Annotated in this window: 105 protein-coding genes and 3 pseudogenes; 32 read left to right on the top strand and 76 right to left on the bottom strand. The window is 71.9% G+C overall.

Annotated features, from left to right (window positions below; genetic code table 11):
• Positions 1-439 precede the first annotated feature (439 nt).
• Both B9B60_RS04085 and B9B60_RS04080 read right to left on the bottom strand, forming a co-directional pair.
• Positions 440-1,630, bottom strand: coding sequence for an MFS transporter (locus B9B60_RS04085; RefSeq protein WP_234993747.1), 1,191 nt, complete (start codon positions 1,628-1,630; stop codon positions 440-442).
• A gap of 262 nt (positions 1,631-1,892) precedes the next feature.
• Entirely contained in the window at positions 1,893-3,095 is a 1,203-nt protein-coding gene (locus tag B9B60_RS04080; protein WP_268766698.1) for an AMP-binding protein, read from the bottom strand.
• On the opposite strand from B9B60_RS04080, the gene B9B60_RS04075 reads away from it, so the two are divergent.
• The 3 genes and pseudogenes from B9B60_RS04075 to B9B60_RS17445 all read left to right on the top strand — a co-directional run.
• Positions 2,982-3,299, top strand: a complete 318-nt coding sequence (locus B9B60_RS04075; protein ID WP_143445438.1) for a transposase — start codon at positions 2,982-2,984, stop codon at positions 3,297-3,299. The genes B9B60_RS04080 and B9B60_RS04075 overlap by 114 nt on opposite strands.
• Positions 3,300-3,505: 206 nt before the next feature.
• Positions 3,506-3,859 (top strand): hypothetical protein, encoded by a 354-nt coding sequence (locus B9B60_RS17450; RefSeq protein ID WP_234993728.1) that lies wholly within the window; start codon positions 3,506-3,508, stop codon positions 3,857-3,859.
• Positions 3,765-4,109: pseudogene (locus B9B60_RS17445) on the top strand (hypothetical protein); the annotation flags it as partial. The gene B9B60_RS17450 and the pseudogene B9B60_RS17445, both read left to right, overlap by 95 nt.
• Here the strand turns inward: B9B60_RS17445 and B9B60_RS04065 are convergent.
• The 9 genes from B9B60_RS04065 to B9B60_RS04025 all read right to left on the bottom strand — a co-directional run bounded on the left by B9B60_RS04065 (position 4,020) and on the right by B9B60_RS04025 (position 15,986).
• On the bottom strand, positions 4,020-4,730 hold the full coding sequence (locus B9B60_RS04065) for an AMP-binding protein (protein WP_234993746.1): 711 nt from the start codon (positions 4,728-4,730) through the stop codon (positions 4,020-4,022). The pseudogene B9B60_RS17445 and the gene B9B60_RS04065 overlap by 90 nt on opposite strands.
• Before the next feature lie 174 nt (positions 4,731-4,904).
• The gene (locus tag B9B60_RS04060) at positions 4,905-8,105 is read right to left on the bottom strand and encodes an acetyl-CoA carboxylase family protein (protein ID WP_084449992.1); all 3,201 of its coding nucleotides are present in this window, start codon (positions 8,103-8,105) and stop codon (positions 4,905-4,907) included.
• Positions 8,106-8,112: 7 nt separating this feature from the next.
• Positions 8,113-9,309 carry an acetyl-CoA C-acyltransferase gene (locus tag B9B60_RS04055; RefSeq protein WP_084449991.1) on the bottom strand — a complete coding sequence of 399 codons (1,197 nt, stop codon included), beginning with the start codon at positions 9,307-9,309 and terminating at the stop codon, positions 8,113-8,115.
• Between the two features lie 59 nt (positions 9,310-9,368).
• Complete coding sequence (locus B9B60_RS04050; protein ID WP_084449990.1) at positions 9,369-10,472, bottom strand: acyl-CoA dehydrogenase family protein; 1,104 nt, start codon at positions 10,470-10,472, stop codon at positions 9,369-9,371.
• Positions 10,469-11,656, bottom strand: a complete 1,188-nt coding sequence (locus B9B60_RS04045; RefSeq protein WP_084449989.1) for an acyl-CoA dehydrogenase family protein — start codon at positions 11,654-11,656, stop codon at positions 10,469-10,471. Before B9B60_RS04045 ends, B9B60_RS04050 begins: the two co-directional genes overlap by 4 nt.
• A complete protein-coding gene (locus tag B9B60_RS04040; RefSeq protein ID WP_084449988.1) occupies positions 11,649-12,866 on the bottom strand; it encodes an acyl-CoA dehydrogenase family protein in 1,218 nt (405 codons plus the stop codon). The genes B9B60_RS04045 and B9B60_RS04040 overlap by 8 nt, the downstream gene beginning before the upstream one ends.
• 17 nt (positions 12,867-12,883) lie before the next feature.
• Entirely contained in the window at positions 12,884-14,410 is a 1,527-nt protein-coding gene (locus B9B60_RS04035) for a class I adenylate-forming enzyme family protein (protein ID WP_084449987.1), read from the bottom strand.
• A complete protein-coding gene (locus tag B9B60_RS04030; protein ID WP_234993727.1) occupies positions 14,407-15,225 on the bottom strand; it encodes an SDR family oxidoreductase in 819 nt (272 codons plus the stop codon). Before B9B60_RS04030 ends, B9B60_RS04035 begins: the two co-directional genes overlap by 4 nt.
• Positions 15,225-15,986 carry an SDR family oxidoreductase gene (locus tag B9B60_RS04025; protein ID WP_084449986.1) on the bottom strand — a complete coding sequence of 254 codons (762 nt, stop codon included), beginning with the start codon at positions 15,984-15,986 and terminating at the stop codon, positions 15,225-15,227. The genes B9B60_RS04030 and B9B60_RS04025 overlap by 1 nt, the downstream gene beginning before the upstream one ends.
• 107 nt (positions 15,987-16,093) lie before the next feature.
• Between B9B60_RS04025 and B9B60_RS04020 the strand changes: the two genes are divergently transcribed.
• On the top strand, positions 16,094-16,564 hold the full coding sequence (locus B9B60_RS04020; RefSeq protein ID WP_072623725.1) for a MaoC family dehydratase: 471 nt from the start codon (positions 16,094-16,096) through the stop codon (positions 16,562-16,564).
• On the opposite strand, the gene B9B60_RS04015 is transcribed toward B9B60_RS04020, so the two are convergent.
• The 3 genes from B9B60_RS04015 to B9B60_RS04005 are packed head-to-tail and all read right to left on the bottom strand — an operon-like array spanning position 16,554 to position 19,073.
• Positions 16,554-17,063, bottom strand: coding sequence for a thioesterase family protein (locus tag B9B60_RS04015; RefSeq protein WP_084449985.1), 510 nt, complete (start codon positions 17,061-17,063; stop codon positions 16,554-16,556). The two genes, B9B60_RS04020 and B9B60_RS04015, sit on opposite strands and share 11 nt — an antisense overlap.
• Positions 17,060-18,013, bottom strand: coding sequence for an NADPH:quinone oxidoreductase family protein (locus tag B9B60_RS04010; RefSeq protein WP_084449984.1), 954 nt, complete (start codon positions 18,011-18,013; stop codon positions 17,060-17,062). Before B9B60_RS04010 ends, B9B60_RS04015 begins: the two co-directional genes overlap by 4 nt.
• 58 nt (positions 18,014-18,071) lie before the next feature.
• Positions 18,072-19,073, bottom strand: a complete 1,002-nt coding sequence (locus tag B9B60_RS04005) for an NADP-dependent oxidoreductase (protein ID WP_084449983.1) — start codon at positions 19,071-19,073, stop codon at positions 18,072-18,074.
• Between the two features lie 135 nt (positions 19,074-19,208).
• Here B9B60_RS04005 and B9B60_RS04000 point away from each other — a divergent pair, with 135 nt between their 5' ends.
• Positions 19,209-19,994 carry an SDR family oxidoreductase gene (locus tag B9B60_RS04000; protein WP_084449982.1) on the top strand — a complete coding sequence of 262 codons (786 nt, stop codon included), beginning with the start codon at positions 19,209-19,211 and terminating at the stop codon, positions 19,992-19,994.
• Positions 19,995-20,012: 18 nt separating this feature from the next.
• Here the strand turns inward: B9B60_RS04000 and B9B60_RS17285 are convergent, their stop codons facing one another.
• The 3 genes from B9B60_RS17285 to B9B60_RS03980 are packed head-to-tail and all read right to left on the bottom strand — an operon-like array spanning position 20,013 to position 23,647.
• The gene (locus B9B60_RS17285; protein ID WP_200811150.1) at positions 20,013-21,722 is read right to left on the bottom strand and encodes a phosphotransferase; all 1,710 of its coding nucleotides are present in this window, start codon (positions 21,720-21,722) and stop codon (positions 20,013-20,015) included.
• Complete coding sequence (locus B9B60_RS03985) at positions 21,719-22,939, bottom strand: acyl-CoA dehydrogenase family protein (RefSeq protein ID WP_084449980.1); 1,221 nt, start codon at positions 22,937-22,939, stop codon at positions 21,719-21,721. Before B9B60_RS03985 ends, B9B60_RS17285 begins: the two co-directional genes overlap by 4 nt.
• A 39-nt stretch (positions 22,940-22,978) precedes the next feature.
• The gene (locus tag B9B60_RS03980; RefSeq protein ID WP_084449979.1) at positions 22,979-23,647 is read right to left on the bottom strand and encodes an HAD family hydrolase; all 669 of its coding nucleotides are present in this window, start codon (positions 23,645-23,647) and stop codon (positions 22,979-22,981) included.
• Positions 23,648-23,802: 155 nt separating this feature from the next.
• Here B9B60_RS03980 and B9B60_RS03975 point away from each other — a divergent pair, with 155 nt between their 5' ends.
• The 3 genes from B9B60_RS03975 to B9B60_RS03965 are packed head-to-tail and all read left to right on the top strand — an operon-like array spanning position 23,803 to position 26,568.
• Entirely contained in the window at positions 23,803-25,101 is a 1,299-nt protein-coding gene (locus tag B9B60_RS03975; RefSeq protein WP_084449978.1) for an MFS transporter, read from the top strand.
• Positions 25,098-25,910, top strand: a complete 813-nt coding sequence (locus tag B9B60_RS03970) for an enoyl-CoA hydratase-related protein (protein WP_084449977.1) — start codon at positions 25,098-25,100, stop codon at positions 25,908-25,910. Before B9B60_RS03975 ends, B9B60_RS03970 begins: the two co-directional genes overlap by 4 nt.
• A gap of 55 nt (positions 25,911-25,965) precedes the next feature.
• On the top strand, positions 25,966-26,568 hold the full coding sequence (locus tag B9B60_RS03965; RefSeq protein WP_084449976.1) for a dienelactone hydrolase family protein: 603 nt from the start codon (positions 25,966-25,968) through the stop codon (positions 26,566-26,568).
• Positions 26,569-26,571: 3 nt separating this feature from the next.
• Here B9B60_RS03965 and B9B60_RS03960 read toward each other — a convergent pair whose 3' ends face one another.
• Genes B9B60_RS03960 through B9B60_RS03950 form a run of 3 tightly spaced genes read right to left on the bottom strand, consistent with a single transcriptional unit; the run spans position 26,572 to position 29,480 of the window.
• On the bottom strand, positions 26,572-27,531 hold the full coding sequence (locus tag B9B60_RS03960; RefSeq protein WP_084449975.1) for a phosphotriesterase family protein: 960 nt from the start codon (positions 27,529-27,531) through the stop codon (positions 26,572-26,574).
• Positions 27,532-27,586: 55 nt separating this feature from the next.
• Positions 27,587-28,927 carry an MFS transporter gene (locus B9B60_RS03955; RefSeq protein WP_084449974.1) on the bottom strand — a complete coding sequence of 447 codons (1,341 nt, stop codon included), beginning with the start codon at positions 28,925-28,927 and terminating at the stop codon, positions 27,587-27,589.
• Positions 28,928-28,955: 28 nt separating this feature from the next.
• Positions 28,956-29,480, bottom strand: a complete 525-nt coding sequence (locus B9B60_RS03950; protein WP_084449973.1) for a methylated-DNA--[protein]-cysteine S-methyltransferase — start codon at positions 29,478-29,480, stop codon at positions 28,956-28,958.
• 79 nt (positions 29,481-29,559) lie between these two features.
• Here B9B60_RS03950 and B9B60_RS03945 point away from each other — a divergent pair, with 79 nt between their 5' ends.
• The gene (locus B9B60_RS03945) at positions 29,560-30,549 is read left to right on the top strand and encodes an NADPH:quinone oxidoreductase family protein (protein WP_200811149.1); all 990 of its coding nucleotides are present in this window, start codon (positions 29,560-29,562) and stop codon (positions 30,547-30,549) included.
• 77 nt (positions 30,550-30,626) lie between these two features.
• Here B9B60_RS03945 and pepN read toward each other — a convergent pair whose 3' ends face one another.
• A complete protein-coding gene (gene pepN / locus B9B60_RS03940; protein WP_084449972.1) occupies positions 30,627-33,104 on the bottom strand; it encodes an aminopeptidase N in 2,478 nt (825 codons plus the stop codon).
• A 135-nt stretch (positions 33,105-33,239) separates the two neighbouring features.
• Between pepN and B9B60_RS03935 the strand changes: the two genes are divergently transcribed.
• Both B9B60_RS03935 and B9B60_RS03930 read left to right on the top strand, forming a co-directional pair.
• Positions 33,240-35,558 (top strand): molybdopterin cofactor-binding domain-containing protein, encoded by a 2,319-nt coding sequence (locus B9B60_RS03935; protein ID WP_234993726.1) that lies wholly within the window; start codon positions 33,240-33,242, stop codon positions 35,556-35,558.
• A 10-nt stretch (positions 35,559-35,568) separates the two neighbouring features.
• Positions 35,569-36,045, top strand: coding sequence for a (2Fe-2S)-binding protein (locus tag B9B60_RS03930; protein ID WP_084449970.1), 477 nt, complete (start codon positions 35,569-35,571; stop codon positions 36,043-36,045).
• A gap of 25 nt (positions 36,046-36,070) precedes the next feature.
• Here B9B60_RS03930 and htpX read toward each other — a convergent pair whose 3' ends face one another.
• The 12 genes from htpX to B9B60_RS03870 all read right to left on the bottom strand — a co-directional run bounded on the left by htpX (position 36,071) and on the right by B9B60_RS03870 (position 46,743).
• Positions 36,071-36,922: a zinc metalloprotease HtpX gene (gene htpX / locus B9B60_RS03925; RefSeq protein WP_084449969.1), complete on the bottom strand. Its 852-nt coding sequence runs from the start codon at positions 36,920-36,922 to the stop codon at positions 36,071-36,073.
• Between the two features lie 24 nt (positions 36,923-36,946).
• A complete protein-coding gene (locus B9B60_RS03920) occupies positions 36,947-38,443 on the bottom strand; it encodes a proton-conducting transporter transmembrane domain-containing protein (RefSeq protein WP_084449968.1) in 1,497 nt (498 codons plus the stop codon).
• Positions 38,440-39,924 carry a complex I subunit 4 family protein gene (locus tag B9B60_RS03915; protein ID WP_084449967.1) on the bottom strand — a complete coding sequence of 495 codons (1,485 nt, stop codon included), beginning with the start codon at positions 39,922-39,924 and terminating at the stop codon, positions 38,440-38,442. The genes B9B60_RS03920 and B9B60_RS03915 overlap by 4 nt, the downstream gene beginning before the upstream one ends.
• Positions 39,921-41,765: an NADH-quinone oxidoreductase subunit 5 family protein gene (locus B9B60_RS03910; RefSeq protein WP_084449966.1), complete on the bottom strand. Its 1,845-nt coding sequence runs from the start codon at positions 41,763-41,765 to the stop codon at positions 39,921-39,923. Before B9B60_RS03910 ends, B9B60_RS03915 begins: the two co-directional genes overlap by 4 nt.
• Positions 41,765-42,064 carry an NADH-quinone oxidoreductase subunit NuoK gene (nuoK, locus tag B9B60_RS03905; protein ID WP_072623707.1) on the bottom strand — a complete coding sequence of 100 codons (300 nt, stop codon included), beginning with the start codon at positions 42,062-42,064 and terminating at the stop codon, positions 41,765-41,767. Before nuoK (B9B60_RS03905) ends, B9B60_RS03910 begins: the two co-directional genes overlap by 1 nt.
• On the bottom strand, positions 42,061-42,567 hold the full coding sequence (locus B9B60_RS03900) for an NADH-quinone oxidoreductase subunit J family protein (RefSeq protein WP_072623706.1): 507 nt from the start codon (positions 42,565-42,567) through the stop codon (positions 42,061-42,063). The genes nuoK (B9B60_RS03905) and B9B60_RS03900 overlap by 4 nt, the downstream gene beginning before the upstream one ends.
• Positions 42,564-43,097 (bottom strand): NuoI/complex I 23 kDa subunit family protein, encoded by a 534-nt coding sequence (locus B9B60_RS03895; protein ID WP_084449965.1) that lies wholly within the window; start codon positions 43,095-43,097, stop codon positions 42,564-42,566. The genes B9B60_RS03900 and B9B60_RS03895 overlap by 4 nt, the downstream gene beginning before the upstream one ends.
• Entirely contained in the window at positions 43,094-44,050 is a 957-nt protein-coding gene (gene nuoH / locus B9B60_RS03890) for an NADH-quinone oxidoreductase subunit NuoH (protein WP_084449964.1), read from the bottom strand. The genes B9B60_RS03895 and nuoH (B9B60_RS03890) overlap by 4 nt, the downstream gene beginning before the upstream one ends.
• The gene (locus B9B60_RS03885) at positions 44,047-45,207 is read right to left on the bottom strand and encodes an ATP-binding protein (RefSeq protein ID WP_084449963.1); all 1,161 of its coding nucleotides are present in this window, start codon (positions 45,205-45,207) and stop codon (positions 44,047-44,049) included. The genes nuoH (B9B60_RS03890) and B9B60_RS03885 overlap by 4 nt, the downstream gene beginning before the upstream one ends.
• Positions 45,208-45,269: 62 nt before the next feature.
• Positions 45,270-45,794, bottom strand: coding sequence for an NADH-quinone oxidoreductase subunit C (locus B9B60_RS03880; protein ID WP_084449962.1), 525 nt, complete (start codon positions 45,792-45,794; stop codon positions 45,270-45,272).
• Between the two features lies 1 nt (position 45,795).
• A complete protein-coding gene (locus tag B9B60_RS03875; RefSeq protein ID WP_084449961.1) occupies positions 45,796-46,377 on the bottom strand; it encodes an NADH-quinone oxidoreductase subunit B in 582 nt (193 codons plus the stop codon).
• Positions 46,378-46,386: 9 nt separating this feature from the next.
• Positions 46,387-46,743 carry an NADH-quinone oxidoreductase subunit A gene (locus B9B60_RS03870; protein ID WP_084449960.1) on the bottom strand — a complete coding sequence of 119 codons (357 nt, stop codon included), beginning with the start codon at positions 46,741-46,743 and terminating at the stop codon, positions 46,387-46,389.
• A gap of 118 nt (positions 46,744-46,861) precedes the next feature.
• Between B9B60_RS03870 and B9B60_RS03865 the strand changes: the two genes are divergently transcribed.
• From B9B60_RS03865 to B9B60_RS03845, 5 genes are all read left to right on the top strand, one after another.
• Positions 46,862-48,367, top strand: coding sequence for a M20/M25/M40 family metallo-hydrolase (locus tag B9B60_RS03865; protein ID WP_234993725.1), 1,506 nt, complete (start codon positions 46,862-46,864; stop codon positions 48,365-48,367).
• A 169-nt stretch (positions 48,368-48,536) separates the two neighbouring features.
• On the top strand, positions 48,537-48,980 hold the full coding sequence (locus B9B60_RS03860) for a DUF4870 domain-containing protein (protein WP_084449959.1): 444 nt from the start codon (positions 48,537-48,539) through the stop codon (positions 48,978-48,980).
• Positions 48,981-48,993: 13 nt separating this feature from the next.
• Positions 48,994-49,443, top strand: a complete 450-nt coding sequence (locus B9B60_RS03855) for a hypothetical protein (protein WP_084449958.1) — start codon at positions 48,994-48,996, stop codon at positions 49,441-49,443.
• Positions 49,444-49,566: 123 nt separating this feature from the next.
• Positions 49,567-51,444, top strand: coding sequence for a 2-oxoacid:acceptor oxidoreductase subunit alpha (locus tag B9B60_RS03850; RefSeq protein WP_084450137.1), 1,878 nt, complete (start codon positions 49,567-49,569; stop codon positions 51,442-51,444).
• A complete protein-coding gene (locus B9B60_RS03845) occupies positions 51,441-52,541 on the top strand; it encodes a 2-oxoacid:ferredoxin oxidoreductase subunit beta (RefSeq protein WP_084449957.1) in 1,101 nt (366 codons plus the stop codon). Before B9B60_RS03850 ends, B9B60_RS03845 begins: the two co-directional genes overlap by 4 nt.
• A gap of 25 nt (positions 52,542-52,566) precedes the next feature.
• Here B9B60_RS03845 and B9B60_RS03840 read toward each other — a convergent pair whose 3' ends face one another.
• Together B9B60_RS03840 and B9B60_RS03835 are read right to left on the bottom strand one after the other, a co-directional pair.
• On the bottom strand, positions 52,567-53,877 hold the full coding sequence (locus tag B9B60_RS03840) for a D-arabinono-1,4-lactone oxidase (RefSeq protein WP_084449956.1): 1,311 nt from the start codon (positions 53,875-53,877) through the stop codon (positions 52,567-52,569).
• On the bottom strand, positions 53,874-55,031 hold the full coding sequence (locus B9B60_RS03835) for an alanine racemase (protein ID WP_084449955.1): 1,158 nt from the start codon (positions 55,029-55,031) through the stop codon (positions 53,874-53,876). The genes B9B60_RS03840 and B9B60_RS03835 overlap by 4 nt, the downstream gene beginning before the upstream one ends.
• A 147-nt stretch (positions 55,032-55,178) precedes the next feature.
• Between B9B60_RS03835 and B9B60_RS03830 the strand changes: the two genes are divergently transcribed.
• From B9B60_RS03830 to rarD, 3 genes are all read left to right on the top strand, one after another.
• Positions 55,179-57,209, top strand: coding sequence for a PhoX family protein (locus tag B9B60_RS03830; RefSeq protein WP_200811148.1), 2,031 nt, complete (start codon positions 55,179-55,181; stop codon positions 57,207-57,209).
• Positions 57,210-57,286: 77 nt separating this feature from the next.
• Positions 57,287-57,985 (top strand): class F sortase, encoded by a 699-nt coding sequence (locus B9B60_RS03825; protein WP_072623693.1) that lies wholly within the window; start codon positions 57,287-57,289, stop codon positions 57,983-57,985.
• 41 nt (positions 57,986-58,026) lie between these two features.
• Entirely contained in the window at positions 58,027-58,965 is a 939-nt protein-coding gene (gene rarD / locus B9B60_RS03820; protein WP_084449954.1) for an EamA family transporter RarD, read from the top strand.
• Positions 58,966-58,989: 24 nt separating this feature from the next.
• On the opposite strand, the gene B9B60_RS03815 is transcribed toward rarD, so the two are convergent.
• The 17 genes from B9B60_RS03815 to B9B60_RS03735 all read right to left on the bottom strand — a co-directional run bounded on the left by B9B60_RS03815 (position 58,990) and on the right by B9B60_RS03735 (position 78,008).
• On the bottom strand, positions 58,990-59,994 hold the full coding sequence (locus B9B60_RS03815) for a polyprenyl synthetase family protein (protein WP_084449953.1): 1,005 nt from the start codon (positions 59,992-59,994) through the stop codon (positions 58,990-58,992).
• Between the two features lie 2 nt (positions 59,995-59,996).
• Positions 59,997-61,562: an NADH-quinone oxidoreductase subunit NuoN gene (gene nuoN, locus B9B60_RS03810; protein WP_084449952.1), complete on the bottom strand. Its 1,566-nt coding sequence runs from the start codon at positions 61,560-61,562 to the stop codon at positions 59,997-59,999.
• Entirely contained in the window at positions 61,562-63,217 is a 1,656-nt protein-coding gene (locus tag B9B60_RS03805; RefSeq protein ID WP_084449951.1) for an NADH-quinone oxidoreductase subunit M, read from the bottom strand. The genes nuoN and B9B60_RS03805 overlap by 1 nt, the downstream gene beginning before the upstream one ends.
• Positions 63,217-65,100: an NADH-quinone oxidoreductase subunit L gene (gene nuoL, locus B9B60_RS03800; RefSeq protein WP_084449950.1), complete on the bottom strand. Its 1,884-nt coding sequence runs from the start codon at positions 65,098-65,100 to the stop codon at positions 63,217-63,219. The genes B9B60_RS03805 and nuoL overlap by 1 nt, the downstream gene beginning before the upstream one ends.
• A gap of 9 nt (positions 65,101-65,109) precedes the next feature.
• Complete coding sequence (gene nuoK / locus B9B60_RS03795) at positions 65,110-65,409, bottom strand: NADH-quinone oxidoreductase subunit NuoK (RefSeq protein WP_084449949.1); 300 nt, start codon at positions 65,407-65,409, stop codon at positions 65,110-65,112.
• Positions 65,406-66,173, bottom strand: coding sequence for an NADH-quinone oxidoreductase subunit J (locus B9B60_RS03790; RefSeq protein WP_084449948.1), 768 nt, complete (start codon positions 66,171-66,173; stop codon positions 65,406-65,408). Before B9B60_RS03790 ends, nuoK (B9B60_RS03795) begins: the two co-directional genes overlap by 4 nt.
• Positions 66,170-66,769 carry an NADH-quinone oxidoreductase subunit NuoI gene (gene nuoI / locus B9B60_RS03785; RefSeq protein WP_084449947.1) on the bottom strand — a complete coding sequence of 200 codons (600 nt, stop codon included), beginning with the start codon at positions 66,767-66,769 and terminating at the stop codon, positions 66,170-66,172. The genes B9B60_RS03790 and nuoI overlap by 4 nt, the downstream gene beginning before the upstream one ends.
• Positions 66,762-68,144 carry an NADH-quinone oxidoreductase subunit NuoH gene (gene nuoH / locus B9B60_RS03780; protein WP_084449946.1) on the bottom strand — a complete coding sequence of 461 codons (1,383 nt, stop codon included), beginning with the start codon at positions 68,142-68,144 and terminating at the stop codon, positions 66,762-66,764. Before nuoH (B9B60_RS03780) ends, nuoI begins: the two co-directional genes overlap by 8 nt.
• Positions 68,141-70,525: an NADH-quinone oxidoreductase subunit G gene (locus tag B9B60_RS03775; protein ID WP_084449945.1), complete on the bottom strand. Its 2,385-nt coding sequence runs from the start codon at positions 70,523-70,525 to the stop codon at positions 68,141-68,143. Before B9B60_RS03775 ends, nuoH (B9B60_RS03780) begins: the two co-directional genes overlap by 4 nt.
• On the bottom strand, positions 70,522-71,841 hold the full coding sequence (gene nuoF, locus B9B60_RS03770; protein WP_072623682.1) for an NADH-quinone oxidoreductase subunit NuoF: 1,320 nt from the start codon (positions 71,839-71,841) through the stop codon (positions 70,522-70,524). The genes B9B60_RS03775 and nuoF overlap by 4 nt, the downstream gene beginning before the upstream one ends.
• On the bottom strand, positions 71,838-72,695 hold the full coding sequence (gene nuoE / locus B9B60_RS03765) for an NADH-quinone oxidoreductase subunit NuoE (RefSeq protein WP_084449944.1): 858 nt from the start codon (positions 72,693-72,695) through the stop codon (positions 71,838-71,840). Before nuoE ends, nuoF begins: the two co-directional genes overlap by 4 nt.
• Positions 72,695-74,047 carry an NADH-quinone oxidoreductase subunit D gene (locus B9B60_RS03760; RefSeq protein WP_084449943.1) on the bottom strand — a complete coding sequence of 451 codons (1,353 nt, stop codon included), beginning with the start codon at positions 74,045-74,047 and terminating at the stop codon, positions 72,695-72,697. Before B9B60_RS03760 ends, nuoE begins: the two co-directional genes overlap by 1 nt.
• The gene (locus B9B60_RS03755) at positions 74,047-74,862 is read right to left on the bottom strand and encodes an NADH-quinone oxidoreductase subunit C (protein ID WP_084449942.1); all 816 of its coding nucleotides are present in this window, start codon (positions 74,860-74,862) and stop codon (positions 74,047-74,049) included. Before B9B60_RS03755 ends, B9B60_RS03760 begins: the two co-directional genes overlap by 1 nt.
• Positions 74,859-75,446 carry a NuoB/complex I 20 kDa subunit family protein gene (locus tag B9B60_RS03750; protein WP_084449941.1) on the bottom strand — a complete coding sequence of 196 codons (588 nt, stop codon included), beginning with the start codon at positions 75,444-75,446 and terminating at the stop codon, positions 74,859-74,861. The genes B9B60_RS03755 and B9B60_RS03750 overlap by 4 nt, the downstream gene beginning before the upstream one ends.
• A 19-nt stretch (positions 75,447-75,465) precedes the next feature.
• The gene (locus B9B60_RS03745) at positions 75,466-75,828 is read right to left on the bottom strand and encodes an NADH-quinone oxidoreductase subunit A (RefSeq protein WP_185221504.1); all 363 of its coding nucleotides are present in this window, start codon (positions 75,826-75,828) and stop codon (positions 75,466-75,468) included.
• An 81-nt stretch (positions 75,829-75,909) separates the two neighbouring features.
• On the bottom strand, positions 75,910-77,220 hold the full coding sequence (locus B9B60_RS03740; RefSeq protein WP_084449940.1) for a geranylgeranyl reductase family protein: 1,311 nt from the start codon (positions 77,218-77,220) through the stop codon (positions 75,910-75,912).
• 95 nt (positions 77,221-77,315) lie between these two features.
• Positions 77,316-78,008, bottom strand: coding sequence for a demethylmenaquinone methyltransferase (locus B9B60_RS03735; RefSeq protein ID WP_084449939.1), 693 nt, complete (start codon positions 78,006-78,008; stop codon positions 77,316-77,318).
• Between the two features lie 41 nt (positions 78,009-78,049).
• On the opposite strand from B9B60_RS03735, the gene B9B60_RS03730 reads away from it, so the two are divergent.
• Complete coding sequence (locus tag B9B60_RS03730; protein WP_084450135.1) at positions 78,050-79,351, top strand: isochorismate synthase; 1,302 nt, start codon at positions 78,050-78,052, stop codon at positions 79,349-79,351.
• On the opposite strand, the gene menD is transcribed toward B9B60_RS03730, so the two are convergent.
• The 7 genes from menD to B9B60_RS03695 form a co-directional block, all read right to left on the bottom strand.
• Positions 79,348-81,069, bottom strand: a complete 1,722-nt coding sequence (gene menD / locus B9B60_RS03725; RefSeq protein ID WP_084449938.1) for a 2-succinyl-5-enolpyruvyl-6-hydroxy-3-cyclohexene-1-carboxylic-acid synthase — start codon at positions 81,067-81,069, stop codon at positions 79,348-79,350. The two genes, B9B60_RS03730 and menD, sit on opposite strands and share 4 nt — an antisense overlap.
• Positions 81,070-81,117: 48 nt before the next feature.
• Positions 81,118-82,572, bottom strand: coding sequence for a hypothetical protein (locus tag B9B60_RS03720; protein WP_084449937.1), 1,455 nt, complete (start codon positions 82,570-82,572; stop codon positions 81,118-81,120).
• The gene (locus B9B60_RS03715) at positions 82,565-82,804 is read right to left on the bottom strand and encodes a hypothetical protein (protein WP_084449936.1); all 240 of its coding nucleotides are present in this window, start codon (positions 82,802-82,804) and stop codon (positions 82,565-82,567) included. The genes B9B60_RS03720 and B9B60_RS03715 overlap by 8 nt, the downstream gene beginning before the upstream one ends.
• A gap of 165 nt (positions 82,805-82,969) precedes the next feature.
• Positions 82,970-83,959: an o-succinylbenzoate synthase gene (locus B9B60_RS03710; RefSeq protein WP_084449935.1), complete on the bottom strand. Its 990-nt coding sequence runs from the start codon at positions 83,957-83,959 to the stop codon at positions 82,970-82,972.
• Entirely contained in the window at positions 83,956-84,363 is a 408-nt protein-coding gene (locus tag B9B60_RS03705; RefSeq protein ID WP_084449934.1) for a VOC family protein, read from the bottom strand. Before B9B60_RS03705 ends, B9B60_RS03710 begins: the two co-directional genes overlap by 4 nt.
• A gap of 9 nt (positions 84,364-84,372) precedes the next feature.
• Positions 84,373-85,365: a GTP pyrophosphokinase gene (locus tag B9B60_RS03700; protein WP_084449933.1), complete on the bottom strand. Its 993-nt coding sequence runs from the start codon at positions 85,363-85,365 to the stop codon at positions 84,373-84,375.
• A 36-nt stretch (positions 85,366-85,401) separates the two neighbouring features.
• Complete coding sequence (locus B9B60_RS03695; RefSeq protein ID WP_084449932.1) at positions 85,402-86,235, bottom strand: oxidoreductase; 834 nt, start codon at positions 86,233-86,235, stop codon at positions 85,402-85,404.
• Between the two features lie 93 nt (positions 86,236-86,328).
• Between B9B60_RS03695 and B9B60_RS03690 the strand changes: the two genes are divergently transcribed.
• The 4 genes from B9B60_RS03690 to radC are packed head-to-tail and all read left to right on the top strand — an operon-like array spanning position 86,329 to position 89,805.
• Positions 86,329-87,750 (top strand): GntP family permease, encoded by a 1,422-nt coding sequence (locus B9B60_RS03690; RefSeq protein WP_084449931.1) that lies wholly within the window; start codon positions 86,329-86,331, stop codon positions 87,748-87,750.
• Positions 87,751-87,794: 44 nt separating this feature from the next.
• A complete protein-coding gene (locus B9B60_RS03685) occupies positions 87,795-88,751 on the top strand; it encodes a 1,4-dihydroxy-2-naphthoyl-CoA synthase (protein WP_084449930.1) in 957 nt (318 codons plus the stop codon).
• The gene (locus tag B9B60_RS03680; RefSeq protein ID WP_200811147.1) at positions 88,751-89,095 is read left to right on the top strand and encodes a DUF3024 domain-containing protein; all 345 of its coding nucleotides are present in this window, start codon (positions 88,751-88,753) and stop codon (positions 89,093-89,095) included. The genes B9B60_RS03685 and B9B60_RS03680 overlap by 1 nt, the downstream gene beginning before the upstream one ends.
• A gap of 53 nt (positions 89,096-89,148) precedes the next feature.
• Entirely contained in the window at positions 89,149-89,805 is a 657-nt protein-coding gene (gene radC / locus B9B60_RS03675; RefSeq protein WP_234993724.1) for a RadC family protein, read from the top strand.
• Here radC and B9B60_RS03670 read toward each other — a convergent pair.
• From B9B60_RS03670 to hsdR, 5 genes are read right to left on the bottom strand one after another with little or no spacing between them, the layout of a single operon-like run.
• Positions 89,789-90,931 carry a restriction endonuclease subunit S gene (locus tag B9B60_RS03670; RefSeq protein ID WP_084449929.1) on the bottom strand — a complete coding sequence of 381 codons (1,143 nt, stop codon included), beginning with the start codon at positions 90,929-90,931 and terminating at the stop codon, positions 89,789-89,791. The two genes, radC and B9B60_RS03670, sit on opposite strands and share 17 nt — an antisense overlap.
• Complete coding sequence (locus B9B60_RS03665; RefSeq protein WP_143445422.1) at positions 90,928-92,424, bottom strand: class I SAM-dependent DNA methyltransferase; 1,497 nt, start codon at positions 92,422-92,424, stop codon at positions 90,928-90,930. The genes B9B60_RS03670 and B9B60_RS03665 overlap by 4 nt, the downstream gene beginning before the upstream one ends.
• The gene (locus B9B60_RS03660; protein WP_083545975.1) at positions 92,421-93,278 is read right to left on the bottom strand and encodes a nucleotidyl transferase AbiEii/AbiGii toxin family protein; all 858 of its coding nucleotides are present in this window, start codon (positions 93,276-93,278) and stop codon (positions 92,421-92,423) included. Before B9B60_RS03660 ends, B9B60_RS03665 begins: the two co-directional genes overlap by 4 nt.
• Positions 93,275-93,871 carry a type IV toxin-antitoxin system AbiEi family antitoxin domain-containing protein gene (locus tag B9B60_RS03655; RefSeq protein WP_072623663.1) on the bottom strand — a complete coding sequence of 199 codons (597 nt, stop codon included), beginning with the start codon at positions 93,869-93,871 and terminating at the stop codon, positions 93,275-93,277. The genes B9B60_RS03660 and B9B60_RS03655 overlap by 4 nt, the downstream gene beginning before the upstream one ends.
• A gap of 49 nt (positions 93,872-93,920) precedes the next feature.
• Positions 93,921-96,317, bottom strand: a complete 2,397-nt coding sequence (gene hsdR, locus B9B60_RS03650; RefSeq protein WP_143445421.1) for an EcoAI/FtnUII family type I restriction enzme subunit R — start codon at positions 96,315-96,317, stop codon at positions 93,921-93,923.
• A gap of 87 nt (positions 96,318-96,404) precedes the next feature.
• Here hsdR and menE point away from each other — a divergent pair, with 87 nt between their 5' ends.
• Complete coding sequence (gene menE, locus B9B60_RS03645) at positions 96,405-97,553, top strand: o-succinylbenzoate--CoA ligase (protein WP_407656452.1); 1,149 nt, start codon at positions 96,405-96,407, stop codon at positions 97,551-97,553.
• A 22-nt stretch (positions 97,554-97,575) separates the two neighbouring features.
• Positions 97,576-98,466, top strand: a complete 891-nt coding sequence (locus B9B60_RS03640; RefSeq protein ID WP_072623660.1) for a 1,4-dihydroxy-2-naphthoate polyprenyltransferase — start codon at positions 97,576-97,578, stop codon at positions 98,464-98,466.
• A 113-nt stretch (positions 98,467-98,579) separates the two neighbouring features.
• On the opposite strand, the gene B9B60_RS03635 is transcribed toward B9B60_RS03640, so the two are convergent.
• From B9B60_RS03635 to rsmI, 7 genes are read right to left on the bottom strand one after another with little or no spacing between them, the layout of a single operon-like run.
• Entirely contained in the window at positions 98,580-98,897 is a 318-nt protein-coding gene (locus B9B60_RS03635) for a DUF4229 domain-containing protein (RefSeq protein WP_084449927.1), read from the bottom strand.
• A gap of 8 nt (positions 98,898-98,905) precedes the next feature.
• Positions 98,906-99,874, bottom strand: a complete 969-nt coding sequence (ccsB, locus tag B9B60_RS03630) for a c-type cytochrome biogenesis protein CcsB (protein ID WP_226282933.1) — start codon at positions 99,872-99,874, stop codon at positions 98,906-98,908.
• A complete protein-coding gene (gene resB / locus B9B60_RS03625) occupies positions 99,871-101,406 on the bottom strand; it encodes a cytochrome c biogenesis protein ResB (protein ID WP_234993723.1) in 1,536 nt (511 codons plus the stop codon). The genes ccsB and resB overlap by 4 nt, the downstream gene beginning before the upstream one ends.
• Before the next feature lie 26 nt (positions 101,407-101,432).
• Positions 101,433-102,209 carry a cytochrome c biogenesis CcdA family protein gene (locus B9B60_RS03620; RefSeq protein ID WP_084449924.1) on the bottom strand — a complete coding sequence of 259 codons (777 nt, stop codon included), beginning with the start codon at positions 102,207-102,209 and terminating at the stop codon, positions 101,433-101,435.
• Positions 102,206-102,796, bottom strand: coding sequence for a TlpA disulfide reductase family protein (locus B9B60_RS03615; protein WP_159451147.1), 591 nt, complete (start codon positions 102,794-102,796; stop codon positions 102,206-102,208). The genes B9B60_RS03620 and B9B60_RS03615 overlap by 4 nt, the downstream gene beginning before the upstream one ends.
• Before the next feature lie 7 nt (positions 102,797-102,803).
• Positions 102,804-103,571, bottom strand: a complete 768-nt coding sequence (locus tag B9B60_RS03610) for a histidine phosphatase family protein (protein WP_223277738.1) — start codon at positions 103,569-103,571, stop codon at positions 102,804-102,806.
• Between the two features lie 18 nt (positions 103,572-103,589).
• Positions 103,590-104,426 carry a 16S rRNA (cytidine(1402)-2'-O)-methyltransferase gene (gene rsmI, locus B9B60_RS03605; RefSeq protein ID WP_084449922.1) on the bottom strand — a complete coding sequence of 279 codons (837 nt, stop codon included), beginning with the start codon at positions 104,424-104,426 and terminating at the stop codon, positions 103,590-103,592.
• A gap of 28 nt (positions 104,427-104,454) precedes the next feature.
• On the opposite strand from rsmI, the gene B9B60_RS03600 reads away from it, so the two are divergent.
• The 5 genes from B9B60_RS03600 (at position 104,455) to B9B60_RS03580 (ending at position 109,789) form a co-directional block, all read left to right on the top strand.
• Positions 104,455-106,002: a dolichyl-phosphate-mannose--protein mannosyltransferase gene (locus tag B9B60_RS03600; protein WP_084449921.1), complete on the top strand. Its 1,548-nt coding sequence runs from the start codon at positions 104,455-104,457 to the stop codon at positions 106,000-106,002.
• 84 nt (positions 106,003-106,086) lie between these two features.
• A complete protein-coding gene (locus B9B60_RS03595; RefSeq protein WP_084449920.1) occupies positions 106,087-107,607 on the top strand; it encodes a TM0106 family RecB-like putative nuclease in 1,521 nt (506 codons plus the stop codon).
• A gap of 27 nt (positions 107,608-107,634) precedes the next feature.
• Positions 107,635-108,432, top strand: a complete 798-nt coding sequence (locus B9B60_RS03590) for a DUF3152 domain-containing protein (RefSeq protein WP_159451146.1) — start codon at positions 107,635-107,637, stop codon at positions 108,430-108,432.
• A gap of 30 nt (positions 108,433-108,462) precedes the next feature.
• Positions 108,463-109,029: a hypothetical protein gene (locus B9B60_RS03585; RefSeq protein WP_084449918.1), complete on the top strand. Its 567-nt coding sequence runs from the start codon at positions 108,463-108,465 to the stop codon at positions 109,027-109,029.
• Between the two features lie 58 nt (positions 109,030-109,087).
• The gene (locus tag B9B60_RS03580; RefSeq protein ID WP_084449917.1) at positions 109,088-109,789 is read left to right on the top strand and encodes a YcnI family copper-binding membrane protein; all 702 of its coding nucleotides are present in this window, start codon (positions 109,088-109,090) and stop codon (positions 109,787-109,789) included.
• Between the two features lie 24 nt (positions 109,790-109,813).
• On the opposite strand, the gene B9B60_RS03575 is transcribed toward B9B60_RS03580, so the two are convergent.
• The 4 genes and pseudogenes from B9B60_RS03575 to B9B60_RS17830 all read right to left on the bottom strand — a co-directional run.
• On the bottom strand, positions 109,814-110,401 hold the full coding sequence (locus B9B60_RS03575; RefSeq protein ID WP_084449916.1) for a dihydrofolate reductase family protein: 588 nt from the start codon (positions 110,399-110,401) through the stop codon (positions 109,814-109,816).
• Positions 110,402-110,432: 31 nt separating this feature from the next.
• Positions 110,433-110,942, bottom strand: a complete 510-nt coding sequence (locus B9B60_RS03570; RefSeq protein ID WP_234993722.1) for a DUF1990 family protein — start codon at positions 110,940-110,942, stop codon at positions 110,433-110,435.
• Between the two features lie 561 nt (positions 110,943-111,503).
• A complete protein-coding gene (locus B9B60_RS03565; RefSeq protein WP_234993721.1) occupies positions 111,504-111,968 on the bottom strand; it encodes a hypothetical protein in 465 nt (154 codons plus the stop codon).
• Between the two features lie 120 nt (positions 111,969-112,088).
• Positions 112,089-112,148, bottom strand: a pseudogene (locus tag B9B60_RS17830) (hypothetical protein); the annotation flags it as partial.
• Between the two features lie 537 nt (positions 112,149-112,685).
• Here B9B60_RS17830 and B9B60_RS03560 point away from each other — a divergent pair.
• Positions 112,686-113,510 carry a replication initiator gene (locus tag B9B60_RS03560; protein WP_084449913.1) on the top strand — a complete coding sequence of 275 codons (825 nt, stop codon included), beginning with the start codon at positions 112,686-112,688 and terminating at the stop codon, positions 113,508-113,510.
• Here the strand turns inward: B9B60_RS03560 and B9B60_RS16790 are convergent.
• Positions 113,511-113,638: pseudogene (locus tag B9B60_RS16790) on the bottom strand (IS3-like element IS1206 family transposase); the annotation flags it as partial. It abuts the gene before it with no gap.

Below are 113,638 nucleotides of genomic sequence, written 5' to 3'. Positions count from 1 at the left end.
GGCGGCAGCCCCGGATCAGCGGTGGGTCGCTGACATTACCTACGTCGCGACGTGGACCGGTTTCGTGTACGTCGCCTTCGTGATGCCGGGGTTTCCACGGCTCGCGGTCGAGGCTGGCACGAGCTGCGGCACGCGTACGCGTCTCACCAGATCGCGGCCGGGGTCCCGGTGAACGTGGTCGCGGCCTCTCTAGGCCACTCCGTCGAGGTCTGCCTGCGAACCTACGGGCACCTGATCCCGGACACCGATCAGCGCCTGCGGGCCGTCGCTGACGCCCTGATCTCGGGTCGCTCACCGAGCGAGAACACACTGTGAACACACCAGCGGGGATGATCCGGCGCTGACCTGCTGATCTATCGATACACGAACTACCGCTGACGACGCCACGCGCGACGGCCGGCCACCCCACGGGGCGGCCGGCCGTCGCGCGTCGTGCGGGTCAGACCGCGACGGGCGCGACGTCCTCGTCGGGGTCGACCACCGGGTGGCTCGCGTCGTGCGTGGCGAGCAGCACCTTGAGCAGCGGCACGCAGAGCAGCCCGAGCGTCGTCGCCGCGATGAGCACCCACAGGCCGGCCGAGGGCGAGCCCGTCGCATTCTCCGCGAGGCCGAAGGCGTAGGGCCCGACGAAGCCACCGGTGAGGCCGATGGTGTTGACGAAGGCCAGGCCCGCTGCTGCCGCCACTCCCCCGAGCCGCGCCATGAGCGTGGACCAGTAGAGCGGCTGGACGCCTACGATGAAGAGCATCGTCGCGCTGAGGATGATCATCTGCGCCACGCCGTTGTCGACCGCGACGAAGGCCAGGGCCATGACGATCGCGCCTGCCGTCGCGTAGCCGATGAGCCGCACCTCGGTCCCGGGGTTGCGCGCCAGGACGCGCGGCACGACGAGCAGACCGATGACGGCGCCGATGCCGACCACCGCGGAGATCAGGCCGATCATCACGCTGTCGGTGACGTCCATCGCCTCGACGATCGAGGGCACGAAGAAGATCACGCCGTAGGTCGCGATCTGGTTCATGAAGTAGATCGCCGCGATCGTCAGCAGGAAGGGCTTGGACATCGCGCTGCGCACGATCGCCCCGGGCCGCTCGACGTGCGCCTCCTCGCCGACCGCGCGCCGGGTCAGCTCGCTCGCCTCGTCGTCGCTCAGCCACCTCGCCCGGCTCGGCGAGTTGGGCAGGACGAGGAAGATGAGGATGCCGAGCAGGACCGTCGGGATGCCCTCGAGGACGAAGAGCCACTGCCAGCCGTGCAGGCCTCCGACGCCGTCCATCTTCATCAGTGCGCCGCCGATGGGGTTGGCGACGATGAAGGCGATCGACCCCGCGAGCAGGATGAAGCTGACCGCCTTGGCGCGGTCCTTCTGCACGAACCACGTCGTGATGAGGTACATGATCCCGGGGTAGAGGCCGGCCTCGGCCGCACCGAGCAGCAGACGCAGGACGTAGAAGATCGCCGGGCTGGAGATGAACATCATCGCCATGGTGATCAGGCCCCAGGTGACGGCGATCCGGCCGATCCAGACCTTCGCGCCGATCCGGTGGAGGATCAGGTTGCTCGGCACCTCGAAGGCCGCGTAGGTGAGGAAGAACAGCCCGGCCCCGAGCCCGTAGGCCGCGGCGTCGATGCCGGCGTCGACCTCGAGCGAGGACTTCGCCAGGCCGACGTTGGTCCGATCGACGAAGCCATGAAGTAGGCCGCCATGAGCAGCGGGACCAACCGCACGAAGGCCTTGCGGGTGGCTCGCGCGTGCACCGCGTCCGACGCCGTTGTCGGTGATGTCATGTGAACTCCTGTATCTGAAGGATGATTCACATTCATATTGAACTTGGATTCAAGTCGTGTCAAGGGTCACATCGGTCAGCGGTCGGCCCGTGGGACGAAGGGGGTCACCCCCGGGCCGCGACGACCTCGCCGGCCCGCTCGAGCAGCTCGCCCTTGCGGATCTTGCCGGTGTCGGTGAGCGGGAAGGCGTCGAGCACCTCGACGAGCGGGACCTTGTAGGTGGCCATCCGCCCGCGCGCCCACTCCTCGATCTCGGGCCCGCTCGCACCCGACGCGGTCACGAAGGCCACCGGGCGCTCGCCGGTCTCGGGATCCGGTGCCGGCACCACGGCGACCGTGGCGACATCGGGGTGGTCGACGAGCAGGGTCTCGACCTCGGCCGGGAAGACGCTCATGCCGCTCACCTTGATCATGTCCTTGGCCCGGGCCAGGTAGTGCAGGCAGCCGTCGTCGTCGAGGTAACCGGTGTCCCCCGTGTGCAGCCAGCCGTCGCGCAGCTGTCGCGCCGTCGCCTCGGGGTTGCGCCAGTAGCCGGTCGTGATCGAGGGGCTGCGCAGGATGATCTCGCCGGGCTCGCCCAGCGACATCGGCTCGGCGGTCACGGGGTCGACGACGAGGACGTCGGTGCCGGGGACGGGCAGCCCGCAGAAGACGGGCGTCGTCTTCAGGTCGTGGTCGTCGACCTGGAAGCCGTGCGGCACGACGTCGATGGTGTGGCTCTCGGTGAGTCCGTAGGACCCCTCGCGCAGCACCGAGTGCCCACCGACGACCTCCGCCCACCGGCGGCGCACCTCCGGCGTGAGCTTGCGGATGAAGGACATCGCCATCGGCGAGGTGAAGCTCGAAAGGTCACGGTCGGCGATGTCGGGCAGGTCGAGGATCGCCAGGTAGCTCTCGACCGTCGCCGCGGTCGTCGTCACGCCGTGGCGCTCGACGAGGTCGACGACCGTCGCCGCGTCCCACCGCGAGAGCAGGACGCTCGTGCCGCCCATGACGAGCGGGATGAGGATGCCCAGGTCCTCGCCGGCGATCCAGAAGACGGGGACGAAGCACAGCGAGACCACTTCGCGCCCCAGCGCATTGGCCCCGGCGCCGCTCACCGCCGTGTAGACCATGTGCCGCTGGGTGTGCTCGTGTCGCGCGTCAGACTTTGTGGCAGGGCCGTTATGTAGGTCTTGAAGGAGAGTCTGAACATGGGTAGACCCCCTGTGATCCCGGCCGAGCGGAAGACTCGGATCGTGTTGAGTGTGCTGGCTGGGGAGATGTCGATCGCTGAGGCTGCTCGGCGGGAGAAGGTCAGCGAGCAGTCGATCGGGCGGTGGAAGGCTGACTTCCTCGAAGCGGGGAAGACCGCTCTGGCGGTGGGCCGGTCCGGCCCGTCGACGCGTGAGGAGCTGCTGGAAGCGCAGGTCGAGGATCTGACGCAAGCCCTGGGCGAGGCGGCGGTCGAGATCCGGGTCTGGAAGAAGGGCGCCGAGGGCCGGTTGGGCCCTTTGAGGACCTCGAGGTGATCAGACAAGAGTCTGGGATGTCGACCGCGAGGTGGTGCAGGAGGTTCGACATCCCGGAACGGACCTGGCGGCGGTGGCAGGCCAAGGCCGACCGTGGCCTTCCTGCGCGTGGTCCGTGGCCGCGGCCGGCCCGCGGTGCTGCGCGGGACCGAGTGCTGGTGCATGCGTCTGCTCATCCGGCGTGGGGTCATCGCAAGATCTGGGCGTTGGTCCGCCACGACGGCCATGTCGTGTCCGAGGCGACCGTGCTGCGGATCCTGCGCGACGAGGGCCTGATCCTGCCCGATGAGTATCAGCGGGAACGCCGCAAGCTGGCCGAACGTCGCAAGGCCGCGTTCGCCAAGGAGCCGACTGGCCCGAACCAGGTCTGGCAGCTGGACTTCAGCGAGTTCGAGACCACCACGGGTGGGACGTGGCGGATCGCGGGGTGCCGGGACTACTGGTCCAAGTACGAGCACCGATTCCATGTGTCGCCGACAGCGAATCAGCACGACGCGATCGATGCGGTCGAGCTCGCGCTGCGAGAACGAGGAGCTCTTCGGGCATCCGATGATCGATGACTGCCCGGTCGATGAGCACAGCGGTGAGGTGCTGCCGGTGGTCACGATCGTCACCGACAACGGCGGTCCGTTCCGATCGTTCCGGTTCGAGGCGTTCATCGAGCTCCATCCCGAGCTGGCGCACGTCCGCACCCGCGTGAAGTCGCCGGGGCAGAACGGATCACGCGAACGTGGGTTCGGGACGCTGAAGTATGAGCGGCTCTTCATCGACGAGATCGACGACGCCGTCATGCTCGCCGAGCACGCCGAGGACTACCGCATCGAGTACAACGAACTGCGACCGCAAGAGGCCATCGCCTGGAACCGGCCCAAGGAGGTGCACCTGGGCCTGGACGACCCGAGCATCCCCAACTTTCAGAACAAGGAAATCCTGCCAACTCCTTGATGCGGGACACTCGCACCCCTTGGGCAGGCCGGTCGTGCCCCCGGTGTAGTTGAGGGCGGCGAGCACGTCGAGGTCCGTGGCCGGCGCGACGAGCGGGTCCGCGGCCAGGGCGTCCTCCCAGGCCACGACGTCGACCCCCGCATGACGAAGGGAGCCCACCTCGCCTCCCACGACGACGACCGTCGTCACCCCGGCCTGCGCCGCTGCCGGCAGCAGCCGCTCGGCGAGGCTCGGGTGGGTGACGACGACGCTCGCGCCGCTGTCGGTGAGCTCGTGGACGAGCTCGGCGTGCTGGAACATCGGGTTGACCGGGACGTGGACGCACCCGGCGCGCAGGGTGCCGAGGAAGGCGAGGACGAACTGCGTCGAGTTGCCCAGGTGGACGCCGACGCGCTCGCCGGGAGTCACCCCCTTCGTCCGCAGCCACCCGGCCCACCGCGCATGCAGCGCGGCGACGTCGGCATAGGTGAGCACTTCCTCCCCCATGACCACGGCGTGGTGGTCCGGCTGCTCGACCGCCCACCGGTCGACGTACTCGGGCACCGTCAGGTCACCGAGGGGGTGGACCACCTCGCGGGGCGTGTCGGCCGGGCGCACCCGCTCCTGCCGGGCTCGCAGGTCGGCGAGGTGCTGCGTGTACTCCATCGGGCACTCCTTGGCTCACCAGGTGTCGACGTACCCCCGTGGCACGTCGGTGGGGTCGGCCGTACCCATCGCGGTGACGATCCACCGACGGGTGTCGACCGGGTCGATGACGTCGTCGAGCTCGACGACGGCCGCGGCATTGACCGCACGCCCGCGCTCGTACATCTGCGCGAGGAGGTCGGCCTCGAGCTCGGCACGCTCCGCCGGGTCGGCGACGGCCTCGAGCTCGCGGCGAAAGCCCAGGCGCACCGCTCCCTCGAGCCCCATGCCACCGACCTCGCCGGTCGGCCACGCCAAGGTCGCGGCGGGACGGTGGAAGCCGCCGGCGGCCATCGCCTGCGCCCCGAGGCCGTAGGCCTTGCGCAGGACGACGGTGACCATCGGCACCCGCAGGTGCGAGCCGATGACGAAGAGCCGCGCGAAGTGCCGCACCGTCGCGGTGCGCTCGTGGTCGGGGCCGACCATGAAGCCCGGCGTGTCGCAGAGGGACACGACCGGCAGGCCGTGCGCATCGCACAGCTGGAGGAAGCGCGCGAGCTTGTCGGCGGCGGGGGTGTCGATGGCGCCGCCGAGGTGGCGTGGGTTGTTGGCCACGAGCCCCATGGGCCGGCCTTCGATGCGCACGAGTGCGGTGACGATGCCCGGGGCGAAGCCGGCCCGCAGCTCGAGCACGGAGTCGTCGTCGGCGAGCGTCTCGATCGCGCGGCGCACGTCGTAGGCGCGCACCCGACTCTCCGGCACGACGTGGCGCAGGCGCCGCTGGTCCGGCGCGCTCCAGTCCCCGCGCGGCCCCTGGAAGTAGCCGAGGTAGCGCTGCGCCACGGCGACCGCCTCGGCCTCGTCGTCGACGACGACGTCGACGACGCCGTTGCTGCCCTGGACCTCGATCGGGCCGACCTCCTCGGGCGCGAAGACGCCGAGACCGCCTCCCTCGATCATCGCGGGGCCGCCCATGCCGATCGTCGAGTCACGAGTGGCGATGATGACGTCGCAGCAGCCCAGCAGGGCGGCGTTGCCGGCGAAGCAGCGCCCGGCGGCGATGCCGATGGTCGGCACGAGCCCACTGAGCCGGCCCATCGTCGCGAAGGTCGGCACGTCGAGCCCGCTGGCGACCGTGGTGTCGGTGTCGCCGGGGCGACCTCCGCCCCCTTCGGCGAAGAGCACGACGGGCAGGCGCTGCTGCTCGGCGATCTCGAGGATGCGGTCGGTCTTCTTGTGGTTGAGGTAGCCCTGGGTCCCCGCGAGGACCGTGTAGTCGTAGGCGAGGGCGGCCACCCGCGCGCTCGAGCCGGGTGCCGTCGTCACCCGCCCGATCCCGGTGACGATGCCGTCGGCCGGGGTGGTGGCGATGAGCTCCTCCTCGCTGCGGCGCGCCCGCTGGGCGGCGACGGCGAGCCCGCCGTACTCGACGAGGGTGCCCTCGTCGAGCAGGTCGGCGAGGTTGTCCCTCGCGGTCCGCCCGCCCCGGGCGTGCCGCTTGGCGATCGCCTCGGGGCGGGCCGCGTCGAGGCGTCGCTCCTGCCGCTCGCGCAGGCGGGCCAGGTCGGCCCGCTCCGCGTCGAGGTCGAGGCCCTCGTCGACGGCGGCCGCCTCCTCCCCCACCGACGAAGGGAGCATCCGCACCAGCAGGTCGCCGGCAGCCGTGGTGGCCCCCGGCCGTGCACCCACTGCCGTGATCGTGCCGGAGGCAGGGGCGGTGACGACGTGCTCCATCTTCATCGCCTCGACGACGAGCAGGGGCGCGCCGAGCGCGACCTCGTCACCGGCCTCGACGACGACCTCGAGGACGGTGCCGGTCATCTCGGCGCGCACCTCTCCCGAGGCCGCGTCGTCGTCCGACGACGCGCAACCGTCGACCGTCGTGAGCAGCCCGGTCTCGCCGATCCACCCGGTCGTCACCCGCCAGTGCGCCACGTCGTCGTGGGCGAGCAGCTCACGCAGCAGGGGCAGGGTCGTCTCGACACCGTCGACCGAGCACTCGAGCGCGGCCCGCCGCGCCTTGTCGAGCGCGCCGGCCAGACCGCCGTGGCTGTGGGTGACGAGCTTGGCGACGAGGGAGTCGAAGGACCCGTCGACGCGGGTGCCGTCGACGAGGTGGGTGTCGACCCGCACGCCGGGGCCGCTCGGCCAGCTCGGCCCGGCGACGACCCCGTGGGCGGGCAGCAGCTCGCCCGCGGAGCCGACCCGCTCGGCGGCGACCCGCAGCTCGACCGCGGACCCGCGCACCGCCGGCGGGTCCGTCAGGCCGAGGTCGCCGAGGGTGCGCCCGGCGGCGAGCGCGAGCTGGGTCAGGACGAGGTCGACGCCGGTGACCATCTCGGTCACGGGGTGCTCGACCTGCAGGCGCGGGTTGACCTCGATGAAGAACCACCGGGTCGGGTCGTCGGCATCGAGGAGGAACTCGACGGTCGCCAGGCCGCGGTAGCCGCGACCGGTGAGCAGCCGCACGGCCGCCTCGTGCAGCGCCGTGCGCACGTCGTCGGGCAGGTCCGGTGCGGGAGCGACCTCGACGACCTTCTGGAAGCGGCGCTGGAGGGTGCAGTCGCGCTCGCCGAGGTGGGTGACTCCCCCTTCGCCGTCGGCCGCGACCTGCACCTCGACGTGCCGGGCGCGCTCGACGTAAAGCTCGGCGAAGAGGTCACCGGAGCCGAAGCTGCGCTCGGCCTCGGACCGGGCGCGCTCGAGCGCCGGGGCGACCGGCTCCCCCGCCGGCACGGCCCGCATGCCGCGGCCGCCACCACCGGCGGCGGCCTTGATCATCACGCCCCCGGGCAGCTGCTCCCGGGCGAAGGCCTCGACCTGCTCCGGTCCCGCGCCCACGGCCGTGGCCGGCAGGACGGGCACGCCGGCCTCCTGCGCGGCCGCCCGGGCCCGGCCCTTGTCGCCGAAGAGCTCGAGCAGCCCCGCGTCGGGGCCGACGAAGGTCACGTCGGCCGCGGCGCAGGCCCGCGCCAGCTCCGGCGACTCGCTGAGGAAGCCGTAGCCGGGGTGGAGCAGGGTGCACCCGTGCTCCCGGGCCCCTGCGACGAGGGCCGCGGCGTCGAGGTAGGCCGCCGGGCCCTCGCCGGGGAGCACGTGGACACCCGACGCCAGGCGCGCGGCGAGGCCGTCGGCCTCGGCCCGCGTCACCGCGACGACCGCCTCCAGCCCGGCCTCCCGAGCCGCCCGCACGATGCGGACGGCGATCTCACCGCGGTTGGCGACGAAGACACCCACGTGCCGCTCAGAAGATCTCGAAGAGGCCGGCCGCGCCCATGCCGCCGCCGACGCACATCGTCACGACGCCGTAGCGGGCACCGCGCCGCTTGCCCTCGATGAGGACGTGGCCGGTCATGCGGGCGCCGGACATGCCGTAGGGGTGACCGATGGAGATCGCGCCGCCGTTGACGTTGTACTTCTCCGGGTCAATCCCGAGGGTGTCGCGGCAGTAGAGCGCCTGGACCGCGAAGGCCTCGTTGAGCTCCCACAGGCCGATGTCGTCGACGGTCAGGCCGTGCTGCTTGAGCAGCTTCGGCACGGCGAAGACCGGGCCGATGCCCATCTCGTCGGGCTCGCAGCCGGCGACGGCCATCCCGCGGAAGGCGCCGAGCGGGGTGAGGCCACGGCGAGAGGCCTCCTCGGCCTCCATGACGACCGCGGCGGACGCGCCGTCGGACAGCTGCGAGGCATTGCCCGCGGTGATGGAGAAGCCCTCGGTGCCGTCCTTGGCGAGCACCGGGCCCAGCTTGCTCAGATCGGCGAGCTGGGTGCCGGGGCGGTTGCCCTCGTCCTTGGCCAGGGTCACCTGCTGCGAGCCGATCTCGCCGGTCGCCTTGTCCTTGGTGAGCATCGTCGAGGGCAGCGGGACGATCTCGTCGTCGAAGGCGCCGGCCTCCTGCGCCGCAGCGGTGCGGCGCTGCGACTCCAGGGCGTACTCGTCCTGCGCCTCGCGGCTGATGCCGTAGCGCCGGGCGACGACCTCGGCCGTCTCGAGCATCGACATGTAGGTCGCCGGCACGTGCTCGACGAGCCACGGGTCCTGGGCGCGGTAGGTGTTCATGTGCTCGTTCTGCACGAGCGAGATCGAGTCGACGCCGCCGCCGACGGCGACCTGCTGGCCGTCGACGATGACCTGCTTGGCCGCGGTGGCGATGGCCATGAGGCCGCTGGCGCACTGGCGGTCGACGGACATGCCGGCGACGGTGACGGGCAGGCCGGCCCGCAGGGCGGCCTGCCGGCCGATGTTCATCGCGGTCGAGCCCTGCTGGAGGGCGGCGCCGATGACGACGTCCTCGATCTGCTCGCCCTCGACGCCGGCGCGCTCGACGGCGTGCCGCACGGCGTGGCCGACGAGCTCCTGGGCCTGGGTGTCGTTGAAGGCGCCGCGGTAGGCCCGGCCGATGGGGGTGCGGGCGGTGGAGACGATGACGGCTTCGCGCATGGTCACTCCTGGTCTGTGGGTGGGGGTGGTCGAAGGGGGTCGCAGGTCGAGTCTGTCGCTCAGCACGCCGGCAGGTCCACGAGCTCCGCGAGGTCGCTGCGGTGCCGGTCGGGAGTGCCCAAGGCCAGTTGGTCGGACTTGGCGCGCTTGAGCCGGGTGTGCACCGCGGCCTCCCACGTCATGCCGATGCCGCCATGAAGCTGCAGGGCCTCCTCGGCGGCGCGCACGGCGGCGTCGGAGCAGAAGGCCGCCGCAGTAGCCGTGGCGATCCGTCCCTCCACCGCGTCCTGAGGTGCGACGGAGGAGCCTCGAAGGGCGCCATCGGCCAGCGTGCCGGCGGCATGACGTGCCGCGGCCTGCGCGCCCACGAGCATCAGGTAGAGGTCGGCCAGGCGGTGCTTGATCGCCTGGAAGGAGCCGATCGGCCGGGCGAACTGCACCCGCGTCTTGGCGTACTCGACCGTCGTCTCGAGGCACCACTGCGCCACGCCGAGCTGCTCGGAGGCGAGCAGGGCCGCGCCGGCCGCCAGGCCGGCGTCGACGGCGGCGCGCGCCGCGTCGCCGGAGGCGATCTCGGTGCCCTCACCGGTGAGCGTCACCCGGGCGAGCGGCCGGGTCATGTCGAGCGAGGTGATCGGCTCGAGCTCGACCTCGTCCCGGCCCACCGCGCGAAGGGAGGTCACTCCCCCTTCGTCGGTGACGGGCACGAGGAAGAGGTCGGCGGTCAGCGCACCGGCCACCGGGGAGACCACGTGCTCGACCGGGGTCCACGCGCCACGGCGTGCGGTCCACGGCAGGGCAAGGGTCGCGACGGCCTCGCCGGACGCCAGGCGCGGCAGGTGCGTCTCGTCGCCGGCCGAGAGCAGGGCGCTCGTCGCGACGACGGCGCTGGTGAGGAAGGGCGTGGGGGCGACCGCGCGGCCGAGCTCCTCGAGCACGACGGCGGCCTCGCGGGCGCTCGCACCGACCCCACCGAGGGACTCGGGCACGAGCAGGCCGGCGACGCCGAGCTGCTCGGCGAGGGTGCGCCACAGCGCGGTGACATCGGTGTCGGGCTCGTCGGCCAGACGGGCGGGCAGCCCCTCGTCGAGGGACCGCTGGAGGGTCGAGCGGACGCTGTCGCGCAGCGACTCCTCGACGTCGGTGTAGAGCAGGTCGGTCATCGCGGCACGTCCTTGAAGGCGACGCCCTTGTCAGGGCGGTGGTCCGGGGGCAGGCCGAGCACCCGCTCGGCGACGACATTGCGCATGATCTCGCTCGTCCCGCCCTCGATCGAGTTGCCCTTGGCCCGCAGGTAGCGGTATCCGGGGCCGTGGCCGAGGAAGGAGCCGCCCTCGGGGCGGACCATGGTCCAGTCGTGGTACTCGAGCCCCTCCTCGGGCGCGAGCTCGAGGGCGAAGCCGCTCACCTGCTGGGCCTGGTGGGCGAAGGCGAGCTTCATGGCCGAGCTCTCCGGCCCGGGCTGCCCGGCCTCGAGGCCCTGGCGCAGTCGCTCGCCGGCGAGCCGGGTCACCTCGGTCTCGACCCACCAGTGCATGAGCTCGGCGTGTGTGCCGGGGGTGCGCACCGTGGGGTCCTCGCGCCAGCGCTGCGTGACCAGGCCGATCTGGCCGGCCTCGCGCTCGGTGCCGGCGCTGATGGCGACCCGCTCGTTGTTGAGCGTCGTCGTGGCGACGCGCCACCCCTCGCCGACCTTGCCGACACGGTTGCGGTCGGGCACGCGCACACCCGAGAGGAAGACCTCGTTGAACTCCGCCTCGCCGGTGATCTGGCGCAGCGGGCGCACCTCGACGCCGGGGTCGGTCATGTCGACGAGGAAGTAGGTCATCCCGGCGTGCTTGGGCACCGAGGTGTCCGTGCGGGCCAGGAGGATCGCGAAGTCGGCGTTGTGCGCACCGGAGGTCCACACCTTCTGCCCGTCGACGACCCAGTCGTCGCCGTCGGGCACCGCGCGCGTGGCGACCCCGGCGAGGTCGGACCCGGCCCCCGGCTCGCTGAAGAGCTGGCACCAGATCTCCTCGCACGCGAAGAGCGGCCGCAGGTAGCGCTCCTGCATCTGCGAGGTGCCGAAGGCGAGGATCGTGGGGGCGGCCATGCCGAGGCCGATGCTGTTGCGTCCGACGTCGGGACGCGGTGCCCCCGCCGCCTCGAGCAGGGCGTCGACCTCGAGCTGTCGGCCGCGGGCCAGGCCCAGGCCACCGCGCCCCCGCGGGAAGTGCACCCACGCGAGGCCGGCGTCGAACTGCGCGCCGAGGAAGTCAGCGGGAGGCGTCGTCTGCGGGTCGTGGCTCGCGAGGAGCTCCTCGACCCTGCGCTGCAGGTCAGGGCTCTGCTGCTGATCAGGCATGTGCGGTCAGCCTCCGGATCTCGTGGCGGGCCAGCGCATTTTTGTGGACCTCGTCGGGGCCGTCGGCGAAGCGCAGGGTGCGCACCTGGGCGTACCACTCCGCGACCGGGAAGTCCTGGCTCAGACCACCGGCGCCGTGGACCTGCACCGCCTTGTCGACGATCCACTCGACCGTCGCCGGGGCGGCGATCTTGATCGCCTGGATCTCGGTGTGCGCGCCCTTGTTGCCCACGGTGTCCATGAGCCAGGCGGCCTTGAGGGTGAGCAGCCGCAGCTGCTCGATGCGCACCCGGGACTCGGCGATCCAGTCGCGGATGACGCCCTGGTCGGACAGCGGCTTGCCGAAGGCGACCCGGCTCGCCGCCCGCTCGACCATGAGCTCGAGCGAGCGCTCGGCGATGCCGACGAGGCGCATGCAGTGGTGGATGCGGCCGGGGCCGAGACGGGCCTGGGCGATGGCGAAGCCCGCGCCCTCCTCACCGATGAGGTTGCTCGCCGGGACGCGCACGTCGGTGAAGTCGATCTCGGCGTGACCGCCGTGGTCGCGGTCGTCGTAGCCGAGGACCTTCATGCCACGGCGCACCTCGACGCCGGGGGTGTCCCGCGGCAGGAGGATCATCGACTGCTGCCGGTGGCGGTCGGCCGACGGGTCGGTCTTGCCCATGAGGATGAAGACCTTGGCGTTGGGGTTCATCGCGCCGGAGATGTACCACTTGCGGCCGTTGATGACGTACTCGTCACCGTCGCGCACGATCGAGGTCTCGATGTTGGTCGCGTCCGAGCTGGCCACGCGGGGCTCGGTCATCGCGAAGGCCGAGCGGATCTCGCCGGCGAGCAGCGGGGTGAGCCACTGCTCCTGCTGCTCGGGGGTGCCGAACATGTGCAGCACCTCCATGTTGCCCGTGTCGGGCGCGGCGCAGTTGGTCGCCACCGGGGCGATGTGCAGGCTGCGACCGAGCACCTCGCACAGCGGGGCGTACTGCAGGTTGGTCAGGCCGGCGCCGTCCTCGCCGGGGAGGAAGAGGTTCCACAGCCCCTGGCTGCGGGCGGCCTCCTTGGCCGGCTCGATGATCGGCGGTGGCGCCCACACGTCGGGCGCGGCGTCGAGCTGCTCCTGGTAGGTCGCCTCGATCGGGTAGACGTGCTCGTCCATGAAGGCGGTGAGCTGCTCACGCAGCTCGAGGGTCCGGGCGTCGAGCGCGAAGTCCACGGGTCGCTCCCTTCGGGTCAGGTGGTGGGGGCGGCGGCCCGGGCGGGCCGCTCGCCGGAGGTGGCGATGGTCGGTCGGTCGAGGGCCCGCTTGAGGATCTTGCCGGTGGCCCCCTTGGGCAGCTCCTCGACGAGCTGGTAGATCCGGGGGACCTTGTAGGCGGCGAGCCGCTCCTCGAGCCAGGCACGCAGGGCGCCGGGCTCGATGTGGGCACCGGGCTGCGGGGTGACGACGGCGGCGATCTCCTCGCCGAGTCGCTCGTCGGGCACACCGATGACGGCGGCCTCGCGGATGTCGGGGTGGCCGTAGAGGACCTCCTCGATCTCGCGGGGGTAGACGTTGTAGCCGCCGCGGTTCACGAGGTCCTTCTTGCGGTCGACGATCCACAGGTCGCCGTCCTCGTCCATGCGACCGATGTCGCCGGTGAGGAACCACTCCCCCTCGAAGACCGCGGCGGTCGCGTCGGGGCGCTGCCAGTAGCCGCTCATGACGTAGGGGCCGGCGATGGCCACCTCGCCGGTCTCGCCGGGAGGCAGCTGGTTGCGGTCGTCGTCGAAGATCGCGAGCGCACCGCCGGGCAGGGCCCGGCCGACGCTCATCTCCTTGCGCGGGAGGTCGGCCCGGTTGAAGGTCGCGGCACCCGCGGTCTCGCTCAAGCCGTAGCCGTCGAGGACGACCGCGCCGAAGCGCTCGCGGAAGGCCTTGGCCACCTCGAGCGGCAGCGCCGCGCCTCCCGAGCACGCCAGGCGAAGGGAGGTCAGCTCCTGCGGGGTGACATCCGTGTCCGCGTGGAGCATGGCATTCCACATCGTCGGGACCCCGGCGACCGCGGTGAGCTGCTGGTCGGCGGCCATGCGCAGCAGGCCCGCCGGGTCGAAGGGCCGCTGCAGCGACAGGCACCCACCGGCCGTGTAGACGGTGAACATCACCGAGGACTGGCCGAAGACGTGGAAGAGCGGCAGGGCCGTGCCCATGCTCTCCCGCGGCCCGAGGTCGAGCGCCTCGGCGAGCGAGGCACCGCAGGCGAGGAGGTTGCCGTGGGTGAGGATCGCGCCCTTGGGAGCACCCGTCGTGCCCGAGGTGTAGAGCAGCACGGCCGGGTCGTCGGTGCCGACGGACGCCGGGTCGGGTGCCCCCTCGGGCTGCGGCACGCACCCCGGCTCGAGGACCCAGGTGTCGAGCCCGCACTCCCCCGCGGTCGCGGCGAGCGCCTGCGAGCCCTCGTGCCAGCCGATGGCGAAGGAGCAGCCCGCGTCCTGCACGAAGTGGGTCAGCTCGCGCTGGGTGCACAGCGGGTTGACCGTCACGGCGATCGCCCCGAGGGCGAGGACGGCGTGGTAGGTGAGGACGAACTCGGCACTCGTCGGAACGACGACGAGGACCCGGTCACCGGGGTGCACACCCCGGCGGGTCAGCTCCTCCATCGCGCCGCGGATCCCCGTGCGCAGCTGCTCGAAGGTCCACGCGCGCTCGCCCTCGCGCAGGGCGGTGGCGTCGGGCGTCGTGTCGGCCCAGCGCCACATGAGCTCTGCGGTGCCGGTCATCGGGTGCTCTCCCTCAGGTGGCGCTGGTAGCGCTGCATGCCGCCGATCCACCGGTCGTGATCGTCGACCTTGCGCCGGAGGAACTCGCGCACGTCCTCGTGCGGGGTGATGAGGAAGCGGCCCTCGGCGACGGCGGCGAGCACCTGGTCGGCGACGTCACTCGGGGCGAGCACCTCGCCGGCGCCGGCGACCGCGGCCGCGGCGACCCGACCCCCTGCGTCGTCACCGGACGTCATGCCGCTGCGCAGCAGGTCGGTGTCGACACCCATCGGGCACAGGCAGCTGACCCCGATGCCGTCGTCGCCGTAGGTCACGGCGAGCCACTCGGCGAAGGCGACGGCACCGTGCTTGGAGACGGAATAGGTCGCCGACCCGATCTGCGTGAGCAGCCCTGCGGCAGAGGCGGTCGAGACGAAGTAGCCCGTGCCGCGCTCCACCCAGCCGGGCACGAGCTGGCGGGCGGCGCGCACGTGCGCGAGGAGGTTGACGTCGAGCGCGGCCTGCCACTGGGCGTCGGTGGCCGAGAGACCGAGGCCGTCGCCGATGCCGGCATTGGCGAAGAAGAGGTCGACCGGGCCGTGGGCCTGCTCGGCAGCAGTGATCATCGCGGCGATGACCTCGTCGCTCGAGGCGTCGCCGGCCACGGCGACCGCGCCGAGGCGCTCGGCCGTCGCGACCACGCGGGCCTCGTCGAGGTCGGAGACGACGACGTGCGCACCCGCGTCGACGAGGGCCTGCGCGATGGCGGCACCGATGCCGCCGGCGGCGCCGGTGACGACCGCGACCTTGTCCTGGACCTGCATCGGGACGCCCATCAGTCGCACGGCCCGCCGGCGACGTAGAGGACCTGACCGGTGGTGAAGCCGGCCCCCTCGCTCGCGAAGAAGGAGACGGCGTGCGCGATGTCAGCCGGGACGCCCGTGCGGGCGACCGCGGCGGCGGCACTCGCCTGCGCCTTGAGGTCCTCGAAGGAGATCCCGATGCGCTCGGCGGTCTCGGCGGTCATCTCGGTCTCGATGAAGCCCGGGGCGATGGCATTGGCCGTCACGCCGAACTTGCCGAGCTCGATGGCCAGGGTCTTGGTGAAGCCCTGCATGCCGGCCTTGGCCGCCGAGTAGTTGACCTGGCCGCGGTTGCCCTGGGCCGAGGTCGAGGAGAGGTTGACGATGCGGCCGTGGCGCTCGGCCGTCATGTGTGCCTGGCAGGCGCGGGTCATGAGGAAGGCCCCCCGCAGGTGGACCGCCATGACCGCGTCCCAGTCGGCGACCGACATCCTGAAGATCAGGTTGTCGCGGATGATGCCGGCGTTGTTGACCAGGACCGTCGGCGGGCCGAGCTCGTCGACGATGCGCTCGACGGCCGCGGCGACCTGCTCCTCGTCGGAGACATCGGCCCCGACGGCCAGGGCCCGACCCCCGGCGGCGGCGATCTCCTCGACGAGCGGCACACAGGCGCTCTCGTCGAGGTCGAGGACGGCGACGGCCATCCCGTCGGCGGCCAGGCGACGGGCGACGCCCGCACCGATGCCGCGGGCGGCACCCGTGACGACGGCGACACGCTGCTGGTCTGTGGTCATGTGAGAACTCCTGTGGTCTCGACTACCGGATGACCTCGACGCTACTTGAAGCCGGGTTCAAGTTCAACTAGGTTCGAGGGACCAGATCGTGACCGAAGGAGCTCACCGTGACCCAGACCGCGCAGCACCGCCCCACGTCCGTGCAGGACCTCAAGGACCTCGTCGGCACCCGGCTCGGCCCGACCGAGTGGCACGTCGTCGACCAGGCGAAGATCGACGCCTTCGCCGACCTCACCGGCGACCACCAGTGGATCCACGTCGACCCGCAGCGGGCGGCCGACTCCCCCTTCGGCTCGACGATCGCGCACGGGCTCTACAGCCTCTCGCGCACGCCGGCCTTCCTCGAGGAGCTCATGGCCTTCGACGGCTTCGCGCACAGCCTCAACTACGGCTACGACAAGGTGCGCTTCATCCACCCGCTGCCCGTGGACTCGCGCATCCGCCTGGTCGCCGAGCTGACGTCGGTCGAGGAGACCGGCCCGGGCGCGGTCAAGGTCGTCACGACCCTCACCGTCGAGGCCGAGGGCATCGACAAGCCGATCCTCGTCGCCGAGTCGATCGGTCGCTTCAGCTCCTGACCCCGATGGCCCCGCACGTCGGGGCCGGCCACGGCAGCGCCGCGTGGGCCGCCACGAGCTCGTCGATCCGCTCGGCGATCGTGGGGGCCCACGCGCATGCCCGGCGGGTCGTCAGGTCGACGTGCGCCTCGAGAACCTCGAGAGAGTTGGCCACGCGCCCGGTCGTGCGGTCGACGACGAAGGAGATCGCGTGCATGACCTTGTCGCCACGGGCCACCCAGCGCAGGTGCACGCTCACCTCGTGACCGACGTGCACCTCGCCGAGGAAGCGCAGGTGCTGCTCGACGCTGAACATGCTCCACCCGGTCTCGGCCCGGTAGGCATCGTCGACGCCGAGCGCCGTGAGCGCCGCCTCCGCGCCGCGCAGGTGCAGGTCGTAGTAGCGGGCGACATTGACGTGGCCGTTGACGTCCTCCCACTCCGGCGGAGCCGTCTCGACGATCACCGCCGGGAGGGCGAGGACCTCCTGGACCGAAGGGAGCGGCGCTGCGGTCGTCATGGGAGCAGCAGCACCTTGCCGGTGACCTGCCGGGTCTCGAGCGAGGCGATGGCCTCGGCCGCCTCCGCCAGCGGGTAGGTCGCACCGAGCACCGGGTCCAGGGCCCCGCTGCGCAGGTGCGGCAGCATCGCCTCCCACTCGGTGCCGATGTGACCGGGGCGGGACATCGCGTAGGCGCCCCAGCCGACGCCGACGACGCCGATGTTGCCCAGCAGCAGCCGGTTGACCTTGACCTCGGGGATGGCACCGGCGGTGAAGCCGATGACGAGCAGGCGACCGTGCTCGCGCAGGGCCCGCAGCGAGTCGGTGAAGCGGTCGCCGCCCACGGGGTCGACGACGACGTCGACGCTCGCCCGGCCCACCGCGTCGAGGAAGCCGTCGGACAGGACGACCTCGTCGGCACCCGCGGCCCGGGCGATCTCCCCCTTCGCCTCGGTGGAGACGACACCGATGACCTTGCCGGCGCCGAAGGCCTTGGCCATCTGGATCGCGGCGGTGCCGATGCCGCCGGCTGCGCCGTGCACGAGGACGGTCTCGCCCTCGGCGAGGTGACCGCGCTCGACCAGCGCGAAGTAGACGGTGGCGTAGTTGAAGGTGAAGGCGGCACCCGACTCGAAGCCGACCTCGTCGGGCAGGTGGAAGGTCAGGTCGGGCTGCGCCTGGGCGACCTCGGCGAAGCCCCCGAGCATCGTCAGTGCCGCCACGCGGTCACCGGCGGCGAAGCCGCTGCCCTCGGGCGCCGCGGTGACGACACCGGCCACCTCGGCCCCCGGGACGAAGGGGAGGTCGGGCTTCATCTGGTAGAGCCCGCGGGTCTGGAGCAGCTCGGGGAAGGCCACACCGGCGGCCCTGACTTCGATCGTCACCAGACGCGGGTCGGCCGGTGCGGGGACGTCGACGAGCTCGACGGCCTGCGGCCCGTCGAGGGAGGAGATGTGGATGGCGCGCATGTGCGATTGCCTTTCTACGGGTCAGGAGGCTGCAGGGCGAGGAACGAGCACGGCAGGCTCAGACCTTGAGGAGGAGCTTGCCGGTGTTGACCCCGTCGAAGAGGCCGAGGAGGGCGTCGGGGAAGGCGGCGACGCCGCCCTCGAGGATCGTCTCGGTGGCGACAAGACGCCCGTCGCGGATGAGCTCGCTGATGCCGGCGATCGCCTCGGCGTAGCGGTCCTCGTAGTCCATGACGACAAAGCCCTGCATGCTCGCGCGGAAGACGAGCAGGGCCATGTAGCGCCGCGGGCCCTCGGCGAGGGTCTCGTCGTTGTAGGTCGAGATCGCGCCGCAGATGGCGATGCGCGCGCCGTGGGCGAGGTTGGCCAGGGCGGCGTCGAGCAGCTCGCCGCCGACGTTGTCGAAGTAGACGTCGACGCCGTCGGGGGCGGCTCGACGCACCTGGCGCAGCAGGTCGCCCTCGCGCCGGTCAATGACCTCGTCGAGGCCGAGCTCGCGCAACCAGGCGACCTTGTCGGGGCCGCCGGCGACACCGATGACCCGGCACCCCTTGGCCTTGGCCAGCTGGGCGACCGTGGACCCCACGGCGCCGGCCGCGGCCGAGACGAGGACGGTGTCACCGGGCTGGGCCCGACCGACGTCCTCGAGGCCGAACCACGCGGTCATGCCGGGCATCCCGAGCGCGCCGAGCCAGGTGCTCATCGGGGCGACGTCGAGGTCGAGGCGACTGACCCCCCTGCCGTCCGAGATCGCGTACTCCCGCACCCCGAAGGTGCCGCTCACGACGTCACCGACGGCGAAGTCGTCGTGCTGGGAGGCGATGACGGTGCCGGCGCCGAAGGCCCGCATGACGGCACCGATCTGCACCGGCGGCAGGTAGGAGCGCACGTCGTTGAGCCAGCCGCGCATCGCCGGGTCGAGAGAGATCTGCTGCAGCTGGACGAGGAACTCCCCCGGACCCGGCTCGGCGACCTCGGTCGTCGCGAGCTGCCAGGTGCTCGCATCGGGGCGGCCCTGCGGGCGGGCGGCGAGACGGATCTCCTGCGAGGTCCGGGACATGTGAGCTCCTGTGGTCGACGTGCCGGTGTGGCGCCAGCCTGTCACAACGTGAATCTGGCTTCAACTACTGTTGAACCCTGATTCAGGTCACGCTACGGTCGACGGGACAACCCCCCTTCGATCGTCAGGACCAGCATGGACCTCACCGCACTCTTCTCCCTCGAGGGCCGCGTCGCCCTGGTCACCGGCGGCAGCCGCGGCATCGGCCGGATGATCACCGAGGGACTGCTGGCGCAGGGCGCCACGGTCTACATCACCGCGCGCAAGGAGGAGGCCTGCCGGGCCACCGCCACCGAGCTGTCGCAGCAGTACGGCGAAGGGCGCTGCGTCGCCCTGCCCTGCGACGTCTCGACGACCGCCGGGATCGCTGCGCTGCTCGACGCCTTCCGCGAGCACGAGGACCACCTCGACATCCTCGTCAACAACGCCGGCGCGGCGTGGGGAGCGGACTTCGACGAGTTCCCCGAGAGCGGCTGGGACAAGGTCATGGACCTCAACGTCAAGGCGCCCTTCTTCCTCACCCAGGCCGCCAGGACCCTGCTGCTCGCCGGCCGCGAGCGCAGCGGCCACCTGGCCAAGGTCATCAACATCGCCTCGATCGACGGGCTCTCGCTCAACCCGCTGGAGACGTACAGCTACCACGCGAGCAAGGCGGGGGTTGTGCACCTGACCAAGCGCTTGGCGGTCCGGCTCGCGCCGGAGGGCATCGTCGTCTCGGCGATCGCGCCGGGCGCCTTCGCGTCGTCGATGAACAAGGAAGCCCGCGACGAGGAGGAGGCGACCGCCGCCCAGATCCCCTCGGGCCGGATCGGGCGCGACGAGGACATGGCCGCCGCCGCGGTCTACCTGGCCTCCGATGCCGGCGACTACGTCGTCGGCAGCACGCTGACCGTCGACGGCGGGGTCAACATCGCCCGGTGAGGCCGCGGGTCCTGCGCGTCAGTCGGCGCGCAGGGCCGGCTCGGTCAGGCCGAGGGCATTGGTCCACAGCCGGGTCGCCGTCGCGACGACGTCCTCGACCGTCTCGGGACCACCGATGACGAAGACGTCGTAGGCCAGGCGGGCGACCATGCCCGACAGGGCCATCGCCGCGAGCTCGGGGTCGACGTCGCGGTCGGCGAGGCCGCGCTCCTGCAGGTCGCGGATCGCCCGGGAGTTGCGGGCCACGAAGGCCTCGCTGCGCGCGCGACGCATGTCGCGGAAGCGCGGGTCGACCGCCGCGACCTGCTGGAGCAGGACGTTGAGCTTGGCATTGCGGCGGAAGGCCTCGAAGTAGGCACGGTTGCTCGCGGCGATGATCGCGATCGGGTCGTCGGTCGCCTCGATCCGACCGGTGCCGGGGTGGAGCATGTCGCTCTGCGCCTCGTGCAGGACGGCCGCCAGGACCTCGTCCTTGCTCTCGAACCACGTGTAGAAGCTGCCGATCGAGCACTTGGCCTCGGCCGCGATGTCGACGAGCCGCGAGTCGACGTAGCCGTCACGCTCGAAGACCGTGCGCGCGGCCGCGATGAGGGCATCGCGGGTGCGCTTGCCCCGCGCGGTCTGGGGCAGGGTCCCCAGCTTGGCCGCGTCGACGAGGTCGGGCACCTCGGGGGCGGCAGGTTCGGTCTCGCTGGGCATGGCGGACACCCTAGTCCGCCTCGTCGAGGACGACGTGCGCACACGCGACGAGCTCGTCGACGGCCTCGGCGGGGATGCGCCCCATCGCCGTGAGGTTGCGCGGGTCGTCGAGCTGTCGGCGGCGCACCCCTCGAGAATGATCGCGAGCTTCCACAGGCCCAGGCCGTGCCAGAAGGGCACGTGGGTGAGGTCGCGGCCGGTGACCTCGGCATAGCGCTCGACGAGCTCCTCCCGCGTGGCGAAGCCTTCGACCATCGAGGCGTCGAAGCGCATCGTCGGCGGGTCGCCCGGCTGCGGCCAGTAGGCGAGCACGGTCCCGAGGTCGGCGAGTGGGTCACCGAGGGTGCACAGCTCCCAGTCGAGGATCGCCCGCACGCTCGCGTCGTCGGGGTCGACGATGAGGTTGCGCAGGTGGCAGTCGCCGTGGACGAGGGCGACCTCTCCCGCCTCGGGCTCGAGCGTCCGCAGCCGCTCGGTGAGCCGCTCCAGCTCGGGCAGCTCGCGGGTGCGCGAGAGCTCCCACTGCCCCGACCACCGCTTGAGCTGGCGGGCGGCGTAGGGCTTGTGGCTGGCCAGGTCGGCGAGACCGACGGCCTCGAGGTCGACGCCGTGGATCCGGCCGAGCGTGTCGACGAGCGAGAGCCCGATCGCGTGCCGCGCCGCCGGCGAGAGGGCCTCGGCGTCGGCCCGCTCGTCGACGACCGTGCCGTCGACGTGCGAGACCGCGAGGACCGGCACGTCGGTGACAGCCGGGTCCTCGCACAGCCCGAGCACCCGCGGCAGCGGCACGTCCGTGCCCTGCAGGGCCGCGAGGATCCGGTGCTCCCGGGCCACGTCGTGGGCCGAGGCGAGCAGCTCACCCAGGGGCGGTCGCCGCAGGACGAGACGAGCCCCCTGCGCGTCGGTGACGAGATAGGTGAGGTTGGACTGGCCCAGGCCGACGCGCGCATAGGTCAGGGGCGCCTGCAGGCCGACCCCGAGACCGACGAGCCAGTCGGTCATCGCGGCCTCGTCGATGCCCTCGGTCACTTCTTGCCCCACTCCGGGCTCCGGCGGCGGTACTCGCGGCGGGCGATGGTCATCTTGTGCACCTCGTCCGGCCCGTCGGCCAGACGCAGGGTGCGCATGTGGGCGTACCACTGGGCCAGCGGGAAGTCGTCGCTCACGCCGCCGCCGCCGTGCACCTGGATCGCCCGGTCGAGGACCTTGAGCGCGACATTGGGCGCCGCGACCTTGATCGCCGCGATCTCCGTGCGGGCGACCTTGTTGCCCACGGTGTCCATCATGCGCGCGGCCTTGAGCGTCAGCAGGCGGGCCATCTCGATCTCGATCCGGGCCTCGGCGACCCAGTCCATGATGTTGGCCCGGTTGGCGATCGGCTCGCCGAAGGTCACCCGCGACTGGGCACGGTCGATCATCAGGTCGAGGGCGCGCTCGGCGACGCCGATGGCGCGCATGCAGTGGTGGATGCGGCCGGGGCCCAGGCGGGCCTGGCTGATCATGAAGCCGTCGCCCTCGCCGGCGAGCAGCGCCTCGCGCGGCACGCGCACGTGGTCGAACTCGACCTCGGCGTGGCCCTCGCGGTCCCAGTAGCCGAAGACCGGCAGGCCGCGCAGGATCTTCACCCCCGGGGCGTCGATCGGGACGACCATCATCGACTGCTGGCGGTGGGTCGGGGCGTCCGGGTCGGTCTTGCCCATGACGATGAGGACCTTGCAGTTCTTGTGCAGGGCGTTGGAGGTCCACCACTTGCGGCCGGTGATGACGTACTCGTCACCGTCGCGGACCATCCGGGTCTCGACATTGGTCGCGTCGGAGCTGGCGACAGCCGGCTCGGTCATCGCGAAGGCGGAGGCGATCTCGCCCGCGAGCAGCGGCCCCAGGTAGCGCTCCTTGTGCTCGTCGGTGCCGAAGAGCGTGAGCACCTCCATGTTGCCGGTGTCGGGGGCATTGCAGTTGATCGCCTCGGGAGCGATCTCGATGCTGCGCCCGGTGATCTCGGCGAGGTGGGCGTACTCGAGGTTGGTCAGGCCCGGCCCCCACTCGGGGTGGGGGTGGAAGAGGTTCCACAGGCCCTGGCTGCGCGCCTCGGCCTTGAGGTCCTCGAGGACCTGCGGGTGGTGGTTGGCGTCGCCGGAGTCGCGCATCTGCTCGCGGTAGACGCTCTCGGCCGGGTAGACGTGCTCGTCCATGAAGGCGAGCAGCCGGTCGCGGTAGTCCTGGCCGCGGTCACTGAGGTCGAACATCGTGGAGTCCTTTGGTGGGTGGATCAGGGGCGAAGGGGGTCACGCTGCGGTCGCCGTCGGTAGGCCGAGCGCGGCCCGCACGCGCGGGATGGTCTCGTCGGCGGTGCGGTGGTGGATGCCGTCGATGCCCAGGCGGGCGGCGCCGACGAGGTTGTGCTCGAGGTCGTCGACGAGGACGCACTGCCCGGGGGCGACCCCGAGCCGCTCGCAGGCGATCCGGTAGATCCGGCGCGAGGGCTTGCGCACCCCGACCTGGCCGGAGATGACGGTGACGTCGAAGAGCTCGTCGAGGTCGACGCGGGCGTAGCAGTCGCGGCCGAGGGAGTTGGAGACGAGGGCGACGGGCACCCCTGCCGCGCGGACCTCGCGGACGAGGTCGACCATCGGCTCGTCGAGGTCGAGGTGCTCGGCGAGGCGGGCGAGCAGACCCCGGGGCTCGACGCGGCCCCCGGCCTCGACGAGCGCGGCGGCGAAGGCGTCCTCGAAGCCCTCGTCGTCGAGGCGGCCGACCTCGTGCTCGCCCAGCGCGGCGCGGGCGCCCTCATGGGTGGCGAGGACGCGCAGGCCGGCGTCGGGGTCGAGCCCGGCGTCGTCGGCCAGCGCCCCGAAGGCCCGGCGGAGGGGGACGGTGAGCACTCCCCCGAAGTCGATGAGCAGCGCTGCGACACAAGGGGTCTGGCCCTCCTGCGCAACTGACGTCGTCGTCATGGTGCACACCCTCCGGTCGAACGGCTCTGGTCGTCCGCTGTCCCCACAGGTATACTTGAACTCAGATTCATATTCAAGCCGACGAGGGAGTCGACATCGCCACCGCTGCCGCGCCCGCCACGCCGCACCCGGCTGCCCTGGCGAGCGCGATCGCCGTGCTCTTCGGCATCACCGGTCTGGGCAGCGCAGCCGTCGCCGTCGCCCTGCCCACGCTCGCGGCCGACCTCGGCCTCACCGCAGGCCGGGCCGCCCTCGTCGTCAGCTGCTACTCCCTCGCCCTCGCCGTCGGCAGCGCCGTCTGCGGCCGGGTCAGCGACCTGCTCGGCATCCGGCTGCCCCTGCTCGTCGGGGTGGGCGTCATGGTCACCGCCGCGTGCGCCGGTGCGCTCGTCGACAGCCTGCCGGCGCTCGTCGCCACCCGCACCCTCCAGGGGCTCGGTGCCTCGGCCGTCCCCGCCCTCACCCTCGCCGCGGTGCAGGCCCTCTTCGCCGGCGACGCCCGGGCGAAGGCCCTGGCGACCTATGCCGGAGTGGGCGGCACGGTCAACGCGCTCGGCCCGGTCATCGGGTCAGCGCTCGTCGACCCCTTCGGCTGGCGCCCGGTCGTCGCCATCCCCCTGGTGACGCTCGCCTTCGTCCCGGTCGTCTGGCGCCACCTGCCCACCGATCGACAGCCGGGCGCCACCCTCGACCCGGCGGGCGTCCTGCTCGTCGGGGCCGCTGCGATCGGCGCGGTGATGTCCCTGCAGGCGGCGACGCTCGGACCGACGGTCGCCGTCGGCGGCGGCGTCCTGCTGCTCGTCGCCGCACCGGCCGCCGTCCTGCGGGCGCGACGCGTCCCCTTCGGCGTCGTGCCGCAGGCGCTCGTGCGCAGCAGCGCCGCCCGCCGTTCCCTGCTCACCGCGGCGAGCCTGTCGTCGGCGTGGTTCGGCATGCTCGTCGCCGTGCCGACGAGCCTGGCCGCCCGCGGCTGGACCGGCGTGCAGGTCGGTCTGATCCTCCTGCCCGCCGCCGCGCTCGGGGTCGTCGCGCCCCGCATCACCGGACCGGCACTGCTCCGACTCGGTCCCGTCCGGGGCCAGCTCGTGGCGACCACCGGCGTCACCGCCGCCGTTCTCGTCGCCACCCTCGGCACCGTTCTCGCCCAGCCGGTCGTCCTCGTCGTCGCCACGCTCGCGCTCATGCTCTCCTTCGGGCTCGGGCAGCCGGCGATGACCGCACTCGTCGCCGACTCCGTGCCCACCCGCATCCGGGGCAGCGCCCTGGGCCTGCTCACGCTGTGCTTCCTCCTCGGCGGCAGCCTCGGCGCCGCCGCGGTCGGCGGGCTCGGCGACGTCATCGGCTGGCCCCGCTCGCTGCTGCTCCTCGCCCTGCTGCCGGCGCTCGGCACGCTCGCCTTCGCCCGCCCCCTTCGCCCTGCCGCACCCGACCCGATCCCCCAGGAGATGCCATGACCAGCCCCACCGACCACGTCCTGCTCGACCTCACCGACGGCATCGCGACGATCACCCTCAACCGGCCCGACCGGCGCAATGCCATGTCGCCGGCGATGGTCGAGCGCCTCGGGGAGCTGCTCGCGCAGACCGAGGCCGACCCCGCGGTGCGCGTCCTCGTGATCACCGGGGCCGGGCGCGCCTTCTGCTCCGGCGGCGACGTCCAGCAGTTCGATGCCGACGGGGGCGAAGGGGGCGGCGCCACCGAGGTCGACCCGGCCGCCGTCGCGGAGCAGCTGCGTCACCAGGAGATGACCGTCGGGCGGATCCACGCCTTCGCCAAGCCGGTCGTCGCCGCCCTGCCGGGCGCGGCCGCGGGCGCCGGGCTGGGCTTCGCCCTCGCCGCCGACCTGCGCATCGGCACCCCGCGGACCGTCGTCGCGACGGCCTTCGCGAGCATCGCGCTGTCCGGGGACTTCGGCGTCGCCTGGCTGCTCGAGCGGCTCGTCGGGCCGGCGACCGCCCGTGAGCTGATGTTCTTGGGCCCGCGTCTGGACGGGCAGGCCTGCCGCGACCTCGGCCTGCTCAACCGGCTCGTGCCCGAGGAGGAGCTCGAGGCGCGCACCCGTGAGCTCGCCGGGCAGCTGGCGGCCGGCTCGGCCGGCACGCTCGCGAGCATCAAGCGCAACCTCCTCGAGGCGCCGGGGCAGACCCTCTCGGAGTCGATGGCCGCCGAGGTGCCGCGGCACAAGGCGTGCGGCCTGACCGCCGACCACGTCGAGGCCGCCCGGGCCTTCGTCGAGAAGCGGCCCCCGGTCTTCACGCGCTGACCGGACGGCGGCTCGCTGACGCGACGTTGTCGGCGCCCGGGTCTACGGTCGGGACATGGCACAGGTACTGCTCTTCCCGTCCGTCCTCGGTGCGCGTCAGGGCATCACCGACCTCGCCGACGCCCTCACCGGCGCGGGCCACAGCGTGACCACCGTCGACCACCTCGAGGGCGTCACCTTCGACGACTACCCGACCGCCGCAGCCCGCTCGCAGGAGATCGGCTTCCCCGCGCAGATGGCCTACGCGCTCGAGGCCGCGCGCGCCGTCGAGGGCGCCTTCGTGGCCGTCGGCTTCTCCAACGGCGCCGCGATGGCCCAGTGGATCGCCGCACAACGCCCGGCCGACGCCCGCGGCGTCATCATGGTCGGCGGCGGCATGCCCATGCGCCACCTCGAGGCGACGTGGCCGCCCGGGGTGCCGGGGCAGGTCCACGTGACGGCCGGCGACCCCTTCCACGCGGAGGACCGGCAGTTCGACCCGATGGTCGACGAGCAGCTCCAGGACGACGTGGAGCACGCCGGCGGCGCCTACTCCTACGTCGAGTACCAGGGGGACGGCCACCTCTTCAACGACCCGACGCTGCCGGCGGAGTACCAGCCCGAGGAGGCGCGCATCCTCACCCGACGGGTCATCGAGTTCGTCGACGAGGTGGGCTGAGCCTCACTCGAAGTAGCGGCGCGGGTTGTCGACGAGCATCGTGTCGATGTCGGCCTCGCTCGCGCCACCCTCGAGGAGCGCGGGCAGCACATCCTGGCTGATGTGCCGGTAGTTCCAGCGCGGGACGACCTGCCGCTTCGCCTCCTGGTCGAACCAGTCGATGAAGCACGACGCGTCGTGCGCGAGCACCATGCGCTCGGCGTACCCGCGCCGCAGCAGCTCGAGCACCGTCGCGATGCGGTCCTCGAAGGGCAGCAGCACGTCGAGGCCGAAGCGGTCCATGCCCAGGAGGGAGCCGGCGTCGGCGACCTTGCACAGGTAGTCGACATCGGTCGAGTCGCCGCTGTGACCGATGACGACCTTCGTCAGGTCGGCCCCCTCCTCGGCGAGCACCTGCTGGGTGACCAGCCCCGACTCCGTGTGTGGGTTGGTGTGCACGGTGATGGGGGCGCCGGTCTGCACGTGGGCCTGGGCGACCGCGCGCATGACCCGCTCGACGCCGGGGGTCAGGCCCTGCTCCTCGATGGCGCACTTGAGGAAACCGGCGCGGACCCCCGTGTCGGCGATGCCCTCGGTGAGGTCCTTGACGAAGAGCTCGGTGAGCGGCTCCGGCACGTCGAAGAGCAGACCCGGCCCGGTGTAGTGGAACTGGAAGGGGATCTCGTTGTACGTGTAGACCCCGGTCGCCACGACGACATTGAGGTCGATCTGCTCCGCGACGCGCTGCACGCGGGGCAGGTACCGGCCCAGGCCGATGACCGTCGGGTCGAGGATCGTGTCGATGCCCAGGCCCTTGAGCTCGGACAGCTGGGTCACGGCGTCGGCGACCTTGGCGTCCTCGTCCCAGTCGGACTGGTAGTTCTGCCGGTACTCCTCCCCCACGACGAAGATGTGCTCGTGGGCCAGCACCCGGCCCAGGTCGGCGGAGTCGATGCTCCCGGTCACGGTGGGGACGGCGGCCATGCTGACTCTCCTTCGAGTACGGGTGGCCCGAGACTATGCCCACCTGAACCTCGTTTCAAGTATCGAGCGCGCGTCCTCGCGTCTCGGGCAGGAGGAAGGCCGCCGCGGCCGCGACGACGAAGGCTGCGGTGAAGATTGTGAAGACGAGGACGTCGCCGCCACCTCGCTCGAGGAGCACCGGCACCACGAGCGGCGCGGCGATCGAGGCGAGTCGCCCGAAGCCCGCAGCCGCACCGGCTCCCGAGCCGCGCACCGCCGTCGGGTAGATCTCGGGCGTGATCGCGTAGAGGGCGCCCCAGGCTCCGAGGTTGCAGAAGGAGAGGGCCGAGCCCGCGACGATGATCGACGTCGCCGAGTCCGACTGTCCGAAGAACCACGCGGCCACCGCCGAACCCAGCAGGAAGAGGGCGAGCGTCGAACGCCGACCCCAGGCCTCGACGAGGACCGCCGCGAGGGCATAGCCCGGCAGCTGGGCGAGCGTGATGACCAGCGTGTAGCCGAAGGAGGTCGTCACGTCGTGGCCCCGTGCGACGAGGAGCGAGGGGATCCACAGGAAGGCGCCGTAATAGCTGAAGTTGACCCCGAACCACACGAGCCAGATGCCCAGGGTGCGGCGGCGCAGCCCACGCGACCACAGGCCCGGCGCCGCCTGCGGGACCGGCTCGGCGACCGCAGCGGGCACCCCCTTCGTGCTCGTGGGCGGCGGGTCCGCCCCCGCCGACTCCTCGAAGCCGCGGACCACCCGCTCGGCCTCCTCGTGCCGGCCGCGGCGCTCCAGCCAGGCAGCCGACTCCGGCAGACCGAAGCGCACGACGAGCGCGTAGACCGCGGGGACCAGCCCGAGGGCGAGGCCCCACCGCCAGCCGTCGTCGCCGCGCGGCACGACGTAGAAGCCGATGACCGCCGCGAGGATCCAGCCGAGCGCCCAGAAGGACTCCAGTGCCACGACGAGGCGACCGCGGATGCGCGTCGGGGACAGCTCGCTGACGAGGGTCGAGGCGACCGGCAGCTCGGCGCCCAGCCCGAGGCCGACGACGAACCGCAGGACGAGGAAGGCCGCGAGCCCACCGACGAGGGCGGACGCGCCGGTGGCCAGCCCGTAGACGAGCAGGGTCGTCGCGAAGACCGCGCGCCGACCGAAGCGGTCAGCCAGCCACCCGCCGACGGTCGCGCCGATCGCCATGCCGATGAAGCCGACCGTGACGATCCACGACCGCTCGCCCGTCGTGAGGTCCCACTGGTCGGCGAGGACGACGATGACGAAGGAGATCAGCCCGACGTCCATCGCGTCGAGCGCCCAGCCGGTCCCCGACCCGACGAGCAGGCGGGTGTGGCGGCGGGTGTACGGCAGCGCGCCGAGGCGCTCGGCACGCGACGGGGTGAGGGTGGTGCTCATGCGGCGACGGTAGCGCCGACCCAGAGGCTCAGAAGAGCGCGTCCCGCTCGCCGGCGCTCGGCTCCTCGAGCGCGAGCAGGGTCCGCTTGCGGTCGAGCCCGCCGGCGTAGCCGGTGATCGAGCCGTCCGCACCGATGACCCGGTGGCACGGCACGACGATCGAGATCGGGTTGGCCCCGACGGCGCGGCCGACGGGCTGGGCCGCGCCCCCGGTCTCCCGGGCGAGGTCGCCGTAGGTCACGGTCTGCCCGTAGGGGATCCGCTCGAGCAGCGCCCACACCTGCCGGTGGTGCGTGCCGCCGCGCAGCTCGTAGGCGACGTCGAAGTCCGTGCGCTCCCCCGCGAGGTACTCGCGCAGCTCGTCGGCGAGCGCGGCGAGGAGCGGCTCGTCGCCGAGCTCGACCTGCGGGCCGTGGTCGGCGCCGTCGGGCAGCGTCCAGTGACCCGGGAAGTACAGCCCGACGAGGACCGCACCCCCGCCACCGCTCGCCTCGTCGACGACGGCGGTGAGGTCACCGAGGCTCGTGGGCAGGAGGGCGTGCCGCGTGGTCATGGGGTCGATGATCGTGGAAGTGCTCACACCCTGCAGACGCGCCGGCCCGCCAGCATGTGAGGTCGGTAGCCTCCGCGACATGACGATCCACGCATGGCAGGCCCAGCAGCTGGGCGACCCCTCCGAGGTGCTTCGCCTCGTCGACCTGCCGGAGCCGACCCCCGGACCCGGTCAGGTGCGGGTCGCGGTGCGCGCCAGCGCCGTCAACTTCGCCGACACCCTCATGTGCCGAGGCGAGTACCAGGTACGGCCGGAGCCTCCCTTCGTCCCGGGGCTGGAGGTCTGCGGTGACGTGCTCGAGGTCGGCGAGGGGGTCACCCACGTCGCCGTCGGCGACCGCGTGCTCGGTGGCACCGCGGTGCCCGCCGGGGGCTTCGCGACCCAGTGCCTCATGGACGCGGCGAGCACCTTCGCCGCGCCGGCCGGGCTCGACGACGCCGCGAGCGCGGCGCTGATGATCAGCTACCAGACCGGCTGGTTCGGCCTGCACCGCCGGGCCCACCTGCGCGAAGGGGAGACCCTCCTCGTCCACGCCGCCTCCGGTGGCGTCGGGTCGGCCGCGGTCCAGCTCGGCCGGGCCGCCGGCGCCCGGGTCATCGGCGTCGTCGGTGGCGCGGACAAGGTGACGATGGCCCGCGAGCTCGGCTGCGACGTCGTCATCGACCGCCGCGAGCAGGACGTCATCGAGACGGTCAAGGAGGTCACCGACGGGCGCGGCGCCGATGTCGTCTACGACCCGGTCGGCGGATCGGCCTTCACGCAGAGCACGAAGTGCATCGCCTTCGAGGGACGGATCATCGTCGTCGGCTTCGCCAGCGGCCGGGTCCCCGAGCCGCGGCTCAACCACGCAATGGTGAAGAACTACACGATTCTCGGGTTGCACTGGAGCCTCTACCAGCAGCACGACCCGCAGTCGGTGCTCGACGCCCACGCCGAGCTCGTGCGCCTGGCCGACGCCGGTCAGATCGCCCCGCTCGTCGCCGAGACCTACGACTTCGCCGACACCCCGGCCGCACTCGCCCGCCTCGCCGGCGGCTCGAGCACCGGCCGGATCGTCATCACCGCCTGAGACCTCCGCATTGCCCTACGGCAATGCGGACCAAGGCTGCATTGCCGTAGGGCAATGCAGCCTTGGTTCGCCTTTCCTCAGGGTCGTGCGGCAGGGAAGGCGCGGCGGGAGGCCAGGGCCTCCTCGAGCTCGGACTGCGCGTCGACGATCGCGCGGCGCACACCCTGGTCGATGTCGGTGCGCGCCAGAGTCGCTCGCGACAGCTCGAGGGTGCGCTCGCTGACGAAGCGTGACGGGTAGGTCATCGTCGCGACGCGCGCGAGGGCGTCCTCGCCCAGCCACGCGCTCATCGGCGGGATGTCGGCGAAGTAGCGCTCGACGTAGGGCTCGACGAGGGACCGGTCGGCCGGCCCCCAGAAGCCCGCAGCGATCGCGACGAGCTCGTGGTTGCTGCGCTCGCGGTTGGTCGTGAGGTCGGCCCAGGCCGCGGCCTTGCCGGCCTCGGTGGGGATCGCGGCGCGGGCGGTGAGCGCCCCGAGCTGACCGGTCATCGTGCGGTCCTGCGCGAGCGCCTCGTCGACCTCGTCGCCGGTCAGGATCCCGCGGCGGGTCAGCTGCCCGATGAGGATCCACCGGAAGTCGGCATCGCCCTCGAGCCCGACAGGCAGGTCACGCCCGTGCGCCCACGGCACGAGGCGCCCCTCGACGTCGTCGGTCGTCCGGGCGACGAGCCGCGCGGCATGCAGCGCGAGCGAGGAGCCCGGCTCGGCCGTGGCGAGCACCTGCTCGCCGACCGCGGTCATCCGGGCCCGGGCGGCGTCCTGCTCCTCCTCGGGCAGCAGCACTCGGATGACGCGGTTGGTCAGGTGCATGCCGGCGCGGGAGAAGATCGAGTCGTTGGTCTCGGTGACGAGTGCGGCCTCGGCGAGGTCGACGAGCAGTCGCGGGTCGACCTGACCGAGCGCGGCGCCGTCGCGCAGGCCGACCCAGATGACCGCACGCGCCTGGGCATCGGTCATCGCCGGCAGCTCCGTGCGCAGCGCGGCGAGCGACTGCTCGTCGAGCAGCGGGGTGGCCCAGGTGCGGTCGCCGGCATTGGGCAGCACGAGCGGTGCGGTCAGGTCGACGCCCGCGACGGGAGCCGAGTCGGTCTCGAGGGTGAGCGTCGTGCGAGAGCTCTCGACCCCGCCCGAGTAGGTCGCGATGTCGAGGGCGTGCGGGCGCTGCGCAGGGCGGTCGGCCGGCGCCCGTCGGGTCACGGTGCCCGCCGCGCGGTCGACGGCGATCGTGTCGACGCCGGAGGTCTCGAGCCAGGCGGCGCTCCACGCCGCGAGGTCGTGGCCGCTGGCACGGGACATCGCGGCGAGGAAGCCGGCGAGCGTGCCGTTGCCGAAGGAGTGCTCCGTCAGGTAGTCGCGGATCCCCTCGAGGAAGGCGTCGTCGCCGATGAACTCGATGAGCTGGCGGATGACGGCCGCGCCCTTGGCGTAGGAGATGCCGTCGAAGTTGGCCAGGGCCGACTTCGCGTCGGGCGCCGGCGACCCGGCGACCGGGTGGGTCGAGGGCGAGCGCTCGGCGCCGTAGCCCCAGGACTTGCGCGACATCGTCGAGTCGACCCAGGCCTCGGTGTACTCAGTCGCCTCGACGAGGCAGCGGTGGGCCATGTACTCGGCGAAGGACTCGTTGAGCCACAGGTCGTCCCACCACTGCGGGCTCACGAGGTCGCCGAACCACATGTGGGCCATCTCGTGGCTGATCGTGTTGGCCCGCGTGAGCAGCTCGTCGCGGCCGACCGCCCCACGGAAGAGGTAGGCGTCGCGCACGACGACGCACCCCGGATTTTCCATCGCGCCGGCGTTGAACTCCGGCACGAAGACCTGGTCGTAGTCGTCGAAGGGGTAGCGGATGCCGAAGATCGAGTGGAAGTAGTCGAAGCTGCGCCGGGTCACCTCGAGCATCTCCGGCGCGTGCTCCTCGAGCTGCTGCCGAAGGGAGCGCCGGGCCCACAGCCCGAGGCGGATGCCGTCGTGCTCGTCGGTCACCGAGACATAGGGACCGGCGCACAGGGCCACGAAGTAGGTCGACAGCGGCCGGGTCTGCGCGAGGTGCCACACCCCGCCGTCGGCGATGGTGCCGGAGCCGTTGCCGATGACCTGCCACTCCGGGGGCGCCTTGACGCACACCGCATAGGGCGCCTTGACGTCCGGCTGGTCGATGCACGCGAAGACCGCCGGGGCGGCGTCGAGGAAGAGGTGGCTGAAGACGTAGTCCTCGCCGTCGGCGGGGTCGGTCGCCCGGTGCAGCCCCTCGCCGTCGTGGCTGTAGGCCATCGTCGCCTCGACCTCGACGACGTGCTCTCCGGCCGTGACCGCCAGCGGCAACCTCCCTTCGCGAAGGGAGGTGACGTCCAGGTCCGCGCCGTCGATGGTCGCGCGGTGCAGGGTCTCGGGCTTGACGTCGACGAAGGTCTGACCGTCGCCGCTCGCGGTGAGGTGGATCCGGGTCACCGACCCGAAGGTCTGCGCTCCCCGGTCGAGGTCGAGCTCGACCTCCATGAGCGACACGGTGAGCAGGTCTGCGCGGGCGACGGCTTCGTCGCGGGTCAGGGAAGGCACACCGGCATCCTGTCACCCCCTTCGCCCGAAGGGGGGCGGTCACATGGTGGACGTCGTCGGCTCTCCGGTCGCGACGCTCCAGAGACTGGGGTCTACTGCTCGGTAACGACAACGCCGTCGACCATGGGAGGCACCGTGACCGAAGTCCAGCCCACCCCCGAGAGCACCACATCGGGCCCCAGCCGTCGAGCCTTCATGGGCTATGTCATCGCCGGGGCGACCCTCGTCACCGGGGCCGAGATGAGCACGGGCGCACCCTCCGCCGAGGCGGTGGTCCCCACCCCGCCCCAGCCGGCGGAGATCCTCGACCTCAACGACCTGCTCACCCTCGCCGCAGCCCCGACGGCCGCACTCATCACCGTGACGATCGGCACCGACGGGCGCGCCTCCTTCGCCCTGCCACGAGCGGAGGTGGGCCAGGGCATCGTCACGTCGACCGCGATGATCATCGCGGAGGAGCTCGACCTGCCCGTCGACCGCGTCGACGTCACCCTGGCGCCGGCCCGCCCGGAGTTGCTCTTCAACCAGCTGACCGGCGGGTCCAACACGACGATCTCCACCTACACGCCGATCCGGATCGCGGCCGCCCTCGCCCGGCAGCAGCTGCTCAAGGCGGCTGCGGCGGCCCTGGGCGCCACGGTCGAGTCCCTGACGATCAAGGCCGGTGTCATCACCGACGCCCTGGGCAATGCGCTGACCTTCGGCGAGCTGTCCAGCAAGGCGGCCGCCACGACGACGACCCGTGCCTCGGTGACCCTCAAGGACGCCTCCGACCGCACCGTCGTCGGCACCCCGCAGGGGCGCACCGACGCCCGGGCCGCGGTGACCGGCACCAAGACCTTCGCCATGGACGTCAAGGTCCCCGACGCGCTGCCGACGATGGTCTGCCGCCCACCGACGCACAACGGTCGGCCGGTCGCCCTGCGCAATGCCGCCGAGATCGAGGCCATGCCCGGCGTCACCGACGTCGTCAAGGTCGCGACCGGCATCGCCGTCCGGGCACGGACCTTCGGTCAGTGCATCGATGCGATCCAGCGGATGGACGTCGAGTGGGACGGCGGCAAGCTCGCCGGCGAGTCCGACACCACGATCCTCGAGGGCCTGAAGAAGGCCCAGCTGCCGATGCTCACCCCGAAGGTCTCGCTGCTCGCCAAGAAGCTCGACGCCTCCTTCACCTTCCACTTCCGCAGCAACTCCTCGCTCGAGCCCAACTGCGCGATCGCGGACGTGCGCTCGGACTCGGCGACGGTCTGGGGCTCGCTGAAGTCACCGGTCGTCGCCCAGGAGAACATCGCACTCGAGCTCGGCCTACCCGTCTCCAAGGTCAAGGTCCACGTCACCCAGGGCGGTGGCTCCTTCGGGCGCAAGCTCTTCCACGACGCGGCCCTCGAGGCCGCGCGGATCTCCCAGGCGATGGGCAAGCCGGTGCGCCTCATGTGGCACCGGGCCGACGAGCCGCGCCAGGGGCGCCTGCACCCGATGGCGACCTCCCGGATCCGGGCGGCCTACCTCGGCGGCGAGGTCCTCTCCTTCGAGCAGAAGCACACGAGCGTCACGACCGACTTCGGCCACGGCCTCGGCGACATCATCACCAACCACGCGGCCAAGCTGCCCGTCGGCCAGCTGACCTTCGCGCAGACGATCTTCGCGCTCACCCAGGAGCTGCCGTACAACTTCGGCGTGGTGACCCAGTCGCTGCAGGAGACCGACTCCCGCTTCAACACCGGGAGCATGCGACAGATCTACTCCCCCGACGTGCGCTGCGCCAACGAGCTGGTCATCGACGAGCTCGCGCGCAAGATGCGCCTGGACCCGCTGGCCTTCCGGCGCAAGTTCCTCCGGGACAAGCGGGCCGAGGCCGCCCTCGACAAGGTCGCCGAGATCGGCGACTGGGGCCGCTCGATGCCCGAGGGCACGGCGCAGGGCATCGCGATCCACAAGGAGTACAAGGGGGTCACCGCCTGCCTCGTCGAGATCGACTGCCGTCCCGAGACCGTGGGCCGCACGATCCGCGATGCCGTCACGGGCCCGCGCGTCACCAAGGTCGTCTTCGCCGTCGACGCCGGCCTCGTCATCAACCCCACGGGCATCGAGGCCCAGATGCTCGGCGGGGTCATGGACGGCATCGGGCTGGCGCTCACCACCAGCTGCCACCTCGACGAGGGGCACTTCCTCGAGGCCAGCTGGGACAACTACTTCTACACGCGGCAGTGGAACGTCCCCCCGGAGATCACCGTCGAGATCATGCCCTCGGACTCGGAGCAGCCCGGCGGCGCCGGGGAGGCGGGCGTCGCGTCGAGCTTCGCCGCGATCGCGTGCGCCTACGCCCGGGCGACCGGCCGGATGCCCACTGAGTTCCCCATCAACCACGCCGACCCGATCACCTTCGACGTCAAGAGCTTCGTGCCGTCGGTGCCGCAGTCGCCGACCGACGGCCTCGACCACACCCGCTGAGGAGCCCGCCTTGCCCAGTCACACCTTCGTCCTCAACGGCGAGAAGGTCACCGTCGACGTCGAGCCCGGCGTGCGTCTGCTGTGGGTCCTGCGGGACGTGCTCGGGGTGACCGGCCCCAAGTACGGCTGCGGGATCAACGTCTGCAAGGCGTGCACGTCGCACATCAACGGCAAGGCCTTCAACCCCTGCGCCGTCCCGGTCGACCAGATCAAGGAGACCGACGAGGTCACGACGATCGAGGGACTCGCCGACACCGTCGACGGCGACCTGCACCCCATGCAGGAGGCCTGGATCGAGCACGACGTGGCGCAGTGCGGCTACTGCCAGCCGGGCCAGATCATGGCCGCGGTCGCCCTCGTGCGCAAGGTCCAGCGTGAGGGCCGCGCGGTCACCGAGGCCGACCTCGACACGATCCGCAATGTCTGCCGGTGCGGGACCTACCCGCGCATCCGCGAGGCGATCAAGGACGGCGCGCAGCGCATGTGACCCTCCCGTCGCGTCGCCCGGCGGGTCACCGCAGGTGGTGTCCCCCGGCCATGCCCTCGAGCCGGGCGATCCGCTCGGCCATCGGCGGGTGCGTCGACAGCAGCTTGGAGACGTCGGCCGCCCGGAAGGGGTTGGCGATCATCATGTGGCTGGCATTTTGCACCTGGGGCGTCGGCTCGAGCGGTGCCGCCTGGACCCCGCGCTCGAGCTTGCGCAGCGCCGAGGCGAGGGCCAGCGGGTCTCCGGTGAGCGCGGCGCCGTCCTCGTCGGCGTCGTACTCGCGGGTGCGCGAGATCGACATCTGGATGACCATCGCGGCGATCGGCGCGAGCAGGGCGATGGCGATCGCGGCGATGGGGTTGCGGTCGCGGTCGCCGAACCACAGCGCGATCGACGCGACCGAGGAGATGACGCCGGCGATGGCCGCGGCGATCGAGCCGGTGAGGATGTCGCGGTTGTAGACGTGCATGAGCTCGTGGCCCAGGACGCCGCGCAGCTCCCGCTCGTCGAGGATCTGCAGGATGCCCTCGGTGCAGCACACCGCGGCATTGGCCGGGTTGCGTCCGGTCGCGAAGGCATTGGGCGCCGCCGTCGGGCTGACGTACAGGCGCGGCATCGGCTGGCCGGCGCGCTGGCTCAGCTCCTGCACGATGCGGTACATCTGCGGGTACTGCTGCGGGTCGGCCGGCTGGGCCCGCATCGAGCGGATCGCCAGCTTGTCGGAGTTCCAGTAGGAGTAGGCCGTCATGCCCACCCCCACCAGGGCGAAGACCCACACGTAGCGGGCCCCGCCGATGCCGTAGCCGACGAGGACGAGCAGACCGATGATGCCGCCGAAGAGCGCGGCGGTCTTCAGCCCGTTGAAGTGGTTGTGCATGTCAGGACCAACGCCGGGAGGGGGTCACGGCGTTCCCGTTCCCAGCAACATCACAGGAAAGACGGTCGCGGCGAGCAGGACCAGGCCGGCGATGACGGCCAGGGCGCTCGCCGCCCGCTCGGTGCGCTCGGGAGGAGTGGCCACCTGCGGCGGCAGGAGGATCAGGGCGACCCACCGCAGGTAGACCGCCAGCCCGATGACGGCGGCGACGACGGCCGGCAGCGCCACCCACCACAGGCCGCCCTCGGCGAGCGGGCGCAGCGCGAGCACCTTGGCCAGGAGCCCGGCGACCCCCGGAGGCAGCCCGGCGAGGGTCAGCAGCGCGAGGGTGAGCACCGCGGCGTGCACGGGCCGACGGCGCAGCAGACCTCGGTCGTCCTCGAGGCGACGGGCCCCGTCGGTGGACAGCGCCGCGACGACGGCGAGCGCGGCGACGACCGCGACGACGTAGACGGCGAGGTAGCCGACGGCGGCCGCGGTGTCGCCGGCCACGAGCGGGGCGAGGACCCACCCGCCCTGGGTGACGCCGGACCACGCGATGAGCCGAAGGGGGTCCTGCGCCCCGAGCGCGAGCACGGCGCCGCCGATCATCGAGACCACGGCGAGGACGCCGAAGGCGGGGATCGCGGCATCGCGCACGCTGGCCGCACCGTCGGCGACGGCGACGAGCGCGGCCGCGGCCGCGACGGTGGAGACGCCGGCGAGGAGCATCGTCACCTCGAGCCCGGCCCGTGGGTAGGTCGCGGGGGCCCAGGCGTGGAAGGGCACGAGCGAGAGCTTGAAGCCGACCGCTGCGAGGAGCATGACGACCCCGAGCGTGAGGATCGCGCGGGAGCCGTCGTCCTGGCCCGCGGCCCAGGAGGCGACCCCACCGAGGCGCAGGCTGCCGGTCGCGGTGACCCACAAACCGCACCCGAGGACCGCGACGGCGAAGGAGACCACCGAGGTCGTCACGAGCTGCATCGCGCCGCTGTCGCGGCCGCCGCGCAGGACCGCCAGCGCGACGATCGGCAGGGTGGCCAGCTCGAGACCGACGAGCCAGGTGCCGAGGTCGTGGGCCACCGCGACGGCGCTGGCGCCGGTCACGGTCGCAAGGAGCAGCGCCACCTCGACCCCCGGGTCGGGCCGGTGCGTCCGGTCGGCGTCCTGCGAGGGCACGCCGCGCTCGCGCGCGAGCAGGACGAGGACGACCAGCCCGGCCGCGGCGGCCAAGGCCTGCAGCAGCGCCCCGGTCTGGCTGACGCGCAGCAGGCACTCGCTGGCCACCATCCCGGGCGGCGCGGTGACCGCGAGGGCTGGGTCGCCGGGCTGGCACAGGGTGGAGACCTCACCACCACCGGACGCCCGCACCCGCAGCCAGATCGCCGAGGCGAGGGAGAGCAGGAGCACGAGCGCGGCGAGCAGTGGCGCCGGCAGCCGCCGACGGGGGGCCACGACGTCGACCGCCAGGACGGCGATCGCCCCGAGCGCGGGCGCGAGGACGGGCGCGGCGACGGCGACGTCGAGCTGCGGCGCGCTCATCGGGTCACCACCGCGCCCAGAGCAGGATCGGTCACGGCGAGGACGAGACCGGGGGCGACGCCGAGGGCGACGACGACCAGCGCGAGGACCGCGCCGGGGACGAGCTCGCTGCGGGCGAGCTCGGCTCGGCTCGTCGCGGGCCGGTCGGCGTCGTCGCTGCCCTCGCCGAGCCAGACGAGCCGGGCGACACGCAGCGAGTAGGCGGCGGCGAGGGCGGCTCCGACGGCGGCGACCACGGCACAGCCGACGAAGAGCGGCACCGGGCGCCCGTCGGCCGGCGACAGCGCGGCCACGACCGCGACGATCTCGCCCCAGAAGCCCGCGAGCCCGGGCAGCCCGAGCCCGGCGGCCAGACCGGTGAGCAGCAGCAGCCCGGTGACCGGCGCCTGCTCGCGAAGGGGGGACCGCGCCGTGCCGAGGTCGTCGTCGCCCCAGCGGTGCTTGAGTCCGCCGACGACGAGGAAGAGCAGGGCCGAGATCACCCCGTGGGCGAGGTTGGCGTAGAGGGCGGCCGCGACGCCGGTCGCGCTGCCGGTGGCCAGCGCCAGCGCGACGAAGCCCATGTGCGCGATCGACGACCAGGCGATGAGCCGCTTGAGCTCGCGCTCGACGAGGCAGACGAGTCCGCCCCAGACGATGCCGATGGCGCCGCACACGGCCAGGACGGGCGCGACCCGGGCGAAGCCCTCGGGCACGGTCGCGAGCGGCAGCCGGACCAGACCGTAGGTGCCCATCTTGAGCAGGACGGCGGCCAGGACCATCGACCCGGCGGTCGGTGCCGTCGTGTGGGCCATCGGCAGCCAGGAGTGCAGAGGCCACACGGGGACCTTGATCGCCAGGCCGAGGGTGAGCAGCACCGCGACGGTCACCTGCACCCCGGTGCCGAGCCCCTGCCCGCGACCGGCGCCGAGGGCGACGAGGTCGCCGGTGCCGGCGCGGGAGACGAGGAGCAGCACCCCGAGGAGCATGAGGGTGGAGCCGAGCCCGGTGTAGAGGACGAAGCGTGCCCCGGACTCGCGACGGGCGGCCGGGTCACGGTCGTCGCCGAAGCGGGTGATGAGCACCCACATCGGCACGAGGACCAGCTCGAAGGCGACGACGAAGAGCAGCGCATCGCGGGCGGCGAAGGTCCCCACGGCACCGGAGAGGGTGATGAGCAGGGCACCGACGAAGGTCGCCGCGCTGCCCCCTCGTGGGGTGTCGGCGAGCACGGTCGAGCAGGCCGCGGCGGTGACGCCGGCGGCGAGGAGCGCGAGCGGGCCGCTGATGCCGTCGAGGGCGAGGTGGACCCTCAGGTCGAGGGCGGGCAGCCACGGGATGTCGATCACGGCGCCGCTGCCCCACGCGACGGCGACGAGCGCCGCGGTGACGAGCGACCCGGCGAGTCCGACGCGGGAGGCGACGCGCCCGGACAGCTCGGTGCCGGCGCCGAGGAGGACGGCACCGACGAGCAGCGGCAGGACGCAGGCGAGGCCGATCACGAGTCCCCCAGCAGGACGAGGCCGGTGACGACGGCGACGAGCAGCACACCGCCACCGAGCAGGGCCAGGCCGTTGGCCGGGCGGGCCCGGCGGTGCGCCTCGGTGCCCAGGCCGCTCGCCCCGAGGACACCCCAGGCCGCGGCGCGCGCATAGGTGTCGACGACACCGCGGTCGAGGAAGGCGACGAGCTCGCCCAGCGCGGTCACCGGGCGCACGACGAGCGCGCGCTGGGCCCGGTCGACGCCGAGCCCGCTGCCGACGTGGCGCCCGGGGGCACCGGCGACGAGCCGCTGCTGCCAGCCGGTGTGGTGCAGCCCCCAGCCGATGGCGATGCCGATGAGGACGAGGAGGAGCACGACGACGAAGAGCGCGAGCGGCACGTGCCCGGCATCGGGCAGGCGCGGGCCGAGGGCCAGTCCGCCGAGGACGCTCGCGACCGCGAGGACGACGAGGATCGCGGCGACGGCGGTCGGCATGACCGCCCGCTCGCGCACCCGCCCCGCGTCGCCGAGGGTGACGACGAGCAGGGCCCGGGTGGCGTAGGCGGCGGTCACCACGGCCGTGGTGAGCAGGGAGACCAGGACCAGTCCGGCGACCGGGCCCCGCTCCCCCACGCCCTCGCCGACCGCGGCGACGACGTGCTCCTTGGTGAGGCCGCCGAGGACGAGCGGGATGCCGGCGAGCGAGACGAGACCGGCGGCCCACGCGCCGAGGGCGACCGGGTGGGCGCGGCCGCTGCCGGCGAGCGCGCTCGCGGCGGTCGAGCCGCGGGTGCTCGCGAGCCAGCCGACGGTGAGGAAGAGCAGCGCCTTGAAGATGGCGTGGCCGTAGAGGTGCCCGAGCGCGGCTCCCGAGGCGGGTCCGGACCCGGCCGCGGCGAGGGGCGCGAGCATGACGCCGACCTGGCTGATCGTCGACCAGGCGAGCAGCCGCTTGAGGTCGGGCTCGACGAGCGCGCACACGGCCGCGAGGAGCATCGTCACGGCGACTGACAGCCCGAGGAGGGTGCGGGCGGGGTCGGAGAGCAGGAGCACCGGCAGCAGCTGGGTCAGCACGACCGTGCCCGCGGCGACCATCGTCGCGGCGTGGATGAGGGCGGAGGCAGGGGTGGGGCCCTCCATCGCGTCGAGGAGCCAGTGGTGGAAGGGCAGCTGCGCGGACTTGCCGAGCACACCGATGACGACGAGCACGAGGGCGATCGACCTGGTGCCCGGGTCGGCCGCGGCGGAGGTCCAGTGGTCGATGACCTCGGCTCGCGCGCTCGTGCCGGCACCGGCGACGAGGACCGCGGTGCCGAGGAGCAGCCCGACGTCGGCCACCCGGGTGACCATGAAGGCCGCGTGCGCCGCCCGCCGCGGCTGCGGTCGGCGGGACCAGTGCCCGATGAGCAGGTAGGAGCACCAGCCCATGACCTCCCACCCGACGACGGTGAGCAACAGGTCGGCGGAGAGGACGACGAGGACCATCGCCGCGCTGAAGAGCGCCACGGTGGCGTGGAAGACCCCGCGCCGGTCGTCGTCGGCGAGGTACCAGGCCGCATAGGTCTGCACGAGCGCGGTGACGAGGGTGACGACGAGGACGAGGAAGGCACTCGTCGGTGACAGGGCGACGGCGAGCGGCAGGTCGAGGTCGCCCATGACCAGCCCGGGTCCGCTGGCGAGCTCCTCGGCGAAGGGGGCACCGCTCACCCCGGTGGGTGCGCCGGCGAGTGCGATGACCGACAGCACGAGCGTCGCGACCGCCCCGGCGACCCCGGTGAGCGCGGCGAGCGGGCCGCTGCGGGCGACGAGGAGGATCAGGACCGCCGCGGCGCAGGGCAGGGCGACGAGGGACCAGGCCATCACTCGGCGTCCTCGGCGAGGTCGATGTGGCCGCGTCGCCGGTAGGCGGCGACGATCACGGCGAGCGCCACGACGACCTCGGCCGCCGCGATGGTGATGACGAAGAGGGTGAGCACCTGCCCGGACCAGCTCGGGTCGGGGCCGAGGGCCCCGGCGGTGACGAGGAGCAGTCCGCCGCCGGCGAGGAGGAGCTCGGCACCGACGAGGACGAGCACGGCATTGCGGCGGGCGAGCACGCCGTAGAGGCCGAGCGCGACGAGGACGCTGGCGAGCACGTAGGGGCCGGCGGAGTGGATCATCGCTCCTCCCGGTCGGACGTCAGCCCGGAGACGGCGAAGGCCCCGACGAGGGCGGCGAGCAGCAGCAGCGAGAGCAGCTCGAAGGGCCACACCCACGTGGAGAAGATCTGGCGGGCCAGCTCCTCGCTCCCTCCCGGGCGCACCTGCGTGCGGGTCGCGGTCGGCAGCAGCACGGCCGCGACGAGCCCGCCGGTGCCGGCGCCGACGAGGGCCGCGAGCGCCCGATGGGCGCGGCTGGTCGAGTGCTCGGTGCGGCGCCCGATCGGGGCGCGGGTCAGCATGAGCGCGACGATGACGAGGACGACGACCGCGCCGACGTAGACGAGCACCTGCACGAGCGCGACGAGCTCGGCGCCGAGCACGAGGTAGCACCCGGCGAGACCGAGGAGGGCGACGACGAGCCACAGCGCCGCGTGGACGACCTGACGGGTGGTCACCGCGAGCGCAGCGGCGGCCGCGGTGATCAGCCCGGTCGTGGCGAAGGCGAGGTCGAGCCCGGTCATCGGCGGCCCTTGCGGGCGGGCTTGTTGGCGGCGGCCACCTCGGGGGCCTCGGCGGCGCCCGGGTCGAGCTCGGGCGGTGCCGGCACGTCGGCGGCCCACTGCCCGAGGCGCTCCTTGTCGTGGAGCAGGTCGCGGATGTCGGTCTCGGCGTACTCGAACTGCGGGCTCCAGAAGAGCGCGTCGAAGGGGCAGACCTCGATGCAGATGCCGCAGTACATGCACAGCGAGAAGTCGATGTCGAAGCGGTCGAGGACATTGCGCTGACGGGCGCGCCCCCCACCACCAGGTGGGACCTCCGCGACGGTTTCTTTGTGCGAGTCGATGTGGATGCACCAGTCGGGGCACTCGCGGGCGCAGAGCATGCACGAGGTGCAGTTGCTCTCGACGAGGGCGATGACGCCCCGGGAGCGGGCCGGCAGCTCCGGTGCGACGTCGGGGTACTCGGCGGTGTGCGGCGGGCGCATCATCTGCCGGGCGGTCGTCGCCATGCCCTTGACGAGCCCGGGGACGAGGCTGCGGTCGTTGCTCATGCGGTCATCACCACTCCCACGGCGGTCAGGGCGAGCTGGGCCAGGGCCAGCGGGACGAGGACGGTCCAGGCGAGTCGCTGCAGCTGGTCCTCGCGCAGCCGCGGCCAGGACACCCGCATCCAGATGATGAGCAGGACGACGAGCCCGCCCTTGAGCAGGGTCCACAGCCACCCGAGGTGGTCGGCGAAGGGCCCCTGCCAGCCGCCGAGGAAGAGGATGCCGAAGAGCAGCCCCATGACGACCATGCCGGCGTACTCGGCGAGCATGAAGAAGGCGAAGCGCAGCCCGGTGTACTCGGTCCACGGCCCCATGACGACCTCGCTGTCGGCGATGGGTGCGTCGAAGGGGGGACGCTGCAGCTCTGCCGTCGCGGCCACGACGAAGACGATCGCGCCGGGCAGCTGCCACAGCAGCCACCACGGGGACCAGGCCTCGACGACCCCGGTCAGGGAGAGCGTGCCGGCGGCCATCGCCACCGACGCGACGGAGAGCACGAGCGGCAGCTCGTAGGCGAGCAGCTGCGCGGCCGAGCGCATCCCGCCGACCAGGGCGTACTTGTTGGCGCTGGCCCAGCCGGCCATGAGGGTGCCGAGCACCCCCACCCCGGTGACCGCGAGGACGAGCAGGACGCTGCCGGGCACCTCGGCCCCGGCGACACCGGGGTGGATCGGCAGCAGCGCCATGGCGATGACGTAGGGCACGAGCGCGACCGCCGGGGCGAGGCGGAAGACGGCCCGGTCGGCGGCCGCGGGGGTGATGTCCTCCTTCTGGACGAACTTCACCCCGTCGGCGACCAGCTGCGCCCAGCCGTGGAAGCCGCCGGCGTACATCGGGCCGAGCCGTCCCTGCATGTGGGCCATGACCTTGTGCTCGGTCTGGCCGGCGACGAGCGGGAGCACGAGCACGGCGGCGAGCGCCGCGAGCGAGCGCAGGGTGACCTCGAGCAGGCTCATCGGCTCCTCCCTTCGTCCACATCGGCACTCTCTCGCACGAAGTCGCGGAACCCGGGGACGGTGAAGCTCAGCAGGCCGTGTCCTGCGACCTCGACGAGTCCCTTGTCCATGAGGGAGCGCCGAGCCATCCCGAGGGATCCGGTGGTCACGCCGAGGGTGGCGGCGATGTCCCCACGCCGGACGACGGGCTCGTCGGCACCGGCCATGGCGGTCAGGAAGCGTTGCTCCGAGGGCGATGCCTTGGACCACCGGCTGCGGTAGAGCGCGTCGAGGTCCTCGGCGATCCCGGCCCGGGCCGAGTCGACGTGGTCGATGGTGAGGACCGCGCCCGCGTCCGGCCGCCCGGCCGCCCGCCACACCCCGTCGGCGTGGAGCTGCACGAAGTAGGGATACCCCTGGGTGCGCTGGACGACCTCGGTGACCGCTGCCGTCTCCCACGAGACCCCGAGTGCTGTGGCGGGCGCGGTGACGGCCTCGCGTGTCGCTGCTTCGTCGAGCGAGCCGAGCTGCCGGTAGGCGAAGCGCTCAGCGAAGCTCGCGGCGTCGGTGACCACGTCCTCGGTGTGCCCGAGCCCCGCGCAGACCAGCGCGATCGGCACGCCCTCGGGCTCGGCCTGCAGGTGCTGCCAGGCATAGGCGAGGGCTTGGATCCCGTTGCGGTCCGCGGCCTGCAGCTCGTCGACGAAGATCACCGCGCCGCCCCCGGCGTCGTCGAGTACCTCGCGGGCGGTGGCACGAAGCAGGTCCTCGAGCCGGCGCACGACCGTGGCGCCCTCGCCCGGCGCGAAGCTGGCCTCCACCTTGGCCCCGGGGAGGCCGACGCTCACCCCGATCTCGCGCAGCCGTGACGCCACCGTGTGAGGCTGCCAGCGCAGGGGGCCGAGTCCCAGCGCCTCGACGAGCGATGCCACCAGGTCACCGTGCCCGGCCGTCACGAAGACGGTGGCGTGACCGGCGGCCTGCGCCTGGCGCTGGGCCTCGCGCAGCAGGGAGGTCTTGCCGACCCCACGCGGCCCCACGAAGACGTGGACCCGGCCGGCGAGCCGACGCCGGGCGGACATGGCAGCCAAGAGGTCGGCCACCCGGTCGAGATGGTCCGCGCGCCCGGGGACGTCGTGCGCGATCTCCCCCGGGGTGTAGGGACTCGGCTGGACCATGGCTGGACCTTACAGGTCTTTACAGTTGGGCGAACTGTAAAGACCTGTCCTCGTCAGCGTGCTCATCCCTGCCCCCACTCGGGCCCGGGCACGCCGGGCGCGGTGACCCGGCGCCGGCTCGGCGACTTGCTCGAGCGGCCCTCGCCCGGCTCCTTGCCGCCGGGCCAGGGGCGGGTGGCGCGGGAGGCCAGGACGAAGGACTTGCGCAGCGGCGTCCCCTCGAAGCCGTCGGGCAGCAGCAGCGGTCGCAGCCCCAGCCCGGTGCCGTCGACGAAGCCGTCGAAGTCCTGGCCGAACATCTCGTGCGTCTCGCGCTCGTGCCACGCCGCACCGGCGAAGACGCCGGTGATGCTGTGCACGCTCTCGCCCAGCGGCACCCGGGTGCGCAGCAGCGTGGTGCGCTGGTCGCGCTCGGGCGTCGGTCGCGGGTCGATGAGGTGACAGACGACGTCGAGACCGGGGTGGTCCTCGCGGTCGGTCTCGTCGACCGCGCTCAGCCAGTCGAAGAAGGTGTAGCCGCGGTCGCGGGCGTCACGCACCGCCCGCAGCCACTCCAGCGGCGTCACGGCGAGGTCCTCCTGGGGCACGTCACGCTCCCGTCGTCGGGCGTCGCAGCAGGCCACGACGCACCTCACCGGCGCCGGCGGACCGGTGGCCGGCGTAGCGGGCGCGCAGACCGGGCGTCGACAAGGACTCTGCGGCGATGCGGTCCTGGAGGGTGAGGATCCCGTGGAGCAGGGCCTCGGGTCGCGGCGGGCAGCCGGGGACGTAGACGTCGACCGGGACGAGCTGGTCGACGCCCTTGGTCACCGAGTAGGAGTCCCAGTAGGGGCCGCCGGAGTTGGAGCAGGCACCGAAGGAGATGACGTACTTGGGCTCGGGCATCTGGTCGTGCAGCCGCCGGATCGCCGGCGCCATCTTGTCGGTCACCGTGCCGGAGACGACCATGAGGTCGGCCTGCCGCGGGCCGGGGGCGAAGGGGATGACCCCGAGCCGGATGAAGTCGTGCCGGGCCATCGACGCCGCGATGAACTCGATGGCGCAGCAGGCCAGCCCGAAGTTGAAGACCCACAGGGAGTAGCGCCGGCCCCAGTTGAGGACGACCTTCATCGGCTTGGGGGCGTGGGCGCCCACGGGGCCCACGCGCGGCATCGGCAGGTCGGTGGTCATCGGGTCACCTCACGTCCACCGCAGCAGCCCGCGCCGCAGCGCGTGGGCCAGGCCGAGGAGCACGACCCCGATGAAGATCGCCACCTCGAGCAGGCTCACCGGGCCGAGGTCGGTGCGCAGCACGAGTGCCCAGGGGAAGAGGTAGACCGCGTCGACGGCGAAGATCACGTAGAGGAAGGCGTAGGCGAGGTAGCGCACCCGGGTCTGCGCCCAGTCCTGCCCGACGGGGTCGACGCCGGACTCGTAGGTCGTCAGCTTGGCGCGGGTGGGGGCGGCCGGGGCGAGCAGCCGCCGGGCGGTGTAGGCCGCGACGACGAGCAGCACACCCACGACGAGGGTGCCGGCGACGACGAGGTATCCATCCACGTCCCGCACCCTATCCGCGCCGCCCGTCGAGAGAGCGGACCCCAAAGCCCCCGAAGCGTCGGCGGGCCCCCTAGGTTCACTCCCACACCGGCGGGCGACGGCGCCCGGAGGGAACATCGTGCGCTCACGTACCGCTGCCGCTACCGCGGCCGCCGCGACCGCGGCGCTGGCACTCACCACCCTCGCCAGCAGCCCGGCCCAGGCAGACAACCCCAACAACAGCAAGAAGATGACCCGGGCGGTCACCGTGGACAACGTCCACGACCACCTCGAGGCCTTCCAGGAGATCGCCGACGCCAACGACGGCAACCGCGGTGCCGGCACGTCCGGCTACGAGGCCAGCGCGCAGTACGTCGAGAAGACCCTGCGCGACGCCGGCTACACGACCGAACGCCAGTACTTCGACTTCATCTACGAGGAGACCCACGCGGCGAGCCTCGACGAGATCTCCCCCGAGGCGCGCTCGGTCGAGCACGTGCCGATGTCCTACAGCCAACCCACCCCGGCGGGCGGCGTGACCGCCGAACTCGTCGCGCCGAGCAACCCGCTCGGCTGCACCGCCGACGCCTACGCGGGCGTCGACGTCGCCGGCAAGATCGCCGTCGTCAGCCGCGGCGAGTGCGCCTTCGGCGACAAGGCCGCGGCCGCCGATGCCGCGGGCGCCGCCGCCGTCATCGTCTACAACAACGCGCCCGGCGCCCTCAACGGCACGCTCGGCGGGGTCAACCCCGACAGCGCCCCGGCCACCGGCGTGACCCAGGAGGAGGGCCGGACGATCCTCGACAAGATGTCCGCCGGCCCGGTGACGATGAAGCTCGTCATCGACAAGACGCTGGAGGAGCGCGAGACCTTCAACGTCCTCGCCGAGACCGACACCGGCCGCGACGACAACGTCGTCATGCTCGGCGCCCACCTCGACGGCGTCCACGACGGCGCCGGCATCAACGACAACGGCTCGGGCAGCGCCGGCATCCTCGAGACGGCCGTCCAGCTGGGCAAGGTCAACAAGCTCAACAACAAGGTCCGCTTCGCCTGGTGGGGCGCCGAGGAGCTCGGTCTCATCGGCTCCGACCACTACGTCGCCGACCTGCAGGCCAACGACCCGGCCGCGCTCGACGACATCGCGACCTACCTCAACTTCGACATGATCGCCTCGCCCAACCACATCATCGGGGTCTACGACGCCGACGAGTCGACCTACGAGGCCCCGGTCGAGGTGCCCGCGGGCTCCGCCGCCACCGAAAAGGTCTTCACCGACTACTTCGACAAGGGCAACCAGGCGTGGGTCGACACGGAGTTCTCCGGTCGCAGCGACTACTCGGCCTTCATCGCCGCGGGCGTGCCCGCGTCGGGCCTCTTCACCGGCGCCGACGGGGTCAAGACCCCCGAGGAGGTCGAGAAGTTCGGTGGTGAGGCCGGCGTCATCTACGACCCGAACTACCACACCCCCGCCGACGACATCACCAACATCAACATGGATGCCCTCGACATCATGAGCGACGCGATCGCCCACGCGACGATCACCCTCGCGCAGTCGACCAAGGACATCAACGGCAAGTCCAGCCGCGGCAAGTCCGGCAAGCCGGCGCCGACCGTGCTGCCCGAGGGCGTCGACGCGGCCTGACCGCAGGCACGCCCCCGACGGGGGTGCCCGGCCAGGTGCCGGGCACCCCCTTCGTCGTGCACCCGGCGTCGGGCGAAGGGGGGATGTCCCCCGCACCGTCTCGGCGGCGGGCCGCATTGGCTCACGGGCCGCGAACGGGCAGAGTCGGGGTGAGACCACAGGAGGACACATGAGCGAGCACCCGCAGACCCCACCCCCGCACGAGCCCCCGGCCCAGCAGACCCTACCCCCGCAGACCCCGCCCCCCGGCTACGCCCCCACCCCGATGTCGCCGACCGAGGAGCGCAACCTCGGGATGATCGCCCACCTCGTGCCGGCGGTGCTGCTGCCGCTCAGCGCAGGCACGCTCGGCTTCGTCGGGTCCCTGATCATCTACCTGATCTACAAGGACCGCGGGCCCTTCGTGCGGGCCCATGCGGCCAACAGCCTCAACGTCCAGATCATCACGGCGATCGCGCTGCTCCTGTCGAGCGTGCTGATGATCGTGCTCGTCGGCTTCCTGCTCTACCCGCTCGTCATCGTCGTGGCGACCGTCATCCACGTCCTGGGTGCGGTCAAGGCCAACAACGGCGAGTGGTGGACCCCGCCGCTGACGCCGCAGCTCGTCAAGTGAGCGACGCACCCCGGTGACCCGGCGGGCGAAGGGGGTCGTCGTCGCCGGGCACGGGGTGGCCTCCGGCCGGGCGGGCGACTCCCCCTTCGCCGCGGGGACGATCGAGCTGCAGGCGCCGCACTTCCGCGCCCGCGGGCTGGACCTGGCCCCCTTCGTCATGGCGACGGTCAACCTCGACCTCGCTCCGCACCGGCTCACCCTGCGGCAGCCGCGGTGGACCTTCGTCGACGTCGACTGGACCGACGTGCACCCGCCGGAGACCTTCTCCTTCGTCGAGTGCACCCTGACTCGTGGTGACGAGCACGTCGACGGGCTGGTCTACCACCCGCACCCCGAGACCAAGCCGATGCACCACCAGCCCTCGACCGTCGTCGAGCTGCTCCTGCCGCGGCTGGCCGGGCTCGCCGCCGGCGAGGAGCTGTGGCTGCGCCTCGACCCGCGGCAGGCCGCCCTGGTCACATAACAGCGCGTTATCCATCTCATAACGTGACCGATTGGTTCGCGAGGAACCCCCCGACCTACCATGGAAGGACGTCCGGGGAGCGCCCGCGACATGACCGACCTGCGAGGGGCACGACCACCCATCATGAGCAGTACTGCGACGACCCAGGCCAAGGACCGCGTCATCATCCGCTTCGCCGGCGACTCCGGCGACGGCATGCAGCTGACCGGCGACCGGTTCACGGCCGACAGCGCGGCGCTGGGCAACGACCTGTCGACCCTGCCCAACTTCCCTGCCGAGATCCGCGCCCCCCAGGGGACGATCCCGGGCGTGAGCTCCTTCCAGCTGCACTTCGCCAGCTGGGACATCCTCACCCCCGGTGACGCCCCGGACGTCCTCGTCGCGATGAACCCCGCGGCCCTCAAGGCCAACCTCGCCGACGTCCCGCGCGGCGCGACGATCATCGTCAACACCGACGAGTTCAGCACCCGCAACCTCAAGAAGGTCGGCTGGGCGACCAGCCCCCTCGACGACGACACGCTCGAGTCCTGGCACGTGCACGCCCTGCCGCTCACCTCGATCACCGTCGAGGCCCTCGCCGAGTTCGACTCCCTGACCCGCAAGGAGAAGGAGCGGGCGAAGAACATGTTCGCCCTCGGCCTGCTGTCGTGGATGTACTCGCGGCCGATCGCCGCCACCGAGGACTTCCTCACCTCGAAGTTCGGCGCCAAGCCCGACATCCTCGCCGCCAACCTCGCCGCGCTGCGCGCCGGGTGGAACTACGGCGAGACGACCGAGGACTTCGCCGTCCCCTTCACCGTGGCGCCGGCACCGACCCCGCCCGGCACCTACCGCAACATCACCGGCAACTCCGCGCTCTCGCTCGGCCTCGTCGCCGGCGCCCACCGCGCGGGCCGCCCGCTCGTGCTCGGCTCCTACCCGATCACCCCGGCGAGCGACATCCTGCACGCCCTCTCCGGCTACAAGCGCCACGGCGTGACGACGGTGCAGGCCGAGGACGAGATCGCCGGCATCGGCGTCGCGCTCGGCGCCTCCTTCGGCGGTGCGGTCGGCGTGACGACGACCTCCGGCCCGGGCGTCGCCCTGAAGTCGGAGACGATCGGCCTCGCGGTGAGCCTCGAGCTGCCGCTCGTCATCGTCGACGTGCAGCGCGGCGGGCCCTCGACCGGTCTGCCGACCAAGACCGAGCAGTCCGACCTGCTGCAGGCGATGTTCGGCCGCAACGGCGAGTCGCCGGTGCCGATCATCGCGCCGCAGACCTCGGCCGACTGCTTCGACGCGGCTCTCGAGGCCGTGCGCATCGCGACGGTCTACCGCACGCCGGTCTTCCTGCTCTCCGACGGCTACCTGGCCAACGGCTCCGAGCCGTGGCAGGTCCCGCAGGTCGCCGACCTGCCGACCTTCCCCGTCGAGCTGGCCACCGAGCCCAACGCGACGGACGCCAAGGGCAACCCGACCTTCCACCCCTACGTCCGCGACGAGGAGACCCTCGCCCGGCCGTGGGCGGTGCCCGGCACCCCCGGCCTCGAGCACCGCATCGGCGGGATCGAGAAGGACGCCGTCACCGGCAACATCTCCTACGACCCCGACAACCACGACCTCATGGTCCGCACCCGCCAGGCCAAGGTGGACAAGATCGCCGACGCCATCGGTGACCTCGAGGTCGACGACCCGAGCGGCGACGCCCGGGTCCTCGTCCTCGGCTGGGGCTCGACCTACGGCCCCAACCTCGCCGCGGTCCGCCGGCTGCGGTCCGCCGGCAAGAGCGTCGCCCACGCGCACCTGCGCCACCTCAACCCCTTCCCGGCCAACACCGGTGAGGTCCTCGCGCGCTACGAGCGCGTCATCGTGCCCGAGATGAACCTCGGGCAGCTGGCGATGCTGCTGCGCGCGAAGTACCTCGTCGACGTCCGGTCCCACACCTCGGTCCGCGGTCTGCCCTTCAAGGTCGCCGACCTGGCCGAGGTCATCGACGCTGCCCTCCAGGAGGTCACGGCATGAGCATCGATCTCGGCATCCCCACGGTGGCGTCCGGCACGGCCGGCGTCCCGGCCCTCCCCGAGGGCGAGAAGCAGACCCGCAAGGACTTCGCCTCCGACCAGGAGGTGCGCTGGTGCCCCGGCTGCGGTGACTACGCGATCCTCGCGGCCGTCCAGGGCTTCCTGCCCGAGCTCGGCCTGCGGCGCGAGAACATCACCTTCGTCTCCGGCATCGGCTGCTCCTCGCGCTTCCCCTACTACCTCGACACCTACGGGATGCACTCGATCCACGGGCGCGCCCCGGCGATCGCGACCGGGCTGGCGACGAGCCGCCCGGACCTGTCGGTGTGGGTCGTCACCGGTGACGGCGACGCCCTGTCCATCGGCGGCAACCACCTCATCCACGCGATGCGGCGCAACGTCAACATGACGATCCTGCTCTTCAACAACCGCATCTACGGCCTGACCAAGGGCCAGTACAGCCCGACCTCGCAGCCGGGCCTGGTGACCAAGTCCTCCCCCATGGGCTCGGTCGACGCCCCCTTCAACCCCGTCTCGCTGGCGCTCGGTGCCGAGGGCACCTTCGTCGCGCGGACCATGGACTCCGACCGCAAGCACCTCACCGAGGTGCTCAAGGCGGCTGCGGCACACCGCGGCACGTCGATCGTCGAGATCTACCAGAACTGCCCGATCTTCAACGACGGCGCCTTCGAGCTGATCAAGGACGTCGAGCAGCAGAAGGCACGTCTGGTGCACCTGCGCGACGGCGAGCCGGTCGCCATCGGCGATGAGGGCGAGCGCGAGCTGCTCGTCCGAGGCGAAGGGGGGTCCGTCCGCTTCGTGCCGGAGGCCGAGGTCTCCGAGCAGGGACTGGCCGACCACGTCGTCGTCCACGACGTCACCCTCTCCGACCCGAGCCAGGCCTTCTCGATCAGCCGGCTCGACTCCGAGTCGATGACGCACGTGCCGATGGGCATCTTCCGCGCCGTCGACCGCCCGACCTACGACGACCAGACCCGCGCGCAGGTCGAGTCCGCGGTCGACCTCGCCGGCGGCCCGGCCACCGACGACGACCTGCAGGACCTGCTCCACGGCAAGGACACCTGGACCGTCGAGTGACCGCATTGCCCTACGGCACTGCAGGTCAGGGGCCGAGGACCCGGTCCAGGTAGTCGTTGGCCAGGACCCGGCCGGGGTCCAGCCGGTCGCGCAGGGCGACGAAGTCACCGTGCCGCGGGTACAGGGCCGACAGCCGCTCGGCGTCGAGGGTGTGCAGCTTGCCCCAGTGCGGGCGGCCGGCGTGCGCCGCGACGATCTCCTCGAAGGCCGCGAAGTAGGCCGTCGGGTCGGCGCCCCGCACGTGCTGGTGCACCGCGACATAGGCATTGGCCCGCTCGTGGCCGGTCGAGAGCCAGATGTCGTCGGGCGCGGCGACGCGCACCTCGACGGGGAAGCTGATCGGCTCGCGTCGTCGCTCCACCCACGCGTGCAGGTCGGTGAGCACGTCGGCGACCGCCGCGCGCGGCACGGCGTACTCCGACTCGACGAAGCGCACGGTCCGCGGCGTCACGAAGACCTCGTGCGAGACCGCGGTGTAGGAACGCTGCGACAGCGCCCGGGCGGCCACGGCGTTGAAGGGCAGCACCGCCCGCGGCACGTGGGCCAGCACGCGGTTGACCGCGCCGAAGACAGTGTTGGACAGCAGCTCGTCGTCGAGCCGGCGACGCCACTCGGCCAGCGGCTCGTCGACCTCATCGGGCACGAGGTCGTTGGCCTTGGTCTGCACCCGTCGCGTGCCGGGGAACCAGTACATCTCGAAGTGCCGGTGGGCGTCGAAGAGCTCCTGGATGCGCGGCAGCACCCCGTCGAGCTCGTCGGGCGACTCCACGGCGCGCAGTCGGTAGGCCGGCAGGCAGGCGAGCTCGATCTCGGTGACGACGCCGAGCGCGCCGAGGCCGACCCGCGCCGCCCCGAAGAGCTCCGGATCGCTCTCGTCGACCCACCGCTCCTGCCCGTCGGGCGTGACGAGCCGCAGCCCGACGACGCCTGCGGCCAGGCCGGGCAGCCCGGCGCCGGTCCCGTGGGTGCCGGTCGACGTCGCACCGGCGAGCGTCTGGGCGTCGATGTCACCGAGGTTGGGCATGGCCAGGCCGAGCCAGTCGAGGGCCTGGTTGAGGACGCGAAGGGGGGTCCCAGCCAGCACCCGGACCCGCCCGGTGTACCGGTCGGCCGAGACGATGCCCGACAGGTGGTGCAGGTCCAGGCGCAGGTCGTCGGCCTGAGCGACGGCCGTGAAGGAGTGCCCGCTGCCGACGGGGCGGATGCGCCGCCCTTCGCCCGCCGCGGAGCGGACCGCCTCGGCCACCTCCTCGGGGGTGCGCGGGGCCAGCGTCTCGGCGCTGTCCGTGACGTTGCCGGCCCAGTTGGACCACGTGTGGCGACGACGGGATCTCATCCGAAGCACCGCCCTTCGCCGCGGTAGGTCGGCACGACGTCGACGACCTCTCCCCCGCTGATGACGACGTAGTCGTCGAAGCGCTCGGCGAGCTCGCCCGCCTTGGCATGCCGCCACCACACCCGGTCACCGATCGCCAGGTCGCGAGCGGCCTTGCCGCGCAAGGGGGTCTGCACCTCACCGGCACCCTCGGTCCCGACGAGCGAGAGCCCGGCGGGGTGCACCGGCGTCGGCGCCCGGGAGTCACCCGCGGGCCCGGACGCGATGTAGCCCCCGGAGAAGCAGGTGACGACGTCGCGCGCCGGCCGGCGGACGACGGGCAGCGCGAAGCCGACCGCGGGCTGCGGCGTGAAGGCGTCGTAGCCGTCGAAGAGCGTCGGCCCGACGAGGCCGGACCCGGCGGCGAGCTCGGTGAGCGCGGGGTCCGCGCCGGTCACCTCGAGCGAGCCGGTGCCGCCGCCGTTGACGATCGTCAGCGGCCCGGCGACCGCCTCGACCGCCGCCCGGACGGCACCGCGCCGGCGACGCAGCGAGGCATCGCTGCGCCGCTTGACGAGACGCACCGCCGCGGAGCTGTCGGGCAGCCCGGCGATCTGGGCGTCGTAGAACATCAGACCGACGACCCGCAGGCCCGCCCCCTGCGCGGCGCGCGCCACGGCGGCGGCCGCCCGCGGGGAGCGAAGGGGGCTGCGCCGCACCCCGAGGTGCGCCGGCCCGACCCGCAGGGAGGCGTCGACGTCGACGACCACCCGCACCGGCGCCCCGTGCGGCAGCCACCGGCGCAGCGCGTCGACCTGCTCGCGCGAGTCGACGGCGATGCTCACCTGCTCCAGGGCCCGCTCGTCGGCGGCGAGCGCCTGCAGCGCCTCACGATCGGTCGTCGGGTAGGCGACGAAGAGGTCGTCGACACCGTGGCCGGCGAGCCACAGCGCCTCGGGCAGGGAGTAGGCCATGACCCCGTCGAAGCCGGGCGTCGCCAGGGCCCGCTCGAGCAGGTGGCGCACCCGGATCGACTTGCTCGCGACCCGGATCGGGCGGCCACCGGCCCGTCGCACGAGGTCGGCGGCATTGGCGTCGTGGGCATCGAGGTCGACCACGGCGAAGGGGGCGGACCTCCCCTTCGTCGCACGGTCCCAGGTCGCAAAGTTGGTCACCTGACCCACATTACCCACGGGAGCGACCGTTCGACTGCGCGTCACCTGCCGGTCACGTCGCGGCCGCCCGACGTGACCCGGGCCTCCCTAGGTTGCTGGGGTCCTTGTCATGTCACCCCGCCCCGCGGCGGGACCTCGGAGGAAACGATGACGCCCCCTCGCAACGACCGCACCCTGCTGCCCCTGGCCGCCGGCCACCGTGACGGCGGCCGCTCCGCGGCCACGTGCATCTGGAAGTGCAACGACGCGTGCAGCAAGCCGGTCCCCAACACCTCGGACAACGAGTACTTCGGTGACGTGGTGGCCGCGTCCCGTCGCTCGGTGCTCAAGGCCGGCGGCGCCGCCGCGGCCCTCGCCGGCCTGACGACGGTCGCCACGGGCGCGGCCACGCCCGCCGCGGCTGCCGGCCCGGGCAAGAAGGCCCCCTTCGGCTTCACGCCCATCGACCCCGTGCCCGCCGGCACCGACGAGGTCGTCGTCCCCGAGGGCTTCCAGTGGGCCCCGATCATCGCCTGGGGCGACCCGGTCCTTGCCGGTGCCCCCGCCTTCGACTTCGACCGCCAGAGCGCCGCCGCGCAGGCCGGCCAGATGGGCTACAACTGCGACTACGTCGGTGTCGTGCGCACCCGGGGTCAGAACAACGCCGTGCTCGTCGTCAACAACGAGTACACCAACAACAACCTGATGTTCCACGACTACACGACCGCGGCCGCGATGACCGACGACCAGGTCCAGATCACGATGAACGCCCACGGCATGACCGTCGTGGAGATGTCGCGCAAGAACCCCCACAGCAAGTGGGTCTACACCAAGGGCGCCCCGCTCAACCGGCGGATCACGGCCGAGACCCCCTTCGAGCTCGTCGGTCCGGTCCGCGGCCACGACCTCGTCAAGACCTCCGCCGACCCGGCCGGCACGACCCCGCTCGGCACCTTCGGCAACTGCGCCGGCGGCACCACCCCGTGGGGCACGATCCTGTCCGGCGAGGAGAACTTCAACGGCTACTTCACCCAGCCGGCCGCCCCGACCGACGACCTGGTCGGGCAGGCCGCCAAGCGCTACGGCCTCGCCGGTGGCAGCAAGAGCCAGCACAACTGGGACCGCCTCGACCAGCGCTTCGACCTGACCAAGGAGCCCAACGAGGCGCACCGCCACGGCTGGATCATCGAGGTCGACCCGAGCGACCCGACGAGCACCCCCCGCAAGCTCACCGCCCTCGGGCGGATGAAGCACGAGGGCGCCAACGTCGTCATCGCGCGGGACGGCCGGGTCGTCGCCTACATGGGTGACGACGAGCGCTTCGACTACATGTACAAGTTCGTGTCGAAGGCGAAGTACCGCACAAACGACCGCGCCCACAACCTCACGCTCCTGCACGAGGGCGACCTCTACGTCGCGAAGTTCGTCGGCGACGGCTCCGCCGACGGCGAGCACGACGGCACCGGCCAGTGGCTGCCGCTCGTCGTCGACGGCGAGTCCAAGGTCGACGGCATGAGCGTCGAGGAGGTGCTCACCTTCGTGCGGGTCGCCGCCGACAAGGTCGGCCCGACGAAGATGGACCGCCCCGAGGACGTCGAGGTCAACCCGGTCAACGGCCGCGTCTACGCCGCCCTGACCAACAACTCCGCCCGCACCCCCGCGCAGGTCGACGAGGCCAACCCCCGGGCCAACAACAAGCACGGCCAGGTCCTCGAGATCACCGAGGACCGTGGCGACCACACCCGCACGACCTTCACGTGGAAGCTCGTGCTCGTCTGCGGCGACCCGAACGACCCGCAGACCTACTTCAACGGCTACGACACGTCGCAGGTCAGCCCGATCTCCTGCCCCGACAACGTCGCCTTCGACGGCGATGGCAACCTCTGGGTCGCCACCGACGGCAACGCGCTCGGCCACTGCGACGGCATGTACCTCATGCCGCTCGAGGGCAAGCACAAGGGCCACCTGCAGCAGTTCCTCTCGGTGCCGGCGTACGGCGAGTGCTGCGGCCCGCTCATCGAGTGGGACGATCGGGTCATCTTCGCGGCCGTGCAGCACCCGGGCGAGTCGGACGGCGCCACCACCGCCGCCCCGACGAGCACCTTCCCCTACCGCGGCAACACCCAGCCGCGCCCCTCGGTCATCATGATCTGGCCGGAGGCGAAGGGGGGCCACGGCAAGGGCAAGGGCAAGAACTGAGCCCGGTCATCCCTTCCCGGTGGGCCGTCCGCGATCCTCGCGGGCGGCCCACCGCCGTCCCGTGACAAGGTGAGCCCATGACCCTCCCCCGCCGCAGCGCCCTCGCCGCCGGCACCCTGCTCGCGCTCGCCGTGGCCGCCTGCTCCGACGAGGAGTCGTCGGGGTCAGGGTCGAGCACGTCGAGGACGCCGTCGACCACCTCTGGCACGACACCGAGCGCGTCGAGCACGTCGACCTCGGCCGACCCGACGGTGGACGTCACCGCGAGCCCCGACCCGACCCAGCCGGCCGACGCCCGCGACGCGGCGCTCGCCGACGTCGACGGCGGCGCCGAGGCGATCAGCCTGGCCATCCCCGCCGTCGGCCTGCGCACCCCGCTCGAGGCCCAGGGCCTGCGCGGTGGCGTGGTCAACCCCCGCCCCGGTCAGGTCATCTGGTTCACCGGCTACGAGCGGGTGCGCCCCGGCGCAACCGGCACGAGCGTCCTGGCCGGGCACGTCGTCTCCGGCGGCGCGCCGGACCGCTTCGCGGCGCTCGAGCAGCTCGAGGTCGGCGACGGTGTCGTCCTGGGCTACCCCAGCGGGACCGAGGTGCGCTTCGAGGTGACGAGCACCGACATCGTCGACAAGCAGGAGCTGACGAGCGACCCGTCCGTCTGGGGCCGCAACGACGACACCCGCCGGATCGTGCTCATCACCTGTGACGACCGGCTGGGCTTCCGCGAGGACGGTCACCGCACGGCCAACTTCGTCGCCGTCGCAGAGCTGCCCGACTGACGGCTGCCGAGGCCACCCGCGCCCGGGAGTAGCCTCGCCGGGTGACACCCTCTCGCGATGGCCGCGGCGTCCTCGCCGCCTGGCTCGCCTACGGCATCTGGGGCCTCTTCCCGCTGTACTTCCACGCGCTGCGCCCCTCCGGGGCCGTGGAGATCCTCGCCCACCGGATCGTGTGGACCTTCGTGCTGTGCGTCGTCGTGCTGCTGCTGCGCCACGAGCTCGTCGCGCTCGCCCGACGGCTGCGCGGCCGGCTGGCGCTCGGCGTGGGCATCGCCGCCTACCTCATCGCGATCAACTGGTTCGTCTACGTCTACGCCGTCGGGACCGGGCGCACGAGCGAGGCCGCGCTCGGTTACTTCCTCAACCCCATCGTCACCGTGGCCCTCGGCGTGCTCGTGCTGGGCGAGCGGCTGCGGGTGCTCCAGTGGATCGCCGTCGGCGTCGGTGCCGTCGCAGCGCTCTACCTGACCCTCGCGGGCGGCGGGCTGCCCTGGATCTCCCTCGTCCTGGCCCTGTCCTTCGGCGGCTACGGGCTGACCAAGAAGCGCCTGGGCGCCAGCCTCCCCGCCCTGCACTCCCTCTCGGCCGAGACCGTCTTCCTCATGCCGGCGGCGCTCGGTCTGCTGTGGTGGCTCACTGCCGCGGGCGACTCGACCTTCACGGTCGACGCCCCGTGGCACCCGCTCCTGCTCGTCGCCGCGGGCGCGATCACGGCCGTCCCGCTGCTGCTCTTCGCCGAGGCCGCACGCCGGATCCCCCTCGTGACGATCGGGCTGATCCAGTTCATCACGCCGGTGCTCCAGCTCGTCGTGAGCGTCACCGTGCTCGGCGAGCACCTCGAGCCGGCCCGCTGGGTCGGCTTCGCGATCGTCTGGGTGGCGCTGGCCTTCCTCACCGTCGACTCGGTGGCCTCCGCCCGCAGGCGGCGGCGTCCCGCCGCCGACGAGTGCGAGTCACTGGAGCCCGTCGAGCCGGTCTGAGGCCCGGCGAAGGGAGCGGCCGCGTCAGCCGACGCGGTGGATGACGCCGTCCATGAGCGCGATGAGCGCGGTCTTGGCGTCGCTGTCGGGCAGCGCGTCGAGGGAGGCGGTCGCCCGACGGCCCACCTCGAGGGTCTCCTCGCGGGCGGCGGCCATGCCCGGGTGCACCCGCAGCAGCTCCAGCGCCCGCTCGAGCCGCTCGGGCTCCTTGAGCTCGGAGCGCAGCAGCTCCTGCAGCTCGGCATCGGCGGGGTCGGTGGAGGCCAAGGCGTTGAGCACCGGCAGGGTGCGCTTGCCCTCGCGCAGGTCGGTGCCCGGCGTCTTGCCCGTCTCGCCGGACTCGCTGGCGATGTCGATGAGGTCGTCGGCCAGCTGGAAGGCCATGCCCAGCTGCTCGCCGTACTCGGTGACGAGCTCGACGACCTCGGGACTGCAGCCGCCGTACATGGCGCCGTAACGGGCGGCCGTCGCGACGAGGACACCGGTCTTGTCGGCGAGGACCCCGCGGTAGTACTCGCGCGGGTCGGCACCCTCGGGGCAGGGCCGGTCGTCGCGGATCTGCCCGGAGCACAGCCGGATGAAGGTCTGCGCCTGGATCTTGACCGCATCGGCCCCGAGGTCGGCGATGATGTCGGACGCGGTGCCGAAGAGCAGGTCGCCGACGAGGATCGCCGTCGAGTTGTCGTAGCGGGCGTTGGCGCTGGGGGCGCCCCGGCGCAGGTCGGCCTCGTCCATGACGTCGTCGTGGTAGAGGCTGGCCAGGTGGGTCAGCTCGACCCCGGCCGCCGCGGCGACGACCCGGTCGTCGATGCCCTCGCCGAGCTCGGCGACGAGCATCGTCAGCACTGGCCGGAAGCGCTTGCCCCCGGCCCGCGCCAGGTGGAGGTTGGCCTCGGTGATGAAGTCGTCCTCGTTGCGAGTGCGCTCGACGATCAGCGCCTCGACCCGCTCCAGCCCCTCGGCCAGCCGGGAGCTCAACGCGTCGCTGGCCTCCGGCAGGGCGAGGACAGGGGGCGTTGCGCTGGTCATGGTCACCTCGGGATGAAGACGCTGGACTGCTCGGCCAGCTCGAGGAGCGGGCCGGGGAAGACACCGAGCACGATGGTGGCGATGACGCCGATGCCGATGACGACGAGGGACAGCGTAGCCGGGGCCGCGACGGTGACCTCACCCGCCGGTTCGGTGAAGAACATCAGCACGATCAGCCGCACGTAGACGAAGGCGGTGATGGCCGACATGAGCACGCCGATGACCACGAGGACGACCCCCGCGAGACCGCCGTGCTCGATCGCCGGCATGAAGGCGGCGACCTTGGCCGTGAAGCCCGAGGTCAGCGGGATGCCGGCGAAGCCGAGCATGAAGAGCGCGAAGGCGCCCGCCAGGTAGGGGTGCGTGCGCCCGAGCCCCGCCCACTGGGACAGGTGGGTGGCCTCGGCACCGCGCTCGCGCACGAGGTTGACGACGGCGAAGGCGGCGATCGTCGTGATGCCGTAGGCGACGACGTAGAAGAGCACCCCCTCGATGCCGCTGCGGTCGAAGGCGATGAGCGCGACGAGGATGAAGCCGGCGTGGGCGATGGAGCTGTAGGCGAGCAGCCGCTTGATGTCGGTCTGGGTCACCGAGAGCACCGCGCCGACGACCATCGTCAGGGCGGCGATGACGATGACACCCATCCGCCACTCCCAGCGGGTGGTCTCGAGACCCACGTAGACCAGGCGCAGCAGCGCACCGAAGGCGGCGGCCTTGGTGCACGCGGCCATGAAGCCGGTCACCGGGGTCGGGGCGCCCTGGTAGACGTCGGGGGTCCAGGAGTGGAAGGGGGCGGCGCCCACCTTGAAGAGCAGGCCCACGAGCACCATGACGACACCCGGCAGGAGCAGCCCCTCGAGGTCACCGGTCGAGGTGGTCGCGGCCGCCGCGATCTCGGCCAGACCGATCGACCCGGCGTAGCCGTAGAGCAGCGCTGCGCCGAAGAGGAAGAAGCCGGACGAGAAGGCCCCGAGGAGGAAGTACTTCAGCGCCGCCTCCTGCGAGAGCAGACGCCGACGCCGGGCCAGCCCGGACATGAGGTAGAGCGGCAGCGACAGCAGCTCGAGCGCGACGAACATCGTCAGCAGGTCGTTGGACGCCGGGAAGAGCAGCATGCCGGCGAGCGCGAAGAGCGCGAGCGGGAAGACCTCGGTCGTCGACCAGCCCTTGCGGGCGGCCTGCGCCTCGAGGTTGGAGCCCGGGCTCGCGGCACCCATCGGGGTGAAGGCATCAGCGGTCTCGCCGCCGAGGCGGTCGGCCATGACGAAGAGGCCGAGCAGCCCGAGGAGGAGCAGGGCACCCTGCATGAAGCGGGTCGGCTCGTCGACGGCGACGGTGCCGCCCACGCTGACCCCGGTCTCGTCGACGGTCATGAAGACCAGCGCGGCGAAGGAGAGCACGAGGGTCGCGACCGAGACGACGACCTGGGTCACGTGCCGGGCGGGCCGCGGCGCGAAGGCCTCGACGAGCACGCCGACGAAGCCGCCGACGAGGAGCACGATCATCGGCGAGAGGGCCCAGTAGCTGATCTCGACGGCCTCGAAGGCCGCGGGGACGGTCAGGGTCATCAGTGGTCACTCCCGGAGGTCGAACCGGCGTCGGCGGGGACGGACGGGGCCGGGTCGCTGACGCCGACGATCTGCAGGGTCCGCTCGACCGCGGGGTCGAGGGTGTCGAGGACGGGTCCCGGGAAGAAGCCGAGCACGACGAGGGCGACGACCACCGGGGCCACGACGGCCTTCTCGCGCCAGCCGAGGTCCCGCAGCGGTGCCGTCAGGCGAGCCGGCGTGACGCCCTCGTCGAGGTCGGCACGCACGTAGGGCAGCTCGGCAGCCGCGGGGGCCTCCCCTTCGCCCCGGTCCGTGCCGGCGCCCTCGGGGTCGACGACCGGGGGCGGCCCGGTGAAGATCCGCTTGTACATGAGCAGCACGTAGATCGCGGCGAGGACGACGCCCCACACGGCGAAGGCGGTGGCCACCGGCTGCGTCGACCAGGACCCGGCGATGACGAGGAACTCCGAGACGAAGGTCGACAGGCCCGGCAGCGACAGGGTCGCGAGGCCGGCGACGAGGAAGGCCCCGGCGAGCCACGGGGTGGCTCGCTGCCAGCCACCGTAGTCGTCGATCCGCTGGCTGCCGCGGCGGGCGATGAGCATGCCCGCGACGAGGAAGAGGCCGGCGGTCGCGAAGCCGTGGTTGACCATGTAGAAGTTGGCGCCCGACTGGGCGACCGAGGTGAAGGCGAAGATGCCCAGGACGATGAAGCCGAAGTGGCTCACCGAGGTGAAGGCGATGAGGCGCATGATGTCCGGCTCGCCGATCGCGAGGATCGCGCCGTAGAGGATCGAGAAGACCGCGAGGGTGACGACGACCGGCGTCGCCCACTGGCTCGCCTCGGGGAAGAGCTGGAGGCAGAAGCGGATCATCCCGTAGGTGCCGACCTTGTCGAGCACGCCGACGAGCAGGGTCGCGACGGCCGGACGGGAGGCGGCGGCCGCGTCGGGCAGCCAGGTGTGGACCGGCCACATCGGCGCCTTGACGGCGAAGGCGATGAAGAAGGCGATGAAGATCCAGCGCTCGGTGGCGCCGCCGATCTCCAGCCCGGTGAGCCGCTCGACGAGGAAGCCGTCGTCGCCACCGGGGCCCTGCAGGTAGAGGGCGATGACGCCGACGAGCATGATCAGCCCGCCCGCGAGGGAGAAGAGGAGGAACTTCATCGCCGCGGCCTGGCGGCGGGCGCCGCCGTACATCCCGATGAGGAAGTAGACCGGGATGAGCATCGCCTCGAAGAAGACGTAGAAGAGGAAGACGTCGATCGCCGCGAAGACGCCGACCATGAAGGGCAGCAGCGACAGCAGCAGCGCGAAGTAGCCCTTGTGCCAGGTGCCGCCCTCGGGGACGTCGTCCCACGCGGCGAGGATGCACACGGGCACGAGGACGAGTGCCATGAGGATCAGGGCGAGCGAGATGCCGTCGACCCCGAGGGCGTAGCTGACGCCCAGCTGCGGGATCCACTCGTGGCGCTCGACCATCTGGAACTGCTCGCTGCTGCCCCGGGTGAAGCTCGTCGCCGTCGCGGCGATGCCGATCACCAGGGTCAGCAGGGCGACGCCGAGGGCGATGGGCCGGGCGAGCAGCGCACTGCGCGAAGGGAGGACGGCCACCACGAGCGCGCCGACGGCCGGCACGGCCATGAGCAGGGTGAGCCAGGGCAGGTTGTCCATCAGTTGATCACCCACAGGGCTGCGAGGAAGGCGACGACGCCGGTGAGCATCGTCAGGGCGTAGGAGCGCGCGTAGCCGTTCTGAGCCGTGCGCAGCCAGGAGGAGATGCTCTCGATCGACCGGCTCAGGCCGCCGACACCGGCCCCGTCGACGCCCTCGACGTCGGCGGAGACCAGGCCGCGGGTGAGCGAGATGCCGGGCCACTGGAGCAGGGTCGCGTTGAGCTCGTCCTGGTAGAGGTCGGCGCGGGCGGCGCGGGTGAGCGCGCTGCCCTCCGGCGCGACCTGCGGGACCTCGCCGCGGCCGTAGACCAGCCAGGCCCACACGGCGCCGACGGCGACGACGACGAGGGTGGAGCCCATGAGGACCGGCACCGGCAGGACCGGCTCGTGGTGCTCGACGTGGCCGAGGACCGGCTCGAGCCAGGTCGTGATCGGGGCGACCGTCGCGAGGACGAGACCGAGCAGGGCCGAGCCGACGGCCAGGACCATCATCGGGATCGTCATCGTGAGCGGCGACTCGTGCGGGTGGACGTCGTCGGTCCAGCGCCGCTTGCCGTGGAAGGTCATGAAGAACAGCCGCGACATGTAGAAGGCCGTGATGCCGGCGCCGATCAGCGCGGTCAGGCCGAAGACCCACGGACGCCAGCCCTCGCCGACGAAGGCGGCCTCGATGATCTTGTCCTTGCTCCAGAAGCCAGCGAAGGGGGGAACCCCGAGGATCGCCAGCCAGCCCAGGCCGAAGGTCACCCAGGTGATCTTCATGACCGTCGACAGGCCACCGAAGCGGCGCATGTCGACCTGGTCGCCCATGCCGTGCATGACCGAGCCGGCCCCGAGGAACATCCCGGCCTTGAAGAAGCCGTGCGTCACGAGGTGGAAGATCGCGAAGGCGTAGCCGACCGGGCCCAGACCCGCGGCGAGCATCATGTATCCGATCTGGCTCATCGTCGAGGCGGCGAGCGCCTTCTTCATGTCGTCCTTGGCGCAACCGACGATCGCCCCGTAGACGAGGGTGATGGCTCCGACGATGACGACCGCGAGCTGGGCATCGGGTGCGGCGTCGAAGATGTGGTGGCTGCGCACGACGAGGTAGACGCCGGCGGTGACCATGGTCGCGGCGTGGATGAGCGCCGAGACGGGGGTCGGGCCGGCCATGGCGTCACCGAGCCAGGACTGCAGCGGGAACTGCGCGGACTTGCCGCATGCTCCGAGCAGGAGCAGCAGACCGATCGCCGTGAGGGTCCCCTCGCCGGCACCGCCGACCGCGGCGTCGACCGCCGCGAAGTCCACGGTGCCGAAGGTCGCGAGCATGATCGACATCGCAAGGATCAGGCCCACGTCACCGATGCGGTTGGCGATGAAGGCCTTGTTGGCCGCGGTCGCGTAGGCGGGGTTGTGGTTCCAGAAGCCGATGAGCAGCCACGACGCCAGGCCCACGCCCTCCCAGCCGACGAAGAGCAGCAGGTAGGAGTCGGCGAGGACGAGCAGCAGCATCGACGCGACGAAGAGGTTGAGGTAGGCGAAGAAGCGCCGCTTGTCGGGGTCGTGCTCCATGTACCCGAGCGAGTACACGTGGATCAGCGAGCCGACGAAGGTGATGAGCAGGACGAAGGCCATCGACAGCGGGTCGACGAGCAGCCCGGCGGTGACGTCGATGCTGCCCGCCGGCACCCAGTCCCACAGCTCGATCGAGTGGGCACGCTCCTCCGGGTCGGCACCCAGCATCGAGACGAAGACCGCCGCACCGACGAGGAAGGAGCCCCAGGAGAGCGCGGTGGCCAGGAGCGGCCCGAAGGAGTCGGTGAGCCGTCCGCCGAGGAGCAGCAGGGTCGCGCCGAGGAGCGGCAGGGCGACGAGGAGCCAGGCATATTCGGTGATCACGAGGGCCCCTTACAGCTTCAGCAGGTTGGCGTCGTCGACGGAGGCCGACCGGCGGGCACGGAAGACGGCCATGATGATGGCCAGTCCGACGACGACCTCGGCGGCGGCCACGACCATGACGAACATGGCGATGACCTGGCCCTCGACGGAGCCGTGCATCCGGGCGAAGGTCACGAAGGCGAGCGACGCGGCGTTGAGCATGAGCTCGACGCCCATGAAGACGATGATCGCGTTGCGGCGCAGCAGGACCGTCGCGCCGCCGATCACGAAGAGGATCGTCGCGAGGTAGATGTAGTTCATCGGGCTCACGGCCGCTCACCTCCCTCGGTCGTGGTCTCGGAGTCCTCGAGCTGGCGGTAGCGCGTCGGCGTGGTCACCTGGTCGCGGGCCACGAGGACGCGGTTGAGCGAGAGCTCGGAGATGCTGCCGTCCGGCAGCAGCGCCGGGGTGTCGACAGCGTTGTGGCGGGCGTAGACGCCCGGCACCGGGAGGCCGGCGAGGTGCTTGCCCTCGCGGAAGCGCTTCTCCATCCACTCGCGCTGGGTCGGCTTGGCGATGATCCGCTCGCGGTGGGCGAAGACCATGGCGCCGATCGCGGCGACGGTGAGCAGTCCGGCCGTCACCTCGAAGAGCCAGACGTACTTGCCGAAGACGAGGTAGGCGATGGCCTCGACGTTGCCGGGGTCGGCGTTGACCTCGGCGAGCGTCGGGTCGCCCTCGTAGACGACCCGGCCGATGGCCGAGAAGAGCACGGCCAGACCCACGACCGAGACGAGCAGCGTGAGCAGTCGCTGGCCGCGCAGGGTCTCCACGAGCGAGGAGGAGTGGTCGACGCCGACGAGCATGACGACGAAGAGGAAGAGCATCATCACCGCGCCGGTGTACACGAAGATGTGCACGACGCCGAGGAAGTGCGCCTCCTGCAGCAGGTAGAAGACGCCGAGGACGATCATCGTCGTCACCATGCCGATGGCGGCGTGCACGGCCTTGCGGGCGAAGAGCAGGGCGAGCGCTCCGGGGACGGCGATGCAGCTGAGCACCCAGAAGACGACTGCCTCACCGGTGCCGGTCATCGGGTCTCCTCCGTGCTCGCGTGCTGCTCGACCCACTCGCGCTGCTCGGGCGTCGCCGTGGCGACCTTGCCCTGGTAGTAGTCGCGCTCCTCCATGCCCTCGACCATCGGGTGGGGCGCGGGCAGCATGCCCTCCTGGAGGGGGGCGAGGAGCTGCTCCTTGGTGAAGATCAGGTCGGCGCGGTTGTTGTCGGCGAGCTCGTACTCGTTGGTCATCGTGAGCGCGCGCGTCGGGCAGGCCTCGATGCACAGCCCGCAGAAGATACAGCGCAGGTAGTTGATCTGGTAGATGTGCCCGTAGCGCTCGCCGGGGCTGAAGCGCAGCCCCCGCTCGTCGTCGTTGCCGCGCCCCTCGACGAGGATCGCGTCGGCCGGGCAGGCCCAGGCGCACAGCTCGCAGCCGACGCACTTCTCCAGCCCGTCGGGGTGGCGGTTGAGCTGGTGGCGGCCGTGGAAGCGCGGCTGGGTGGGCCACTTGACCTCGGGGTACTCCTGGGTGGCGACCTTGCGAAACATCGTCGCGAAGGTCACGCCGAACCCGGCCACGGGGGCGAAGAGCTCGGAGAAGAACCCTCCCTGGGCGTCGTCGTCAGCCACGGTGCTCCTCCTCGGAGGTGGGGGTGGACGCAGGCTTGGTGTCGATGGCGGTGCCGCCGCGCGGCGCCTCGACGAGTCGCTGGCCGGGCAGCGGGGGCACGGGGTAGCCCTCGGCCCACGGGTCGACCTCGTCGGGGACCTCGGCGGCGGTCTCGGCCTCCTTGGCCCGCTGCTCGACCTTGGTCTCCCAGATCCACGTCGAGCCCAGGACGAGGACCGCGAGGACCCCGACGATGATCAGCGACGAGATGGGCAGCTCGCGGCCGAGCAGGCCCACGGTGCCGTCACCGAAGAAGCCGGCGTCGGCGCCGCGGATGAAGGCGACGGCGATGACCCAGGCGACGGTGACCGGGATGAGGAACTTCCAGCCGAAGCGCATGAACTGGTCGTAGCGGGTGCGGGGCAGGGTGCCGCGCAGCCAGACGAAGAAGAACATGAACATCCACAGCTTGAGCGAGAACCACAGCAGACCCCACCAGCCGGTGTTGAGCATGCCGTCGCCGATCGCGGCGATGCCGGGAGGCGCCTGCCAGCCGCCGAGGAAGAGCGTCGTCGCCAGGGCCGAGACGGTGAACATGTTGATGTACTCGCCGAGGAAGAACATCGCGAAGCGCATGCCGGAGTACTCGGTGAAGTAGCCACCGACGATCTCACCCTCGCCCTCGGCGAGGTCGAAGGGCAGGCGGTTGGTCTCGCCGACCATCGTGATGACGTAGATGACGAAGGAGACGCACGCCGGGACGATGTACCAGAGGTCGCTCTGGGCGGCGACGATCTCGCTCGTGCTCATCGAGCCCGCGTACATGAAGACGGCGACGAGGGCCAGGCCCATGGCGATCTCGTAGGAGATCAGCTGGGCGGTGGCGCGCAGGCCGCCGAGGAGCGGGTAGGTCGATCCGGCGGACCAGCCGCCGAGGACGATGCCGTATGCCGCGACCCCCGCGACCGCGAGGACGAGCAGCGCGGCGACCGGCAGGTCGGTCAGCTGCAGCGGGGTGTGGTGACCAAACATCCACACCATGCCGCCGAGCGGCATGATCGAGAAGGCGACGAAGGCCATCGACGCGAAGATCACCGGCGCGATGGTGAAGATCAGGGCGTCGGCCCCCTTGGGGCGCACGTCCTCCTTGAACATCGACTTCATGCCGTCGGCAAGGGTCTGCAGCAGGCCGAAGGGGCCGTTGCGGTTGGGGCCGGGACGCTGCTGCATCCGGCCGATGACGCGACGCTCGAACCAGATGACGAGCAGCACCGACAGGAGCAGGTAGACGAAGAGCAGCACCGCCTTGACGAGCGAGAGCCACAGGGGCGTGTCGCTGAAGTCCGCGGGAACCGGCGTGTCGGCTGCGGCGGCGAGGAGGGTCAGACTGCTCATGCCGCACCCCCCTTCGTCACGGAGACGATCGCTCCGGCTCGACCGGAGAGGCTGCGCAGGTCGCAGCTCTCGGAGTGGGTCGGCAACCACACGACGTGGTCGACCATGTCGCGCACGAGGACCGGCACGGTGACCCGCACGTCCTCGGCGCTCACCGTCACGAGGTCACCCTCGACGAGGCCGAGGCCCTGGGCGGTGGCCGGTGAGACGAGCGCCCGGGGCGCCTGCGCGGTGCCGGCGAGGAAGGGCTCGCCGTCCTGGAGGGAGCCCTTGTCGAGCAGCAGACGCCAGGTCGCGAGGACGAGCTCGCCCTCCCCCGGCACCGCGGGCTCGGCCTGCGGCACCTGGGTCGCCTCGCCGCTCGCGCGGGGAGCCGGCGTGGCCTCCATCGAGCGGCGGGCCTCGGCCGTGGTGCGGGTCCCGAGGAACTCGCCCATCTCGTCGGCGAGCATGTGCAGCACCCGGTGGTCGGGCAGGGCCGTGGTCGACAAGGCAGCCTCGAAGGGCCGCACCCGCCCCTCCCAGTTGATGAAGGCCCCCTCCCGCTCGGCGTGCGGCGCCACGGGGAGGACGACGTCGGCGTGCTCGGTGACGCTGCTCGGGCGGATCTCCAGCGACACGACGAAGGCGCGCTCCAGGGCGCGCGAGGTCAGCTCCTCGGGCAGGCCGGTGTCGCGGACGTCCACGCCACCGACGACGAGGCCGCCGATGGTGCCCTCCGCGGCGGCGTGGATGATGCCGGCGGTGTCCTTGCCCCCGTCGCCCGGAAGGCAGCCGGCCTCGATCGCGCCGCGCTCGCCCGCCCTGCGCGGGATCCACGCGAGCCGGGCGCCGGTCGCCCCGGCGAGCTCGGCGGCCGCGGCGAGGGCCGCGGGGACGGTCCCCAGGCGCTCGCCGACGAGGATGATCGGCCGCTCGCCACGCAGCGCGGCGTGGGCTGCGGTGAGGGCGTCACCGTCGGAGCCGGGGCCCACCTCGCCGGTGAGCGCGGTGAGCACCTCGGTCTCGGTGCCCGGCGCGGCGGGGATGAGCCTCCCGCCGAGCTTGCCCAGCCCGCGGGTCGCCAGCGGCGCGACGGAGTAGACGGTGGTCCCGGCCTTGCGGTGGGCCTTGCGCAGGCGGAGGAAGAGGATCGCGCTCTCCTCCTCGGGCTCGAGCCCGACGAGCAGGACCGACGAAGCCCGCTCGAGGTCGGTGAAGGTCACCCCGCCCGTGTCGGGGGTGGTGCCGACGACGTGCCGGAGCAAGAAGTCACGCTCCTCGTCGGAGTGCGGCCGGGAGCGGTGGTCGATGCTCTCGGTCCGCAGGACCGAGCGGGCGAGGGCGGCGTAGGCATGGGCGTCCTCGGCCGTGCCCCGGCCGCCGACGAGCACGCCGTGCCCCTGCGCGGCGCGCAGCCCGTCGGCCGCCGCGGCCAGGGCCTCCTGCCACGAGACGACCCGCAGCTCGCCGTCGGCGTCACGCACCATCGGCAGCTCGAAGCGGTCACCCAGGCTCGCGTAGGCGAAGGCCCAGCGGCCCTTGTCGCAGTTCCACTCCTCGTTGACCTGGGGGTCGTTGCCGGCCATCCGGCGCAGCACGCTTCCGCGTCGGTGGTCGGTGCGAAGGGAGCACCCCCCGGCGCAGTGCTCGCAGACGTCGGGCGTGGAGACGAGGTCGAAGGGCCGCGCCCGGAAGCGGTAGGCGGCGCCGGTGAGCGCGCCGACCGGGCAGATCTGGACCGTGTTGCCCGAGAAGTAGGACTCGAAGGGCTGCTCCTCGTAGATGCCGACCTGCTGCAGCGCCCCGCGCTCGACGAGGGCGATGAAGGGGTCGCCGGCGATCTGGTCCGAAAAGCGGGTGCAGCGGGCGCACAGCACGCAGCGCTCGCGGTCGAGGAGGACCTGCGAGGAGATGTTGATCGGCTTGGGGTAGGTGCGCTTGACGTCCTCGAAGCGCGAGGTGGCCCGCCCGTTGCTCATCGCCTGGTTCTGCAGCGGGCACTCGCCGCCCTTGTCGCAGACCGGGCAGTCGAGCGGGTGGTTGATGAGGAGCAGCTCCATGACGCCCTGCTGCGCCTTGTCGGCGACCGGCGAGGAGTGCTGGGTGCGCACCTGCATGCCCTCGCTCACGGTCATCGTGCAGCTGGCCTGCGGCTTGGGCATCGGCTTGACGTTGCCCTCGCGGTCGGGGGTCGCGACCTCGACGAGGCACTGGCGGCAGGCGCCGACGGGCTCGAGGAGCGGGTGGTCGCAGAAGCGCGGGATCTGGATCCCGGCCTCCTCGGCCGCCCGGATGACGAGGGTGTCCTTGGGCACGGCGACCGCGATGCCGTCGATGCTGAGGTTGATCAGCTCCGGGGCCGGGGGCGTCTGCTGGTCGGTGGCGTCTGTGACGGTCATGCGGTCACCTGTGCGGTCTCGTGGTGGAAGAGCGTCGAGGCGGCCGGCGGGAAGAGCTCGCTCGCCGGGGTGTGGCACCCGGCCTCGAACTCCTCCCGGAAGTACTTGACCGCCGAGGTGATCGGGCTGGTCGCACCGTCACCGAGGGCGCAGAAGGAGCGGCCGAGGATGTTGTCGCAGATGTCGACGAGCTTGTCGATGTCCTCGGGGGTGCCGTGACCGTGCTCGATCCGCTCGAGGATCTGGGCGAGCCACCACGTGCCCTCACGGCAGGGGGTGCACTTGCCGCACGACTCGTGCTTGTAGAAGTCGGTCCAGCGGCTCACGCAGCGCACGACCGAGACGGTGTCGTCGAAGATCTGCAGCGCCCGGGTGCCGAGCATCGAGCCGTGGGCGGCCACCGACTCGAAGTCGAGCGGCACGTCGAGGTGCTCGCTCGTGAAGATCGGCGTGGACGAGCCACCCGGCGTCCAGAACTTCAGCGGGTGGTTGGGGTCGCGCATGCCGCCGGCCATGTCGATGAGCTCGCGCAGGGTGATGCCGAGCGGCGCCTCGTACTGCCCGGGCCGTTTGACGTGGCCGGAGAGGGAGAAGATGCCGAAGCCCTGGGACTTCTCGGTGCCCATGTCGGCGAACCACTCGGCGCCCTTGCGCATGATGATCGGCACCGAGGCGATCGACTCGACGTTGTTGACCACGGTCGGGCGGGCGTAGAGGCCGGCGACCGCCGGGAAGGGGGGCTTCAGCCTCGGCTGGCCGCGGCGCCCCTCGAGGGAGTCGAGCAGGGCCGTCTCCTCGCCGCAGATGTAGGCGCCGGCACCGGCGTGCACGGTGACGTCGAGGTCGAAGCCGGTCCCGAGGACGTTCTTGCCGAGGTAGCCGGCCGCGTAGGCCTCCTCGACCGCGCGCATGAGGCGTCGGTAGACGTGGACGACCTCGCCGCGCAGGTAGATGAAGGCGTGGTTGCAGCCGATGGCGAAGGAGGTGATCGCCACCCCCTCGACGAGGAAGTGCGGCGCCGCCATGAGCAGCGGGATGTCCTTGCAGGTGCCGGGCTCGGACTCGTCGGCGTTGACGACGAGGTAGCGCGGGCCGCCGTCCGGCGGGGGCAGGAAGCCCCACTTCATGCCGGTCGGGAAGCCGGCGCCGCCGCGGCCGCGCAGGCCGGAGTCCTTGGCCGCCTGGACGAGGTCGGCCGGGTCGCGCTCGAGGGCCTGGCGCAGGGCGGCGTAGCCGTCGTGCTCCTCGTAGGTCGCGAGGGTCCAGGACTGCGGGTGGTCCCAGAACTTCGTGAGGATCGGGGTCAGCGTCGTCACTTGTCGGCCTCCGTACCATCGCTCGTCGGCCGCTCGTCCGGTGCATTGGCCGGGGTGTCGACGGATGTCTGCTCGCCGGCGGCCATGCCCTCGGCCGTCGTGCCGGTCGCCGCCGTCGCGGTCTGGGCGTCGCCCCCTTCGCCCGGTGCGGTCCATCCCTCGCGTCGGGCCACCTCGAGGCCACGAAGGGAGGTCGCCCCGGCTCCCACGCCCTCGTCGGCGAGCCCGTCGGGGAAGCCGGCGAGCACCCGGGAGACCTGCGTGAAGGTGCACACGCGGCTCGGGCCGCGGGTCGGTGCGACCGGGACGCCGGAGCGCAGGTCGTCGACGAGACGAACGGTCGACTCCGGGGTCTGGTTGTCGAAGAACTCCCAGTTGGTCATGACCACCGGGGCGTAGTCGCAGGCGGCATTGCACTCGATGCGCTCGAGGGTGATCTTGCCGTCCTCGGTCGTCTCGTCGTGGCCGATGCCCAGGTGCTCGCTGACGGTCTCCCAGATCTGGTCGCCGCCCATGACCGCGCACAGCGTGTTGGTGCAGACCCCGACGGTGTAGTCGCCGTTGGGGTGGCGCTTGTACTGGGTGTAGAAGGTCGCCACGCCGGAGACCTCGGCGGTCGTCAGGCCCAGCGTCTGGGCGCAGAAGTCGATGCCGCGTCCGGTGACGTAGCCGTCGACGCTCTGCACGAGGTGCAGGAGCGGCAGCAGCGCCGAACGCGCCTGGGGGTAACGCGCCACGACCTGCTCGGCCTCGGCGGACAGCCGCTCGAGCACCTCCGCGGGGTAGGGCTCCTTGCTCTCCGAGGGCACGTGCAGGTGCCCTGAGGCGGTCTGCTCTCCGTAGTGGTTGACCATCAGCGGTCCACCCCTCCCATCACCGGGTCGATCGAGGCGACCGCGACGATGACGTCGGCGAGGTTGCCCCCTTCGCACATGGCCGCGACGGCCTGCAGGTTGTTGAAGCTCGGGTCCCGGAAGTGCGCCCGGTAGGGCCGGGTACCGCCGTCGGAGACGACGTGGCAGCCCAGCTCGCCCTTGGGCGACTCGACGGCGACGTAGGCCTGCCCCGGCGGGACGCGGAAGCCCTCGGTGACGAGCTTGAAGTGGTGAATGAGGGCCTCCATCGAGGTGCCCATGATCTCGCGGATGTGGTCGAGGCTGTTGCCCATGCCGTCACCGCCCACCGCCAGCTGCGAGGGCCAGGCGACGCGCTTGTCGGCGACCATGACCGGCCCGGGGTTGCGCTGCAGCTCGTCGGTGACCTGCTCGACGATCTTCAGGCTCTCGCGCATCTCGGCCAGGCGGATGGCCAGCCGGTCGTAGGCGTCGGCGCCGGTGCGGGTGATGACCTCGAAGTCGTACTTGTCGTAGCCGCAGTAGGGCGTGAGCTTGCGCAGGTCGTGCGGCAGCCCGGTCGAGCGCAGCACCGGCCCGGTGATGCCCAGGGCGGTGCACCCGGTGAGCGAGAGCTCGCCGACGCGCTTGGTCCGGCCCTTGAGGATGGGGTTCTCCAGGAGCAGCTTCTCCAGCTCGCCGATGCCCTTGCGCACCTGCGGGACCATCTCGCGGATCTTGTCGATGGCGCCGTGCGGCAGGTCCTGGGCGACGCCACCGGGGCGGATGTAGGCGTTGTTCATGCGCAGGCCGGTGACGTTTTCGATGACCGACAGGATCCGCTCGCGCTCGCGGAAGCTGATCGTCATGATCGTCGTCGCGCCCATCTCCATGCCGCCCGTGCCGAGGCAGATGAGGTGGCTGGAGATGCGGGTCAGCTCCATCATGAGCACCCGGATCGCGCTGGCCCGCTCGGGGATGTCGTCGGTGATCCCCAGCACCTTTTCGACGGCGAGGCAGTAGGCGGCCTCCTGGAACATCGGCGTCAGGTAGTCCATGCGCGTGCAGAAGGTCACCCCCTGCGTCCACGTGCGGAACTCCATGTTCTTCTCGATGCCGGTGTGGAGGTAGCCGATGCCGGCCCGGGCCTCGGTCACCGTCTCGCCGTCGAGCTCGAGGATGAGGCGGAGCACGCCGTGCGTCGACGGGTGCTGCGGGCCCATGTTGAGGACGATGCGCTCCTCGGGGTTCATCCCGAGCTCGCCCATCTCCTGGTCCCAGTCGCCGCCCTGGACGTTGACGATCCGGCCCTCGGCGAGGTCGTCGGCGCCCGGCGTCGCGTGGACCCGGCCGCCCTGCGTGTGCGTAGCCATCAGGTGTACGACCTCCGCTCATCGGGCGGCGGCACGGTGCCGCCCTTGTACTCCACCGGGATGCCGCCCAGCGGGTAGTCCTTGCGCTGCGGGTGCCCGGCCCAGTCGTCGGGCATGAGGATCCGGGTGAGCGACGGGTGCCCGTCGAAGACCACGCCGAACATGTCCCACGTCTCACGCTCGTGCCAGTCGGCGGCGGGATAGGTCTCGACGATGCTCGGGATGTGCGGGTCGGCGTCGGGGGCGGTGACCTCGACGCGCAGTCGGCGACCGCCGTGGGTGATCGACAGCAGGTGGTAGGCCACGTGCAGCTCGCGGCCGCTCTCCTGCGGGAAGTGCACGCCGGAGACCGACATGCACATCTCGAAGCGCAGGTCGGGGCGGTCGCGCAGGGCTCGCATGACGACCGGCAGGTCCTCACGGGCGACGTGCAGGGTCAGCTCGCCACGGTGGACGACGACCCGCGCGAGCAGGTCGCCCCCGGTCGCGTCGGCGAGGGTGTCGACGACCTCGTCGAACCAGCCGCCGTAGGGGCGCTCGCTCGCGCCGGGGAAGGCGACGGTCGTCTTGAGCCCGCCGTAGCCGGAGGTGTCCTGGCCCTGGCGGGCACCGAACATGCCGCGTCGCTCGTCGCGCACCACGGGGGCGTGCGCGGGGTCGACCTCGCCGGCACCCTCCCCTTCGACATTGCTGTACTCGACCGGCTGGTTGCCGCCGGTGAGCGCCTGGGTCGAGGGGAAGCCCTTGTTGGCGGTGCCGCTCAGGCCGACGCCGTCCGGGTGGACGCCCTCGGCGGGCTTGTCGATCTCGCTCATGCCAGGAGGTTCCTTCCGAGCAGGCCCTCGTGGTCGTGCGTCGGGGGCTGCAGCTCCGTCGGGGTGGCGCCCAGGGCCGCCTGCTCGGCGGCGCGGGCAGCCGCGACCCGGTTGACCCCGAGCGGGGTGCTCTGGATCTGCTGGTGCAGCTCGATGATGGCGTTGAGCAGCATCTCGGGGCGGGGCGGGCAGCCGGGCAGGTAGATGTCGACCGGGATGATGTGGTCGACGCCCTGGACGATCGCGTAGTTGTTGAACATCCCGCCGGAGCTGGCGCACACACCCATCGAGATGACCCACTTGGGGTTGGCCATCTGGTCGTAGACCTGACGCACGACCGGGGCCATCTTGTTGCTCACCCGACCGGCGACGATCATCAGGTCGGCCTGACGCGGCGTCGCCGCGAAGCGCTCCATGCCGAAGCGCGCCAGGTCGTAGTGCGGCGTGCCGACGGCCATCATCTCGATGGCGCAGCAGGCCAGGCCGAAGGTGGCCGGCCAGATCGACGCCTTGCGCATGTAGCCGGCGAGATTTTCGACCGTCGTCAGGGCGATGCCCGACGGCAGCTTCTCCTCGATCCCCATTGATCCGTCTCCGTCCTCGTCAGTCCCACTCGAACCCGCCGCGGCGCCATACGTAGGCATCCGCGATGAAGAACGCGTTGAACAGGAAAAGCACCACGGCAGCGAGGGTGAAGGCCCCGAGCTCGTCGAAGGCGACGGCGAAGGGGTAGAGGAAGAGCGCCTCGATGTCGAAGATGATGAACAGCATCGCGGTCAGGTAGTACTTGACCGGGAAGCGGCCGCCCTCGGCGGCCTGCGGCGTGGGCTGGATGCCGCACTCGTAGGCCTGGGCCTTGGCGGCGTTGTAGCGCGCCGGGCCGACGACCAGGCTCGTCCCGACGGACACCAGCGCGAAGCCGAGCCCGAGGGCGAAGAGGATGAGCAGCGGGATGTACGGGTTCATCACTGCCCCTGCCTTTCTGACGTCATGTGATGCAGGCCATGTCCAATCCTAGGGGTGACCTGCGCCACGCCAGCAGCCGACCTACGCATTGGGGGCCACCCGGGTCATGAGCTGGACGAGACGGTCGTCGAGACCGCCCCCCTTCTCCTCCGGAAGGTTGGCCATGAGCTTGAGCATGAACTTCATCAGGGTCTGGCGGGGCAGCCCGTACTTCGTCGCCAGACGCATGATCTCCGGCTTGCCGATGAGCTTGGCGAACTGCGCGCCCAAGGTGAAGTAGCCGCCGTGCATGGCCTTCATCCGGTCGACGTAGGAGAGCAGGACGCGCTCGCGGTCGGCCGCCGTCGGGCGGGCCAGGGCCTGCACGATCGTCTCGGCGGCCGCGTGCCCGGCCTCGAGCGCGTAGTCGATGCCCTCGCCGTTGAAGGGGTTGACCATGCCGCCGGAGTCACCCACGAGCATGAGCCCGTCGGCGTAGAGCGGCTGCCGGTTGAAGGCCATCGGCAGGGCCGCCGCGGTGATCTCACCGCTGATCGTGCCCTCGTTGATGCCCCACTCGGCCGGCATCGTCTCGACCCAACGACGCATGACGTCCTTGTAGTCGGTGCGCCCGAAGGCCTCGGAGGTGTTGAGCACGCCGAGGCCGATGTTGGAGCGTCCGTCACCCAGGCCGAAGAGCCAGCCGTAGCCCGGCATGAGGATGCGCCCCCCTTCGGGCGTCGTCGACCACAGCTCGAGGTGGCTCTCGAGGTACTCGTCGTCGTGGCGGGGGGTCTCGTAGTAGGCCCGCACGGCCACGGCCATCGGCCGGTCCTCGCGCTTCTCGCGGCCCATCTTCACCGACAGGCGGGAGGAGACCCCGTCGGCGGCGACGACCACCGGGGCCCGGTAGGTCTCGGTCTCGCCCGTGGCGCGACCGCGCTCGTCGACGACCTTGGCGACCACTCCGACGATGCGGCCGCTCTCGTCGCGGACCGGCTCGGAGACGTTGCGGCCCTCGAGCAGCTCGGCGCCGGAGGAGGCGGCGTGCCGGGCGAGGACCTCGTCGAGGTCCTGCCGCGCCCGGACCATGCCGTAGCCCGGGAAGGAGGTCACGTCGGGCCAGTCCAGCTGCAGACGCATGCCGCCGCCGATGATGCGCAGGCCCTTGTTGTGCGCCCAGCCGTCGGTCTCCGACAGCGGGATGCCGAGGTTGATCAGCTGGCGGACCGCGCGGGGGGTCAGCCCGTCACCGCAGATCTTGTCGCGCGGGAAGCGCGACTTCTCCAGCAGGACGACGTCCTTGCCGGCCTTCGCCAGCCAGGCCGCGGTGGCGCTGCCCCCCGGGCCGGCTCCGACGACGATGACGTCGACACTGCGGTCCCCGTCGGCCGCAGGCAGTGCACTGGTCACGAAACTTCCTCAGCTGCTTGTGAAGCATTTCACGATCGCGGGTGACACTACCCGGCGGAAACTTCACGGGTCACACAGGTAGACCTAACCCGACGTCAGCTCTTGGTGGCTCGGTGCAGCGCGACGATGCCCCCGGTGAGGTTGCGCCACTCGACCCCGCCCCAACCGGCGCCGGAGATCATCTGCGCGAGCGGCTCCTGCGCCGGCCAGCTCTGGATCGACTCGGCGAGGTAGACGTAGGACTCGGGGTTGGAGCTCAGCCGCCGCGCCACGGGCGGGAAGGCCGCCATGAGGTACTCGGAGTAGATCGTGCGGAAGGCCCGGTTGACCGGCTGGCTGAACTCGCAGATGAGCAGGCGCCCGCCCGGCGTGGCGACCCGGAGGAACTCGCGCAGCGCCACCTCCGGCTCGACGACGTTGCGGAAGCCGAAGGACATCGTCACGACGTCGAAGGACGCGTCGGCGAAGGGCAGCCGGGTCGCGTCGGCCGCGGTGAAATCCAGCTCGGGGCTCTGCTTGCGGCCCTGGCGCAGCATGCCGAGGGAGAAGTCGGCCGAGGCGACCTGCGCGCCGGCCTCGCGCAGGGGGATCGACGAGGAGCCGGGGCCGGCCGCGATGTCGAGGATCCGCTCCCCCGGCTGCGGGTCGATGGACTGCACGACCGCCCGACGCCACAGCCGCGTCTGACCCAGCGACATCACGTCGTTCATCAGGTCGTACTTCGCGGCGGTCTCGTCGAACATCGCGGCGACGTCCTTGGGGTCCTTCTGCAGGGTGGCGCGGCTCATGTCCTCATCCTCGCACCCGCCGCCGTAGGCTGATGCCCGACATGTCATCCCCTTCGCCTGCCGACGCCCCCACCCCGCGCGGCGTCCCCCACCCCGCTCTCGTCGTCCGCACCATCGCCGTCCCCACGGCACGCGTCGCGGACCTGCTCTCGCTCCTCCCCGAGCCCGAGGACGCCGGCGACGTCGTCTCGTGGGTGCGCAAGGGCGAGGGCTTCGTCGGCTGGGGCCGGGTGGCCACGTTCACCGCGAGCGGGCCGGAGCGCTTCGAGCAGGCCCAGGAGTGGTGGCGCCAGGTGACGGCGGAGGCGATCGTCCGCGACGACGTCGACGAGCCGGGTACCGGTCCGATCGCCTTCGGCTCGATGGCCTACTCGCGTCGGTCGGGCACCGAGTCGGTCCTCGTCGTCCCCGAGGTCGTCGTCGGCCGCCGCGGCGACCTGGCCTGGGTCACGACGATCACGACCGACGCGACCGTCCCAGCCGCCGACGAGCCGCTCGACCGGCAGCCCGCGCCGCAGGGACCTGGTGCGGTCGAGTTCGCCGACCTCGACCTCGCCGCCGACCGCTGGGCCGAGGCCGTCGACGAGGCAGTCTCCCGGATCAACGCCGGCGACCTCGACAAGGTCGTGCTCGCCCGGTCCGTGCGCGCCACCGCCACCCGGCGCATCGACCCGCGCTGGGTGCTCGCCCGGCTGGCCGACGACTACGACACCACGTGGGTCTTCGCCGTCGACGGTCTCGTCGGCGCCACCCCCGAGATGCTCGTGCGCCTCGAGCGGGGCCTCGTGACCTCGCGGGTGCTCGCCGGCACGATCCGGCGCACCGGCGACGACAGCCACGACCTGGCCCTCGCCGGGTCCCTCGCCCGCAGCAGCAAGGACCTCGAGGAGCACGAGTACGCCGTGCGTTCGGTCGCCGACGCCCTCGCCGCGCACACCTCGTCGATCAACGTGCCGGACTCCCCCTTCGTCCTGCACCTCAACAACGTCATGCACCTGGCAACCGACGTCGCGGGCGTCGTCGACGACGACTCCACGTCGCTCGCGCTGGCCGCGTCGCTCCACCCGAGCGCCGCCGTGTGCGGCACGCCCACCCTCCTCGCCGACGACGTCATCGGCGAGCTCGAGCAGATGGACCGGGGCCGCTACGCCGGCCCCGTGGGCTGGATGGACGCCTCTGGCGACGGCGAGTGGGGCATCGCCCTGCGCTGCGGCGCCTACGAGAGCGCCGGCTCGCTGCGGCTCTACGCCGGCTGCGGCATCGTCGCCGGCTCGGTCGCCGCCGACGAGGTCGCCGAGTCGGTGGCCAAGCTGCTGCCGATGCGCACCGCCCTGGGCGGTTAGTCCCGCCCGCCCAGCGCCGCCACGACCGTCTCGCGGGCCAGCCGCCCCGCCTCGCGGCGCGCGGCCCCGTCGACCGGCACCCGCACGACCCGGATCCCCTCGCTCGGGCGCGCGACGAGCGCGGTGAGCTGCTCCACCGACGTCGCCGTGGTCGCCGGTACCCCGTGGGCGGCGCAGAGCACCTCGATGTCGGTGCCGGTCGGCGTCGTGAAGAGCCGGCGCATGGGTCCGGCGAGCTCGTCGGCGCCGTACTCGAGCGTGGTGAAGATGCTCCCCCCGTCGTCGTCGACGACGACGACTGTCAGGTCCGGGCGTGGTTCGTCGGGGCCGACGAGCAGGCCGTTGGCGTCGTGGAGGAAGGTCAGGTCACCGAGCACGGCCACCGTCGGGCCGCTGCGGGAGAGCGCCAGGCCGGCGGCGGTCGAGACGCAGCCGTCGATGCCGGCGAGGCCGCGGCTGGTGACCACCTCGACCGCGTCGCGCACGCGCGCGACCCCGTGGCCGAGGTCGCGGGCCACGCTGCTGCTCCCGAGGAAGAGCGCCGCCCCGTCGGGCACCGCCTCGTGTATGGCGCGGGCCACGGCGGGCCCGTCGAGGTCGTCGCCGGTCGGCGCGAGCGCAGCGGCGACGGCCTCGCCGGCCGCCAGCCACTCGCGGGCGAAGGGGGTCGGCTCCTGGCCCTCGCCGTCGGTCCGCAGCGCCGCGAGGGGATGGACGGCCGCAGCCGCGTGGGTGGCGTCGGCCCACCCGCCGGCGCCGGGCTCGCCGCTCGTGACGACCTCGACCCGCAGACCGGGGGTGCGGGTCAGCGCGGGGACGGCCCGGCCGAGGGTGGGACGGCCGACGACGACGACGCGCGAAGGGAGGTGCTCGCCCACCCAGTCGGTCGCGGCGAGCAGCCGGTCACCGTGTGGGAGCACCAGTCGGCCCGTGCCGGGGCCCGGCTCGGCGATGACGGGGGCTCCGTGGTGGTCGGCCCACGCCAGGGCCGCTGCCCGGTGCTCGACGGTCGGTAGCTCCCCGACCACGACGAGGGTGCGGGCGTCGTGCACGAGCGGGGCCCCGGGTCCGTCGAGGACCGCCGGGGGCGCGGCCAGCGTGACCCACGGCGCGTCGTCGGGGCGGCCCGCGAGCGCCGGGTGCGGGGCGACGGCGAGAGCACCGGGCGCGAGCGGGTCGCGGTAGGGCAGGTCGAGGTGGACCGGCCCGGCCGTGCCCGCACCGCCGAGCGCCCCGGTGGCGGCGGCGACGGCCCGGGCGGCTGCCGTGCGCCACGCCGGCGCCTGCCGGTCGGGGTCCGCGGGCGTCTCGAGCTCGAGAGCGAGGCGCACCGTGTCACCGAAGACCCCTGGCTGGACGGTCGCCTGGTTGGCCCCGACACCGCGCAGCTCGGGCGGGCGGTCGGCCGTGAGCAGCAGCAGCGGGACGGCACCGTGGTGCGCCTCGAGGACGGCCGGGTGGAGGTTGGCGACCGCGGTTCCGCTCGTCGTGACGACGGCTGCGGGGCGGCGCGAGGTCTTGGCCAGGCCGAGCGCGAGGAAGGCCGCGCTGCGCTCGTCGACCCGCACGTGCAGCCGCAGCCGCCCGGCGGCGTCGAGGTCGTGGGCGGCGTAGGCCAGCGGCGCCGAGCGGGACCCCGGGCACAGGACGAGCTCGCGCACCCCGAGGCGGACGAGCTCGTCGAGGAGCACGCGGGCACCGGCGGTCGAGGGGTTCACGCGCCCGATCCTGCCACTGGAGCCCGCCGGGCCCGACGACGACGGCGCTCATCGGCGCACGACGTCGTAGTCGGTGGTGACCGTCGTGGCCAGCGGCGACCCGACGAAGGGAGCCGCCCCGCCGCGCCAGGCCTGCACCGACGGGTCGTCGCTCGCGTCGACCTCACGGGCGGTGTCGACGTAGGCCGCGTTGTCGTGCGCCTGCGACGACCGACCATCGGCCCCGAGGTCGTCGGCGAGCGACCTCTCGACGGTGACCCAGTCGCGGCGGTCGGGGTTGTCATCACCCTCGAGACCGGGCACGAGGTCCTCGTCGTGCTCGAGGCTGAGCACGCTGACCCCCTCCGGCACGGCGAGCGCGGCGACGGGCGCTCCCGAGGTGACGACGTGGGTGACTCGGTGGCGGGAGCGGAAGGTCGGGTCAGCGGCGAGCGCCGCCGCCGTGAGCCCTCCCTGGCTGTGCCCGGTGAGCATGACCCGGCTCGCGCTGCTCGTGTCGCCCGCGCGTCGCCGGGCGTCGTCGAGGGCACGGGCGACCGCCTGCATGATGAGCGGGCGCCGGCCGGCGACGAGCAGGGCGTTGCTCGTCATGTCCCACGGGTTGTCGCCCGCCCGGGGGCCGAAGGTCTGCGTGCCCGGGACGTCGACGACCCAGCTCCAGCTGCCGTCGGGCCCCTGGATACCGGTGACCCGCACGCGGGAGCCTCCCGAGGTGGGGCCGTGGTTGGAGACCAGGTCGGCGACACCCGTGGGTGGTCGACCCGCGGCCGACGGCCGCGGGCTCACGGTGACGGACCTGCCCGACTCGTCGAGGGCGACGCCACGGGTCGCGGCGAGCACGACGCCGAGCGCGTCGCGCTGGTCGCGCGGCGGGTAGGGCACCCCCGCGGCACCGCTGCGCCACGCGAGCAGCACCCCGAGCGCGGGCAGGCCCTCGCCGAGGCCGATGAGCAGCCCGTCGAGACCGTCGGCGGCTGCCGGGACGAGCCACGGGTGGTCGAAGAGGATCTCGTCGACCTCCTGCCCCAGCCCGAGGCCGATCGCGACGGCCGCGTCGCGCCCGGCGGGGGTCGACAGCACGACGGCCGCCACGGGCGCGACGGCAACCGCGGCCCCGAGGACGGTCGGCGCGACGGACCGGCCGACCCAGCGACCCACCTCGGTCGCGACGCCGTCGGCGAGGGCCTCGACGGCCTGCTCGCCCTCGCGGTAGGCCCGGACCGCGGCCCGTGTCGCCACACCCGTGGCGGCGACGTCGACCGCCAGACCCGCGGCTCCGGTGGGCCCGACGCAGGTCAGGACGGCGCGCTGCACGGCGAGGTACTCCAGCGGCGCCGTGAGCGCCGCGAGCTGCAGTCTCGGGTCGAGTCCGACGAGGCCCACGGCGACGGCGACCTCACCGACCTCTGTCGCGACCCGCCCCAGCCCGTCGGCCGCGGCCTCGAGCTCGTCGAGCGCCACCGACAGTCCCCCGACGCCACCGCTGACCCGGATCTCAGCCACGGCCGATCACCTCGATCGGCCAGTCACCGACGGTGATGTCGACGTCGCCGAGCAGGTCGAGCCGCCGGCTCGCGGCCGCCTCGAGGTCCCGGACCAGACCGGCCGCCTCGCGCAGCCGACGAGCGAGCGCCTGCAGGTCGCTCGAGTGCTCGCCGACCCGGTCGCGATGGAGCGTGGCCGCCTCGCCGCGCCAGGTCGTCGACGTGGCGACGCGCGCCAGGGTGGCGCACACGTCGACGCCCCGCCGCCCGCTCGAGACGGGCCGCGACGTCGGTGAGGTCGACGGGGGTGAGGGTCGGGATCTCCATGCCCGAAGCCAACCGGCTGACGGGGCGGGAGGGACCCCCTTCGTCGTGGCTGTGGACCGTGGGGCCCACGCCACCGGGTGTGTGGACCGTCAGCCGCGCGCCGCGTGGGCGGCCCGGACCCGCTCGCGCCACCAGGCCGCCCGCTCCGGCGGCGCGGCGTGCGCCGCCAGCCGGTCGGGGTCGACGACGACGTCACGCACCCCCAGCGCACCGGAGACCGGCACCATCGGGTCGGCGGTGACGTCGGCGGTGAGCAGGGCGCCGGTGCCCAGTCCGCAGGCGTGCTCGAGCCGTGGGAGGGCCGCGGCGAGGGCGACGCCCGCGCGCAGCCCGATGCTGGAGTCGATGGCCGAGGAGACGACCGCGGGCAGCCCGCAGTCCTCGACGATCCGCAGGGCGGAGCGGACCCCGCCGAGCGGCGCGACCTTGACGACCACGACGTCGGCGGCGCCGAGCCGGGCGACCTCGAGGGGGTCCTCCGCCTTGCGGATCGACTCGTCGGCCGCGACCGGCACCGCCAGCCCGCGGCGGGCCAGCTCGACCCGCAGCCGGGCGAGGTCGCGGACGCCGGCGCACGGCTGCTCGACGTACTCCAGACCGAAGGGGGCGAGCGCCGCCACCGCGTCGACGGCTTCGGTGAGCGACCAGCCGCCGTTGGCGTCGACGCGCACCCGGGCGTCGGCGCCCATGACGTCGCGGACGGCCGCGACCCGGTCGAGGTCGTCGGCGAGCGCCTGCCCGCGCTCGGCGACCTTGACCTTGGCGGTCGTGCAGCCGTCGTAGCGGGCGAGCACCCCGGCCACCTGCTCAGCGGCCACCGCGGGGACCGTGGCGTTGACCGGCACCTCGGTCCGCAGCGGGGTCGGCCACCCGTCCCACGCCGCCTCGATCGTGGCGTCGAGCCAGCGGGCGGCTTCGGGCGGGGCGTACTCGACGAAGGGGGCGAACTCCGCCCAGCCGGCCGGTCCCTCCACGAGGGCGACCTCGCGCTCGGCCACCCCACGAAACCGGGTGGCGAGCGGCAGGACGACGACGTGCAGCCCGTCGAGCAGCTCGTCGACCGTGACGGCCGGGGTCATCGGTCGCGGCTGGAGAGCACGCAGAACTCGTTGCCCTCCGGGTCGGCGAGCACCGTCCACGTCACCTCGTCGTCGTCCTGACCGACGGCGGCGCGGGTGGCTCCCTTCGCCAGCAGTGCCTCGATCTCCGCGTCACGGTCCTGGCCGATGTGCGGGGCGAGGTCGATGTGCAGCCGGTTCTTGACGCTCTTGCCCTCGGGCACCGGGACGAAGCTGAGCATCGTGCGGCGGGCCAACCAGGTGGCCGTCTCGTCGACGGGGTCGGGGCTGGCCTCCGGCGGGAGCACCTCGCACTCGTGCTCGTCCTCGTAGCCGATCCGCCACCCGAGGACGTCGGCCCACCACCGGGCCAGGGCCCGGTGGTCCCGGGCGTCGACGGTCAGCGAGTACAGGTGCAGGGCCATGCCCCGACGTTAGTCCGGGAGACGAGCCAGCCGGGCACGCAGCAGGGCGAGCCGGTGGGCATTGCCGTGGAGCGCGATGTAGCGCTCGCCGTAGACCGACAGCAGGGCGTCGTCGAGGCGGCGCACCGCACCGGGCGGGTAGCGGTAGCCCATGTGGTGGTCGATGGCGGGGACGTCGACCTCGCGCAGCACCTCGCGCAGCTCGGACAGCGAGCTGATGCCGAGCTCGAGCAGCAGGCCGCTGATCCACGCGTAGTGGTCGGTGCGTGACCAGCCGGCATCGGTGAACTGCCCGGCGAGGAAGGCCGCGAGGTCGGTCGGGCTGATCCGCGGGTCGTCGTCGTCGCCGTCGGCCGGCGAGGTCAGCTCGTCGCGGTGCCGGTCACGGATCGCGGAGAACTGCTGGTCGGCCAGCTCGAGCAGACCGGCGGCGAGGGTGAAGCGACGGTCGAAGTCGGGGGCGTGCTCGGCCGAGACCGAGCCCTTGTAGCGCACGTCGTGCTCGAACTCCGCCCACGCGTGCTGGAGCACCGTGCGGATCTGCACCGACGCGGGCCGCTCGGGCGGGATGCCCGGCTCGTCCCGGTCCTCGCCCAGACCCACGAGGAGGTGCCGGCTGGAGTAGCCGAAGCGGCCGGCCGCCGCCGTCTCCTGGCCCATGTCGCGGTCCTCGTGGACCTCGAGCTGCGAGGAGAGCAGCTGCGCGACCGCGTCGACGTCGGCGAGGACATAGGTGACGACCCGCACCCCGACCTGGTCGGTGATGTCGGTGAGCGGCTTGGGGTGGGCCATCCGACCACCCGGCAGGCGGCGAGCGGCCTTGCCCGCGAAGGACTCGACCGACTTCGTCCGCCCGGTGACGGTCAGGTAGTTGATACCGGCGTCGTCGAGCAACCGGGTGACGAGCGTGACGTAGGCGTCGGTGACGCCGCGCAGCTCCTCGAAGCTCGCGGCGTACCGCTGGACTGCCCGGCGCACCCGGGTCGACTGCGTGGTCGCCATGGGGACAGCCTGCCTCAGTCGGGCCCGCGCGCGACGTCAGCGACGGTGGGTGCCGAACATGCGCCCCATCACCGCATCCATCACCGGGCTGGGCACGACCTTGGTCGCCGCGACCATCGCCCGGGCGGAGGCGGGCACCTGGTAGCGGCTGCGCGGCCGGCGCGCCGTCGCCGCGTGCACGATCGCGTCGACGACGACGTCGACCTCGGCTGCGTCGGCGCCGAACATCCTCTCGTGCGCCCGGGCCATCCGGCGCGCCTGGCCGGCATAGGCCCCCGATCCGGAGTACTCGGCGAGCGAGTCCGCCGCGATGTCGCCGAACTCGGTGCGGATCGCCCCCGGCTCGATGATCGCCACGCGCACGCCGTGCGGCGCCAGCTCCATCCGCATCGCGTCGCTGAGAGCCTCCACCGCGTACTTGCTCGCGTGGTACCAGCCGCCGAGCGGCTCGCTGACGTGGCCGGCGACGGACGCGATGTTGATGATCCGTCCGGCGCCGGCAGCGCGCATGTGCGGCAGCACGAGCTGGCTCATCCGCGACAGCCCGAGCACGTTGACCTCGAGCTGACGCCGGGCCACCTCGACCGGGACGTCCTCGACCGCACCGAAGACCGAGTAGCCGGCATTGTTGACGAGGACGTCGATGCGGCCGTGCTCGGCGACGACGTCGTCGACGAGGGTCACCATCGAGTCGTCGTCGCTCACGTCGACGACGTGCGGGGTCACCCCCTTCGTGCGGAGGGACTCGAGGCGCTCGAGGCGCCGGGCGGCCCCGACGACGGTCCACCCCGCCTCGGCGAGGGCGACGGCGGCGGCCTCGCCGATGCCCGAGGAGGCACCGGTGACCAGGGCGACGTGGGAGTCGGTCATGGCTCCATCAGACGCGAAGGGGGGTCGACGGCGCCACCTCGGGTCGTGGACCGAAGGTGTGACCGTGCTCACGGACGCGTAGGGTCGTCTGCCGTGGACATCGCACTGACGCTCGTCGCGATCGCCCTGGCGATCGTGCTCATCCTCCGCTTCAAGGTCGACCCGGTGATCTCGCTGATCATCTCGTCGGTCTTCCTCGGCCTGTCGGCGGGGGTGGGGCCGGCCGACACCGTCGCGGCGATCACGACCGGCTTCGGCGAGATCATGGGCGAGGTCGGTCTGCTCATCGGCTTCGGCGTGCTCATCGGCTCGCTCCTGCAGGCGACGGGCACCTTCCGGGCGCTCGTGGAGATCATCGCCCGCCGGGTCGGCCGCAAGCTCCCCTATGCGATGACCGCCGCCCTGTCGGCGATCTTCCCCTCGATCTACGTCGACGTGCAGGTCGTCCTCGCCTCGCCGATGGCCCGCCAGGCGGCACCGGTCGTCGACCGCCGCAAGGGCCTGCCGTGGCTCGCCGGCGCCATCGGCATCGGCATCTTCGCCGGCTACGTCTTCGTCGTGCCGGGTCTGGCCGCGGTCGCCGTCGCCGGCCAGCTGAAGCTCCCGCTCGGCGAGTACCTGATCTTCGGTGCGCCGATCGGCATCGCCACCGCGCTGCTCACCACCTTCCTCTTCCGCCTGCTGCTGCAGACCCGCTTCTGGGACGAGCGCACCGACGTCGACCCCGACGAGGAGGAGCACCCCGACAACCCTGGCCACGCCGCCTACCTCGCCCGCGGGGACCTCGGGCACGAGGGCACGGGCAGCTCCGCCGACGCCGACCTGGACGACCCGGACGCCGTGCCCGAGCAGGCGCTTCGTCTGCCGCTGCTGCTGCGCCTCACCCCGATCCTCGTGCCGCTCGTGCTCATCGCCTTCGGCGCCTTCATGGACCTTTTCGATGCGAGCAATGCGGCCATCGCCTTCGTCGGCGATGCCAACATCGCGCTCTTCATCGGCCTGCTCATCGCCTTCGTCATCGGCCGCTCGACGCTGGGCTCCGACGGCACCGAGCACGCCCTCTCGGGCGGCTTCCGCACGACCGGCGAGATCCTGCTCATCACCGGCATCGGCGGCTCGCTCGGCGCGGTCATCACCGAGACCGGCCTCGACAAGACGCTCGAGGGCCTCTTCTCCGCCGACGCCGGCGCACCGGTGCTCATCACCGTGCTGCTCGCGTGGTTCATCGCGGCCCTGCTGCACTTCGCCATCGGCTCGGTGTCGGTGGGGGCGATCACCGCCTCCGGCATCATCGGCCCGGTCGTCGCCTCGACCGGTGTCGCGCCGGTCGTCGTCGCGCTCGCCATCGCCTCGGGCGCGATGTTCGCGCTGCACGTCAACAGCAACTTCTTCTGGATGTTCAAGAGCCTGCTCGGCCTGTCGACCAAGGGCGCGCTCAAGACGCTCACCCTGGCGACCTCGCTCGGCGCCGTCGTCTCGCTGCCGATGGTCCTGCTCGTCAGCCTCGTCGCCTGACGGGGGCGGCCCCCTTCGTCCTCGCGGTGGTTAGGCTCGCCCCCGTGAGCGCACTGGACGACGTCAGCGAGACCTTCGACCCGCAGGCCTGGGAGGTGGTCCCCGGCTTCGAGGACCTCACCGACCTGACCTACCACCGCGCCAAGGACGTCGGCTGCGTGCGCATCGCCTTCGACCGTCCGGAGATCCTCAACGCCTTCCGGCCGCACACCGTCGACGAGCTCTACCGCACCCTCGACCACGCCCGCCGCACCCCCGACGTCGGCGTCGTCCTGCTCACGGGCAACGGCCCGACCCCGCGCGAGGGCAGCAGCGCGACGACCGAGGGCTGGGCCTTCTGCACCGGCGGCGACCAGCGCATCCGCGGCCGCTCGGGCTACCAGTACGCCGCCGACCCCGGTGGCGACGACTCCGCGGCCGGCATCGACGAGCGTCGGGTCAAGGCCGAAGGGGGGCGCCTCCACATCCTCGAGGTCCAGCGCCTCATCCGCACCATGCCCAAGGTCGTCATCGCACTGGTCGGCGGCTGGGCCGCCGGCGGCGGGCACTCGCTGCACGTCGTGTGCGACATGACCCTCGCCAGCCAGCACGCCCGCTTCAAGCAGACCGACGCAGACGTCGGCTCCTTCGACGGCGGCTACGGCAGCGCCTACCTCGCAAAGATGGTGGGGCAGAAGCGCGCTCGCGAGATCTTCTTCCTCGGCCGGGCCTACACCGGCCAGGAGATGTACGAGATGGGCGCGGTCAACGCCGTCGTCGAGCACGCCGAGCTCGAGACCGAGGCGCTGCAGATGGCCCGCGAGATCATGGCCAAGTCCCCCACCGCGATCCGGATGCTCAAGTTCGCCTTCAACCTCACCGACGACGGCCTCATGGGCCAGCAGGTCTTCGCCGGCGAGGCGACCCGTCTGGCGTACATGACCGACGAGGCGGTCGAGGGTCGCGACCAGTTCCTCGAGAAGCGTGACCCGGACTGGTCGCCCTTCCCCTGGTACTTCTGATGGGCGGAGTACTGCTGCCCGAGACCGACCTGCGCCGGATCGCGGCGTACTGCGGGGAGAAGTGGCCGGTGCGGTTCGCCGACGAGGTCCGGGCCGAGCACCACGTGCGGGGCCGCCACGTCACCATCTGCGAGACGCGCGCTCCCTGGGACGGCGAAGGGGACTGGACCCACCAACCCCTGGCTCAGCTGCGGTACGTCCCCGAAGAGCGGCGGTGGACGCTGCACTGGCCTGATCGCAACAGTCGCTGGCACGAGTACCGCGAGGGCACGGTCTTCAGCGGCTCGGCAGCCGAGCTGTTGGCCGAGATCGACGAGGACCCCACCAGCATCTTCTGGGGCTGAGGCCCTGTGGATGGCGCGGGCCGCGTCGTCGCCGACTGCTCTAGCGTCGACGGGTGCCCGATGACCGCCTGACCTCCGACCAGCCGCGCGAGCGGCTCATGGCACTCGGGGCGGGCGCGCTGTCGGATGCGGAGCTCGTCGCGGTCCACCTCGGCACGGGGCGGCAGGGCGAAGGGGTGATGGCCCTGGCTCGGTCGCTGCTGACCGAGTGGGGCGGCGTCGGCGGGCTGGCGCGGGCAGACGTCGACGAGCTGTCACGGACGCCCGGCGTAGGACCCGCCAAGGCCTGCCGACTCGTGGCGGCCTTCGCCTTGGCCGATCGGATCACCCCTCACGAAGGCGCGGCGGTGACCACCTCGGCAGACATCGCCACGATCGCGGCGACCCGGATCGGCCGAGCGCGGACCGAACGGGTGCTGCTGGTGCTGCTCGACGGTCGTAACCGGGTCCGTCGCATCGAGACCGTCGCGAGCGGTGGTGCCACCAGCAGCCTGGTACCGGTCCGCGAAGTGCTGTCGATCGCCTTGCGTCACGACGCCGTGTCGGTCGCCGTGGCACACAATCATCCCGGTGGCGGGACCGAGCCCAGCGCCGAGGACGTCGCCGTCACGCGGCGACTGGGTCTCGCGTGCGGCGAGGTCGGCCTGCGCTTCCTCGACCACGTCATCGTCGCGGGAGATCGGTGGTGCAGCGTCACCGCATCGCGGTGAAGATCTCGTTGCGGGCGGCGGGGAGTAGCCCCTTCTTCAATGCAGTCATCTCGTTGGACAACTCGTGAGCTCGCACGAACCGGTCCCTGAGGGCATCGAGACGACCGACAAGGCTCCGCGGAGCGCGTCGAACATCGGGCACTTGCATCGCGAGCAGTGTCTTCAAGCTGAGTCTCGGCAGGTGGAGTTGGTTGGTTGCCGCCACAGACTGATCCAGTACATGAGCGCTGCGCAGAAGATGCCCCAAGAGGTCCGGGTCGACGCCATCCACTGGATCCAACACGAATTGCTCCACCGAGCACAGCCCAATCCGGTCTGCGACCCACACCTTGTTGAGGTATGGACGAAGGTATCCATAGGTCAGCTGACCCGGGCGGAACAGAAACTTCCGGCCCGACTCCTCGCCAATGGCGCGCGAACCATGCCGGATTCCGGAATGCGAGTGCACATGCTCCAGACCAACAAATTCAGCAGCTCCTTGCAATGGATCACCGGGGTGGACCGTCTCGGGGGCCACGGAGGCCAACTCGCCGACGGTCGTCATGGGCAATTCCGCAGCGATAATGGCCGCCGCTGACGCTCGGGGAAGGACGGTCATAGGAAACTTGCCCGCATGCGACTCCATCGACCTGCTGATCGACTGGACCCAGTCCAGGTGGGCGGCGATGCGGCGTTGCTCGTCGATGGGCGGGAGGGGGATCGTCAGGTTCTCGAAGAGCTTCTTGCCGAGCGTCCGGTTCCGCACCTGCGTGCCGGGACTCGCATATCGCAGCTGTTCGAGGCCTCGGTCGCTGACGAAGTAGTGAGCCAAGTACCGGACATCGACTCGATCTGTCGTGGGCACGTAGGGAAGGAATCTGTTGGAAGCGACGTAGTTCGCCTCGGCCTCGGACGTCACTGCAACGGCGGCTTCCCACGCTTGGATGTTGCTGAGCATCAGCGACCCCACAGGGAAGGTGAAGTACCGAAGGCTGCCCATCTCGGTGCCGGCGACTTCTGGGCGGTGAAGAATCCCCCGGCCCCACGAATAGATGCCAATACGCTTGTACGACTCCGTCAGCGCCACCTCGATCGGTGTCCGCTGCAGCTCCAGCACGTCACCGACGCGCACCCACTCAATGTTCACAGCGCGAAGTCCTTGATCTCCCGCTCCAGCTGCTCGAGCAGGGTGAGCATCTCGCGCTCGGTCTCGATGAGCTCGGCGATCAGCTCCGCCGGCGGACGGTGCGTCAGGTCATCGGGCCGGTTCGGGTTGCGCAGGTCGAGGTTGTAGCCGGACTCGAAGATCTCCGCGACGGGCACCTGCCAGGCCCGCTCGGTCTCCCTTCGCCCCTCTCGCTCACGTCCCCCCCACCACGCGGCGCATTCGGCGAACTCGTCATACGCAAGCGGCTTGGTCTTCGTGTAGTTCTTGCGCCCCTCGGGCAACGGGTGCTCGTAGAACCAGACGTGGTCCTGCTGCGTGCCGCGGTCGAAGAAGAGCACATTGCTCGGGATGAGCGTGTACGGCGCGAACACGCCGTTGGGCAGGCGTAGCACGGTGTGGAGGTTGTAGTCCTTCATCAGCGCCTTCTTCACCCGGGCGCCGATGCCCTGGTCGAAGAGCACCGAGTTCGGCACGACGATGGCGCACCGCCCCTTCTTCGTGTCCAGGCGCGCCAGGACGGCCTGCAGGAAGAGCCACACCGTCTCGGCCGTCCGGAGCCCGCTCGGGAAATTGCCCTGAACCCCCTTTTCCTCCTCCCCACCGAAGGGCGGGTTGGTGAGGACGACGTCCACCCCGTCGTTGCGCATCTCGGCGATGGTGACGTCCAGGGCATTGGTCTGCACGACCGAAGGGCGGTCGATGCCGTGAAGCAGGAAGTTCATCTGCGCGAGCAGGTACGGCATCGACTTCTTCTCCGTGCCGCGGATCCCCTCCTGGACTGCCTCGAGCTGACGGGTGGTGGTTGCCTGCCGGCTCATGTGGTCGAAGGCCTCCACGAGGAACCCCCCGGTGCCCATGGCCGGGTCCAAGACCACCTCGCCCGGTTGCGGGTCGACCATCTCGGTCATGAAGCGCACGAGCGGGCGCGGCGTGTAGAACTCGCCCGAATCACCGGCGGCATCCCGCATCTCCTTGAGCATCGACTCGTAGAGGTGGGCCATGGTGTGGATGTCGTCCGCGTTGGCGAAGTCGATCTTGTCGAGCTGGGCGACGAGATCTGCCAGCAGATACCCGCTGTGCATCCGGTTGGCGATGTACTGGAAGATCTGCGCCACGGTGTCCTTGGGGTCACCGGCGCGGCCCGAACCCCGCAGCTCGCGCAGATGCGGAAGCAGCTGCACGTCGACGAAGGTGAGCAGGGCCGGTCCAGTCAGGTCTCCCTGCGTCCACTCGCACCACCGGTACCGGCCCACCACTGCCGGGACGTATTCGGGGTCCTTCATCTGGCGCTCCACCTCGACCTCGTCGAGGGCCCGCAGGAAGAGCAGCCACGCCAGTTGTGGCAACCGGTCGAGCTCACCGTTGAGACCGGCGTCCTTGCGCATGATGTTGCGCGACTCCTTGATCACCGACTGGAGTCGCGCACGGGTCGTCGGCGGCTGGCTGGACTTCTTGGTCCGGGGAGGGGTCACGCGGAGGTTCCTTCGTCATCGATGGCAGAGGCATAAAGGGTGGCCACCAGATCATGCGCGGCCGACAGGGAGAGGTCGGGCGGCCCATGGCCCCCGAGGAGCCGGGCCATGTCGTCGGCCCAGGTGGGCGGTGGCGAAGGGAGCGACGCCGGCGGCTGGGTCCGATCGCGAACGCTCCACACGACTGCCAACCGCGTGCCGAGACGCCGGGCGTCGACCAGCAGTCCCGCATCGATGAGCAGGACGAGGTCGACGAGATCCTTGACCCGGGAGGACGGGCGGCCGCCGGCGTACAGCCGCGAGTAGGCATGCAGCTTTTCTGCTGCGTGCTGGTAGACGTCCACGGCCGTGACGGCGACGGCCCCGCACGCCGGCGCCGCGATCGGGGCGCGGACCTCGATCAGCTCGGTCGCTCCCTCGACCTCGTCGAGCTGACCGACGAGGTCGAGCTTGATGTGAGCGAAGTGGGCACCGTCGACCAGCGCCTCGACGGGAACACGCCACGCCGGGCTGGTCGCCCCTTCGCCACGCAGCCTGCGTGGCGCTGCGGCACGGAAGGAGAACCCGTCATCGAAGTCACCACGCAAGGCGCCCTCGAGCGCATCAAGCAGGTCATCGGGATCGGACGCAAGAGCCAGCCAGCCCACGAGATCGATGTCCTGGGTGGTGCGGGCAACCTGTCCCAGGCGCACTTCCAAGCAGTACCCACCTTTGAGGACCAAGCCATGGGGAGCCAAGCGTGCGAGGAGTCGCTGGAAGACCAGCCCACGGCGCAGACGCTGCGGGTCCTCGGCGCGATCGTGGGCAGCGACTCGAATCCGATCGCCCAGGCCCTGGGCGCGTGGCGATGTCACCCGGCCCCGATCCGGGCAAGGACGTCCGGGAGGCGCTCCGCGGCCCGTCCGCCGCGGGACGTCGCACCCGAGGTCAGACGCCTCGGGGTCACCAGCCCGCGCTCGAGTGCGTCGGCGACGGCGTCCTCGACGAACTCGAGCGGAGTGTCTGATCCGGCGACGTCGATCAGGGTGCGCAGGGGCGCGGTCACCCGCCACCCGGGGCGCTGCTCGATGTCATCGCTCGGCACCTCACCCCGATGCAGCACCACGGCGCTGTCGGACGCACGGAAGTCCGCCGGGACCGTCAGGTGGACCTGGGCGGGGTTGACGTCGGACAGGTCGTGGGCAGTCAGGGCCGACTCGTGGGACACCACCCCGCACCCACGGGACCAGACCGACCAACGGGCGTAGGCGTCGGTCGCCTCGCTGGGCCACCCCGGCAGCCGGAAAAGGGCCCGCTGCACACGCACCCAGTTGCCGTGGTCGGCGTGGTACTTCTGCGCTTGGTAGGAGTACCCGACCTCGAGGGCCTGAGCAGCCGTGAAGTAGCCAGCCTGCTGGAAGGCGAGCGCGCTCAGCTGCTGACGCAGATCCTGTCGAGAGCCGGGCACCGACGCAGCCTATCACCGTCGAAACTCAACGAAATCTTTAGTTTTGCGCTCACGCCGACTCGTCCGTGTACAGCCACTCCTGCAGCTCGTCGATCGCAGCATGCATGTCCGCCGGGTCGCCAAAGGCCCCGGCGATCTCTCGCACCGTGCCCAAGGGGACGATCTCGGGCAGGCGCAGCCGCTCCGGCGAGGAGACCTCGTCGATGCCCCGCTCCGCGTAGACGTCGAGCAGCCGCGTCAGCACCTCTCGCGCCAGCTGGGAGCGCCGCTCGAGATCGGCGTGGTGACGCTCTCGCACCCGCCGCGCCCTCTCGGCTCGCGTCCGCGAGGGCAGGCCCCACGCGAGCTGGACGAGGAAGTCGAACGGATCCACGTCCCCTTCGCCGACCGGCAGCAGCGCGTCGACCTCGATGCCCTCGTCCTCGAGGAGGGTCAGCACTTCATCGCGCGACGGCCTCCGTGACCACTGGCGCGCCAGGTCGCTGGGCGTCGGCGCCACCCGGCGGACCACGCCCGCGACGAACTCGCCGTACTCGGTCAACCGCAGCTTTCCGCTGGAGTGGTCGACCACATGGAGCGACTCGGAGACCACCGAGAAGCCCCCCTCGTCGACGACGAAGGTCGGCCTGCCCTGATGCTCAGGGTCGTGGTCGGGCGACGGCGGACCTCCAACGTCCGGGTCGCCCGGGTTGTGCACGACGAATGGAGGCTCGGGCTCGTGCACGGCGGCATCGCCCCCTTCGTCGCTACCGCCGCCCTCCAGCGGCGGGTCGCAGATGATTCGCACGGGATAACCATCGAAGTCAGGGTCCTCGAAGTGCCGCGTCGCCCCGACGAAGTCGACGATCTCGAAGGACGTCTTGTCCTTGTCCGGGTACAGGCGAGTGCCACGCCCCACGATCTGCTTGAACTCCACGATCGACCCGACGGCGCGGAAGATCACGACGTACTTGAGATCGGGCACGTCGATGCCCGTCGACAGCAGCCGGGACGTCGTCGCCACGACCGGCGAGTCCTGCCGCGGGTCGCAGAAGGCCTCCAGGAGGCGGGTCTTCTCCCCTTCGACACCGACGATGCGTACTGCCCACTCCGGGTCGGCCGCCACCAGATCCGGGTTGGCGTTGACCAACGCCTGACGCATGTCGTCGGCGTGCTGGGCGTCGACGCAGAAGATCATCGTCCGGGCCGTGGGGTCAGCGCGCAGCAGGTCGGAGATGTAGGCCGCCGCCAGATCCGTGCGCGCCAGCAGGCGGAGCAGCCGCTCGAAGTCCCGGGTGGTGTAGACGCCCTGCGGGATCTCGCGGCCGAAGCGGTCCACCTGCCCGGGCGTCGGCTCCCAACCGTCAGCATCGGGACTCAGCGTGACCCGTCGCACGCGGTAGGGGGCGAGATAGCCCTCCTCGATGCCCTGCCGCAGCGAGTACGTGAAGACGGGATCGCCGAAGTACCGGTAGGTGTCGACCGTGTCGTCCTGCTTCGGCGTGGCCGTCAGGCCGAGCTGGATCGCCCCGCCGAAGTGGTCGAGGATCCGGCGCCACGACGAGTTCTCCGAGGCGCTCCCACGGTGGCACTCGTCGACGATGACGAGATCGAAGAAGTCCGACCGGTACTCGTCGAGTCGGTCTTCGTCACCCTGCACCAGGGACTGATAGGTCGCGAAGTAGACCTCGCGATTGAGGTTGGCCGTGCCCCCCACCCGGAAGAGCGGCTCCCCACCGAAGGCCACCCGGAAGGTCTTGTCCATGGGATCGGCGACCAGCGCGTCGCGGTCTGCGAGGTAGAGGACCCGGTAGTTGCGCTCGGGGGTGACGACCCGCGCATGCTCCCGCACCAGATGCACGATCTGCATGGCGGTGAAGGTCTTGCCCGTGCCCGTGGCCATGAGGAGCAGAACCCGGCGCTCACCTCGAGCGATCTCGGTGAGCACCCGGCGGATCGCGACGGCCTGGTACCAGCGGGGCTCCTGCACATCTCCTGAGGCCAGCCTCTGCTGCCGGTTGAAGCCACGCGCCTGCAGGTCTGCTCCACCAGGGTCGAGGTCGTGCAGCCGAACGAAGCTCGACCACGCTTCCGGCGGAGTAGCAAATCCGTCGACACGACGCTCATGGCCCGAGACCATGTCCCGCTCGATGATCTCTGCACCGTTGGTGGAGTACGCGAGCGGCACGTCGAGCTGCTGCGCGTACCGCACCGCCTGCTGCAGGCCGTCCGACGCCGATCGGTAGGCGCGCTTGGCCTCGACCACAGCCACGGGTACCTGGTCGACCTCGAGCACGTAGTCGACGAAGCCGTCACCCAGCTCTCGCCTGCGCCGCCCCAGCCGCAGGCTCCTGGTCGCCTTGACCGGGTACTGCTCTCGGATGTCCGCCGGGTCCCACCCGGAGGAGTGCAGCGCCGGCACGACGACGTCCCGACACGTCTCGCTCTCCAGAGGCCCCTGACTCATGAGGTCAATCTACGAGCGGAGTCAAGATTTCCACCGAGGACCTCGGGTGGCCGAGCACGCCAGCGACGATGGGAGAGGATGAGTCCCGTGCCGATCACCCCCCTCCCCCTCCCCGCCGGCCTGGCCGCGCTCGACGCGCTGCCCGCGCTCGAGCAGGCACTGACCGGCACCGCGCCGATCCACCCGCACGCGCCCGGCGAGACCCCGAGCCTGCCCGAGGGCGAGCTGCCCGCCGACCTGGCCGTCGCCATCGCGACCTCCGGCTCGACCGGCACGCCGAAGCTCTCGCTGCTCACCGCCGCCAACCTCATCGCGAGCGCCGAGGCGACCGCGCAGCGGCTCGGCGGGCACGGCCAGTGGCTGCTCGCGTTGCCGGCGCACCACATCGCCGGCCTGCAGGTGCTGCTGCGCAGCATCGCCGCCGGCACGACACCGGTGGCGCTGGACCCGTCGGGGGTCACCCCCTTCGCGCTGGTGGAGGCGACGGCCGGCATGCACGCCGAGCGGCGCTACACCTCGCTCGTGCCGACCCTGCTCGCCCGGCTCGTCGACGACCCGCTCGGGCTCGAGGCGCTGCGACGCTTCGACGCGATCCTCGTGGGCGGGGCCGCCACTCCCGCAGCGCTGCTCGACCGTGCGCGGTCGGAGGGCGTGCGCGTGGTGACCACCTATGGCATGTCCGAGACCGGCGGTGGTTGCGTCTATAACGGCCAGCCGTTGCAGGGCGTCGCGGTGCGCACCGACGCCGCCGGTGCCCTCGAGATCGGTGGCCCGGTCGTCGCCCACGGCTACCTCGGCGCGGACACCGGCGCCTTCCGCAGCGAAGGGGGCCAGCGCTGGTTCCGCACCGGCGACCTCGGCAGCGTCGACGACAAGGGTCGGGTGAGCGTCACCGGCCGCGCCGACGACCTCATCAACACCGGCGGCCTCAAGATCGCGCCCCGCCTCGTCGAGGAAGCCGTCCTCGCCCACGTGCCCGCCGTGACCGAGGCGGTCGTCGTCGGCGTCCCCGACCCCGAGTGGGGCCAGGCCGTCGCGCTCGTCGCGGTCACCTCGCCCGGCGGCCCGCCGGTCGGCCCGGTCCCCGACGCCGGGGTCGGCGAGATCCGCGAGATGCTGCGGCCCCACCTCGAGTCCGCCGCGCTCCCCCGCCGCGTGCTCGTCGTGCCCGAGCTGCCGATGCGGGGGCCGGGCAAGCCGGACCGTGCCGCCGTGGCGCGTCTGCTCGGGGGCTGACCGCCTCGTAGGATCGCCTCTCGTGGCCACCATCAAGCAGTGGGTCGCCGGCGCCCGTCCGCGAACCCTCCCCGCAGCACTCGCCCCCGTCATCGTCGGCACCGCCGCCGCAGCAGCCAACCGGGACGTCGAGGAGGGGACGAAGGGGGCCAACCTCGGCCTGGCACTGCTGGCCCTGATCGTCTCGTGCTGCCTGCAGGTCGGCGTCAACTACGCCAACGACTACAGCGACGGCATCCGTGGCACCGACGAGGAGCGGGTCGGTCCGGTGCGGCTGGTCGGCCAGCGCCTCGCCGACCCGGCCAACGTCAAGCTCATGGCCTTCACCTTCTTCGGCATCGGCGCCTTCGTCGGGTTCGCGCTCGTCGCGCTCAGCCAGGCGTGGATCATGATCCCCATCGGTGCCTTGGCGATCCTCGCGGCCTGGCGCTACACCGGCGGCGACAACCCCTACGGCTACCGCGGCCTCGGCGAGGTCTACGTCTTCATCTTCTTCGGGCTCGTCGCGACGCTCGGCACGCAGTACACCCAGATCGGCTCGATCACCGCGGTCGGTGTGCTCGGCGCGATCGGCGTCGGCGCCCTCGCCAGCGCGATCCTCGTCGCCAACAACCTGCGCGACATCCCCACCGACTCGGTGACCGGCAAGACCACGCTCGCGGTCCGGCTCGGTGACACGCGCACCCGTCAGCTCTACCTCGGGCTCTTCGGCGTGACGATCCTGTGCACCCTGCTCATGGCGATCTGGCGCCCGTGGGCCCCGATCGGCCTGCTGGGCCTGGTCATCGCCTGGCCCGGGATCCAGGCGGTGCGCTCCGGCGCGACCGGCAAGGCACTCATCCCGGCCCTCGGGCTCACCGGCTTCGCCGAGCTGATGTGGGCGATCTGGCTCTTCGCGCCGCTCGCGCGCTGACCCCCCTTCGGCACTCCGCAAGAGAAACTGCCCCTTGGCAAGAGTTTGAAACTCTTGCCAAGGGGCAGTTTCTCGGGTGACCCGGAAATCGTGGGGCGAGCGAGGTCCCGACCTCAGCGGAAGGTCTCGGGCTCCTCGGCCTCGGACCCGGTCTCGGCCTTGCCCTCGCTCGATCCCCGGCCGTCCTCGACGGCCTCGTCGGTGTCGGGGCGGGCGGCCCGGGCGCGGGCCTTGGCCTCCTGGCGGTCCTGGATCTGCTGGACCATCTCGGCGCGGAAGGGCTTGAGCACGACCATCGAGATGAGCATCGAGGCGATCGCCGCGGTGACGACGAGCCAGGGCAGCTCGGTGGGCTCGCGCAGGCCGACGAGCCACAGGGCCGCGAGGCAGCCGAAGAAGATCATCAGGCGGAGCAGGGTGTAGCGGACCATGTAGTGCCTCACTGGGCGTAGCTGTGCATGCCGATGAAGTAGAAGTTCACGACCGTGTAGTTGATGATGATGCACACGAAGCCCGCGATGGCGATCCAGTTCGCCGTGCGACGTGGGGTGTTCTTCGTCGCGCGGGCGTGCAGGTAGGCGGCGTAGACCGTCCAGATGACGAAGGTCCACACCTCCTTGGGGTCCCAGGTCCAGTACGCGCCCCAGGCCTCGCGGGCCCAGATGGCGCCGGCGATGAGGGTGAAGGTCCACAGCGGGAAGCCGATGATGTGCAGGGAGTAGGAGAACCTCTCCAGCGCCGGAGCTGACGGCAGCTTGCGCCAGAACCGCTCGCCACCGACCTCGCGGTCGCTGAGCAGGTAGAGCCCGCTGACGATGGCGCCGACGGTGAGGACACCGACGGCGAGGGTGGCGACGGTCACGTGGATCGGCAGCCAGTAGGACTGCAGCGAGGGCACGACCTCGTCGGCCTCGACGTACCAGGAGGTCGAGGCGATCATGAGCAGCAGCACCACGAAGGCCGTGACGAAGACCCCGAGCCAGCGCAGGTCACGCCGCGACTTGGCCACGCTGAACGTCGCCATGGCGAAGAAGGCTGCGCCGATGCTGAACTCGAAGAGGTTGCCCAGGGGGAATCGGTCCACCGCGAACCCCCGCAGCGCGAACGACAGCAGCAGGAACCCCGCACCGAGCCACGAGAGGGAGCCGGCGACACCGGCGGCCTTGCGCGCCCGCATCGGGGTCTCCACAGCGGTCGCGGTGCCGGTCTCGGCGGGTGCGTCGCCCCCTTCGTCCGTGGCAGGAGCGCCCACAGCAGCAGGGACTTTGGCTGCCACCTCGTCGCGCTCGCGCACCGGCACCGCCTGCGCGAGGTACAGGGCGTAGCCGAGCATCGCCACGGTGATCACCAGCGCGGCCGCGGCCAGCGAGTAGTTGGCGTACTGGGCCAGCATCGCGTTCGTCATCATGTCCTCGATTCTCCCACGAGCTCGTCGCGGATCTCCTGGACCACCCCGGGGATGCCCTCGTCGTCGTCCTTGCTCATACCAGCGACCTCCACCCGCACGACCTCGCCCACCTGGACGAGACGCACGAAGACGCGGCGGCGCTTGATGGTCAGGGTCGTGATCAGGCCAGCCAGCGCAGCGAGCGCCGACCACAGGGTCAGCCCCTTACCCGGGTCGTGCCGCACGGAGAGGCCGGCGAAGCGCTCCACCCCGTCGAAGCTGATCGTGCCGCGCCCGTCGGGCAGCTTGGCCCCCTCGCCGGGCTCCAGCCACAGCCGCAGCTGGTCGGTGCCGTCGGCATTCTCGACCTTGGCCATGGAGTCGGTGTCGAGCGTGAAGACCGACTGCGGCGCCCCGCCGGGGTAGAGCTCGCCGGTGTACATGCTGAGCGCGAGCGCCGGGCTGCGGGTGTCGGGGAAGACCGAGATCGGGCCCTGGTCGGGGTCGATGTAGGAGGTCGGCAGGAAGAGCCCCATGAAGCCGAACTGCTCCGGCGAGGCGGCCCCGACCTTGATCGCGCCGGTCGAGCGGTAGTTGCCGTCCTGCGCGAGGAAGGGGGTGGCCCCCGAGTACAGGACCTTGCCGTCGGCGTCCTTGACGGTGACGACAGGCGCGTAGCCGTTGCCGAGGAGGAAGACGGTCGCGTCCTCCATCTCGAGGGGGTGGTTGACCTTGATGACGTCGCTGAACTCATCGCCGTCGGCGGTCGTGCCCGTGACGTGCGCCTCGAAGTCGCGCGGTTGCCCGAAGGTCTGCGTCCCGGGCTCGCGGTCGTTGAAGTCCGCGGTCATCTTCGTGACCGTCATGCCGAAGGGGGCGAGGTCCGACTCGTCGACGAGCGGCCCCGGCGCGAAGGTGTCGTAACGCGTCACGGTGTTGACGAAGGAGTCCCCGGCGGGGACGACGATATCGGCCTTCCAGCCCCACAGGTGCCCGACGGCGACGCCGATGATCAGCGTGACGAGGGCGGTGTGGAAGACGAGGTTGCCCGTCTCCTTGAGGTAGCCGGTCTCGGCGGAGACGGAGGCGTCGTCGTGGCTGGCGACGCGGTAGCGCCGCCGGCGCAGCACGCGGGTCGCGGCCTCGCGCACCTCGGCGAGGTCGCCCTCGACCTCGCCGGCGGCGTGGGCCTCGAGCCGTGCGAGCCGCTTGGGCGCACGAGGAGGCTTGTTGCGCATGGCCTTCCAGTGCACGGCGGTGCGCGGGACGATGCACCCGATGAGCGAGATGAAGAGCAGCAGGTAGATCGCGGAGAACCACGGCGAGCTGTAGACCTCGAAGGCGCCGAGCTTGTCGAGCCACGGCCCGGTCGTCTCGTGCCGGGAGATCCAGTCCTCGGTGCGTGCCGGGTCGATGCTGCGCTGGGGGAAGACCGAGCCGGGGACGGCGCCGATGGCGAGGAGCAGCAGCAGGAAGAGCGCCGTGCGCATGCTCGTCAGCTGCCGCCAGCCCCACCGCAGGTAACCGACGACGCCGAGCCGGGGTTGGGTCACGGTGGACCTGTCGGGCCGGTCCGCGCTCACAGGATGACCTCCGTGTCGCTGATGAGATGGATCTGCAGCCACTGGGTCATCGCGTCCCAGCCGCCGGTGAGCAGGAGCAGGCCGACGGTGATGAGCAGCACCGCTCCGGCGATCTGGATGGCCCGCTGGCGACGGCGCAGCCACGCCGAGACCGGCGCCCAGCGTTCGTAGGCCGCAGCGATGAGCAGGAAGGGCAGGCCCAGACCGAGGCAGTAGGCGACGGCGAGAACCACCGCGCGGGTCGTGGACGCGTCACCGGTGAGGTTGAGCGCGAGGACGGCGCCGAGGGTCGGCCCCATGCACGGCGCCCAGCCCAGACCGAAGACCGCGCCGAGCAGGGGCGCCCCGGCCAGCCCGGTCGCCGGCTTGACGGGCAGGCGCAGGGTGCGCTGCGAGCCGGCGCCGAGGAAGACCAAGGCCATGAGGATGACGAGCACGCCGCCGAGGCGCATGAGCAGCTCGCGGTGCTCGACGAGCGCCCGTCCGGCGGTCGCGACGAACATCGACGCGAGGACGAAGACCGCACTGAAGCCGAGGATGAAGAGCAGGGTCCCCAGGACCATCCGGCCGCGGCTGCGCTTCTCGAGCGCGACATCGGACAGGCCGGTGACGTAGCCGAGGTAGCCGGGCACGAGCGGCAGCACGCACGGGGTGGCGAAGGAGACGAGGCCGGCGAGCGCCGCGACGAGCACGGCGAGGGGCAGCGCCCCGTCGGCCACCTGGTCGCTCAGTCCGCTGGCGAGCGCCGGGAGCGAGGTGTATGCCGTAATCATCCCTTTTCGGCCAGGGTGTCCTCGACGAGCCCGACGAGCGTCGAGGTGGTCACGGGCCCGAGGACGACGGCCGCGATGCGGCCCTCACGGTCGAGCACGGCGGTGGACGGCGTGGCGGTCATCTTGCCCTGCATGGCCAGGGCGCTCTGGCCGGACTTGTCGTAGACGGAGGGCCAGGTGAAGCCCCACTCCTGCGCCTGCGCCCGGCCGGTCTCCTTGGAGGACTCGCGGAAGTTGATCCCGACGAACTCGACGTCCTCCCCCTTCGTCTCCTGCTGGGCCTCGACGAGGTGCGGCGCCTCCGTGGCGCACGGACCGCACCAGCTCGCCCAGCTGTTGACGACGACGACCTTGCCGCGCTCGTCGGCGCTGTCCCAGGTCTTGCCGTCGATGGTCTCGCCGGACAGCTCCACGGGCTCGGCCCGGTCGGCCTCGGCGACGAGGTGGGCGCCGCCGTCGCCATTGCGGTAGCCGAGCTCCTTGGCGGCCTTGGACGAGGCGGACTCACCGCAGGCGGCGAGGCCCCCGGTGATGGCCAGGGCGCTCGCGGCCGCGACGAGGGTGCGGGTCAGGCGGTGCATCTGCATGAAGGGGTCAGGCTCCAGGGATCTTCGCGGCGTGCGCATAGAGGTGGGCGGCGGGCTCGCTGTACGCGACATCGGTGATCTCGTCGCCGATGAAGGTCACCGAGGTGAGGGAGGCGAGGTTGCACTCGCGCTTGCGCGGGTCGTGCCAGAGGTTGCGCTGCTCGAGGACGCTGCGGATGGTCCAGATCGGTAGCTGGTGGCTGACGATCAGGACCTCGCGGCCCCGCCCGTGGTCGCGGGCGTCCTCAATGGCGGCGGTCATCCGCTTGCCGATGGCGCGGTAGGACTCGCCCCATGTCGGCTTCGTCGGGTCACGCAGCCACCACCAGCGGCGAGGGTCGAGGAGGAGCCGCTTGCGGAAGCGCCGCCCTTCGAACTTGTTGCCCGCCTCGATGACCCGCGGGTCGACGACCGCGGTCAGGCCATGGCGCTCGAGCGTCGGGGCCGCGGTCTCGGCGGTGCGCACGAGCGGGCTGTGGACGACGAGCGCGAGGTCGGCGTCGGCGAGGTGGTCGGCGACGACCCGGGCCATCTCGTGCCCGAGGTCGGACAGGTGGTAGCCCGGCAGCCGGCCGTAGAGGATCTTGTCGGGGTTGTACACCTCGCCATGGCGCAGCAGGTGGACGACGGTGCGCTCGGTCCCGGGGTGGACGCCGTGCTCGGCGTGGGCCTCACGGGCGCCGGCGGCGGCCTCTCTCGTGGCCTCCGCGGCGACGGCGGAGGACTCCTCGTCGAAGGGCAGGTCGGTGCCGGAGTCGGGCATCGGCTCGGTCATGCCGCGGATTGTGCCATCTCAGTCTGAGTGCTCCTTGCGGTGGGCCAGCACCGCGTCGTAGAGCGCCTTCTTGCCGTGGCCGGTCGAGGTGGCCACGGCCGCGCACACGTCCTTGAGCCGGGAGCCTCGGTCGTGGCGGGCGAGGACCTCGGCGACGGCGTCCTCGACGGACACCGAGGTGTCCGGGGCGCCCCCGACGACGATCGTGATCTCGCCCTTCACTCCCTCGGCAGCCCATTCCGCGAGCTCGGCCAGGGTGCCGCGCCGCACCTCCTCGTAGGTCTTCGTCAACTCGCGGCAGACCGCCGCCTCCCGGTCCTCGCCGAGCACCTCGGCCATGACCTCGAGCGACACGGCGATGCGGTGCGGCGCCTCGAAGAAGACCATCGTGCGTCGCTCCTGCGCGATCTCGGTGAGCAGCCGGGTGCGCTCGCCGGCCTTGCGCGGCAGGAAGCCCTCGAAGGTGAAGCGGTCGACCGGCAGCCCGGAGACCGCCAGGGCCATGAGCACCGCGCTCGGCCCCGGCACGCAGGTGACGACCTCGTCGGCGTCGATGCAGGCCCGCACGAAGCGGTAACCGGGGTCGGACACCGAGGGCATCCCCGCGTCGGTGACGAGGACGACCCGCTCCCCCGCGACGACCGACTCGAGCAGCTCGGCGGTCTTCGTCGCCTCGTTGTGCTCGTGGTAGCTCACGACGCGCTCGGGCAGGTCGACGCCGAGCTCGCCGGCCAGGCGTCGCAACCGGCGGGTGTCCTCGGCCGCGACGACGTCGGCCCCGGCGAGCTCCTCACGCAGCCGCGGGCTGGCGTCGCGGGGGTCTCCGATGGGTGTGGCGGCGAGCACGAGAGGCATGGCCCCATCCTCGCCTACGATGACGGCCATGGACCGGGGGGAGCAGTTGCGCGCGCGTCTGCTCGGCTTCCGTCCCACCGACGCCCTGTGGGGCTGGGCCGGTCCGCTGCTCTTCGCCGCGATCGGCGGCATCCTGCGCTTCTGGGCCCTCGGCCGACCCCACCAGCTGGTCTTCGACGAGACCTACTACGTCAAGCAGGGCGTCTCGATGCTCGAGTACGGCGTCGAGATGCGGTGGAAGGGCGAAGGGGAGAAGGTCGACCCGCTCTTCACCACCGGCAACCTCGACGTCTTCAAGTCCACCGAGGGCGACATGGTCGTCCACCCGCCGGTCGGCAAGTGGATCATCGCCGGCGGCGAATGGCTCTTCGGCCCGACGTCGAGCTTCGGCTGGCGCTTCGCCGTCGCGCTCCTCGGCACGCTCTCGATCCTCATGGTCGGCCGGATCGCCCGCCGGATGTTCGGGTCGAGCTGGCTCGGGGCGATCGCGGCCTTCCTCATGGCCTTCGAGGGGCACCACTTCGTCCACTCACGCACCGGCCTGCTCGACATCATCGTCATGTTCTTCGCGCTCGCGGCCTTCGGCGCCCTGCTGATCGACCGGGACTGGTCGCGCGAGCGCCTCGCCGCCCGGGCCGCGGCACGCGGGGTCCGCGGTGCCGGCGCGATGCTGTGGTGGCGCCCGTGGCGGCTCGTCGCGGCGCTCTCCCTCGGCCTGGCCTGCGGCACGAAGTGGTCCGGCCTGTACTTCTTCGCCGCCTTCGGCCTGATGACCGTCTTCTGGGACCTGGGTGCCCGCCGCGCCGCCGGCACCCGGCACTGGGCCCTCACCGGCCTTTTCAAGGACGGCGTCTGGGCCTTCGTCACGATGACCGCCGTCGTCCTGGGCACCTACCTCGCCTCGTGGACCGGGTGGTTCGCCACGAAGACCGGCTACAACCGCACCTGGGCCGTGGAGCACCCCGGCGAGGGCGTCCAGTGGCTGCCGCCCGCCCTTCGCTCGTTGTGGCAGTACCACGTGCAGGCCTACGAGTTCCACGACGGGCTGACCTCGCCGCACACCTACCAGTCCAACCCGTGGTCGTGGATGATCCAGTCGCGGCCGACGTCCTTCTTCTACGAGAACAAGGCGATGGGCGTCGACGGCTGCGAGGTCGACAAGTGCTCCAAGGCGATCACCTCGCTCGGCTCGGTGTCGATCTGGTGGCTCGCGACCGCCGCCCTGTTCTTCCTCGTGTGGCACTGGGCGATGCGGCGCGACTGGCGCGCCGGGGCGATCCTCGCCGGCTTCGTCGGGGGCTGGCTGCCGTGGTTCTTCCTGCAGCACCGCACGATCTTCACCTTCTACACGATCTCCTTCGAGCCCTGGGTGATCCTCGCGGTCGTCTTCATGCTCGGTCTGGCCCTCGGCCCGCCGGGCGCCGACGCCCGCCGACGCCGCCTCGGTCACCTCGTCATCGGCGCCTACCTGCTGCTCGTCCTGGCCAACTTCGCCTTCTACTGGCCGGTCTGGACCGCGCAGGTCATCCCCTACGACCACTGGCGCTGGCGCATGTGGTTCCCGAGCTGGGTGTGAGCCCGGGAGGTCTCGAGGGTCGACCGCCGGCGGCCTCCCACCTCGACCAACGGGGTGTCGGCGGCGCCTCGTACCCTCGAGGCCATGGACCTGCCCCTCGTCGACGACCGGCCGCAGCCCGCGGTGCTCACCGCGGGTGACCTGCGCCGAGGTCGTGAGTGCGAGTTCGGCCTCCTCGTCGACCTCGACGTGCGGCTCGGCCGACGCGAGGCCCTCCCGGTCGAGGTCGACCCCGTGCGCGAGCGCTTCGGCGACCTCGGCCGCGACTACGAGCAGGAGGTCACCGACGAGCTGACCGCCGCGACCGGTGACGGCGTCGTCGACGCCGCGCGGCTGTCGCCGGAGCAGCTCCTGCCGCTCCTGCGCGATCCCTCGGTGCGGCTCATCCACCAGGCCCCGGTCGCCGGCGAGCGCTTCCGCGGCCGTGCCGACCACCTGCTCCGACACGACGACGAGACCTGGGTCGTCGCCGAGACCAAGCTCGCCCGCAGCGCCCGGCCCCACGCCCTCCTCCAAGTGGCCGCCTACGCCGAGGCGCTCGCCTCCTCCGGGGTGACGGTCGCCCCCTTCGTCCGGCTGATCCTCGGTGACGGGAGCATCGTCGACACCCCGCGCGAGGAACTCGCCGAGCCGCTGGGCGAGCTGCGCGACCGGCTGCTCGAGGTCATCGACACGCACACCGGCGAGTCCGGCCCGGCCCGGTGGGAGGACCCGCGGTGGCGGACCTGCCTCTTCTGCGACGCCTGCCGGGCCGAGCTGGCTGTCCGAGAGGACGTCGGGCTCGTCGGCGGCGTGCGCGCCACGACCCGGGCGCGACTGCTCGAGGCGGGCGTCACGACGATGACCGCCCTCGCCGAGCGCACCGAGCCCATCGAGGGCATCGACGACGACCAGCTCGCCGTCCTGCGCAGCCAGGCGGGGCTGCAGCTCACCGAGCCGACTCCCGAGACACCGCTGCCCTACGAGGTCTTCGCCCCCGAGGTGCTCGCCGAGCTGCCGGCGCCGAGCGACGGCGACGTCTTCTTCGACTTCGAGGGCGACCCGATGTGGCGGGGCTCGACGCCGACCGACACCGGGCTGGAGTACCTCTTCGGGTCGCTCACGGCGAGCGAGGAGTTCGTCGCCTTCTGGGCCCACGACCGGGAGCAGGAGCGGGCCGCCCTCGTCTGCTTCGTCGACTGGCTGCGCCACCGGCTCGGGCGCTGGCCCGACCTGCACGTTTACCACTACTCCGGCTACGAGCGAGCAGCCTTGTCCCGCATGGCCGCTCGCCACGGCGTCTACGAGGCCGAGGTGGCCCAGATCCTCGACGACGGCGTCTTCGTCGACCTCTACGCGGCGGTCAAGTCCGCCGTGCGCGTCGGCAGCCGCTCCTACTCGATCAAGCGGCTCGAGCCGCTCTACATGGGTGACGACCTGCGCGACGCCGACGGCGTCACCGCGGGCGGCGACTCGATCATCGAGTACCAGCGCTACCGCGAGGCGATCGCCGCGGGCGACGAGGCCGAGGCCGCCGCCCGCCTCGAGGACCTGCGCCAGTACAACGAGTACGACTGCCTGTCGACGCTGCGGCTGCGCGATTGGCTGCTCGCGCACGCGGGTTGACCACCGGGGCGGCCTACCCTGATGGACGTGTCCCACCTTCGATCCCGGGCCCCGGCGGGCGCCGCCCAGGCACGACGCCGACAGCTCGCGGCCGCCGGCCTGGCGCTGCTCGTCGTGGTCGCCCTCGTCGTCGGGCTGCGCTCGGCCTACGGCGCGCCCGACCGGGACGACCCCGGCGCCGGGGCAGCCGTCACCACGGCCACCTCCTCCGAGCCGTCCCCCACGTCGTCGAGCCCGACGTCCGCCTCCCCGACCCTGCCGGAGTACCGCTCGACGGGCCGCTACACCCGCATGCAGACCGGGACCCCGGTGCACGGCCGGTCCGGGCGGGTGGTGACCTATCGCGTCGAGGTCGAGCAGGGCGCCGGGGTGACCACGCGCGAGTTCGGCCGGGTCATCGACCAGGCCCTCTCCCACGAGCGGGGGTGGACGGGTGACGGCCGGTGGCGCTTCCAGCGGGTCGCGCGGGCCCAGCCGGAACTGACGATCCGGCTCGCGACCCCCGCGACCGTCGACAAGCAGTGCGAGGCGGCCGGAGCCGCCACCGACGGCTACACCTCTTGCCGCGCAGGGCAGTTCATCGTGCTCAACCTCGACCGCTGGTTCCTCGGGGTGCCGCACGTCGACGACCTCTCGCTCTACCGCACCTATCTCGTCAACCACGAGGTCGGGCACGGGCTCGGCCTGGGCCACGAGCGGTGCCCGGGCAAGCGCTGGCGGGCACCGGTCATGCTCCAGCAGACGCTCGGTCTGCAGGGTTGCACGGCCAACCCCTGGCCGTTCGACGCAGACGGCGACATGATCAGCGGACCCCCTGCTGCCTAGGATCAGCACGTAACCGAGCCGAGCAGGGGTGTGCTGCGGCCGGCGCGCACCCTCGCGTGGACGCTCGCGGCCGGTGGGCTGTCGACCGGCGCCCACCTCGCTGCCGGCGGCGGGCTTCCTTCGACCGGCGGGATCGTGCTCGTCATCGGGGTGCTCCTGTGGAGCGGCCTGCTCCTCACCCGCTGGCGGCTCGGCCGCGTGGCGCTGGCCGCCACGCTCGGCGGGGCCCAGGTGGTCCTGCACACCCTGCTCTCCGCCGGCCACCACGCCCCAACGTGCGCCGTCGGTGGTGGTCACCACGAGATGGTCGTCGGGTGCGCCGGCGGGGCCGAGGTGTCCCACACGAGCCCGGCGATGGTCCTGGCGCACACCGTCGCCGCACTGCTGCTGGCCCTGCTCCTCGCCCGTGGCGAGGAGGCGGTCTGGTTCCTCGCCGGCCTGCTGCGACCGGTCCTCCCCCGGCCGGCCCGGCGAGTCGTCGTCCCCGTGCGGGCCGCGGCCCCGGCCGCCGTGGACCGGCCGCGACCGGCTCCCTTCGTCCTCGGTGGGGCGGGGCGGCGCGGTCCGCCGGTGCGGCCCGCTCCCACGCCTGCCTGACCCGTCCCTCGCCGTGAGGGCGCGGGCGGGCCCCGCACACCTCACCGAAGGACAACTCATGAACCGCACCACCCTGCGCTCCGGCGCTGCCCTGACCCTCGCCCTCGCCGCCACCGCCGCGACGGCACTGCCCGCCGCCGCCCACGTGCGCGTCATCCCCGAGGCGACGGCCTCCGGCGGCTACGCGGCGCTGACCTTCCGCGTGCCCAACGAGTCGGACACCGCGTCAACGACCAAGCTCGTCGTCACCCTCCCCCAGGACCGGCCGCTCGCGACCGTCTCCATCCGCCCGGTCCCGGGCTGGACGGCGAGGGTCACGACGGCGAAGCTCCCCGAGAAGGTCACCGCCAACGACCTCACGCTCACCGAGGCGCCGCGGACGGTCACGTGGACCGCCGACTCCGAGTCGGCCGGCATCGCGCCGGGCGAGTACGCGGAGTTCGCGATCAGCGCCGGCCCGCTGCCCACTCCCGGCCAGCTCGTCCTCCCGGCGAAGCAGACCTACTCCGACGGCGAGGTCGCCGACTGGTCGGACGTCACCGAGGAGGGCGGTGAGGAGCCGGAGCACCCGGCCCCGAGCTTCGAGGTCACGGCCGCCGAGGAGGGCGGCCACCACGCCACCACCGAGGACGACCTGAGCGAGGTCGAAGGGAGCCAGCCGGCCTCCGCCGACACCCTCGCCCGGGTGCTCGGCGGGCTGGCGCTCGTCGTGGCCCTCGTGGGCGCGGGCGTTGCCGTGGCAGGGCGACGCCGGGCCTGACCCGCCCCGGTGCGGCCCCGGCGCTCAGGCACCGGGCCGCACCACCCGGTAGCGCGACGCCACGACGCCGTTGCCGAAGGTGCGGCTGGAGACGTGCTCGAGGTCGATCCGGTCCAACCCCTCGGGCCAGTAGGGGCGACCGCCCCCGACGACGACCGGCAGGACGAAGGGGCGGTACTCGTCAACGAGGTCGGCGGCCGCGGCCGCCGCGGCGAGCTCTGCGCCACCGAGGGCGATCTCCCCTTCGTCGGACTCGGCACGCAGGGCCGCGATCTCCTCGGCCAGGCCACGGGTCGCCAGCCGGGTGTTGGTGCCGGTCACCTCGGTGAGCGTGCGGGAGAAGACGACCTTGGGCACCGCCCGCCACATCTGCGCCCACTCGACGGTGGAGTAGTCGGACTCGGGCTCCTGGTCGGCGGTCTCCCAGTAGGACATCGTCTCGTGCAGCCGGCGGCCGAGCAGGTGCACGCCGACCCCGCGCAGCTCGTCGGTGTGGGCGGCGAAGACCTCTTCGTCCGGCTCCGACCAGTCGAAGCCACCGTCCGGCCCGACGATGTAGCCGTCGAGCGAGATGTTCATCGAGTAGGTGACGAGGCGGCGCGTGGGTGCCATGGACCGACGCTACTGGCGAAGGGGGAGCCCGTCACCCCGCGTCGCCGGCGAGCGCCGACAGGTAGCGGCCGGTGATCCGCCACTGCACCAGGCGGCCGACCGGCCCGGAGAGGCGTGCCAACCGTGACGCCGGACGGGAGACGGCGGTGATGGTGAGGGTGACGTCGCCCGTCGTCCCCAGCTCCACGACGAAGGCCTCCTCACCGCTCTCGGGGTGCCGGGGGAGGGTGCAGTAGGCGAAGCCGCGACGGGTGGGCTCGTCGACCACGTCCACGATCCGCACCGGCGCACGCAGGCCCAGCCGCCCCACGCCCAAGCGCAGCTCCGCGACCGCTCCGGGCGCGACCCGCTCGTGCGATGCCATCACCGCGATCCCGGCTCGACGGTGCATCTGCCACGTCATCAGGGCGTCTACAGCACGCTCGAAGTCCGCCAGCCCCGATCCGACCCGACGGCTGCGGCGCAGCTCGTCGAACCCGTGCGGGACCACGCCCGTGCGGATGCAGCCGACGGGGGCGTAGGTGAAGGAGGGCTCGTCCACGCTCGCCATGCTGGCACGCGGGCACGGCGAAGGCCCCCGGCGCGACGCCGGGGGCCTTCGGTGGTGGAGCTGAGGGGATTCGAACCCCTGACCTTCTCATTGCGAAGGCGCGCGGCGGTCTCGTCGCCCCGGGAATCCGCCACTCGCAGAAGTGCATACGTGCCATCGACGCCTCGGTTCGCAGCGCCGGGGGGCACCAGGGGGGCACGGAGAGCCGCCGTCCCGATAGCGGAGCAGAGCCGGCCGGAGCGGGTGCGGGGCAAGCGGCCAGGAGGCTCGGTCAGGTGTGGTGCGCAGGCGCGGAGCGCGTCCCTGTTGCGGTGACGGCGGGCCGCTTGAGCCGTGGCCGTGGAGGTCGGATGGTGTAGCGGCGGGTCGGCGGTTCATCGGTGAGGGCACTCGGTGTGGGGAGTACCGGGTGTCCTTGCTCGTGTTCGGCCGGCGGCGAAGGGCGCGCAGGTGGGGGTGCGCGTAGGGCGAGGCACGAGCCCGGAGCGCGGGGGTCCCCACCGGAGCGGCCGAAGCCGGCCGGCCGGGTGCGGGCCGAAGGCCCGCCTTGAGTCAGTAGAGAAAGTCCTCACGATCAACAGGCTTGACGATCTCCACCTGGTCAAGGGGCCCGGTGAAGTTTCCCGGGTGTTGCAGTTGGGATCGCGCCTGGTCTGCGTTCATGGCGTCCGAGTGCTCGGCGATCTCGGCCGCGAGGTCGAGCCGCTCAGGGTTGCTGACCAAGACATGCCACTGGACCTCAACAGAGCGGTCATTCGCCATCGGCGTCAGTGCCTCGTATGGCAGGCGACGGGAGGCAGCAGCGGCGGACCTGACGCGGGCACGCCCGTCCTGCGCGAGGGTCTGAAGGACGTCAACGGGCACCGCATCGTTCAGCGCGACGCTGGCCCTGACCAGGGGATGGGGGTCATTCGCCAGACGTCGGAGAACTCCTTCATCGGTAGCCGCCTCCGCTAGCCGCTCTCTGACCGAGTGGGCGGGGTCCTCCAGGATCTGCTCAACCTGTGCCGTGCTCACGTCGTCACGTTGTGCCGCGAGACCTCGAACATCGGGGTCCGTGCACGACAAGGCAATTCGGCACGCTTCTAGGCTCGGGTTCTCCGCCACCGCAAACCGGACTTGCCATCGGTCATCTTCGACGAGCCGCGCTAGGACGTCCGGCGGCGTTGAAGGGTTCTCCGCCGCCGCGGTCCGCACCTTCGGAGATCGGTCATGGGCTGCGTCGACCAGCGCATCCACGCTGGCACTCGGGTCCCCCGCAGCTAGGGCGCGATCATTGACTGACGGCACGGTCCCCTCCTCAACACAAGCGTTCGGCACGTGGCGAACTCAGGGCAGCACAGAGACGGCTGCGCGGGTCACGTGGATGGCCAGATCGTCACCGAAGAGTCAGGGTTTGGTCAAGGATCGCCGCGAAAGATGCGCCAGCCGTTTGCGGGCGGCAACGTTGATAGCGCGGATCGACATTCACACACACGGGATATTTCCCTTGGGGGTCGGCTCCCCAACCTCGGGCCCAGTGCGCTCGCATGACAGATGGCCGTTACACACACTCGACTGATCCGCGCGTGCACCCGCCCCCATGCGGCCGGTGCGTCCGGCGTTGAGCGGCCTTGCGGCGCCGGAAGATTCCGCTACTCGTCCTGCCGCACTTCCCACAGTCCGGGTGTGCCGCGTGAACCCAAGGCCAGCACCACCGTTCACGCGGCACACCCTTCTGGTTGGGAGGGGACCGTGCACACCGACACCACACCCGCCCCTGCCGGCCCGGACCGCTTCCCCGGCTTCAGCGAAGACGCCCCGCTCGACGTGCCGGCTCTGACCCGCGCCGACACCCCCGAGCTGCTCTCCTGCCGCATCGCCGACGGCACCATGGACGCCTTTTTCGACGCCCTGGCCAGCACCGGCAACTGCGCCCACCCCATCCGCCTGGCCGGCTCCACGACCACGGTCGAGACCACCACCGGGCAAGTCCTCTCCACCTTCGACACCCGCGACCTGCCCTTCGGCGTCCTGCACCGCCCCTGCGGCAACCGCCGCGCCTCGGCCTGCCCCGCCTGCTCCCGCGTCTACGCCAGAGACACCTACGCCCTGATCCACGCCGGCATCAACGGCGGCAAGACCGTCCCCGCACACGTGCGGGACAACCCCCTGCTCTTCGTCACCCTCACCGCCCCCTCCTTCGGGCCCGTCCACGGGCACCGCCACGGTCGCGCCTGCCGCCCACGCCGCCGCGACGACCAGACGAGGTGCCCCCACGGACGACCCAGCTGGTGCGGGATCGTCCACGACGAAGACGACCACGCCAACGGGGCCCCACTGTGCTCCGACTGCCACGACACCGCCTCGGCCGTGATGTGGCAATGGCACGCCCCCGAGCTGTGGCGACGCTTCACCATCGCGCTGCGCCGCAGCATCGCCCACCACCTGCACGTCCCAGAGGCCAGCCTGAGCGAGCACGCATCCGTGCAGTACGCCAAGGTCGCCGAGTACCAGACCCGCGGCCTGATCCACTTCCACGCCCGGGCCCTACCCCCGGTTCTTGGACACAGGGTGTGATTACGCGGCGGTCGGCAGCGTAGCGGCCCGGCGGGCCTCGTAGGTGGACGGGGACAGGTAGCCGCACCAAGTGTGACGGCGGCGGGTGTTGTAGCGGACGAGCCACCTGAAGACCTGCCGGCGGCAGG

The organism is Janibacter indicus (genome assembly GCF_900176385.1).
Lineage (GTDB): Bacteria > Actinomycetota > Actinomycetes > Actinomycetales > Dermatophilaceae > Janibacter > Janibacter indicus.
The sequence above is the reverse complement of the archived record's forward strand: the minus strand, read 5'-3'. Positions and strand labels throughout refer to the sequence as shown.

Coding starts and splice junctions, on each gene's coding strand:
- B9B60_RS04075 (WP_143445438.1), top strand. CDS start 2,982: ATGGGTAGACCCCCTGTGATCCCGGCCGAGCGGAAGACTCGGATCGTG.
- B9B60_RS04065 (WP_234993746.1), bottom strand. CDS start 4,730: ATGGGGGAGGAAGTGCTCACCTATGCCGACGTCGCCGCGCTGCATGCG.
- B9B60_RS04055 (WP_084449991.1), bottom strand. CDS start 9,309: ATGCGCGAAGCCGTCATCGTCTCCACCGCCCGCACCCCCATCGGCCGG.
- B9B60_RS04050 (WP_084449990.1), bottom strand. CDS start 10,472: ATGACCGACCTGCTCTACACCGACGTCGAGGAGTCGCTGCGCGACAGC.
- B9B60_RS04045 (WP_084449989.1), bottom strand. CDS start 11,656: ATGCCTGATCAGCAGCAGAGCCCTGACCTGCAGCGCAGGGTCGAGGAG.
- B9B60_RS04035 (WP_084449987.1), bottom strand. CDS start 14,410: ATGACCGGCACCGCAGAGCTCATGTGGCGCTGGGCCGACACGACGCCC.
- B9B60_RS04030 (WP_234993727.1), bottom strand. CDS start 15,225: ATGGGCGTCCCGATGCAGGTCCAGGACAAGGTCGCGGTCGTCACCGGC.
- B9B60_RS04025 (WP_084449986.1), bottom strand. CDS start 15,986: ATGACCACAGACCAGCAGCGTGTCGCCGTCGTCACGGGTGCCGCCCGC.
- B9B60_RS04015 (WP_084449985.1), bottom strand. CDS start 17,063: ATGACGACCGCAGCGCCGCTCCCTTCGGTCCAGGAGGTCCTCGCCCTC.
- B9B60_RS04010 (WP_084449984.1), bottom strand. CDS start 18,013: ATGCGCGCCATCCACATCTCCTCCCTCGACGGGCCGCAGGCCGTCGAG.
- B9B60_RS04005 (WP_084449983.1), bottom strand. CDS start 19,073: ATGTCCCGGACCTCGCAGGAGATCCGTCTCGCCGCCCGCCCGCAGGGC.
- B9B60_RS04000 (WP_084449982.1), top strand. CDS start 19,209: ATGGACCTCACCGCACTCTTCTCCCTCGAGGGCCGCGTCGCCCTGGTC.
- B9B60_RS03985 (WP_084449980.1), bottom strand. CDS start 22,939: ATGTTCGACCTCAGTGACCGCGGCCAGGACTACCGCGACCGGCTGCTC.
- B9B60_RS03980 (WP_084449979.1), bottom strand. CDS start 23,647: ATGACGACGACGTCAGTTGCGCAGGAGGGCCAGACCCCTTGTGTCGCA.
- B9B60_RS03970 (WP_084449977.1), top strand. CDS start 25,098: ATGACCAGCCCCACCGACCACGTCCTGCTCGACCTCACCGACGGCATC.
- B9B60_RS03965 (WP_084449976.1), top strand. CDS start 25,966: ATGGCACAGGTACTGCTCTTCCCGTCCGTCCTCGGTGCGCGTCAGGGC.
- B9B60_RS03960 (WP_084449975.1), bottom strand. CDS start 27,531: ATGGCCGCCGTCCCCACCGTGACCGGGAGCATCGACTCCGCCGACCTG.
- B9B60_RS03955 (WP_084449974.1), bottom strand. CDS start 28,927: ATGAGCACCACCCTCACCCCGTCGCGTGCCGAGCGCCTCGGCGCGCTG.
- B9B60_RS03950 (WP_084449973.1), bottom strand. CDS start 29,480: ATGACCACGCGGCACGCCCTCCTGCCCACGAGCCTCGGTGACCTCACC.
- B9B60_RS03945 (WP_200811149.1), top strand. CDS start 29,560: ATGACGATCCACGCATGGCAGGCCCAGCAGCTGGGCGACCCCTCCGAG.
- htpX (WP_084449969.1), bottom strand. CDS start 36,922: ATGCACAACCACTTCAACGGGCTGAAGACCGCCGCGCTCTTCGGCGGC.
- B9B60_RS03920 (WP_084449968.1), bottom strand. CDS start 38,443: ATGAGCGCGCCGCAGCTCGACGTCGCCGTCGCCGCGCCCGTCCTCGCG.
- B9B60_RS03910 (WP_084449966.1), bottom strand. CDS start 41,765: ATGGCCTGGTCCCTCGTCGCCCTGCCCTGCGCCGCGGCGGTCCTGATC.
- nuoK (WP_072623707.1), bottom strand. CDS start 42,064: ATGATCCACTCCGCCGGCCCCTACGTGCTCGCCAGCGTCCTCGTCGCG.
- B9B60_RS03900 (WP_072623706.1), bottom strand. CDS start 42,567: ATGACCGGGCTCGACCTCGCCTTCGCCACGACCGGGCTGATCACCGCG.
- B9B60_RS03895 (WP_084449965.1), bottom strand. CDS start 43,097: ATGAGCAACGACCGCAGCCTCGTCCCCGGGCTCGTCAAGGGCATGGCG.
- nuoH (WP_084449964.1), bottom strand. CDS start 44,050: ATGAGCCTGCTCGAGGTCACCCTGCGCTCGCTCGCGGCGCTCGCCGCC.
- B9B60_RS03885 (WP_084449963.1), bottom strand. CDS start 45,207: ATGGTCCAGCCGAGTCCCTACACCCCGGGGGAGATCGCGCACGACGTC.
- B9B60_RS03875 (WP_084449961.1), bottom strand. CDS start 46,377: ATGACCACCGACCTGCCGATGCCGCGCGTGGGCCCCGTGGGCGCCCAC.
- B9B60_RS03860 (WP_084449959.1), top strand. CDS start 48,537: ATGAGCGAGCACCCGCAGACCCCACCCCCGCACGAGCCCCCGGCCCAG.
- B9B60_RS03850 (WP_084450137.1), top strand. CDS start 49,567: ATGAGCAGTACTGCGACGACCCAGGCCAAGGACCGCGTCATCATCCGC.
- B9B60_RS03845 (WP_084449957.1), top strand. CDS start 51,441: ATGAGCATCGATCTCGGCATCCCCACGGTGGCGTCCGGCACGGCCGGC.
- B9B60_RS03840 (WP_084449956.1), bottom strand. CDS start 53,877: ATGAGATCCCGTCGTCGCCACACGTGGTCCAACTGGGCCGGCAACGTC.
- B9B60_RS03830 (WP_200811148.1), top strand. CDS start 55,179: ATGACGCCCCCTCGCAACGACCGCACCCTGCTGCCCCTGGCCGCCGGC.
- B9B60_RS03825 (WP_072623693.1), top strand. CDS start 57,287: ATGACCCTCCCCCGCCGCAGCGCCCTCGCCGCCGGCACCCTGCTCGCG.
- B9B60_RS03815 (WP_084449953.1), bottom strand. CDS start 59,994: ATGACCAGCGCAACGCCCCCTGTCCTCGCCCTGCCGGAGGCCAGCGAC.
- nuoN (WP_084449952.1), bottom strand. CDS start 61,562: ATGACCCTGACCGTCCCCGCGGCCTTCGAGGCCGTCGAGATCAGCTAC.
- B9B60_RS03805 (WP_084449951.1), bottom strand. CDS start 63,217: ATGGACAACCTGCCCTGGCTCACCCTGCTCATGGCCGTGCCGGCCGTC.
- B9B60_RS03790 (WP_084449948.1), bottom strand. CDS start 66,173: ATGACCGGCACCGGTGAGGCAGTCGTCTTCTGGGTGCTCAGCTGCATC.
- nuoH (WP_084449946.1), bottom strand. CDS start 68,144: ATGAGCAGTCTGACCCTCCTCGCCGCCGCAGCCGACACGCCGGTTCCC.
- B9B60_RS03775 (WP_084449945.1), bottom strand. CDS start 70,525: ATGACCGTCACAGACGCCACCGACCAGCAGACGCCCCCGGCCCCGGAG.
- nuoE (WP_084449944.1), bottom strand. CDS start 72,695: ATGGTCAACCACTACGGAGAGCAGACCGCCTCAGGGCACCTGCACGTG.
- B9B60_RS03760 (WP_084449943.1), bottom strand. CDS start 74,047: ATGGCTACGCACACGCAGGGCGGCCGGGTCCACGCGACGCCGGGCGCC.
- B9B60_RS03755 (WP_084449942.1), bottom strand. CDS start 74,862: ATGAGCGAGATCGACAAGCCCGCCGAGGGCGTCCACCCGGACGGCGTC.
- B9B60_RS03750 (WP_084449941.1), bottom strand. CDS start 75,446: ATGGGGATCGAGGAGAAGCTGCCGTCGGGCATCGCCCTGACGACGGTC.
- B9B60_RS03745 (WP_185221504.1), bottom strand. CDS start 75,828: ATGAACCCGTACATCCCGCTGCTCATCCTCTTCGCCCTCGGGCTCGGC.
- B9B60_RS03735 (WP_084449939.1), bottom strand. CDS start 78,008: ATGAGCCGCGCCACCCTGCAGAAGGACCCCAAGGACGTCGCCGCGATG.
- B9B60_RS03730 (WP_084450135.1), top strand. CDS start 78,050: ATGTCATCCCCTTCGCCTGCCGACGCCCCCACCCCGCGCGGCGTCCCC.
- B9B60_RS03710 (WP_084449935.1), bottom strand. CDS start 83,959: ATGACCCCGGCCGTCACGGTCGACGAGCTGCTCGACGGGCTGCACGTC.
- B9B60_RS03705 (WP_084449934.1), bottom strand. CDS start 84,363: ATGGCCCTGCACCTGTACTCGCTGACCGTCGACGCCCGGGACCACCGG.
- B9B60_RS03700 (WP_084449933.1), bottom strand. CDS start 85,365: ATGGCGACCACGCAGTCGACCCGGGTGCGCCGGGCAGTCCAGCGGTAC.
- B9B60_RS03695 (WP_084449932.1), bottom strand. CDS start 86,235: ATGACCGACTCCCACGTCGCCCTGGTCACCGGTGCCTCCTCGGGCATC.
- B9B60_RS03680 (WP_200811147.1), top strand. CDS start 88,751: ATGGGCGGAGTACTGCTGCCCGAGACCGACCTGCGCCGGATCGCGGCG.
- hsdR (WP_143445421.1), bottom strand. CDS start 96,317: ATGAGTCAGGGGCCTCTGGAGAGCGAGACGTGTCGGGACGTCGTCGTG.
- B9B60_RS03635 (WP_084449927.1), bottom strand. CDS start 98,897: ATGGTCCGCTACACCCTGCTCCGCCTGATGATCTTCTTCGGCTGCCTC.
- ccsB (WP_226282933.1), bottom strand. CDS start 99,874: ATGATGACGAACGCGATGCTGGCCCAGTACGCCAACTACTCGCTGGCC.
- B9B60_RS03620 (WP_084449924.1), bottom strand. CDS start 102,209: ATGATTACGGCATACACCTCGCTCCCGGCGCTCGCCAGCGGACTGAGC.
- B9B60_RS03615 (WP_159451147.1), bottom strand. CDS start 102,796: ATGCAGATGCACCGCCTGACCCGCACCCTCGTCGCGGCCGCGAGCGCC.
- B9B60_RS03610 (WP_223277738.1), bottom strand. CDS start 103,571: ATGACCGAGCCGATGCCCGACTCCGGCACCGACCTGCCCTTCGACGAG.
- rsmI (WP_084449922.1), bottom strand. CDS start 104,426: ATGCCTCTCGTGCTCGCCGCCACACCCATCGGAGACCCCCGCGACGCC.
- B9B60_RS03600 (WP_084449921.1), top strand. CDS start 104,455: ATGGACCGGGGGGAGCAGTTGCGCGCGCGTCTGCTCGGCTTCCGTCCC.
- B9B60_RS03595 (WP_084449920.1), top strand. CDS start 106,087: ATGGACCTGCCCCTCGTCGACGACCGGCCGCAGCCCGCGGTGCTCACC.
- B9B60_RS03580 (WP_084449917.1), top strand. CDS start 109,088: ATGAACCGCACCACCCTGCGCTCCGGCGCTGCCCTGACCCTCGCCCTC.
- B9B60_RS03575 (WP_084449916.1), bottom strand. CDS start 110,401: ATGGCACCCACGCGCCGCCTCGTCACCTACTCGATGAACATCTCGCTC.